This is a genomic window from Trinickia mobilis (genome assembly GCF_017315705.1).
In the GTDB taxonomy this organism is placed as follows: domain Bacteria; phylum Pseudomonadota; class Gammaproteobacteria; order Burkholderiales; family Burkholderiaceae; genus Trinickia_A; species Trinickia_A mobilis.
Genome location: NZ_JAFLRF010000001.1, coordinates 154479 through 269821 on the forward strand (window position 1 = coordinate 154479; position 115343 = coordinate 269821).

Consider the following 115343-nt stretch of genomic DNA (forward strand, 5'->3'; position numbering starts at 1 on the left):
CGAAGATAGGGCGCCGACGCTGTCGAGCACAGCGTTAAGGGTATCGATCATTTTGTTGGCCCCGCCGGCGGCGGTCAGTTCTGTACCCGCTTTTGTCGGGTCCTTATACGCCGCGCTGGCGCCCTCGAAAGCTTTAGCAACATCCTTAAGCACTTTCGAGAAATCGACCGTCATCGTTTCGCTCGAGCTTGCGCCGACCTGGAACGTCAATGCCGTCGAAAGCTTGCCGGCCGTGCCGTCCTTGCTGAACAGCTTTTCGCCGCCGTACGACGTGTTGGACATCACGTTGTTCAGTTGCTGGCCAAGCGCGTCGTATTCCGACTGCATGGCCGCCTTGTCGGCGTCCGAAGACGAATCGTCGGCCGCTTGCGTGGCCAGATCCTTCATGCGCATCAGAACGTTCTTGACTTCGTCGAACGCGCCGTTGGCCGTTTGCAGCAGCGAAGTCGCATTCTGCGTGTTGCTCGCCGCGACGGTCATGCCGCTCGTTTGCGCGCGCAGGCGGGTTGCGATTTGCAGGCCGGCAGCATCGTCAGCGGCGGAATTGATCCGGAAGCCGGTGCCGAGGCGGATCATCGACTTGGTAACGTCGGATTGGGTTCGCGACACGGCGTTCTGAACCATCAGCGAAGCCATGTTGGTGTGAAGACTAAGCACGATTTTTTCTCCAGGAATTAAGACTCAAGAAACGTCACATGACGTCCTCACCCACCCAAAGGCGGCGCCTGGCTTCGAAACCTTAAGACCTTTTCGACAAACTTTCGGCTCTATAATCCGAGCACTCCTCACTCGCACCGTCGGCACGATGCCCATCAGACCCATCACAATTCGGTTTACGTTTTTGCCGCTGATCTTCATCGCAGGTGTGGCATCCGCCCGGGCGGATGCGCCGGTCGTTGCACAAGTTCGAGAGGCGGCACAGGCCTGGCTGGACAATTATGTGAAGCAGCACCAGTTGCAGGACGCGCGCGTCGAGGCCGCCGTCTTGCCGAGCCGCCGCCCGGCTCCGCCGTGCGGCAAACCTTATGAGATCGCGCCGTCCGGCAACGGCCAGCTGGGCCATCTGAAGTTCGCCGTGCGCTGCCCGAACGATGCGCGCACAACGTTCTATCAGGTGCGCACGAGCGTATTGGCGAAGGTCGTGGTGGCGGCGGCCGCGATTCCCGCGGGCCAGCCGATCGACGTCAACGACGTCACGCTTGAAGAAGAAAACCTTGCCGCGGTGCCCGATGCGCTGACCGATCCCGCAGCGATCGCGGGCCGCGTCAGCCGCCGCGCGCTCAAGGCCGGCAGCGTCGTGCAAGCGCGTTTTCTACAGGGGGAAACCGCGGTGAAGCGCGGCCAGATGGTGCGGATCGTCGCGCGCAATCAGCAAATCGAAATCACGGCGGCGGGCACCGCGCTGCAAAACGGCGCGAAGGACGAAGTGATCCGCGTGCGCAACACGAGCACGGGCAAGATCATCGCCGCACGCGTCACCGGGCCCGGCATCGTCGAGCCGCTTACGGACCGGTGACGCACATGCCGGCGTGGTTGTCGTTGGTCTCGACGATCCACGCATTCCGCGTGAGCTTCCTGAAGCGAAAATCGATTTCCTCGCCGGCCGCGACGAGCGGGCCCGGCACCGGCTGGGATGCCGCGTTGTCGAGCTTCGAATACGCGAGCTTGCGCACTTTGCTCAGGACGGTCCCGTCTCGCGCGAACAACATGTCGATCGTGCCGCTGCGATCGATCGATACGCACTCCTCCTCGTTCCGGTAACAGCCGCTCAAATGGATGCGTCCGGCGTCGAGCCAGAATGAGGTCGACAGCATCGCGGTGCGCTTCGATCCGCCATCGGAGTCAAGCAAATAACGCGGCTGGTGCACCACGCATTGGCCGTGCGGCAGATCGTGATAGGCGCCGCGCGTCGTGTACCACGCTGTCCAGGCGGAGAGCGACGCAACGGCGAGAATTATTGATAGGCCGTTTCGACGAAATAGGTTTCGCACTGCTCGGGTGCCTCGTAAATGGATTTCGGACAAACAGCCAGCCAATCTTCGTTGCCCAACCCGATCTGATAGACGTAGCTGCCTTTCGCAGGCGTCACCTGGATCGATTGCAAGAGCGCCTTTTGCTTCATCTTGCCGTTCGAGAAGTAATGCACGCCGCCGACGGTCTGCGCAAACGGAAACTCGAACTTCCGGTTGCCGTCGAAGAACGTCTTCCACGCGAGCACGCCGGCCCACGCCAGCAGCACGCCGTACACCGCGTACGTCAACGGCCGGCGCCGCTTCTTCGGTGGCGCAACACGCACCGGCGCCGCGCCATCCGGGGCGGCGTCATCCGGCGCGGCGACAGCGGCTGCGGCATCGGCAAGCGCGGCAGCAGGCTCCGCTGCGGGAACCCGCGCGGGCGCTTCGGCGCTGCCCTCGGATAGCGGCGGCTCGACTTCGCCCATGCTCGCCTCGCCGGCAGCGACAGGTTCGGCTGCCGCGACTTCGGACGCGCCGGCATGAACTGCCACCTCGCCTGAACGCGCCGATACGGGCGTGTCGACAATCGGCTCGACCGTGCCGATGAACTTCAGGCCGAGGCGCGGCAGCGTCTTGATTAGACTTCCCGGCACGCCCTGCTCTTCGAGCTTCACGCGCAGCGACCGCACGAGCTGGTGATAGCTGCCTTCGGTCACCACCATGCCCTTGCTTTCCCACACCTGCTCGATCACAGCTTGCTTGGTGGCGTTACCCTGCATGAGCAGCGTCAGCAGTTCCGTTTCATTGGCGGCCAGCGCGGTGACGACATCATCGTGCGACAGCGTCATCAAATGGCTGTCGAACACGAGCTGATGTTCGATCAGATATTTTTCCAAAACGGCGGCCATCTAACTGTTCGCGAAGAGGTATTCATCAAAATGGGCTCGTTTCGCCCAGGGCCTATGCGAGCGCAAACGGTGTCGCGGGCGAATGATTGACGCCGCACCACAGCTTTCACCTCGCTATCTCAAAACGGTGCCCAAACGTCGGAAGCGCTTAATGACGGCTCCAGTCCTTAGATCAATATAGCGCGGGTTTGGACTGTTTCCAGACTGTCCCGAATTCTAAAGGCTGCGGGGAGCGATCAGCGAATATTTTGCGCTAGCCGATATTGCACGGCACATGACGCATAGACAAACGAATCTCAAACGAATCTAAATAAATGAACAGAATTCGCCAGACATGTCATTTTTACCGCTAGACGCCATGCTCTTTAAAAATCGCTTGCCAATCGCCCTCATTGCACGTGGCAAAGAAAATACTGGGTATCCGTATCCCGCGGTTGATTTGTCATTGTGCAGCGCAGTGAAAGCAGCGGGATGCAAGTGACTACCGAGGTGTCGCAGAACGGCCATGGAACGGCCTATCCTTGCTCGTCGGTTGATGTCCGCTTACGGGAGGCAGCGACCATTTGGTGTTAAGAGGACGCACGGGCGCTGTAACAGGTGGCGGCGTGTGCGAGGGACCATTTCCTAGTTCAATTGCAATGTTCGACTCGTTTACCTCCTCAGAAAACGGACGCAGGATACGCTTCGAAGCAGGAGGGCTCGCGCACGTGTTCCAATTGACTTTCGGCGGCTTTACCGGCCAACTGCTTAGCGCGGTTGAGAACCTAGCAGGTGTCCGAAATGAGGCAAATGACGGGCAGTTCCTGGGGATTTTGTCCAACTCACCAAGCGGCCCCGCCAATCGTTCAGCTCGGTTGGCTCTTCTTCAACCACTCGTGTCAGATGCTTCGTCCGTATCGTCGAAGTCCACATCCACATCGTCGACGTTTGCCTCGGTTACGTCAGAGTCCTCTTCCTCGACATCGTCCTCATCATCTGCGAGGCCAGGAAGGGTAATTTCGCGGGGAACCATCGTCTTGTCGCTCAGGATGTTTGCACCCAAGATATACGCATAGAGGCTACTCGGCTGAAGTCTAAAGTTTAGGCCCTTGTATTCGAACTCTGCAGTGATGGTCTTCGTTGTTACCAGAGTGTGATCATGGGCCAGCGTCGGATGCAACTGCGAAAATTCTACGCAATGGCGGACTAGCGAGCGGTCCTTATATGGTCTATCGCTCCATTTGACCTCGACCACCCATTGCGGTTTTTGGCTGCTAGGGGCCAAGGAAACGATATCGATTTCGCCATTGTTCCATCGCGCATAATAAAGTTCGGCTTTTTCACTGTGCTGCCATTGACTGAAAATTGCCGTTTCAGTGAGATTCCCCATCGTTTCAGCGTCATGCCTGACTTGCCCAAACAGTGCCGCTCGCATAGAGGGGTTCGTCAAGTAAATTTTAAAACGCATCGCACGCTTAAATCGCTTCGCGTTTTGGTCAATTCGCTCAATGCGACGAATTAAAAAGGCAGCATCCAAATATTCCAAATACCGCTTGATGGTGTTTTTTGCGACGCCAGAGCTCTTCGAAAGCTCTTCGAGGGATACCTCGTTCCCGGTATTGTAAGCCAATACGGTGAAGAGGCGATTTAGCTCTTGAATATCAGATATCCCATACAGGCTCGGAAGGTCGCGGAGCAAGACCTTGTCGATGATATCGCTCTTAATGTATTGGCCGGGATCAGATTTAACCGTGTCTGAAAAGACCGCCTCCGGATAGCCACCATAATTAAGATAGCAAATGAACTCCTTATTGAGTTCTTCGATGTTGGTGCATGTGTAGTGATACCTCCCCTTTGGCGTCTCTATCTTGTTGATTAAAACGTCCTCCTTATTGACAAATTGCAGGTACTCCGCAAAAGTCAATGGCGGTAAAACAAATTCGCTGAATCGGCCTGCTCCTGATTCATTGCTTTTCATACGCAACGCGGCCGCTGCAGATCCCGTGGCAATGAATTTATAGGAAAAGTAGGAATCAACCAGTGATTTTAGATGTACTTCCCATCCTTTAAGATATTGAATCTCATCGAAGAAAATATAAAGCTCACTGTTTTTGGTTAGAGTCAACAAATCCGCGTACATTTGCACGATTTTGTCTAGCCGTAGGCCTGTGTAGAGCGGTGTTTCGAGCGAGAGATAAAGGATGTTCTTGCCATCGACTCCGCTACGGAGAAGCGCTTCGATCGCATGGTAGACCATGACTGTCTTTCCGACGCGCCGCGGACCCATAAGGACAACTGCACGTTGAATAGACCTATCGGTCACAGCGCGCAGAAAGGGCGCAAAGTACTTGCGCCGTGGCATCTTCGCATATGTGACACGGTCAGGTGCTTGGTCATCCCACCACGGGTTATCAAATTTCAGACGCCCAAGGATCTCTTCCCCAGATATTTCGAACATTGTTGCTCCTAAGATCAGCATGCTGACGTTGATTGTCAGTCAGTTTTCAATCAAGGTCAATGCTCTGATCTTATTTTTCGTTGCCGAGGGCGCCAAGCGCTAGCTAGGGTGCGCGGTCCCAGACTTCGAGATCAATCCGGCGGACCCGTGACGAAGCAAGCGGCGCCTGCGATGGCGCCGCTAATTCGTTGCGACCAAGACCGAGGCCGATGCCCTCCGCCCGCCGCGTCAGGACCTGTCGCGGCGCGCTATTGCGGCAGCACTTCTCCGCGCGTTTCAGGCGCAAACGGAATGATCAGCAGCCCGATCACGAATGCCACGGCGGTCAGCGCGACCGGTACGCCCAGCGTATGCGTATGCAGCACCGCCGCGCCGAGCAGGAAGTTCACACCTGCGCCGATGAACCGGCCGAACGACGTGCAGAATGCAAATGCCGTCGCACGCACGCGCGTTTCGAACTGCTCGGGCAGCCACAGGCTGAAAAGCGCGAAGTTGCCGCCGAAGAAACCGAGCACGAACAGCCAGGCGATGAACGGCGCGAGACCATTGGGCAGATAGAACGCCCAGCCGAAACTCCCCGCAATCGATACCGCCATTCCGGTGAAATAGATCGCAAGCGTCTTTCTGCGCCCGACTTGCTCGGCAAGCCAAGGCAATACCAGACAGCCCAGTATCGTGCCGATCGAGAGCAAGCCGGTTGCCAGCGACGCCGTCTTGATCGCGCCGCTCTTGTCCATCCCCGACTTCGTCGCGAGCTGAATCACGGCCGACGGCTCATAGACCGCGCCCGCCCACAAGCCCACGATCGCGATCGTCAAAAGCGCGCAAGCCACCCAGGTGCGACGCCGATAGCGCGGACCGAAAATCTCGCGCAACGGCTTGACGTGGACCGTGGTGCGCGCCTCGGCCTTCTGCCACTTTTCCGTTTCCTTCACGCGCGTCAACACGAGAATCGCGACGAAGACCGGCACCGCGCCCGTCAGAAACATCGCGCGCCAGCCGAAATGCACGCCGACCGTATAGTTGAGCGCCGCCGCCAAGAAAAAGCCGGCGTAGTAGCCGGTTTGCAGATAGCCTGCGCCCATCTTGCGCCGGTCCTCGGGCCACGACTCCGCAACGTAGGTGCCCGCGAGCGCCCATTCGCCGCCGATCCCGACACCCGCGATAAAGCGGAAGATCGCAAGCTCCCACACGTTCTGCGAGAGTGCCGAAAGACCCGTGAAGATCGCGAACGTAAAGATCGTGCCGGCCAGCACCTTCGTGCGTCCGAAGCGGTCGGCGATCGGCCCCCAGATGAACGACAAGCCCCAGCCGACCAGAAACAGCGCAAACAGCATCGAGCCGGCGAGCCCGACATTGGCCGGCGTGGCGGCGTAGCCCGAACGCGGCAGCAACTCGGTCAGCGCGGGCGTGAGCACGAGCGCGTAGATGAACGAATCCATCCCATCGAGCGTCCAGCCGGTCCACGCTCCCCAAAATCCCGCAATCTGCGAACGATTGAGCGGCGTGCGATGTCGCGCGAGCCTCGCGCGGTCCGTCATTGAACTCATCTTGCTCCTCCGGTGATACGGTTGAACATCTAGCCTCAAATGAACTCGCGAGCGTGCGGCACAGGCCGCACGCTCGCGTCGGATACGCGCCAGGCCTCGGTCTTTTTATGGGGTTTGCCCGATTGGCGAGTTCGTATTTTATATATAATATTTGACATCATGAACGACGCAACGACTCGTTTTCCCCTAGACGACCCGTCCGGCACGAGCGTGCTGCCGGGCACGATTACTGTCGCGGAACGCGCGAGCACGTCGCGGATGATCGCGAACGCGCTGCGCACGGCGATCGTCGACGGTACCCTCGCGCCTGGCGCACCGCTGCGCCAGGACGCCATCGCGCGGCACTTTTCCGTCAGCGCGATTCCGGTGCGCGAAGCGTTGCGCCAGCTCGAAAGCGAAGGCTGGGCGAAGGTCGAGATGCACAAGGGCGCGACCGTCGCGCCCTTGTCGGCCGATGAAGCGCGGGAGATCTACGAAATTCGCGCCGCGCTCGAAAGCCTCGCGATCGGCCTCGCGATTCCCGCCCATACGCAAGCTTCGCTACGGCATTCGGAAGCGCTGTGCAAGGCGGCGTCTGCCGAAGCGGACCCGTCGCTTTACGTCGCGCGCAACGAAGCGTTTCATATGAGCCTCTACGAGCCCGCCGCGCGGCCGCAGCTCTTTGAAATGATCGGCGTGCTGCACCGGCGCGGCGAACGCTATCTGCGGCTCAAGTTCGGCTTGCCGGCGTACAAGGGCGAGTCCGATCGCGAACATGCGGCGCTGCTCAAGGCCGTGCGCCGGCACGATGTCGCTGCCGCGCAAGCGCTCGTCACCGGACATCTGCTCGGCACCGGCGAGCTGCTGTATCGTTTCCTCTGCGAAAACGCGGAGGCCATCTGTGCCGGTACCCCGTCAACCACTCGCAAGCCGCGCGCGAAACGCGAGCGCGCCCCCACCGGGAGCTGATCCGCCGATGAATCACCCAGCCTTCACTCCAGCCCGCACCGCGTCCGTCACGCCCGCGGCCCGCTCATGGACCACGCTGCGCGATGAAAAGGCGCGGCGCCTGGAAGCGGTCACACCCTGGCTCGAAGATCGCGTGCTGCCGCGCGAGCGTATCGTCGCCGCGCTCGAAGCGCTGATCCGTCCAGGCGATCGCGTGGCCCTCGAAGGCGACAATCAAAAGCAGGCCGACTTTCTGTCGCGTTCGCTCGCGAAGGTCGATCCGCAAAAAGTCCATGACGTTCATTTGCTGATTTCCAGCATCAGCCGCCCCGAGCACCTGACCCTGTTCGAGCAAGGCATCGCACACAAGGTCGATTTTTCGTTTGCGGGTCCGCAGAGTCTGCGCGTTGCGCAATTGCTCGAAGACGGGCAATTGGAAATCGGCGCGATCTATACCTACGTCGAGCTCTACGCGCGGATGTTCGTCGACCTGACGCCGCACGTCGCGCTGCTCTGCGCCGAGAAGGCGGATCGTCACGGCAATCTATATACGGGGCCGAACACCGAAGACACGCCGACCATTGCCGAAGCCGCTGCCTTTCGTCATGGCATCGTGATCGTGCAGGTCAACGAAGTCGTCGATGAGCTGCCGCGCGTCGATATCCCCGGCTCGTGGGTCGACATCGTCGTCGAGGCCGACCGCCCGTTCGCGGTCGAGCCGCTTTTCACGCGCGATCCGCGTCATATCGGCGACTTGCAAGTGCTGACCGCGATGATGGTGATTCGCGGCATCTACGAAGCGTATGGGATCACGTCGCTCAATCACGGCATCGGCTTCGATACCGCCGCGATCGAACTGCTGCTGCCGACGTATGGCGAAACGCTCGGCTTGAAGGGCAAGATCTGCCGCAACTGGACGCTCAATCCGCACCCCACGCTGATTCCCGCGATCGAGTCGGGCTGGGTCGACAGCGTGCATTGCTTCGGCAGCGAAGTCGGGATGGAGGCGTATATCGAGGCGCGCCCCGACATCTTCTTCACGGGCCGCGACGGCAGCCTGCGCTCGAACCGCGTGTTGTGCCAACTGGCCGGGCAATACGGCGTCGATCTGTTCATCGGCTCGACGCTGCAGATCGACGCCGATGCGAATTCGTCGACCGTCACGCGCGGCCGCCTGGCGGGCTTCGGCGGCGCGCCCAACATGGGCCACGATCCGCGCGGACGGCGCCATTCGAGCGAAGCGTGGCTGAAGCTCCTGAAGGCGAACGGGCCCATCGCGCGCGGCCACAAGCTCGTCGTGCAGCTCGCGGAAACGTACAAGAAAGGCGGCGAGCCGACCTTTGTCGACGAACTCGATGCGATCGCCGTCGGCGCAAAAAGCGCGATGCCGATCGCACCGGTGATGATCTACGGCGACGATGTGAGCCACGTCGTCACCGAGGAAGGTATCGCGCATTTGCACAAGGCGGAAGGCGTCGACGAACGGCGCGCCGCGCTCGCGGCCGTCGCCGGGGTCACGCCGATCGGCTTGCGCGCGAAGCCTGAGCAGACGGCCGCGCTGCGGCGGCGCGGCATCGTCGCCTATCCGGAGGACCTCGGCATTCGGCGTGGCGACGCGAAACGGTCGTTGCTTGCAGCGCGCAGCATCGACGATCTGGTCGCCTGGTCGGGCGGTCTCTATGCGCCGCCTGCGCGTTTTCGAAGCTGGTGATCTGATGAGCACCACTTCAGCCTGCTCGAATTGCGACAACAGCGGCTCGGCATTGCGGGCGATCCGGGGCGCGCCTTCGAGCGCCGCTACGCTTCACACGCCCTCCGACGCTCAGCTCGCGCGCTTGGCCGTCGATGCGCTGCTCGAAGAAGCGCGCCTCACGCCGAAGCCCGCGCTCGTCGATCAGCGCGGCAGCGGCGCGCATCGCGATCTCGATCTTGCGACGATGACGCGCTCCGCGCACGCGCTCGAACCCACCTTCGAAGCACTCGCGCGCGCGTCCCGTCACCGCGAGCCGTCGGCGACGCTGCGCGCCGAGCTCGCGCAAATCGGCCGCGCCGGCGAAGCGGCGATGATGGGCGCGACGGGCGGCAGCAACACGCATCGCGGCGCGATCTGGATCGTCGGCCTGTTGGTTGCGGGCGCAACGATTTGCGGCAACGTTCATTCGGCTGGCGCAGCGCGCATTTGCGACCTCGGCGCGCAAATCGCGTGCTTCTCCGATCGCTTCGCCCCTGCCGCCGACAGCAACGGCACGCGCGTGCGCGAGCGTTACGGCGTCGGCGGCGCGCGGGGTGAAGCGCAAGAAGGCTTTCCGCACGTGATCGGCGTCGGCTTGCCCGCGCTCGCCGCGGCGCGCCGGCGCGGCGTGGACGAAAACGCAGCACGTGTCGATACGCTGCTGGCCATCATGACGACGCTCGACGACACCTGTCTGCTGCACCGCGCCGGCTGGCCCGCGCTCACCGCCGCCAAACGCGGCGCGCGCCGCGTGCTCGACACGGGCGGCAGCTCGACCCCGAGCGGACGCGCCGCGCTCGACGCACTCGATAGCACGCTGCTCGCGCTGAACGCATCCCCGGGCGGCGCGGCGGACCTGCTCGCCGCAACCCTTTTCATCGACAAGCTGGTCCGCCGCCGGACCAGCGGGAGCCCCACGACATGGAACATCTGACGTTCGACTACCCGGCACAACGTCCCGTGACCGCCCGCGCCCATGTAGGCGTGGTCGGCTCGGGCGACCTCGAGGTGCTGCTGTCGCCGAGCGAGGCGATGACGGCGCACGTCGTCGTGCGCACGAGCGTCGACGGCTACGGGCATATCTGGAAGCACGTGCTCGATCGTTTTTTCACGCGCTATGACGGCGCGGCCTCGATCGAGATCAACGACTTCGGCGCAACGCCCGGCGTCGTCGCGCTGAGGCTTGCCGAAGCGGCCGAAGCATCCGATCAAGGAGCCGTGTGATGAACAGCCCCCACGCTCACTTACGTTCGCTGCCCCCCGAGGGGGCTGACGCCTCCCTTGGGGACGGCCCGGCGGGAGGCGTCATGAACAGCCCCCACGCTCACTTACGTTCGCTGCCCCCCGAGGGGGCTGACGCCTCCCTTGGGGACGGCCCGGCGGGAGGCGTCATGAACAGCCCCCACGCTCACTTATGTTCGCTGCCCCCCGAGGGGGCTGACGCCTCCCTTGGGGACGGCCCGGCGGGAGGCGTCATGAACAGCCCCCACGCTCACTTATGTTCGGCGGGAGGCGTCATAGGCGAGAGCGACGCGATCGATACGAATCACGACGTGGCACGTCCCGCGCCTTTGCTGCGCGACAGCTTCATTGAATTGCCCGCACGTGAACGCGCGCGCGCCCTGCTCGACGCCGGCACGTTTCGCGAGCTGCTCGGGCCGTTCGACAAGCTCGAATCGCCATGGCTGCCGCTGCAAGGCATCGTGTGCCAGGCCGACGATGGCGCGGTCATCGCGCGCGGCACGATCGACGGCGAACCCGCCGTCGTCGCCGCGATCGAATCGGCGTTCCAGGGCGGCAGCATCGGTGAAGTGTCGGGCAGCAAGATCGCCGCGGCACTGGAACTGGCGTTGCGCGATTGCGAGCGCGGCAAGCTCGTGCGTCCGGTCATCGTGTTCGAGACCGGCGGCGTGCGTTTGCAGGAAGCGAATCTCGGCCTCGCGGTCATCGCCGAAATCCAGGCGGCGATCGTCGCGTTGCGCCGCTACGTGCCGGTCGTCGGCGTGATTGCGGGGATGGTCGGCTGCTTTGGCGGGATGTCGCTCGCGGCGGCGCTGTGCTCCTATCTCGTCGCGACCCGGCAAGGCCGGCTCGGCATGAACGGCCCCGAAGTGATCGAACAGGAAGCGGGCATCGACGAACTCGATGCGAGCGACCGGCGCTACGTCTGGCGCTTGATCGGCGGCGAGCAGCGCGCAGCGACGGGTCTCGTCGACACGCTCGCGGACGACGACACGAACACCCTGCGCGCCGCCGTGCGCGCGGCGTTTGCGCGCGGCGTGCCGGCGCAGCATCGAAGCGAAGCGGTCGATGCGTATCTGGCGAAGCTCGCGCAAATCGATCCCGCCGACGTCTCGCCGGAAACGATGCGCGCCGTGTTTCAGGCGGACGCCTTGCACGCCGGCACCGCATCGGCCGGCGCACACCAGAAGCAGGAGCAAGGATGAGCGACAACACCATGACTCGCGGACAACGCTGGTTCCGCGCGCTCGCAGGCGAGCCGCGCTCGGCCGCGCCGGTATGGTCCGGCGATGCCGCGCTTGGCGCCGGCACCGCACGCTTCATCGCGGTCGTGCCCGATCCCGACCATCGCTTCCCGCGCGCGGTCGACAACGTCGTCGGTCTCGAACAAGGCTGGCGGCTGGCGCGCATCGTGCGCGACACGATCGAAGAAGACGCCCGCACAGGCACGCGCCGTCCGATCGTCGCAATCGTCGACGTGAAAAGCCAGGCGTACGGGTATCGCGAGGAGATGCTCGGCATTCATCTCGCCTGCGCGGCGGCCGTCGACGCCTACGCGGCCGCGCGTGCCGCCGGGCACCCAGTGGTGGCGCTGATCGTAGGGCCGGCGATGTCGGGCGCCTTCCTCGCGCACGGCTATCAGGCGAACCGGATCGTGGCGCTCGACGCGCCGGGCATTGCCGTGCACGCGATGGGCAAGGATTCGGCGGCGCGCGTGACGCGCCGCTCGGTCGAAGCGCTCGACGAGCTCGGCGAAACCATCACCCCGATGTCGTACGCCCTTTCGGCATTTGCCAAGCTCGGTTTGCTCGACAGGCTAATCGGCGGCGTGGACGCCGATGCGCCAACCGATGAACAGATCGAGCGCGTCCGCACTGTCCTGAACGAAGCGGTGCAAAGCGCGCGCAGCAGTGCGCGAGACTTGTCGCATCGGCTCCAATCCGCCGCCGCGAAAACGGCACGCGCCGCGTCGATCGAAGTGCGGCGGCGTCTTGCCGAGCAATGGGATGCGTAATGGAAACGGGGGAACCAGGGGAACCGGGCGCAACGCGCACATGCGCACTGCCGCCCTGGACGGCCGATGCGCCGGTCGCGGCCGACGCACGCTGGCGCGCGCACGATTTGCTCAAACTGCGGCGCTTGCCTGAATTGCCCGAAGCACCGGCGTGGGTGCAAAGGGCGTTTGCGCGCGCGCCGTTCGCCGTCGTGCGGCGTGCCGAATCGGCAGCGGGTTTTGTCGCGGTCGGCTTGCGCGGGACCGGACGTCACGAGCGTTACGGCACCTGGGCAGAAACCGGCGACATCGAAGCGCTCATCGCACCGGAGGACTTGGCCGGCGCGCGGCCTTCGGCCGATCGCGCGCAGTATCCCGCATTCGTCATGTTGAACACCGTACGCAAGGCACCCTGTCTGTCGGCATTCACCTGGGGACCCACGGGAAGCGCCGGATTCGAACTCGCAACCGGGCTGCCGACGGTCATCTCATCCAGCGATCTCGACCTGCTGATCCGAACCCCTGCACCGCTGTCGATGGACGCGGCACGCGCCCTGCTCGACGCATTGAACGCCGAGGCCGCACGCGCCGGCACGCGGATCGACGTGCAGCTCGAAACGCCGGCCGGCGGCGTCGCGCTCGCCGAATTCGCCGCTAACAAGGCGCGCGTGCTGGTGCGTCGCGCGCAGGGCCCGCAGCGCGTCGCCGATCCATGGCTCGCAGCCGGACCCCAAACGCAGGAATCGACGTAATGCTCGCTTATCTCTTCCCGGGTCAAGGCGCGCAAAGCGCCGGCTTCCTGCACCGGCTGCCCGCCCACGCCGCCGTCCGCGACACCCTCGCGGAAGCCTCGCAGGTGCTCGGCACCGACGTGCTGACGCTCGATACGGCCGACGCGCTGCGCTCGACCGTTGCCGTGCAGCTGACGCTCGTGATCGCGGGCGTCGCGACGACGCGCCAGCTCGCAGCCGAAGGACTGGCCGGGGAAATGAGCGCGGGCTTGTCGATCGGCGCCTATGCAGCGGCAGTGAGCTGCGAAGCCTTGGAATTCGCCGACGCGCTGCAGATGGCAAAAAAACGCGCCGAGCTGATGGAGCGCGCCTATCCCGGCGGCTATGGCTTGTCGGCGATTTCCGGTTTGACCGAACACGAGATCGAAACCTTGACGCACGAGACTGCGAGCGACGCCGCGGCACGCGTCTATATCGGCAACGTGAATGCCCCTCGGCAGATCGTCGTTGCCGGTTCGGACAGCGCGCTCGACGCGTTCAACGCGCGCGCGCTCGCAGCGGGCGCGCGCAAGGCGGCGCGGCTCGACGTCAGCGTGCCGTCGCATTGCGAACTGCTCGCCCAGGCATCGGACGAACTGCTCGCGTACAGCACCGGCGTGCCGTTTCGCGCGCCGCGCAGCACCTACATCGGCAATCGCGGCGCGCGCCCATTGCATACGGCGGACGCGATCCGAGACGACCTCGTCACCAACATGCGGCACACGGTGCGCTGGTTCGATGCACTCTCGGTGATGATCGAGATGGGGGCGACGGTGCTCGTCGAAGCGCCGCCCGGACAAGTGCTGACCGACATCGCTGCCGACGCGTACCCCGAGGTCCACGCGCTCTCGGCAAGTACGATCGCTCCGGACAAGCTCGCCGAAACGGTACGCAGGCGGCTCGCGTGAGCGCACCCTGCGTCAGGCAAACGCAACCCGCAGCGAGCCCCTGAAAGCGCACGACGCGCGGCCCCCGCGCGCAACGCCTCTGCTCAGCCAAGCGCGCCGGCCACGATGCGCGCAGCCGACGCCAGCACGTCGTCGCGCGGCGACGCATCCTGACGCTTCTGAGTGAAATAGATCGCGACAACGAGCGGCGCGCCGGATGGCCGCCAGATCACGCCGATGTCGTTCGACGTGCCGTAGTCGCCCGTTCCCGTCTTGTCGCCCACTTGCCAATCGGCCGGAACACCGGCACGGATGCGCTTGCCTCCCGTGGTATTCGCCCGCATCCATGCCTGCAGTTGCTCGCGCTGGCGTGGCGCCAGCGCATCGCCGAGCACAAGCCGCTGCAAGCTGCGCGCCATCGACGCCGGCGTCGACGTATCGCGCAAATCGCCTGGAATCGCCGTGTTCAACTCGGTCTCCCAGCGGTCGAGCCGGAACGTGTCGTTGCCGATCGAGCGGGCGAACGCCGTCACGGCCTGGGGCCCGCCAAGGATCTTGATCAACAGGTTGACCGCCGTGTTGTCGCTGTAGTCGAGCGCCGCCGCGCAGAGTTCGGCGACCGTCATGCCGGTCGCCACATGCGGCTTCGTGATCGGCGAATAGTTGACGAGATCCTGCTCGGTATACGTCACCCGGCGTTCGAGCAACCCAGGCTCGTTCTCGCTGCCTTTTAGAATCGCGGAGGCCGCGATCACCTTGAACGTGCTGCAGAACGCAAACCGCTCATCGGCGCGATGCAGCAGACGTGAGCCGCTGCCGGTGTCGACAGCAGCGAGCCCGAGCCGCCCGCCCGAAGCCGCTTCGAGCTTGGCCAATTCGGCCTGCGCCGGAGCATTGCGCTGCAGGCCGGCAGCCAGCGAGGCACAAGCGTCGACAAACGGCGAGGACATGGCAGCCAGCAATAGCGAACGGCGCAGCGCTGAAGGCTTCATAGGCATGGGATGTCGAGCGAGGGTCGAGAAGGTGCGATTTGACCTCGCCCCTTTCTCGATAGTTCACTCGCTCCTTGCATTGCGGCACGGCCTCGCGGCCGCCTGCACTCGCGGCTCCCGAAAACGCTCACCTATTCGATCGTTGCATGCAGATACATGTAACGCGCGATTTGGCCCGCTATCGATCGGGATTAGGAGGCACTTCTGCAACGAATCGCGACGAGCAGCCGTAGAAGTGCTAACGACTACGCAGGCTCGCCGTGATTCGAGCGCCATCAAAGGTGAGATTTTGCGGGACCTTGCGAACCGGCGGGCGTTGACCCGGCACGCCGATGCCCCGCGTCTCTCACTCGCGCTCAGCCGTGCCCGCTCGGCAGATACGGCATCGGATCGACCGGCTTGCCGTCGAGGCGCAGTTCGAACAGCAGCGCGACACGCGGGCTGTCGACGTCGCCCATCTCAGCGATCTCCTCGCCTTGCTTCACGACGTCGCCCGTCTTCACGAGCAGCTTGCTGCTGTGAGAATAGGCCGTCAGAAAATCGGCGTTGTGCTGCACGATGATCAGGCTGCCGTAGCCGTTCAGGCCGGTGCCGGCGTACATCACGCGTCCGTCGGCAGCGGCGCGAACCGGATCGCCTTCGTTGCCGCCGATTTCGATGCCGCGGTTGTGCCCCGGCTCGAACGGCTCGATGACCGAACCGTCGGCCGGCCAGGCAAGCGCGACGCGCTGCGAATGGCGATCGGGCGTCGTCGCGGCGACCGTGCTTCCTTGCCCGGCGCCGCGCATCGCAATCTGCAGCGATTCGCCTTTCGCCAGCCGCGGCTTGCGCGCCAAATGATTCCAAGCGATCAGGTTGTCGACCGTGCAGCCGTGGCTCTTCGCGATGCTGCCGAGCGTATCGCCGCGCTTCACGACATAGCTGAGCCACTGCACCTGGGCCGCCTGATCGCTGGCCGAATCGGCGCTGTTGCCGGTAGCGGCGGAAGCGCTCTGGGCCGCATGTGCCGCCGATGCTGCGGCGGCAGGCGTCGCGCCGGCCGCCACCGTGTCGCTCGACGCCGGCGGCGCGACGGTCGCGCACCCGGCCATGATGGCTGCCATAGCGGCGCCGGCAATGAGCGCCATGCTTCTGTCGAAATGACCTCGTCTCATCTTCGACTCGAACTCCATTTTTTCAAGGGCATCGCTTGAACCATACCCGTGTGGCGCCGCTTTAAGCTGCATACGCACAGCGCTACCGCAACGACGCCGCCATTACTCGCTATACAGGATGACGTATTCGAAATACGGCGTACGTCACCCCTCAAAATCCGATGCTGCATTGTAAAGGCAACATCTCAAAACCAAGGCAGGCGACATGTAACCGACTGCAATCGATCATTACAAATGCAACAGGCTTCCCCGGCACGCCTCGCGCCGCTCACGCCGGTTCAAACGAGGCGTCGGTCAAGCTGGGCGCAGCGCGTCCGCCTTCGACGCGATTCGCAGCTGTACGCACCGGTGCTGCGCCCCCCGCAACACGGAACACTGCGACGGCCGCAGTGAGCCTGCGCGCCTGCTCTTCGAGCGAGCTGGCCGCCGCTGCCGCCTGTTCGACGAGCGCCGCGTTTTGCTGCGTGACTTCGTCCATCTGAGCCACGGCGATATTGACTTGATCGATGCCGGTGCTCTGCTCGTGCGAGGCCGCCGCGATCTCGTTCATGATCGTGCTCACGCGCGCGATTGCCGCGACGATTTCATTCATCGTCGAGCCCGAGCGCTCCACGAGCTCGGCGCCTGTTTCGACGCGCGCCGACGATTCGCCGATCACCGTCTTGATTTCCTTAGCGGCGGCGGCACTGCGCTGCGCGAGCGAGCGGACCTCGCTCGCCACCACGGCGAAGCCGCGTCCTTGTTCGCCCGCCCGCGCCGCTTCAACCGCGGCGTTGAGCGCAAGAATATTGGTCTGGAAAGCGATGCCTTCGATCAGGCCGACGATATCGTTGATCTTGCGCGAATTGCCGACGATCTCGTGCATCGTGCCGACGACTTCCTGCGTCAGCTCGCCGCCTTGGGCCGCGAGGCCGGACGCGCCCTGCGCGAGCGAACTCGCCTGCTGGGCATTTTGCGCCGTCTGCTTGACGGTCGACGTGAGCTCTTCGATGCTCGCCGCCGTTTCCTCGAGCGACGCTGCCTGCTCTTCGGTGCGTTGCGACAGGTCCGCGTTGCCGGACGCGATTTCGCTCACGCCCGTATCGATCGACTCGGTGCTGCTGCGCACGGTGCTGACCGTTGCCACGAGCGATGCCTGCATCTTCTGCAGCGCCGCGGCGAGGCGCCCCATTTCGTTGTCGCTCACGACCTCGACACGCCCCGTCAGGTCGCCGTGCGCGATGCGCTGGAACTGCGCGATCGCCGCATCGACCGGATGCACGATGGCGCGCACGAGCGTCGCGCGTCCGAGCCACGCGCACACCAGCGACAGCAGCATGCCGGCCGCAACCACGATGCTCACGATCTGAAAGCGATCCTGCGCGGCCTGGTAACGTTGCGCGCCGCGCTCGAGCTGCACCTTCTCGAGCGCAGCCGTTGCCTTGTCGTAAGCGTTATAGAGAGCGGGCAGCTTTTTGCCTTGAAATTGCAGGAAGGCCGGCTTGTCGCCCGATTTCAGCGCAGCAAGCGCGGGATCGATGCCGTCATGCAGGAACGCGTCGCGCGTGCCCTGCAAGTCCTTGATGAGCGGCTGCACGCCGGGATCGCCGCCTGCCCGGCTCAGGTAGTGCGCGAGGCGCTCATCCGACACGCGACGGTAATCGTCGGCACGCTTGAGCACCGCAGCCGCCCCATCCTGGTCGTCGAGATCGGTGAGCGATGCGTAAGTCGCGAGCGCCAGGCGCAAGCGCAGCAATTGCCCCGCGCTGCCGTCGAGGTCCGCGACAGCGGGCGTATCGACCGTGTACATCTGCTGCAGCGATGCGTTGCCGGCGCGCATCGACAGCAGCCCAAGCGCAGCGCCTGCAACGAGCACGACCGCGAAGCACGCGACCATGAGGGTCAGCCACGCGCGAATGGAAAAGTTCTTCAGCATCCAATGGTCTCCGCTGTACGGTAGGAATGGCGGGGCCGCCAACCCTCTCCCCGTGCGCGCGCTGCACATGGCACACGCGTGCTCAACGTCCGAATTAAATGGACGCCACATGGAATGGTCTACGGCTGTTGCCAGGAAAACTTTACGGACGACCAGCGTGGCGTTCTGCCACAGCGTCGCGCGTGCCCGGCGCGTGACGCCATGCGCCGGGCACGGCGACGAGAATCGGCATGACAGGCCGCCCAGCGGGTCAAGCGATTTCGAACTCGATGCCGCCGATGCCCTCGATCGTCCCCCGCACGATGTCCGGCCCTTCGGCCAAATAAAGGCCGGTGTACGAGCCGGTGGTGAGCAGCGTGCGGGCAGGGATGGTCTGCACGTTCTGCAATGCGCGCGTGACGAGCCAGACGATGAGCCGCCGCGGATCACCCGCGGGATTGCTCGCGTGGCCGCTGAAGATTTCCTGGTCGCCGCAATGAAAGCTGACCTTCGGCGCGACGAAATCGAAGCGCCGGTCGTAACGCTTCGTCTCGCCGATCACGAGCGCTCCGTTGTTCTGCAGATCGGCCAGCTGCGCGAGCTTGTCGACCTGCGGCCAGGCCTTGAAGCGGCTGTCGACCACCTCCACCACGACCGACATCGAATCGATCGCGTCGAGGACATCGTCGGTTCGTTCGGCGAAGGTGTTGTCGATATCGGTCGCGAAGCTGAACGCGATCTCCAGCTCGAGGCCGATGCGCGCGTAGTCGGCGCGGCGCACGCCGGCCTTTGCGCCGAACACCTTCGCGGCCGGCAGCGGCGCGCATTGCGGTTCGTCGGTGGGGGTCTTCGCGCCGATCTTGTAGCCGGCGCTGCCGCCGAGTTCGGCGATCGTCAGTTGCTGGGCGAGATAGGCGTCGGCGGCGCTGGCGGGAAGCAGGTCGTCCGCAAGTGTGTCGATCAGGGTGTGCGTGCGGCGCGCCTCGACGAGTCGCGCGGCGAGAGCTTGCATAGAGGCCATGGTGTGAGGTGTCTCCTTGCCTGCGTAGGTTTTGCCGACCGGTCGATGCGGCATGCGGTTACGAAATGATAGACATTGGATGCAAGTTCGGCTCCGCTGGTTCTCGGTTTTTCTCATGGAATTTTGCATTTGGCATACCATAAGCGCGCCATTTCCCGGACGCAAACACTTTCTCCACAGTCATTCGAAATAGACGTTCCGCCTTGACAGGCTTATCATGCTTGAGACTCCTGTTCTTGACGCGTGTATTCACAATATGGCAGCGAGTATATTGCATACCAACTCCCGCGATAAACAAACCGATTCGGCTACATCGGGCTTCGGCGAATTCGCAGTCACCCGCCCGGTTCTGCACGAATCGGTCACCAACGCGCTGCGCAAGATGATCGTGGAGGGCGCGCTCGCGCCGGGCGCGCGGCTCAACGAGCGGGATTTGTGCGCGGTGCTCGGGGTGTCGCGCACGCCGTTGCGCGAGGCGCTGAAGGTGCTCGCGGCGGAAGGCCTGATCGACCATCAGCCGAATCGCGGCGCCGTGGTCGCGGTCATGACCGAGGAAGACATCGGCAATACGTTCGACCTGCTGGGCTGCCTCGAGAGTTTCGCCGGAGAGCTGGCGTGCGCGAAGATCGCCGACGCCGATTTGAACGAACTCAAGGCGTTGCATTTTTCGATGCTGGCCTGCCACTCGCGCGGCGACCTGTCCGGCTATTACGACTACAACCGGACAATCCACGACAGGATCAATCTGCTCGCGGGCAACGAAGTTCTGCGGCAAACCTATCTTGCGCTGAACCGCCGCGTAGAGGGACTGCGCTTCCGCTCGAACCACGACGCGCAGAAATGGGCGCGCGCCGTGGCCGAACACGGGCAGATGATCGAAGCGCTGGAAGCGCGCGACAGCGCGCGGATGGCCAGGCTGATGCGCCAGCACCTCGACGAGAAGAAGCAGGCGGTGCTCGGCGCGATGCGCGACGCCGCCAAACCCGCTGCGTAGCGGGCGCGGCGCCCTCGCCTCGCCCATTGACGCTCAGCGGATGCCCTCATTACCGCAGGACGGTGTGACGCACGTCACATGGCGCCTCCCCCTGCTTCAGCAATGTCCCGCGCGAAGGCCGTGACGGACGCGCAAAAGTAAAAAGGCCCATCCGAGCAACGCTGGGATGAGCCGAATCGCCGGCTAGCGGCGCAGATCGAAGGCTTGCAGCAGCGTGAACGCCACTGCCCGCACATCGACTTATTAAAAACTCGCGCGGCGCGCCAGGCGCCGCGCGTTGTCGCGTCAGATTAGAACTTGTGACGGATCGCGACGCGGAACGCAACTTGGTTGCTCGTCGTCGACGAGTTGTCCGTGCCCGGAATGAACGCGTTGTCCAGTTGCGTACCCGTACCACCGCTCGAAACGTGCTGATACGCCGTCTGGAAGTAGAAGTCCGTACGCTTCGAGATGTTGTAGTCAGCCATCAGACCAAACGTCTGGTACTTCGGATGCGCGGTACCCAACGTCGAGTTGTAGTTCGTGTAGGTATAGATGTATTGAGCACCCACGAAGAACGCCGGCGTGAGCTGATACTTGCCGTTGATTTCGAAGTTCTGGAAGCGCAGCGAGTTCAACGTGTTGCCAGGAATCGCCAGCGGAGCCGGATTGACGCCCGTCGCCGGGTTGGTCAGGTAGGTCGTCCCAGTCGGGTGCTGGTTGTACGAATTCGTGTACACAAAGCCGCCCGTCACCGGACCGTACGTGTAGTTGACACCACCGCCGAAGACCTGCAGCTTCTGGGCAATGAAGTTTGCGTCCGTCGTCGTAACCGTGCCGCTGCTGTTCGTGCCCGGGTTGTCGATCGCCATATAGGCACCGGCAACCTGCAGGCCGCCGAGCGCGTACGTGGCGCCGAGGCTATAGGCACGGTTGTTCGCGAAGCCGGTGTTGTTGCTGAAGCTGTAGGTGCCACCGATCTGGAAGCCAGCGAAGACCGGGCTCGCATACTTGACGGTGTTGTTCAGACGGAACGAGTTATCCGTGTTGTCGTTGTCGTACGGGTGCGACAGCAGGTAGCCGCCCCAGTTGCCGTTCGCGGTCAGCGGCGCGAGGTAGTCGACAACGGAGTCGTATTGACGACCAAGGGTAACCGTACCGTATTGGTCTTGCGTCAGGCCGACATAGGCTTGACGACCGAACTCGAGGCCGCCCTGGCCGAGCTTGCCGGTGTTCACGTCAAAGCCGTTTTCCAATTGGAAAATCGCCTTCAGACCGCCACCCAGATCTTCGGTGCCCTTCAGGCCCCAGCGGCTGCCTTGCGCATAGCCGCTTTGCATCTCCCAAACAGAGTGGCCACCGGTGGCCGTTGCCACTTTGTTCGTGTAGTTCAGGCCTTCATCGATCACGCCATACAGCGTGACGCTGCTTTGTGCGAAAACCGGAACGGCAAACGCGGACAACACTGCGAGCGAAATGACGTGCTTTTTCATCAAAATCTCCAAACCTTTTGATTGTTGACAATTCTTTCAATCTGCTTATTTTTCTGGCAGAGTTTTTAATGTCAGGTTGCGGTAATTTCATGCAACACCGATCGAATGGTTGCACGACGAAAGGTGGGCGTCCATTCAGGTGCGTGTTTTTGCGCCGGACCGTTGCGAATTGCCAACTAAAGCCACATCAATCAGATGGATTGACGTCCCAATGGTCAGTCAAAACGCCCAATCAATACGTGATAACCCCTAGAAAGCGAGTTGCCGGGGATAACGGAAGAAAATCGAGGAAAACCCAAAGGGCATTACAGCCGTTTGCCGATTAAAACCGCTGCATTAAGAACAATGACCGAGTTAACCGGCCCGCCATTAACGCAGCCTATTTAATCCGGATTGCAGAATATCGCGGTTATATGCGGCGCGACTTTATGGACGACCGCGGGGCTATGTGCCTCCGTCACGGCCTTCTGCACGCTGCCCATCCAGCCAAACACGACGGCGCCGTACGCCGAGTCGCCGATCGGCTTGCCGTCGCCGGTGCGGAACATCGGGTCGTCCTTCTGAAATCCGACCACCGCAAACACGTGGAATCCATATGCGGTAAGGTCCGCGCCGCTCGTGGGCCGGAACGCGTTGATCGAATTCGGCTCGACGCGGGTCGGCGTCGAGTCGATCAGGTACTGCTGCTCCAGCGAGCCGATGAACTCGTGTGCCGAGACACCGCATTTCAACGGTTCATCGAGCTCGGCGGCTGCGCAGATAGCAGGCAATAGCGCGATAAAGAGAGCAAATAGCGTGCGTTTCATTGTGTGATCGCTGCAGTGCGCGGGCACCCCAAAGCCGCTTGCCACGTCGCACGTCAACATTTTGAGATAAAGACCGGCCAGGGCCCGCACTTTACCGATGATTATCGCTCCTTGCATTGGCGGAATGCAGGCGCTCGATCGCCACGCGCTTGATCGGCGTGGCCCCGAGCGCGTGTCAGCTCACGTTGAAATGCACGCGCACGTCCCGCTGGCTGTCAACCGGGCGGCCGTTCTCCAGTGCCGGAAAGAAGCGCCATTTGCGCAGCGCTTCGAGCAGGATCTGATTGAGCCGCGGATTCGGCGTCGGCCTCACCAGTTCGAACTCCGTGCTGCCGTCCGCATGAATCTCGAAGCGCGCGACGGCTTCCGCCCGGTAGGCGTCCTCGCGCAAATCGTCGGGCAGCACGGGCAGCGGCTGGGAAAGCAGCCGCGCCTGCACGGTGCCGGCGGATGACGACGCCGGCGAAGTGTCCGAAGCGCTGCGGCCCGCCGTTTTGCCGCCGGCTGCGGGCGCCTCGGCGGTTGGCTCCTCGCGTGCCGGCGCGGCGGGCGATTCGCCCCGTGGCGGCAGCGCGTTTGTTTGCGGTGCGTTCGCGCTATTCGCCCTATTCGCGGTGTCGATCGCTTCGGTGCGGGCCGCTGGCGGCGTCACCCGGACCTGCTGCGGCTTCGGTATGCGACGCTGCAGCAGGTCCCTGGCCGGGGCGGACGCTTGCGGCTGTGCGGAAACCGTCCGCGCTGGCTCAGGCGGCGCAATTTCGACCAGCTTCATGTCGATCGTCTCAGGCACGGGCAGCGGCCGATCGGCCGGCACGAAAAGCGGCGTGAAGTGCGCGAGAAACAGCGCCCAACCCGCCACCGCGATAACGCACGCGAAAGCGAGCCGAACCCTCGGCGCGTCCGCCGCGGTCAGCAGACGCTGCCAGCCGCTATTCACGATGCACGGCCATCAGGAAGTGCGTGGCGCCCGCCCGACGCGCGGCGAGCATCGCCTCTACGACGACGCCGTGCGACGCGCCGTCGTCGGCGGCAATGACGATAGTGCCGTCACGCTGCAACCGATGCGCCACGGCCTGTGTCACCTGATCGAGCCGCACCGCCTGCCGATTGACGAACACCTGGTTCGTGCGGGTGACGCTGAGCGTCAGCGGCTTGTCCTGCGACATTCGCTCGGCCTGACCTTGCGGCAGATTCACGCGGACCGCGTCAAGCCGCTGCATCGCAAGCGACGTCAGCATGAACGTCGCCAGCAGGAAGAACATCACATCGATCATCGGAATGATCTCGATGCGTCCGCGCCGGGTGGCGCGAGCACGCCGCAGCTTCATGAGGCGGCGCTCCCGCGTTCCTGCTCGACGCGCACGTCGGCCAAAAGCGCATTCGCGAACGATTCGAGCTCGTCCGTCAACGCATCGATGCGGCGCGAGAAGAAGTTGAACGCGAACAGTGCGACGACGGCGATCACGATCCCGATCGCGGTCGCGACGAGCGCCTGCGCGACGCCCCCGGTGACGCCGGTCGGATTCACCAACCCGTCGCCGCCGATCAGCTTGAACGACTGCATCATGCCGACGATCGTGCCGAGCAGCCCGACGAGCGGCGCCGCCGTCACGATGGTCTCGAGCAGCCACAAGCCGCGGCCCATGTCGCGCCGGATCTGCGCGGCAGCAGACTCGATCCTCGTTTCGAGCCGCCACAGCGGCGCGCCGCGGCCGTCGAACAGACGGCCGACGCGGCGCAACGCGTGTTGCGCCGGCAAGCGCCCGAGCGCGCTCGCGAAGCCGTTCGCGGCGGCATCCTGTGCGCCGCCGCTGGCCGCTTCGATCGCTTCGGCAAGACCGGCGGGCACGCGAGCGAAGCGCCAGAACGCATACGCGCGGTCAAGCGTGATCGCAAGCGCGGCGACCGAGAGCAGCGTCAGCGGATACACCGCCCAGCCGCCGAGCCGGACGGCTTCGGCGAGGTTGGACCAATCGTTCAAGCGTGTTCTCCTCTGGGTTGATGTGCGCCGCGCATCAGAAGGTCTTGGTGATGCCCGCATAGATCGCGCGCTCCGGGCCGTATTGCGGCGCCTGGACCCCGATGCCGGAGCCGTTGCGCAATTCGTAGACGCGGTCGAACGCATTGACGAGCACGAGACGCGCCGAGAATTTGCCGATCATCGGCTCGTCGAAACGCTCGATGACTGCGAGGTTCATCTGCGCGTACCACGGCAGCTTGTCCGTATTCGCAAAGCCGCTGCGCAGGCCGCTGCCCACGGTTCCGTCGGCCGTCAGCGTGGTCCTGCCGAACGTATACGAGCCGCCGAACGATGCCGTCACGCGCTGATCGTGATCGAGGTACACCCAGTTGCTTGCGATGTAGCTCAACTCTTGCGGCGTGAAATTGTATTGCGCCGATTCGACGTTCTTGCCCTGCGCATTGCTGTACGCGATGTTCAGGTAGGCGGAGACGTTGTCCTTCTTGTAGCTCGTCGTGAATTCGACGCCATACACGCGGCCGTACTGATAGTTGAACGGCGCGAAGATCAGTGCGGTGCCGAACTGGCCGAGGTCGAGCAGGTCGCTCGCCTGCTTGTAGTACGCGTCGAGGCCGACCGTGAGGTTCGGCGTCAGCCGCTGCTCGACCCCGACATCGAAATAATGGTCGCGCTCGGGCTTCACCGGATCGTTTTGCGTCGTCGCACTTTGATTGGTCGTGCCGTTGAAGAGGTTGATCTGCGAATTGGATACCAGTTCGAAAGCGGGCGGCGTGAAATAGCGCGCGTAGCCCGCGTGCAGCGTCGTCGCGTTGGTCGGCTGATAGACGAGGCCGATGCGCGGGCTCAGCTGGCTCGCGTCGACATACTCGTTCATCTTGTCGTAGCGCACGCCGTAGTTCAGCGTCAGCTTGTCGGCGAGCTTCCATTCGTCCTGCACATAGACGCTGTACAGGTAGCCGGTCTTGTTGCTCGAATCGGCGATCGTGGTCGGCTGATCGGAAGTCTGGTTGCCGCCGGCGTCCACGGGAAAGACCGCGACGCTGTCGTTGAACACCGCGTCTTCCCGCTCGACCATCACGCCCGCGCGCAACGTGTGCTTGTCGTTGAGGCGGTAGACGGTGTCCGCCTGCACGCCGTTCGCCCAGTCGCTGTGAAAATCCGTCGACGCGACGCCGTTGAAAATCAAGTCCCCGATCGGATCGGGGTTGAACTGCGTGCGCGAATAGCGCGTGAAGAGCGCCACCTGATAGTCGAGCGCGCCGCCGTTCGTGCCCTGCAACGCGAGCACCGCGAACTGGTTCAGTTCCGACTGCGTTTCGTTGAGGTCGGCGGAATCGAATGCCGGGGTGCCGGCCAGCGTGAATTGGGGCGGCAGGCCCGGCGTATTCGGCAACTGGAACTGGTTGCTCGACGTGCCGAACATCAGGCTCACGCGCGTGAGCGGATCGATCAGGTACGACATGTAGCCGAAGCCGTTGCCCTGCCGCGTGTGGTCGTGCAGCGGGCTGCCGTCGGAAGTCGGCGCCTCGATGCCGAGGTTGTTCTCACCGAGCGTACCGGAGAAGTAGTAGCTCAACGGTCCTTGCGAACCGAACACGTCGGCGCTCGTCTGCAGCGTTTGATGACTGCCGCCATAGACGTCGATCGACCCGCCATTGCCGAGGTCGCCCGTTTTCGTGCGGATGTCGACGATGCCCGCCGTCCGGTCGCCGTACTGCGCGGGCAGCGCGCCGGTCACGAGGTTCACCTGGTCGATGATCCGCGTATCGAACGATTGGCCGAAGCCGCTGATCGGCTCGGGAATGATGATGCCGTTGATCCGGTACTGCAGGTCGGCGTGGTCGCCGCGCACGTGAAGCTGCCCGTATGAATCGTCCGCGACGCCCGGCGCTTGCAGCAGCACTTGATTCAGCGCGGTGTTCCCGCCCTGCGGCATCGCGTCGATATCGGCCTGCGTGATGCGATACACGCTCGCCCCGATCTCGGGCTGGAAACCGTTGCGTGCACGGTCGAGGCGCTGCGCGTCGACGTTCACGTCAAGCGCGTTTCCCTTCTCGAGCGCGACGTCATGATCGGTGACGATGCCGGTGAGCGGCACGCCATCCGCTGCGGCCGACGCCTGGAACGAGGCCGTCTGGGCAAACAGCAGCCATGCCGCGCGCGCTATGAATTTGCGGTGGTTCATCTTTCTTGTTCTGCGTAGTGGGAAATTCTCTTGCCGCTTGGCGTTCGGGACGCCCGCGAGGAGACGGCCGCGAAGCAGTTGCTTTCACGTTCGGCCGCACCGCGATGCCCCACCCCGAGAGACGATATAACGTATCCGATCGGAGATGATATAACGTATCAAATTCGACCTGCAACAAAGTTCTTAAGCACGTTGAGCCGCGCCAGGCCGAACCGAATCCAGCACCCCGTCAATTTTGGTAATAATTTCGAAAGATTTTCGCAAGCCGGGACGGAACCCTGACTCGACGGGCAGGTCCCTCAGACTTGTCTCGCAGTCGATCCCCTCGTCTGCCCCGCCGGCTTGGCGCCAACCGTTTCGATCCGGCGCCGCCCCGCAACGCCAATTCCCAGCCAGGCGCCAAGTCCCGCTCATCGAGCGGGACTTGGCGCCTGGCCGTTTCAGACACTATGCAAAGATCACAACGCTTCGTCGAACTGGACTTCCTGCGCGGACTCGTGCTCCTCGTCATCGTCGTCGATCACATCGGCGGCAGCATCCTGTCGCGCTTCACGCTGCACACCTACGCGTTCTGCGACGCCGCCGAAGTCTTCGTCTTCCTCGGCGGCTATGCGACCGCCACCGCGTATCTGTCGCTAGCCGAAAAGCACGACGAAACCGCCGCCCGCCAGCGCTTCCTGCGCCGCGCGCTCGAAATCTACCGCGCGTTTCTCGTGACCGCCGGCCTCATGCTCGTGATCAGCGCGGCGCTGGTCGCGCTGGGCATGGACGAAGCGCCCAATCTCGCGTACGCCGATCTCGACAGCCTCACGAGCGCCCCGTTCCAGACGCTCTTCGACATCCTGCTGCTGCGGCGCCAGCCCTATCTGGCGTCGGTGCTGCCGATGTACGCGTGCTTCGCGCTGGCCGTGCCGCTCGCGTTGCCCCTCGCGCGCAAAGAGCCGTGGCGGCTCGCCGCCGCCAGCGTCGTGCTGTGGGCGGCAGCGAGCCGCATCCTCCCCTACCTGCCCGCCGCCGGCGACATGCATTGGGACTTCAACCCGTTCGCGTGGCAGCTCGTGTTCGTGCTGGGCGTGCTCGCGCGCTGCCAGCCGGTCTACCAGCGCGTGAGCGCGTCGCACTACGGGCCGCTCGTCAGCGCGGCTGCGCTCTCGCTGATCGCGGTGCTGTGCGTCGCCAAGCTGTCCGGCATCCCCGCAGCGCTGCGTCCCGAATTCAAGCCGAACCTCGCGTGGCTGCGCGTCGTGAATTTCCTCGCGATCGCCTGGCTCGCGGCGGACCTGATCCGCGCCGGCTGGACCAGGAAGGCCGCGCTTTGGCTGCCGTGGATCGGCACGGTCGGCCGCAAGGGGCTGCTCTGCTTTATCGCCGGCACGGCGATTTCGCTGATCGTCGATTCCATCCTGTACACGGTGACCGACGGCCTGCTCGACGTGCCGCTCGGCCTCGCCGCCGACGCCGTCGCGATCGCCGCGCTCTTGGCCGTGGCGAAGGTCTACGGGCCGCTCGCGCGCGTGCTGGCGTTCAAGACCAGTTGAAACCCGAAACGCGCGCGCCGCCGCCAGCGCCTGTGCATGCGAAAAACAATCCCTGGCCACTGGTAGCATTGGGCCCCCGAGCGCTTTTGCCGCGGCCCGCTCCACTCTCGACGCTCATGCGCACCCTCCTCTATTTCCTTGCCGTGCTCGTCTGCGTGACTGCGCAAGCGCCTTCGTTCGCGAGCACCGTTGCGGCGCGCTCGTTCCGCTCGGAAGCACTCGGCCGGGAATGGTCGTACACGATCTACCTGCCGACGGGCTATCGCATCGATGGCCCGCGCTACCCGGTGCTCTATCTGCTGCACGGCAATCACGGGGACGCCAACGACTGGATCACGCAGGGCCAGTTGCAGGCGACGGTCGATCAGCTCATCGAGCGCAAGGAGATTCCGCCCGTCGTGATCGTGATGCCGCAGGCCGGCACCGATTGGTATGTGGATCGCAAGGAAAAGATGCAAACGGCGTTTTTCAACGACCTGCTGCCCGAGATCGAAACGCACTACGCCGTCTCGAACCAGCGCAGCGGACGCGCGATCGGCGGGGTCTCGATGGGCGGCTTCGGCGCGTTGCGCTATGCGCTGCTCGCGCCGGACCAGTTCTGCGCGGCGCTGCTGCTGAGCCCGGCGATCTATGCGGACGTGCCGCCGCTCAGCTCGGCTGCGCGCTACGTCGGCGTATTCGGCGACCGGCAATTCGATCCGCACATCTGGCACGAGCTCAACTATCCGGCGCTATGGAGCGCCTATTTGAGCCGGCCGTGGCGGCTGCCGTTCTTCATCGCCGCTGGAGACGACGACCTCGTGATCCAGGCCGAAGCCGGCGCGCTGTATACGCACCTGCGGCAGGCGAACAATCCGGCGGCGTTGCGGATCGTCGGCGGCGGGCACACTTGGGATGTCTGGCGCGGACTGATCGGTGCCGGGCTCAAGTACACGCTCGATTGCGTGAAGGGGAGCGGCAAGTAAGCGTCGGCGGCGCGCGGCTGGCGGCGCGCGCCTATCGCACCCACTCGCTCCACAACACGGTCAGCACGGTCATCAGCGCGGGGCCGATGAAAAGCCCGATGAAGCCGAAGGTCTGCGCGCCCCCGAGGATGCCGAACAGCACCAGGAGAAACGGCAGGCGCGTCGATCCGCCGATCAACAGCGGCCGCACCAAATGCTCGGCGGCGAAGACCACGACGACACCGAACACCACCACGCCGATCGCCGCGACGGTCGCGCCTTGCGTGAAGAGCCACAAAGCGGCGCCGCAAAAAACCAGCGGCGCGCAGAACGGCAGCATCGCCGCAATCGCGGTCAAGAGGCCGAGCACCGCGGCGTGCGGCACGCCGCTCGCGAGGTAGGCGATGCCCAAGAGCGCACCCTCCCCCAATCCGACCACCACGAGACCGCTGACCGTGCCGCGCACGGCCGCCGCCATGCGCACCGCAAGGAGTGCGCCGTGGGGGCCGAAGGCACGGCGCGCGCCCTTGAGCAGATTGCTGCTCAACTGCGGCCCGGCCTGGAAAATCACGAACAGCGTGACGAGCGTGAACACGAACACGACGAGCCCGTGCGCCGCCACCGTGCCGAAGTGCCGGCCGAGCGTGACGACCGTGCCGCCGTGCAGCGCCTTCATCGCGGGCGAGCCCTGCAACGGCAGCGCGAGGTTGTCCTGCCACCACGACGCGACCTGCGCCGAGCCGAGCGGCAAGTGCGCGACGAAGTCCGGCACCGGAATGCCGCTGGCCTCGATCACTCTGAGCCACGCGACGAACTCGCGCACTTCGCTCACGGCCTGCGCGAACACGAGCACGAACGGCAGCACGACGAGCAGCCCGACCGCGGCGGTCACCGTCACCGCGACGAGCGTGGTGCGGGTGTGCGAACCGCAAAGCGCTTCGAAGCGCGCCAAGAGCGGCCAAAGCGTGATCGCGATCACGACGGCCCACGCCACGGCCGGAATGAAGTCGCGCATCACCCAGAGGGCGAGCAAGACGAGCGCCGCGTAGAGGACCGTCGACGCGACGCGCTGGATCTTTCGATGGTTCGGTTCGATGTCGGCGGGATTTTCTTCAGCCATGGCAATTCTTCAAGCGAGTTCGTTGCAATCACAACCGTTCGGCGAACGCCCGCGAAAAACGCGCGGACGCAGCACGAACGGTCCATCCGCGACATCTTAAAGGATTGCTTCAAATCATTGACTTGACACGCGACTTTGCGAAGAATCGGAGCCACTCCCGGCGGCGCCGCACCTCAATCGGACCGACTATGCGCTATCGCTTCGCAATCTCGCTGCACGGTTTCATTGCAGCGTCGGCAGCCACGATCGCCGTCGCACTGGCTTCATCCCCGAGCTTGGCCGCGCATGCGGATGCGTCCGCGACGGCAGCCGTGCCCGCACATGCAGATTCGTCCGCGACGGCAGCCGTGCCCGCACATGCGGATTCATCCGCGACGGCAGCCGTGCCCGTTCCACCCGAAACGTCGAGCGTCACGCGCCATTCGATCCGGATCGACGGCCATAAGCTCGACTACACCGCGACTGCGGGCAACCTGCTGTTGCGCGACAACGCGGGCGAGCCTGAAGCCAGCGTCTTCTACGTCGCCTACACCGTCAGCGCCCCGAAGGAAGTCCCCCGCCCCGAAGGAAGTCCCCTTGGGGGACTGCGGGACACGAAAACGCCCGCGCAGCGCCCCGTCACGTTTCTGTTCAACGGCGGGCCGGGCTCCGGCAGCGTCTTTCTCTTGATCGGCTCGGTAGGACCGAAACGCGTGCGCACCACGAGCCCCGCCGTGACCCCGCCCGCGCCCTACGTCCTCGCCGACAACCCCGACAGCCTGCTCGACAAAAGCGATCTCGTGTTCGTCGATGCAGTCGGCACCGGCTTTTCGAGGACCGTCGGCCACGCGACCGGCAAGCAGTTCTGGGGCGTCGACGAAGATCTCAACGCGTTCGCGCATTTCATCGAGCGCTATTTGACGGTCAACCAGCGCTGGAACTCGCCGAAGTTCCTGATCGGCGAATCGTACGGCACGGCACGCGCCGCGATGCTCGCCTACAAGCTGGATCAAGAGAACATGACGCTTAACGGCGTCGTGCTGTTGTCGTCGGTGCTCAACTCGGGCCTGCATACGCCCGGCTACGACCTCGTCGACCCGCGCTATCTGCCCACCTACGCCGCAATCGCGTGGTATCACGGCAAGCTCGACCCGAAGCCCGCCGATTTGCCGAGCTTTCTCGATGAAGTCCGCGCCTTCGCAACCGGCCCCTACGCGCAGGCGCTCGCGAAAGGCGACGCGCTCAGCGACCCGGAACGCGACGCGGTCGCCGAGCAAGTGGCGCGCTACACGGGCCTCGATGTCCGATTCGTAAAGGCATCGCGCCTGCGCATCTGGCCGTCGCGCTTTCGCAAGGAGTTGCTGCGCGGCGAGTCGCGCACGGTGGGCCGCTACGACGGCCGCTTCGAAGGCATCGATATCGACGACGCGTCCGACAGCCCCGACGACGACGCGTCGGTGAGCGGCATCTCGAGCGCATTCGACGCCGCGCTCCATCAGCACCTCGCGCACGACCTGCACTACGTCGCGCAGGATCGCTACCGCGTCTCCAACGAAGCGGCGCTCAAGCAATGGAACTGGAAGCACCGCGAATGGTGGGGCGAAGAACTGACCGAACCCTATGCGGCCGGCGATCTCGCGCAAGCGATGCGGCAGAATCCGCGCTTGCAGGTGCTCGCGGCGAACGGCTATTTCGATCTCGCGACGCCGTTCTTCGCAACCGAGTACGACTTGTCGCACATGGAGCTCGACCCGTTGCTGCGCGCGAACATCCGCATCACGTACTACCCCACCGGCCACATGATCTATCTCGACGACGTGGCGCTGCACGCATTGAAGCGCGACTTGGCGCGCTTCTACGACGCCTCCCTTGCGGCGTCGCCGTAGCTGTCGTGGCGCTTCACCCAGTCCATCAGGTTATGGCCCGGACCGTTTTCCTCGCGTCCCTTCGGCACGAGATCGAGGAAGCTGTACGTGCCGATGAATGCCTCCGTCCCGCGGGCGAAAGTCGAGTACGTATGGAACACCTCGCCGGCTTCGTTCTTGTAGAAGACGCTGATGCCGGGATATTCGTCGCCGTCGAAGTCGCAGGCTTCGTAGTTGTAGACGACGTGGCCGTTCTCGATTGTCTCCGGCGTGAACGACACGTGGAAGTCCTGGTTGAAGTCGGTCGCGAGCGACGACACCCATTTGAAGTGCCAGTTCATGCGCTTCTTGTACGCGTCGAGCTTCGCAAGCGGGGCGCGCGAAATCGCCACGAACGACACGTCGCGATGATTCAGATGCATGAGCACGCCTTCGAGGTGGTCCGCCATGAACGAGCACCCCGTGCACCCTTCTTGCCAATCGGGACCGAACATGAAGTGCTGAACGATCAGCTGGCTGCGCTGCCCGAATAGATCCGCGAGCGTTTCCTTGCCGTTCGGGCCGTCGAACACGTACGTCTTGTCGAGCTTGACCCACGGCAATTCGCGCCGCTGCTGAGCGAGCGCATCGCGCGCCCTCGTCAGTTCCTTTTCGCGCTTGAGCAGCGCCTTGCGCGCCGCGATCCATGCTTCGCTTGAGACCACTTCGTGGGTTTCCATCGATGCCTCCCGCCGGGCCGCCCCAAGGGAGGCATCGGCCCCCTCGGGGGGCAGCGAACGATAGTGAGCTTGGGGGTCGTTCATGATTTCTCCTTCAGGGTAAGGCCAGAAACTGCGGCAGCTTGTCGAGCAGGTTCATCCACCCCGCAAGGTGATGATCGCGCGCCGCTTCGTCGAAGAACTGTTCGTGCGTGAGGCTGAGCAGCGTGCCGCTGCCTTCGCGCCGGAACACGATCGTCACGAGCGATTGGCGCTCGGGCGTGCTGCGCCAGGCCCAGGTGAACACGAGCTTTTGGTCCGGCACCACTTCGCGGTATTCGCCGCTCACGTCGTAATCCTCGCCGTCGGGCGAGCGCATGAGGATCCGAAAGCGCCCGCCGACGCGCAGATCCACTTCGGCGAGCGACGCCTCGATCTCGCCCGGCCCCCACCACCGCACTAGCTTCTGCGGGTCCGTCCACGCGCTGAAGACGGTTTGCGGGGCGGCGTCGAGCCTGCGCTGGAGGGTGAGGCTGGGTTTGGCGGACATGAATCCTCCTCGATGAATGCGCTCAGGCGATCGAGTTGTTCAGACCAGAACCGTTCGTAGCGTGCAAGCCAGTCGAGCGCTTCCTGCATCGGGCCGGCGGTCAGCGCGCACGCGACCGTGCGGCCGGTTTTCGTGCGGGCGATGAGCCCGGCGTCGGACAGCACGTCGAGATGCTTCATGACCGCCGGCAGCGACATCGCGAACGGCTGCGCCAGTTCGCTGACCGACATGCTGCGCCGGCCGACGAGCTGTGCGAGCAGCGCCCTGCGCGTCGGGTCGGCCAGCGCGGCGAAGGTGCGGTCCAGAGCGGAGTCTTGATACTTAACCATTGGGTTAAGTGTAGACGCGGATTCGACGGTGTCAAGGGCGTTTTTTTAAGCGCGCCGAGCGTCGAAGATCAGAAGAAGTGGTGGAGGCCCGCGAGTATCGCCGTTTGACGATTCGTCGACGAAGCGCCGATGCCGAGCGTGTCCGCCACCGCGTTCGATGAAGCACGCTCGACCATCACGTCGACGTAGAGCTGAGTCGCCTTGGACAAGGAGTAGACGTTGGCCACCGTGAGTTGCGTCCAGCGTTGTCCATTGAGCGTCGCGGTCCATCCTCCGAGAGCGATCTGTTCCGCCGGCGTGATCTGCACATTCGCCCCTGCGTCGACAGCTCGAAAATGCTCCACATCGCCCGGGCGCTCGATCCGCACCTGCGTCGCGACGGCATGCAGCAGCACCCGGCCGAGCTGGTAGCTGCCGCCGAGGCCCAGGTTCGTCACGCTGTCCGCGACGAAGGGTGCGCCGCCCGCGAGGTTCACGCCTTCGAAGCGGGTGAGCCCGAAACCGGAGCCGAGATTGAGCGTTCGATCGTGGTACTGCGAGTACGCCGCGGCGAGCGTCAAAGGGCCGTTCGCGTAGTTCGCGCCGAAACTGAAGCTGCGTCCCGCGGTGCTGCTGGCCGTGCTGCCCGGAAAGCCGTACATCGCGCCGATGCTCAGGCCTCCGAACCACACTGGGCTGCGATACTTGAGCGCACTCGACCATTCGACCGGCACCGTATTGCCGAGGCCGTCAACATTGCCGGGATGGAACGCGGAGAAATCGCCGAGTGCCTGTCCGGTCGACAGCGGCCCCAGCATTTCGAAGTGCCAGTCGGTCATGCGCCCCAGCGTGACGGTGCCGAGCTCGTTATCCGACAGCCCCACGAACGCCTGCCGATTGAAGAGGACGCCCGCACTCGACATCGAACCGTTGATGGTCGAGAAGCCGCTTTCGAGCTTGAAAATCGTCTTCCGGCCGCCGCCCAGGTCTTCGCTGCCGGTCAGCCCCCATCGGTCTGCCTGAAACGTCCCCTGCTCCGCAATGAACGTCGAGCTGCCGTGCAGATTGCTCACGTACCCGACGCCCGCGTCCGTGCTGCCGTACAAGGTCACATTGCTTTGCGCGTATGCCGCGTTCGCGGCGGCGCTCATCATCAGCGGCATCAGCCAAATTCTACTTTTCACTTTGTCATCCTAACGATATTGACGAATGGAATTTCGGGTATCGCCAACGCGGGTTATCGGAGCGTCTGGTAGAGAATCAGTGCGCCGGAAAGGATCGCGAACGCCATCACGGCGACGCGCAGCGCCGGTCCTTCGAAACGGTGATGCGCGATGCGGCTCGCCAGCGCGCCAGCGGCGACACCGGGTATCAGCGCGAGCGCGGGCAGAATCGTCTCGGCGCGCACGTGGCCGGAGACGCACAGCAGCACGAGCGACACGATCTCGCCGATGGCGAAACACAGCGCGATCGTCGCGCGCAACACGGGCGCGCGCTGATGCTGGAACACCATGGCGAGCGCCGGGCCGCCGATGCCCGTCGCGGTCTCGGTGACGCCGGTCACCGCCCCCGCGACGACGAACGCGTTGCGCCCGGGCGCGAACGACGGCGCGCACAGCGTCACCACGGCGGCGGCGATCGTCGAGACCCCGATCAACAGGTTCAAGTCATGCGCGGAAATCCGGCTCACGATCCAGACGCCGGCGAGCGCACCGACGATGCGGCCGAGCGAGATCCAAAGCGTGCCGTGCGAATCGACCGACGGCCGTTCGCGCCACGACACGTACACGTTGAGCGGCACCATCAGGATCAAGAGCGCGGCCGGCAGCAATGCGGGCTCGACGAGGCCGATCACCGGAGCGGCGATCAGCGCGAAACCGACGCCCACCGCACCCTGCACGAACGCAGCAACGACGACGACGAAGAACAGCAGCAGGAACGTGGCGAGCGTCACGGCGACACCTCCTTTGCGACGCCGCCGGCGGCGGCCCATGCGTCTTCGCCAGCCCGGCCCGCCGCCGGACGCGCAAGCGGAAGATCGCGCATGCGCTCGGCCTCCCCCTGATGCACGCGCGTAATCGATGCACGCGCAACCACTTCGGCGGCCGCCGCATCGATGTCGCGCAACCAGCCGCGGGCATCCCAATCGAGCGGCCAGCCGCGCCAGAGCCGCAAGCGCCCGGCGACGAACACGCCGACGATTTGCTCGCGGTTCGCGAGCCGCACGAGTTCCCATTCGAGGTCCCACGACGGCTTCATTTCCGGCACGTCGATATCGACAAGCAGAAAATCCGCGGCATGCTGCGGCGCAATCGAGCCGATCGTCGCGCCAAGGCGCAGCGCGTCGGCCGATCCGCCGAGCGCATGCCGCAGCCAGAGCTGTCCGCCGCCGCATGATGCGTCGCCCGTCGCGAGACCGAACGCGAGACGTTGCGACGCTTCGGCGGCATCGACGAGACGAAACGCGTCGCTGCGGGTGCCGTCGGTGCCGAGCCCGACGCGGATCCCAAGCGCGCTCATCTGCATCGCGGGCGCCACGGCGTTGCCCTTCCACTGGCTCGCGACCGGGTTGTACGCGACGGCGGCGCCTGTGTCGCGCAGCAGGCACAGCTCGTGAGGCGTGACGAGCGTCGCGTGCGCGATCAGCGTCTGGGCGCCAAGGGCCCCGGCGTGATGGAGATGCTCGATCGGCCGCAGCTTGCGATTGACGAGCGAGCGCTCGACCGACGCCAGGTGCTCGTTCGCATGCGTCTGAAACACGCTGCCGCTTTCCCCGCAGAGGTTCGCGACGGCGCGCAGCACGTCGTCGGTCGCCGCCTCGGGAATCGACACCGCGAGCGATGGACGCACCAGCGGATCGCTCTCCCAACGAGACAGGTGCTGGCTCGCCTGCCGCACGATCTGCGCGCGCTCGATCTGGACCGCGCCGTCGCTCACGTTGTTGCAGACGAGCCCGAGCACGCAGCGCACGCCCGCGTCGCGCGTCGCCGCGGCAATCGGCGCGCCGTCGCCCGCCGCGCGCGTGCCCGCATCGCAAACGGTCGTGAAACCGCCGCGCAACGCTTCGAGCGCGGCGAGCTTCGCGCTCATGTAGAGCAGCCGCTCGTCGAGGCAACGTTCGAGCGGCACCCAGATGCGCCGATAGATTTCCGACGGCTCGCCGAACGCCAGCGCCTTGCCGAACGATTGCGTCAAGTGGTGATGCGTATCGACGAAGCCCGGCATCAACAGCTTGCCGGGCAGAGGCTTGGCGCTCAGATGCGGATACCTTGAGACGACGGCCTCGAGCCGGTCGACGCATGCGAACCGGCCGCGCTCGATCACGACGCCATAGCCCTGCGCCGGACCGTCGTCCAGCAGGACGTACTCGGGCGCAAGCAGCATCGGTGCGGCGCTGAAATCGTCGGGCGCGGGCTCGTACGGTTCGCGCGATGCGAAAGTCGTTAGGGACATGGATTCCTCCGTGACAGGTTTCTTGAACGAAATAGGGGTGTCGATCGCCCTAGCGTGCGGCAGGCGCCGCTTCCTCATCGCACGCGGCGGCGGCCGCCGCTGCGCTTTCGCCGGCAGGCGCTGCCGCGGGCCGGCGCATGCTCAGCTTCAAGTGATGAAAGACGATGTTGACGAGCACGGCCGTCAGCGCGCCCATGGCAAGGCCGTTGTTCAGCACGATCTGCAAATTGGCGGGAAAACGGGCGTAGATGCCGGGCACGACGATCGGCAGGAAGCCCATCGTCATCGCCGAGGCGAGCGTGTACATGTTGGCGCGCGAGCGCAGGTCGATGTCCCGCAGCAGGCTGATGCCCATCACGCCGATGATCGAAAACACGATCAGCGCCGTGCCGCCGACCACCGCGGACGGAATCGCATTCGCGAGCCGCCCGAGCGGCGCGCACACGGCAATCGCGACGAGCAGCACGCCGGCCGTCGCGGTGACGAAGCGCGAGCGCACGCCGGTCGCTTCGACGATGCCGATGTTCTCGCTGCTCGTGATGATCAGCGACGTGCCCAGCAAGCCGCCGATCAGCGACATCAGCGCGTCGCCGCGAATCGTGCGCGGCACTGCATCGCTCGCGTCGATCTTGCGGCCGACGACTTCGGCAATCGCGATGGTCTGCCCGGTCGCCTCGGCCATCGAGATGATGCTGAAGATCAAAAGCGGCAGCGCAGCCACGAGATTGAAGTGCGGCATGCCGAACGGCAGGAGCTCGGGCGCGGTCAGGACGGCGCCGCTGAACACCTCGCCGCAGTGCATGGCCCCGAGCGCGGCGCCGAGCGCCGAGCCGGCAAGGAGACCCAGCAGCACGGCGAGCTGTCCGGCCGCGCCCTTGAACAGCTTGGCGAAGGCGACCGTAAACGCAATCGTCGCGAGCGCGAGGCCGATGTTCAACGGGCTGCCGAACTCGGCGCTGCCGGGCCGCCCGACGATCACCACGCCGTAGATCTTGATCAGGTTCGCCGCAACCAGGATCAGCATCGTGCCGATCACGATGCGCGGGAAAAAGCGCAGGCACCGCGTGAAGACCGGAAGCAGCAGCACATAGCAGAGTGCGGTCAGCACGACGGCGCCGGCGGCGGTCTGCAGGTCGGTCTGCTGCGCGATCATCACGAACAGCACGACCGGCGCGCCGCCGGGCACCATCACGAACGGCAGCCGCGCACCGAACCGCCACGGGCCGAACGACTGCAGCAGCGTGCCGAGGCCGCAGACAAGGAACGTCGCGCTGATCAGGTCGATCGTGAGCGGCCCGGCCAGGCCGAGCGCCTTGGCGACCAGGAACACGGCTGTAATCGGCGACGCGGCGACCACCAGCACATGCTGCATGCCGAACAGGATCAGCTTGGCGAGCGGCAGGCGCTCGTCGACGGGATGCGGCGGGGTACGGCTACGGCTCGACATGGCGGCTACCTCCTCTGTTGCGCGGCAGGCGATGACTGTCGCGCGGATCGAAACGGCAAACGGTAGGGGGTCGGCTCGACCCCAAATCGATTTGGGATCGTGGCAAAAAAAATTGGGCTCCCCAAATCGATTTCGGAAACAGATTCGTGCATTCAAATTGTTGCGTCAAGTGGAATAACCGCGTGCCGCGAATCAGGTTTACCCGCATTTTTGTGAAGATTGCGCGGAACGGCCCGTTGCCTCAGCCGCCGTGTCCGCCGCTTGCGCGGCCGCGGCGCTGCCACTACGCTGACGCTCTTGCCGGCCCGGCGAGCCGCCTCGCATGCGAGACGCGCCAACGGGCTTCATCGAACGCCTTTGGGATTTCGCCATCGATACGCCGCCCTCCCTTCCCCGCCGCCCGACCATCGCCGACGTAGCGCGCGAAGCGGGCGTGTCGCGGACCACCGTCTCCCACGCGCTGAACGACAAAGGCTATGTCGACCCGCACACGCGCGAACGCGTGAAACAGGTCGCACGACAGCTCGGCTACCGCCCCAACGTGCGCGCGCAGCGGTTGCGCACCGGAGAAGCACGGACGATCGCGCTGGTCTCGTCGATGCCGTTCGAGATCGCAGGCGGCGCATCGCGGCTCGGCTTCCTGATGGAAGTTGCCGCCGTGGCCGCCGCCGCCGCACTGACACGCGGGCTCGCGCTCGTGCTCGTTCCGCCGCTCACGACCGGGCGCCTGCCGCTCGAGCAGCTCGACATCGACGGCGCAATCGTCATCGAACCGACCCGCGACGATCCCAACCTCGCGCACCTGCAAAGCCGCGGGTTGCCGGTCGTCTGCGTCGGCCGCTTTCCCGGCGACGACACCGTGCCCTATGTCGACCTGCACTCGGAGACCACCACGACGCTGCTGCTGAATCACTTGCGCGATGAAGGCGCCGAGCACATCGCACTGGTAGTCGGGGTCCAGCAGCGCAATTCATACCTCGACGCGCTCGGCAGCTACCGCGCGTTTTGCGCACGGCACGGCATCGAGCCGATCGTCGCGCAAGCGGATGAGGCCGGCGGCGAAGACGCCGGCCACGATGCCTGTGCGCGTCTGCTGCAACAGCACCCGCGGCTCGACGCGCTCTGCGTGCCGGTCGACGCGTTCGCTGTCGGCGCCGTGCGGGCGGTCGGCGAGCGCGGATTGCGCATTCCCGATGACATCAAGATCGTCACGCGTTACGACGGCGTGCGTGCGCGCAGCTGCAAACCGCCGCTCACCGCGGTCGATCTGCATCTGGACGACATATCCTCGCTGGCGGTCGATCTGCTCTTCTCGCATCTCGGCGGCAAACTGGAGCCTTTCGCGCACGAGCCGCCCGCGCCGAGGCTCGTGATTCGCGAGTCTTCGGTGAAGGGGGCGTCGTGAACGGCCCCCAATGTGATTGAAGTAGGCGCATAATCTGCGCTTTGCCGCCGCCATCGCTCGCGCTGTCTTCCATGCCGCTTGCCATCAAAGCTTTCATCGTCCCCCTGATCGTCGCCTGCGCGATGTTCATGGAAAGCAGCGATGCCAACATCATCGTCACGGCACTCCCCTCGATGGCGCGCGATTTCGGCAGCGATCCGGTCGCGCTCAAGATCGCGGTCATCAGTTACGTGATGGGGCTCGGCGTTTTCATCCCGGTGTGCGGATGGTTCGCCGACCGCTTCGGCGCCCGCACCATCTTCCGCACGGCAATCGGCATCTTCGTGGCCGGCTCGCTGCTGTGCGCCGCTGCGAATTCCTTGGGCACTTTCACGATCGCGCGCTTCGTCCAAGGCGTGGGCGGCGCGATGATGGTGCCGGTGGGACGCATCATCATTTTCCGTGTCGTGCCGAAGGCCGAGTTCGTGCGCGCGATGAACTACCTGAGCCTGCCGGCACTTCTGGCGCCCGCGGTCGCGCCGCTGCTCGGCGGGTTCATCACCACCTATCTGCACTGGCGCCTGATCTTCTTCATCAACGTGCCGATCGGCGTGCTCGGCATCTACCTGACCAACAAGTACATCGTCAATTCGCACGAGCCTCATCCGGGTCCGCTCGACTGGATCGGCTTCTTGCTGTCCGCGTTCGGCGCGTCGGCGTTGCTGCTGGGGTTGTCGCTGATCGACGGCGAGCTCGTCCCGGCGCGCACCGCGTTCGAATTGTGCGTGGTCGGCGCGCTGTTGCTCGTGCTCTACGTGCTGTATGCGCAGCGCGCGGCACGTCCGCTCCTCGACCTCGCGTTCCTGCGCATTCCCACCTATCGGGCCAGCGTGCTCGGCGGCTCGATGTTCCGCATCGGGCTCGGCGCCGTGCCGTTCCTGTTGCCGCTCACGCTGCAGGAAGGGCTTGGCATGTCGGCGTTCCAGTCGGGCGCGATCACGTGTGCGTCGGCGTTCGGCGGCATGTTCATGCGCTCGCTCACGTCGACCGTGCTGCGCCGCTTCGGCTTTCGCACCGTGCTGCTCTACAACGCGGTCTTTTCCGGCATCGCGATTGCCGCCTGCGGCATGTTCATTCCGGGCATGCCGGTCTGGGCGATCTGGGTGATCGTGCTGTTCGGCGGCTTTTTCCCCGCGCTGCAATTCACGAGCCTCAATTCGATGATCTACGCCGATATCGACAGCCGCGACGCCGGCCGCGCGACGAGCCTCGGCAGCGTCGTGCAGCAGATGTCGCTCGGGCTCGGCGTGACGGTCGCGGGGATCGTGCTGCAAATCTCGCGCGCGGCGCATGGGCACGCGCACATCATGTGGTCGGATTTCTGGCCGGCGTTCGTCGTGGTCGGGTTGTTTCCGTTCGGTTCGATTCCGATCACGCGGCGGTTGTCGGCTGATGCCGGGGATGAGATTGCGCGGGGGACGCGGGGGTGAGCGGGGGTGAGCGGATTTGCCCGATCACACATGTCCCGCTAATACCGATCACCGCAGATTCACCCGCAGCTTCCCGCGCAGACGGCGGGCCTGCCGCTCGCGGCCGCCTCGGAGAGCGGGACGCCGAGCGGGACGAAAAACGCGCCGATGGCGGCGCGTTTCTTCAGGAGTGAGCGGCGGGTTGCAGGTACGGATCTTGGCGAAACCGAAGTGCGGCTCAGTTCACCGCGTCGGGTTGCATGCCGCGCAGCAGTTGACGCACGCGCGACATGTCCTTGCCGACCAGCTCGGCCTGCTCGAACAGCTCGGCGAGCCAATCGACGAACGCGCGCACGCGCGGCGAGACGCGGCGGTTCTTCAGATAGGCGACCGACACCGGCACGGGCACCGGCGTGTAGCGCGGCAGCACTTCCTTGAGCAGCCCCGAATTCAGATACGGCTGTGCGGCAATCCGCGACGGCTGGATCAAGCCGAGCCCTTCGAGCCCGCATGCGAGATACGCATGCTCGTCGGCGACTTGCACGAAGCCTTCGACCTTGACGGTCGTCACGCGGCCCGCGTCTTCGAAATCGAATTCGGCGCCGCGCCCGACGGTGGTGCCCGCGGCGGCCATGCAGTTGACGGCCACGTGCCCGTCCAGATCGTCGAGCGTCTCGGGCGTGCCGTGCCGGGCGAGGTAGTCGGGGCTCGCGCAGGTGACTTGCTCGAGCACGCCGAGCCGCCGCGCGACCAGGCCCGAGTCGGGCAGCTCGCCGAGCTGGATGCTGCAATCCACCGCCTCGCCCACCAGATCGACCGCCCGATTGCTCAAGCCGATCGCGAGGTCGACATTCGGAAAGCGCGCATGAAAATCGTCGAGCGCGGGAAACACGAGCGCCGTGGCCACCGCGCCCGGCATTTCGACGCGCAGACGCCCGCGCAGGTTGTCGGTCGCATCGCGCAGGCCCGCTTCCATTTCGTCGATGTCGGCGAGGATCTGCACGCAGCGCTCGTAGTACGCGGCGCCTTCGGCGGTGAGGTTCAAACGGCGCGTCGTGCGCTGGAGCAACTGCACGCCGAGCATGGCTTCGAGATTCTGGACGATGGTTGTGGCGGTCGCGCGCGGAATGTCGAGCGAAAGGGCGGCGCGCGTGAAGCTTTGAGTATCGACGATACGAACGAAAGTACGCATCGCCTGGACGCGGTCGATCACGGGCTTTTCTCCTGGCAAGCGAAGATGCGGCACGGACATTCGCGGCAGCAAAAGGCGGAGTCCGTCAGGGCTCCCATCGTAAGGATCGGACACCAGCCGGTGAATACCTGAATATCTCGAAGGCTTGCCTATTTCTCTTGCCGTGCACTCAATGGCAGCGTTAGATGCTAGATTTCAAGCCAGATTCTCTTATATACCGATAGTCTAGGGACTGCTCTCATCATGGATACGACTACCCCGGCGACTTCCTTCGTGAGCCCCGCGCAGCAGCGGATGGTCGAATTGCTCGCCAAGCTGGCGCCCGCCGAGGGCTATACGCCTTCGCGTCTCGACGGCGTCAAGTTCATACGCTCGAGCCGTGCTCATCCGCGCCAGGCGGCGATGTACGAGCCGAGCATCGTGATTCTGTGCCAGGGCCGCAAGCGCGGCTTTCTCGGCGACAAGGTGTTCGTCTACGACGCGCAGCAATATCTCGTGTTCTCGGTGCCGCTGCCGTTCGAAGTCGAGACCGAGGCGAGCGAGGCAGAGCCGCTGCTCGGCATCAAGATCCGCGTCGACCTGACGATGGCGGCGGAATTGCTGCTGCAGATCGACGACGGGCACACCACGGCCATCAGCGAGCCGCAAGGCATCTACTCGACGCCGCTCGATAAGCCGTTCAGCGATGCGGTGCTGCGTCTTTTGGAGGCGCTCCGGTCGCCATTGGACGCGCGCGTCCTCGGGCCGTCGATCCTGCGCGAGATCTGCTTTCGCGTGCTGACCGGCGTGCAAGGCAATGCGATTCGCGCGGCGCTCACGTATCAGCACCACTTCGGCCGCATCGCCAAAGCCTTGCGCCGCATTCACTCCGACTATCGCAGCGATCTCGACGTCGACACGCTCGCGAGCGAAGCGGGCATGAGCCTTGCGGTGTTTCACGCGCAATTCAAGGCAGTGACGTCGACCTCGCCCATGCAGTACGTGAAGACCACGCGCTTGCATCAGGCGCGTTTGCTGATGCTGCAGGACGGGATGAACGCGAGCACGGCGGCGGCGCGGGTCGGCTATGAGAGCGCTTCGCAGTTCAGCCGCGAGTTCAAGCGGCTGTTCGGAATCAGTCCCGTCGACGAGATGCGGCGCCTGCGCACGGGAAGCGGCGATGCGTCCCCACAACAACCGGAGCCGCCTGCGCCCCCGCGCTATGTGACGACGACCTGAACGCTGGGTTTCGCGCCGGACGCCAGCCCGGCGCGCGCTTCGAAAGCGTTCCCGGCCGCTTGCGCAACGCAAGCCGGACGCCGCTCGCCGACGTCGGTCAGTACGTTTCAAAAAATGCGCCAATGAAGTCCAACTACAATAACGCCCAAGCCGGCGCCCGGCGCGAGCTTCCGCTTGCCGCCCGACCAGCGCGCCACAGGGTGCAATCGCACTCGCGCCTTTCAATCCGATTTCATTTCTCGCCGCCACGGGCCACGTGCCGCGCGCCGAATACCAGGAGCCGCTTATGACCGACTCGAACGGGTCTTTTTTCGGGAGATTGTCTCTCGCAGCCGGAACGTTCTTCCGCATCCTCGGCGACCGCGAACTCGCCGCCCGCGTGCGCAGCGTGCGCGAGGCGCAGGGCATCGCGCCGGCGCCTGCCGTGCCGCAACCGAAACCGCAACCGCAGCCTCAGCCCGTCGTTCGCACCCTGAAGGAGGCCACGCCCGATGCGGCGCTCCAGCTTCTCGGGCTCATGCAGCGTGAGGCGCGCTTCATCGACTTCATCGAGGAAGACGTGGTCGGCTACTCCGACACCGATATCGGCGCCGCGGCGCGTCTCGTGCATGACGGCTGCCGCCGCGTGCTGCGCGAGCACTTCACCATCCGCCCGGTGCGCGACGAAGCTGAAGGCAGCCGCGTGACGGTGCCCGACGGCTTCGACGCCGCCTCGATCCGCCTGACGGGCAACGTCGTCGGCAAGCCGCCGTTTCAAGGCAGCATCAGCCACCGCGGCTGGCGTGTCGCCGAAGTCCGCCTGCCGAAGCTGGCCGAGAGCCATGACGCTTCCGTGATCGCCCCCGCAGAGGTGGAACTATGAACGGCCCGCGCTACGCCATAGGCATCGACCTGGGCACGACCCACTGCGCGCTGTCGTACGTCGACCTCACCGCCAGCGACGGCGACAAGACCGCTCAGCAAGTCCTGCCGGTCGCCCAGCTCACCGCGCCGGGCGCCGTCGGCGAACTCGACCTGCTGCCCTCCTTTCTCTATCTGCCGCATCCGAACGAACTCGCCGCGGGCGATCTGAGCCTGCCGTGGACCGCCGAGCGCGACTTCGCGATCGGCGAACTCGCGCGCAGCCGCGGCGCGGGCACGCCGATCCGCTTGGTGTCGAGCGCGAAAAGCTGGCTCTGCCACCCGGGCGTCGATCGCCGCGCGGCGATCCTGCCCAACGATGCGCCCGAGGAAGTCGTCCGCGTGTCGCCGCTCGAAGCGTCGGTGCGCTACCTGACGCACCTGCGCGAAGCGTGGAATCACGCCCATCCCGATGCGCCGTTCGCCGAACAGGACGTCACCGTCACCATTCCGGCGTCGTTCGACCCCGCCGCCCGCGAGCTGACCGCCGAAGCCGCGCAAGCCGCCGGCTATACGCGCATGACGCTCCTCGAAGAACCGCAGGCCGCGCTCTACAGCTGGATTCAGAAAAGCGGCGGACAGTGGCGCAAGCAAGTGAAAGTCGGCGACATCATCCTCGTCGTCGATGTCGGCGGCGGCACGACCGACTTGTCGCTGATCGCCGTGGTCGAGCGCGAAGGCAATCTCGAACTGCATCGTGTCGCGGTGGGCGAGCACATCCTGCTCGGCGGCGACAACATGGATCTCGCGCTCGCGCACGTCGTCGCCCGCAAGCTCGCAGCGCTCGGCACGCAGGCGGACCCGTGGCAGTTGCGCGCGCTCACCTACGCGTGCCGCACCGCGAAGGAGACGCTGCTCACGCGCGACGGCCTCGATGCGGCGCCGCTCGTCGTGCCAAGCCGCGGCTCCAAGCTGATCGGCGGCTCGATCCGCACGGAACTGACGCGCGCCGAACTCACGCAGACGATCCTCGAAGGCTTCTTCCCGCAAGTCGAAAGCGCGGCGCGCCCGATGAGCCGCGCCCGTGCGGGCCTCACGCAGCTGGGCCTGCCGTATGCGCAGGATGCCGCCGTGACGCGGCATCTCGCGGCGTTCCTGTCGCGGCAGGCGGGCGCGCTGGCCGATCTCGACGGGGTGCAGGTTCAGGCCAAGGAAGGCGCGACGTTCCTGCATCCCACCGCCGTGCTCTTCAACGGCGGCGTGTTCAAGTCGGCGCTGCTGGTCGAGCGCATTCTTCAAACGCTCAACGGCTGGCTTGCCGCGGAAGGCGCGCCCGCCGCGCGGCTCCTCGAAGGCGCGGACCTCGATCTCGCCGTGGCGCGCGGCGCCGCGTACTACGGCCACGTGCGGCGCGGCAACGGCGTACGCATCCGCGGCGGCACCGCGCGTTCGTACTACGTCGCCGTCGAATCGGCGATGCCCGCCGTGCCGGGGCTCGAGCCGCCGATTCAGGCGCTCTGCGTCGCGCCGTTCGGCATGGAAGAAGGCACCGATGCCGAGCTGCCCGCGCAGGAATTCGGCCTCGTCGTCGGCGAGCCCGTGCACTTCCGCTTCTTCGGCTCGTCCGTGCGCCGCCAGGATCAGGTCGGCACGCTGCTCGACTTCTGGCAGCCCGACGAATTGCAGGAACTGGAAGAGATCGAGGCCACGCTGCCGCCCGAAGGCCGCACGCCCGGCGAGATCGTGCCGGTGAAGCTGCATGCGCGCGTGACCGAAGCCGGGACGCTCGAACTCGAAGCCGTGCCGCGCGGCAGCAGCGAGCGCTGGAAAGTCGAGTTCGACGTGCGCGGCGGCATCGGCGGTTGAATCGGCGATTGAGCGCGATGAAGCCGTACATCGTCGGGATCGATCTCGGCACGAGCAATACCGTCGTCGCGTATGCCGAAGCGGGCGGCAAGGACATCCGCGTCTTCGACATCGAGCAGCTGGTGAGCGTGGGCGAAGTGGCGGCGCGTCCGATGCTGCCGTCGGTCCGCTATCACGCCGCGGCCGGGGAGCTGAACGAGGACGCGCTGGCACTGCCGTGGCAAGACGCGGATGCGCAGCTTGGAGCGCCGCAGCCCGCCGTCGTCGGCCGCCTCGCGCGTGCGCTCGGCGCGCAGGTGCCGGGGCGGCTCGTCGCGAGCGCCAAGAGCTGGCTGTCGCATGCTTCGGTCGATCGTCTCGCGCCGATCCTGCCGTGGGGTGCCGGCGACGAAGTCGGCAAGGTGTCGCCGGTCACCGCCAGCGCGAGCTATCTCGCACACGTGCGCGCGGCGTGGAACCACCGATTCCCGCATGCGCGGCTCGAAGATCAGGAAGTGGTGCTGACCGTGCCCGCCTCGTTCGACGAGGGCGCGCGTGCCTTGACGCTCGAAGCGGCGCGCATCGCGAAGCTGCCCGCGTTGCGCTTGCTCGAAGAACCCCAGGCAGCGTTCTACGACTGGCTGTTCCATCATCGCGACACGCTTCGCGACGCGCTCGCGCAAACGCGCCTCGTGCTGATCTGCGACGTGGGCGGCGGCACGACCGACCTCACGCTCGTCAAAGTGCAGATCGAGGACGGCGAGCCGCGGCTCACCCGGATCGGCGTCGGCAACCATCTGATGCTCGGCGGCGACAACATGGATCTCGCGCTCGCGCATCTTGTCGAAGCGCGCATCGCGGCGGGCGAACAGCGGCTGTCGGCGGCGCACCTGTCGCAACTCGTCGAGCGCTGCCGCGCCGCGAAAGAGCAACTGCTGGACGCGCGCGCGCCCGATTCGACGCCGATCACGCTGCTCGGCTCGGGCTCGAAGCTGATCGGCGGCGCGCGCTCGGTCGACGTGACGCGGCAGGAAGCCGAGCGCGTGATCGTCGACGGCTTCCTTCCGCAAGTGGCGTCGAGCGAGCGCCCGCGGCGAGCGCGCGGCGCCATCGTCGAATTCGGCCTGCCTTATGCGAGCGACCCGGCCATTACGCGCCACGTCGCCGCGTTTCTGAGCCAGCACGCCGCGCAATCGCGCAACGCGCTGGGCTTGCCGGAAACGAGCGGCGAGACAGGCAACCCCGGTGCGCTGCCGATGCCCGACACGCTGCTGCTCAACGGCGGCGTGTTCCGCGCGAAGGCACTGGAACAGCGTCTCGCCGATACGCTCGGCGCCTGGCGCGGCGCGCCGCTCAACGTGCTGCAGAACGCCAACCCCGACGTGGCCGTCGCACGCGGCGCGGTCGCCTATGCGCTCGCGCGCGCCGGCAGCGCGCCGCGCATCGGCGGAGGCTCCGCGCGCAGCTACTTCCTCGTGCTCGACGGCGGCCAGGACACGCCGCGCGGCGTCTGCCTGCTGCCGCGCGGCACCGAAGAAGGTCAGGAGATCCCGCTCGCGGATCGCACGTTCGCGCTGCGGCTCGGCTCGCCGGTACGTTTCCACCTGGCGTCGTCCGTCGCCGACGCCGCGTATCGGCCGGGCGAACTGGCCGATCTCGCGTCGAGCGATTTCGTGCGCCTGCCGCCGATCGCGACCGTCGTGGCCCCGCGCGGCGCGAGCGGCCCCGGCGAGACGCCGGTTCAGCTTGCCACCGCGCTGACCGAGGTCGGCACGCTGCAGGTGCACTGCATCGAGACGGCCGACGTGTCCCAACGCTGGCTGCTCGAATTCCAATTGCGGCGTGACGACGCAACAGTCGAGCTATCCGGCGCCCCCGCCCATCCCGCGCTCGGCGACGCGATCGACCAGATCGACCGCATCTTCGGCTCGCGTTCGCACGATGTCGGCGCGAAAGACGTCAAGCGGCTGCGCGCGCAACTCGAACACACCCTCGGACCGCGCGACACATGGGACAGCGCCCTGCTCCGCGAACTCTTCGGCGCGCTATGGGAGCGCGTGCGCAGACGGCGCCGATCCGCCGATCACGAACGCCTCTGGCTGAACCTCGCCGGCTTCTGCGTGCGGCCGGGGTTCGGCTACCCGCTCGACGAATGGCGCGTCGAACAGCTTTGGTCGCTGTTCGACGACGGCATCCAGTACATCAACGAGAGCCAGGTGTGGTCGGAATGGTGGACGCTGTGGCGCCGCGCAGCCGGCGGACTCGGCGAAGAGGCGCAACTGCGTGTGCTCGACGCGATGGACTATCTGCGCAAGACCGCCAGCTCCAAACGGCAGAAGTCGCCGTTCGATCCGGCCAAGGTGGGCTTTGCCGATATGGTCCGCCTTTGCGCGTCGCTCGAGCGCATTCCGGTCGAACGCAAGATCGAAATCGCAGAGCGGCAGCTCACGCAACTGCGCAAGTCTTCCGAGAATCAGCAGAACTGGTGGGCGATCGGCCGCATCGGCGCGCGGCGGCCGTTCTACGGCAGCGCCCATACGGTCGTGCCGCCCGAGGTCGCCGGCCCCTGGCTCGACGCGATCCTCGCGCTCGATTGGAAGAAAGTCGACCCGGCCGCGTTTGCCGCCGTCCAGATCGCGCGCATGACGGGCGACCGGTCCCGGGACTTGCCGCCTGAAATGCGCGAGACGGTCGTGCGGCGGCTCGAAGCCCTCGACGCGTCGCAGGCATGGGTCACGATGGTTCGCGAAACCGTCGCGCTCGACGATGCCGACACCGGCCGCGTGTTCGGTGAATCGCTGCCTGCGGGGTTGAAGCTGATCGGCGCCTGACGGCGCCTGAATGCCTCCGGCCTTGTTGTCTGCGCTATTTCAACGGGCCGTTTATTTGGCGGCGCCGCGTCCCATATTCGACGCGGACGAAATGGCGGCAAGGTTCGATTCGGTCGCATGCACCGCTTGCTCGCAGGTCTTGCGGATGGTCTCGATCAGCGTGCTGGAGGTCGTGATCGCCGATTTCCAGGCGGCAATCGCCGCTTCGGAACCGGAAGGGGCGTTCTTGGCGAGGTCGTCGACGAGGGTCTGCACGCGGCGGTTGTAGGCATCGGCCTGCCCCTCGCCGGCCCGTACGAACTCCGCGACCGTGGCCGACGCAATGCCGGCCAATTGGCGGCTGTAGGACTGCGCCTGCTCCGGAATCGATGCCGCCAACTCGGCTTGCTTCGCGCTCGTTTCAGGTGTCTGCGGCGCGGTGAGCCCTTGCAGCAGGGACGCCTGCGAACTGGCCAGCACCGACTTGGTCAACTGCAAGTTCAGGGCGGCCAGCTTTTCGAAGCCATCGGCGACCGATCTGGCCAGGCCGAACGCCGTATCGAGGTTGGCCTTCTGCATCGCGACAAATTGCTCGGGGGTGAACAAGGTCATCATCCAGCTCCTAAAGAAGAGTGTCGCCACCGGCCGTGCCGCCGGAAGCCGGCGTGCGCGGAACGATCGAAAGACACGGTCAAGGAAACGGCAGACAAGTTCCGAAGCAGCCGGAACGCCGCATCCGGCAGGTACCGAGTTGAAGAAAGGTGGAGCGACTGCGCGCGCGGCTTGTCCCGGGGGACGGATTGCGATTGCAGCGACGGGCGATGGCGTCGATTCGCCGACTGCGAATCGCGCGTGCTGCGTTTGAGACTAGCGCATCTTAGAACCAGATCAAGCGAATAACAATATGTGGGACTTCTTACCCGTTCGCATCGCTTGAGGCGGCAATCCTGACACGGCGCGCTCGGCGCTCGCCAACAGCGGATAGCCGACGCGACAAGCGCGAGGCGCGAGGCGCCGGGCGCTTGGCGACGTGGCCGGCGCAACGTCTTACTCGACCACGACGCGCGGCGCGCCGTCCGCCATCGAGCCGACCACCGCCGCCTGGTCGAAGCCGCCCGAGCGCAGGCAATCGAGCACGGCCGGCACGCTGCCGGCGCCGCACGACACGAGCAGGCCGCCGGAGGTCTGCGGGTCGGTCAACAACGCTTGGGCGATGGCAGGCAAGCCGGGCGAGAGTTCGACCTGCGCGCCGTAGGCCGCCCAATTGCGCGCCGACGCGCCCGTCACCAGACCGGCGCGCGCCAGTTCCGGCGCCGGCTCGAGCCATGGCAGCGCCGCGTAGTCCACGCGCGCCGCGAGCCCGGCGCCCCGGCACAATTCGAGCAAATGACCGAGCAGGCCGAAGCCGGTGACGTCGGTCAGCGCGTGCACGCCGTCGAGCGCGGCGAGCGCGGTGCCCGGACGGTTCAAACGCGTCGTGGCCGAAATCATCGCCGCATAGCCTGCGTCGTCGAGCTTCCCGTTCTTCAAGGCGGCCGACAGAATCCCGACGCCGAGCGGCTTGCCGAGCACCAGCACGTCCCCGGCACGCGCGCCGGCATTGCGCGCAACGCGCTTGGGATGCACGACGCCGATCGCCGCAAGCCCGTAGATCGGCTCGACCGAATCGATCGAATGGCCGCCCGCCACCGGAATACCCGCCTCCGCGCAGACAGCCTCGCCGCCCTGGAGCACGCGCGCGATCGTCTCGTGCGGCAGCACGTTGATCGGCATGCCGACCAGCGCCAGCGCAAAGAGCGGCGTGCCGCCCATCGCATAGATGTCCGATAGCGCGTTGGTCGCGGCGATGCGGCCGAAGTCGTAGGGGTCGTCGACGATCGGCATGAAGAAGTCGGTGGTGGCGACGATCGCCTGCTCGTCGTTGAGGCGATAGACGGCGGCATCGTCGGCGGTCTCCGAGCCGACGAGCAGATTCGGAAAGGCCGCCATCGGCGCTGCGCGCTTGAGCAGTTCAGCGAGCACGCCGGGCGCGATCTTGCAGCCGCAGCCGCCGCCGTGAGACAGCGCCGTCAAGCGCGGCACCGTGCCGGTTTGCGGGGCCGAGTTCATGATGCCTCCCGCAGGTGAGCGTGGGGGTGGTTCATAGCAAGTCCTTGTCGATTCAAAAATGGAGCGCCGCGTGCCACGACGCCTGCGGCGGCACGGGATCCATGCCGGTCGGGATCGAGTGTCCGATCGAATGCGTGCCGGCGGCGACGAACGCGCGGTGATAGTACGGCGAGCACTTGACGTAGTAGAGGCCGACGATCGCGATCAGCGCAAACAACGTAATGGCGAACGCCGAAGCGGGGCGGCGCGGCGTTTGGATGAGAGATTCCATGGTCTCCGATGAGTCGGTTCGAATGTGCCAGGTCAGCGCATCCGGCGTTCGGCGGCGCCCGCTTGGGAAGCGGCCCGCGCCAAGGGTTCTGCGAGAGCGTGCCCGCCGCAGACCGGTGCGTCTTTGGCGACGGCCGTCGCGCTCGCTTTCGCACCGGCCCGCTCCATCAATTCGCGCGCCTGCGCGAGGGGGTCGGCCGCGCAAGGGTCGAAGTCGAACTGCAGCGCGCCGCCGGCCCCGCGGAACGAACGCTGGCTGCTGCGCGCATACGCCGGATCGTAGTGCTGCTCGATCAATTCGGTGCAAAGCTGCGCGAGCTGCCCGTTGTCGATGAGCTCATGCCAGCGCGCGACGGTTTGCCGGCTGTGAAGCCCGATCAAGCGCGTCAGTTGATCCTTGAAGAATTGCGGCGTGTCGAACAAATGCCGATAGTCGCTCAACAGAAACCGTACCCGCGCCTCGAGCGGCGCCACGACCCGCACGCAGCGCCCCGCGTGAAACGCATCGAGCAGCGACAGCGGCAGCATGACGTTGCCGATACGACGGCTTTCCGCCTCGACGAACACCGGGCGGTCCGCGTCCAGTTTCGACAATGCGACGGCCAGTGCCGTATCGAAGGCTTTCTGAGTCGGCTGGCCGGCATCGGGCAGCGCGCCGAGGAGCGATCCGCGGTGCCGGGCCAGCCCTTCGAGATCCAGCGCCTGCGCGCCCGCATCCGACAGTGCGTGCAGCAGGCGCGTCTTGCCTGTCCCCGTATGCCCGGTCAGCGCGATGTAGTTGAGCCGCGACGGCAAGCACTGCAGTTGCTCGAGCACTTGGTGCCGGTACGACTTGTAGCCGCCGTCCAGTTGACGCGCCTGCCAGCCGATCATGTTGAACCAGGTGGTCATCGCGCCGGAGCGCTTGCCGCCTCGCCAGCAATAGATCAGCGGCCGCCAATTGCGCGGGCGGTCGGCAAAGACCGTATCGAGGTGGTGCGCAATGTTGCGCCCCACCATCGCAGAACCGACGCGGCTCGCTTCGAACGGCGAGTTCTTGTACAGCGTGCCGACGATCACGCGCTCTTCGTTGCTGAGCACCGGCGCGTTGATCGCGCCGGGGATATGGTCTTCGGCATATTCGAGCGGCGTGCGCACGTCGACGATTTCGTCGAACGACGCAAGTTGACCGATGGAAACTACGAGGTTTTTCACGATGGCTGGCCGGACGCCGGCGGGACCCGCGCGTTGCCGGCTGTGTTCGAATAATTGCCTATTATTCCATGCGGCGGTGTTGTCCGATCATCCGCTCATGCCGGGGGCCGGCGTCGGGCCGCTAGCCGCTTACGCCAGCCATTGTGATCGTCAGCCGGGACGCCGGCTTGCCGATCGAGGCCCAATGCCATGCATAGCCAAGAAACCGTGTTCTCGACGAGCGGCGATCGATGCGCCTTCGGCAATGCCGCAATCGCGTTGACTTGGACCGTCGCACATTCGCAATTGGCCGGCTTTGCCATCGTCGACCATGCCCATGCGCGCACGCTGCCGGTGATCGCGCCATTCGCGTTCACGCTCGCCGACGGACGCACAGTCGGCATCGCCGATCTGAAGCTGCTTGCGCCGTTGCGCGACGGCGCGCTGACGGCGGACGCGCACGCGGCCAGGCTTGCCGAACGGCTCGCGGGCCGGCGCGTGAGCGCCATCCTTCACGACCGGCATGATCGCCTGCGCGTGGAGTGGAGCGTCGAGCAGCGTGACGGCTCGCGGTATCTGCGCGAGCGGCTGGCCATCACGGCGCTCGCGCAGGACGAGCACATCACCGCTGTTTCGATGCTGCAGACGCAGGCAGCAGACGCGCAGGCAAGCAGCAAGTTGAACGGGACGCCCGTGGTTGCGGGCAACGTCTACCTGGGCTTCGAGCTTCCGATGTCGGAAAGCGAAGTTCGCGACGGCATGGTCCGCTTTACGGTGGCGCGCGCGCTGCCGCTCGAAAAAGGAAAGGCCCTCGCTTGCTCTGCGGTGGCGGGCGTGGTCCGCGAGGGCCAATTGCGCCGCGATTTTGCGGCCTATCTCGAACGCGAACGCGCGCATCCGTGCCGGCCGTTCCTCCACTACAACTCGTGGTACGACATCGGCTACCTCACGCGCTATACGGAGGCGCAAGCGCTCGAACGCATCGGCGCGCTAGGCCGCGAATTGCACGACAAGCGAGGCGTGCAACTCGACTCCTTCCTCTTCGACGACGGCTGGGACGACTACAGCGGCAGTTGGAATTTCAGCGGCGATTTTCCGCGCGGTTTCGCGCCGTTGCGCGACGCCGCCGCGCGCTATGGCGCGGCGCCCGGGGTCTGGCTGTCGCCGTGGGGCGGCTATTGCGGGCCTCGGCAGGAACGCGTGACGCGCGGGCGTGCTGCGGGATATGAAGTCGCCGACGACGGGCTGGCGCTGTCCGGGCCGAAGTACTATCGCCGTTTCCGTGAAGCGGCGATGTCGCTGCTTCGCTCGCACGGCGTCAATCACTTCAAATTCGACGGCACGGGCAACGCCGACAAGGTGTTCCCCGGCAGCCGCTTCAACAGCGACTGGGACGCGGCGGTCGAACTGATCGGCGAGATCCGCCGCGTCCGGCCCGACACCTTCATCAACCTCTCCACGGGCACCCGTCCGTCGCCGTTCTGGCTGCGCTACGCCGACTCGATCTGGCGCGGCGGCGCCGATGACGGCCTCGCCGGCGCCGGCGGCAACCGCGAGCGCTGGATCACCTATCGCGACGCTCAGACGTACCGCAATGTCGTGCTCGAAAGCCCGCTGTTCCCGCTCAACTCGCTGATGCTTCACGGGATCATTTACGCGCAGGAAAATCCGCGGCTCAACAGCGGCGCCGGTCAGGCTTTCGTCAACGAAGTGCGTTCGTACTTTGGGAGCGGAACGCAATTGCAGGAGCTGTACGTCACGCCGTCGCTCTTGAGCGAGCCCGATTGGGACGTGCTCGCGGCGTCCGCGAAATGGGCGCGCGCAAACGCCGACGTTCTGCGCGACAGTCATTGGATCGGCGGTGCGCCGGATGCACTCGACGTGTATGGATGGGCGGCCTGGTCGCCGTCGAAGTCGATTGTCACGCTGCGCAATCCGGCCGATCGCGCGCAGTCGTTCGATCTGGACTTGCGCAGGCAGCTTGAGTTGCCGGTTGGCGTTGACGGTCGATTCGAAGCGCGCTGCCCTTGGCGCGGGCAAAACGCCCCCGCTCCCGCGGCGTTGAATGCTGACCGGCCGCAGCCGATCCGGCTCGAGCCGTTCGAAGTGCTCACGCTGGAGCTGCTGCCGGCAGACGCCGGCGGTCAGGCTTTGCGGTGCCCGAGTTAAGACAGCGTGCGCGCAAGTTCGACGGGTTTCGCTTCGATCTGATGCAGGTCGAAGATCGTGACCACGTTCTCCCCCTGTTGAAGCCACGGAGCCGGACAATACAAGCGCAATTGCGGGCCGATATTCCAGTAGCGGCCAAGATTGTGTCCGTTGACCCAGACCATGCCCTTGGTCCAGTTGCTCATGTCGAGATAGGTATCGCCTGCGGTATCCAGCGATACGGTTGCCCTGAAAAACAACCCGGCCTTGCGCGGATTCGAGCACACGGCCCGCAGATCGGCGATGTAGCCGGAGCTCATCGGCAACAGGAACACTTCCCACGCTGCGAGGCGCTCGCTCGCGCCCGCCGCATCGAGCAGCGCGACGGGACCGAGAATGCCTTTGCGGTCGATCATCGCGTGACCATAGTTCACGCGCCCCATCCCTTCGACGAAGACGTCCAGATTGACGGCGCCATCTCGTGACGGCGGCGTGAAGGGAAGGACGAGACGCGCATCGTGCATGACGTTAAGAGGCTGCGCGCAGCCGGCCGGCATGAGCGCCCTCGATACGCCGCCCACGTATTGTTCGCCGACAAAAACGGTCGCGTAGTCGTGGACATCGTTGAGATCCAGAACACCGCCGCGGCAGTCATGCAGCTTCTTGCGATATAGAACGAAACCGAACGCTTGCCCGTACGTCTCGAAGGGCTGCGCGTCGACGGTTTGCGCAGCGGGGAGCGCGGCGGGCAAGTTGTCCCAAACGGACGCGTAGCGTTCGGGCATCAAGGCTTCCTTTCCGGAGCGCGCAATCGTTGCGATCGGTTCGGGCACATCGGGCAAGGGCGCCGGCAGATATCGGGCGACGATCTCGCGGTACTGCATGTATTTCGACGTCGCGACGCCTTGCTCGCTGATGGGTGCGGCGTAGTCGTAGCTGGTGATGTCGGGCTGGTACTCGCCGGAATCCGGATCGACGTTTGCTCCCGCATGGAAGCCGAAGCTGGTGCCGCCATGAACGACGTAAAGGTTGAACGACAGGTTTTGCTGCATCAGCGCGTCGAGCGTGCCGGAGATATCGACGCCCGTGCCCTGCAGCGCCGCATCGCCCCAATGCGTAAGCCATCCGGGGTACACCTCGCCGGCCATCGCCGGGACACCGGGAAACGCCTGCCGCACCGCCGCGATTTGGGCCGCGTTGCCGTTGCTCAACGCGATCGCACCGCCCGTGACGGTCGAGCGATTCTGCTCGAGCTGCACGATGCCGTCCTCGGTATAGAACGGCCCATCGATTCCGCCTTGCAGCCAGAGCTGCCGGATTTCCTCGAGGTAGGCCGGATTGCAGCCGTACGAGCCGAATTCGTTCTCGATCTGAATCATCAGGATCGGTCCGCCGTTGCACGCCATCAGCGGCTTGACGCGCGGAATCAGTTCGTCGACGTAGCGCGAGACGGCGGACATATAGTTTGGATCACTGATTGAATCTGTCCTGAGCCGGATGGCCGGGTCTCTGAGCAGATAGGACGGAATGCCCCCGAGATCCCATTCGGCGCAGACGTAGGGGCCGGGCCGCAGCAGGGCCCACATCCCTTCCGACTGGCATAAGCGGAGGAATGCCTCGACGTCGCGGTTCTCGCTTTGGAAGTCGAAAACGCCAGGGCTCGTCTCGTGATAGTTCCACATGACGTAGAGCGCGATGGTGTTCATGCCCATCGCTTTCGCCATTTGGATGCGGTGCCGCCAGTATTCGGCAGGAATGCGAGCGGGGTGGAGTTCGCCGCTGCGGATTTGGAACGGCTTGCCGTCGAGGAGGAAGTGGTTCTCGTGCTGGGCGAATGAAAAGATGCGCGGGCCGCTTGGGGTTGCCTTACTGGTCATTTAGTCGATATCCGCAAACGTGACCCGGCTTGAAAACAAAATCGGCGCGTCCAACAGACCGCGCCTCAGATGTCGATGATGGCATGACGAAATGGCTGCCTGGTTCCTGTGCGGATTTCACTATAGGCGAACGGCAGCGGCGGCGAGTGATTGGGTCGAATGCGTCATGCTCCTGTTCGAGTCGCGTGAACTCGACACACTAAAAATCTGACAGGCTCGCTCAGTGAGAACCGTTGCCTCCGCCATGGCCGCCGTTCCCGCCATTGCCCTGTCCGCCGTTGCCCTGTCCGCCGTTGCCCTTGCCACCATTGCCCTTGCCACCGGCACCCTGGCCGCCAGAGCCCTGGCCCCCGGCACCCTTTCCACCAGCGCCCTTTCCACCAGCGCCCTGGCCACCAGCGCCCTGGCCACCGGAGCCCTGGCCACCAGCGCCCTTTCCACCAGCGCCCTGTCCGCCAGCACCCTGGCCGCCGGCGCCCTGACCTCCGGCACCCTTTCCACCAGCGCCCTGACCGCCAGCGCCCTGACCGCCAGCGCCCTGACCACCAGCGCCCTGACCACCAGCGCCCTGACCTCCGGCACCCTGTCCGCCAGCACCCTGTCCGCCAGCACCCTTTCCACCAGCGCCCTGGCCACCAGCACCCTGACCGCCAGCACCCTGACCGCCGGCGCCCTGACCGCCGGCGCCCTGACCGCCGGCGCCCTGACCACCATCGCCCTGTCCGCCGGCGCCCTGACCGCCAGCGCCCTGGCCACCAGCACCCTGACCGCCAGCACCCTGACCGCCAGCGCCCTGACCGCCAGCGCCCTGACCGCCAGCGCCCTGACCACCATCGCCCTGTCCGCCAGCACCCTGGCCACCGGCGCCCTGTCCGCCAGCACCCTGTCCGCCAGCACCCTGACCACCGGCGCCCTGACCACCATCGCCCTGGCCGCCATCGCCCTGGCCGCCATCGCCCTGACCACCAGCGCCCTGACCGCCAGCGCCCTGACCACCAGCGCCCTGACCACCATCGCCCTGTCCGCCGGCGCCCTGACCACCAGCGCCCTGTCCGCCGGCGCCCTGACCGCCAGCACCCTGGCCACCGGCGCCCTGACCACCAGTGCCGCCCTGGCCACCAGCACCCTGGCCACCAGCGCCCTGACCACCAGCGCCCTGACCACCAGCGCCCTGACCACCTGCACCCTGACCACCTGCACCCTGACCACCTGCACCCTGGCCACCAGCACCCTGTCCGCCAGCGCCGCCCTGGCCACCAGCGCCCTGTCCGCCGCTACCCTGGCCGGCCGCAACCGTTCCGCCATTACCCGGGCCTCCGGTTCCAGTGCTTCCAGCGCTTTCCGTGCCGGTGCCCGCGCCCCCGGCTGGGTTGCCTGCCGCTCCCAGGCCAGCGGTTCCCACTCCTGGAGCACCATTGCCGCCGTGCCCCGGGCTACCGCCGGAAGTCGCGGGTGTACCTGGAGTTCCCGCGCCCGTGCCACGGCCGCCTTCACCGCCGGCGGCGATTCCAACGGCTCCGGAGCCGCCGGCATCGCCGCCGGTCATAGCGTCGTCTCCGTATCCGCTTGCGGGAGCGTCACTCATCAACAAGTCGGCAACCCTGGGCGGGCAGTCTGCTGCCCCGGGTATCGGACAATCCGTCGCCGAACCCTGCGCGACTTCGAGCTGACCTGGCTGCCTTGCCTGGCTTGTCACCACGATGGCGCGATCCGGCGCCACGTAGGCTGACGCATCGCCGCTTTGCTGCGCATAGGCCGCTGCCACATGCATGCTGACTGTCAGCATCGCCAGCATTTTCAACGGCACACGTTCCCCGCGTCCCCGGTTATTGCTATTCATTTTGCCATCCTAAATATTATATCTGGGCCTTGGTCGACCCATATCCGTCTTGACTGGCGGCGCTCGTGTTCCTCACGACTTGCCGCCCCATTGCGTGAAGTTACGTTAGGCGGATCCCGATACGTAAACCGTTCGCTGTCCAACGTATTGGTTTAAATCGAGTCGAGAGCGGGGAAATAAACGCGAGAGATGATCGCTAGCGAACATTCGCTACAGAAAGCGCCGGCGCGCACACTGCCGCCCGTCCAGAGGCGGCCAGTCACGGATAATTGCCGCGGACCGGGTTAACGCTGACGAACCAGCCGATGAGGGTGCCGTGACCTGCGTCGATGAAGCGGTCGCGCACGAAATCTTTCCATCGAGAATAGAATTGGATCACTTATCCGAATTTTCAGCGGAGCGACGGAGCACTTGAATTCGTCGTTCGAATAAACGGCGCGTGAGACTACCCATTACTTCGACATGCAAATTGAATCCGAGAGCCGCTGCTTCATCTGCAACACTCCTTCTGCTTACGCAGTCTTCAGTGTGTTGCATCCACCGGTTGAATCCGCAGTCCTACAGTGGATATTCACGCTCGCCGCCATCATTGACGACGTGCGGCACCGCCTTGATCGCTTGGGGAGCGGCCGTCTACCTGATCGATCCGGATAAAATGCCGTCTCGAAATCGGAGACGGCATTGGGGCTATCTGCAAACCGTACACGCTCAATCGAAAAGGGGAAGCGATGTCCAGTCATACCGCGAAGATCGAATGGGACCGCTCGGGCGCGGTGTTCACCGACAACCAATACCGCCGCACGCATCGATGGTCGTTCGACGGCGGCACCGTCGTGCCCGCGTCGAGTTCGCCCGACGTGGTCAAGGTGCCGTTTTCGAATCCCGCCAATGTCGATCCGGAAGAGGCTTATGTCGCGTCGCTGTCGAGCTGTCACATGCTGTGGTTTCTCGACATCGCGCGAACGGCGGGCTATGTGGTCGACCGGTATGTCGACGAGGCCGTCGGGCACATGGTGCGCGGCGCCGAAGGCAAGCCCTGGATCGCGACCGTCGAGCTGCGGCCGGTGGTGGACTTTTCCGGTGCGAAGCGGCCCGACGATGCGGCCGTACAGCACCTGCATCATCGCGCGCACGAGGAATGCTTTCTGGCGAAGTCGGTGAAGAGCGATATCGGCGTCGCCGGGACGTGGACTTATCGCGAGGGTTGACGGCCATCGAACGCCGTCGCGAAGGCCGATGCAGCGACACCGTCACGGTCCCGGCTGAACCTTCGGCGCTTCCTCTGCCGCCATGAGTTCGCTCGGAAACAACTGCAGGAACGAGCGCGCCTCGTCGGGGCTTCGGCATGCGAGCCAGTCTTCGTAGTCTTCCGGCCGCACGATCACGACCGAACGCTTTTCTTCGCCGAGCTTGTGAAAACGCCGCATGAGCGAATGCTCGCCGGCGTTGATCGTCAGCATGGTGAACGAGACATCCTCCCCGTCCGCCCTCGGCCACGCGCGCCATAGGCCGGCAATCGCGAACGGCTCGCCCGACGCCAGCCGGATACGAAAGCGCACATGCTTGCCGCTTTCGTAGTTCGGCTCGTAAAACGCTTCGCAAGGAATCAGACAGAGCCGTTGTTTCGTCCAGGCCGAGCGATAGGTCGGGCGCTCGCCGAGCGTTTCGACGCGTGCATTCATCGTCGTATAGCGCTTCGCGTCGGGCGGCGCTTTGGCCTTCGGCACCATGCCGAAGGTCGCGAGCAGCGCCTCGCGGCCTCCGTCGTTCGCGCGGCGTAGCAGCGGCGCCGGATAGTCCTGGTAAATTTCGTCGCGCCAATCGTCCGCGGGCGGCAACGCACCGTAGTACTTCTCGAAGATGCGCCGGCGCGCGGCGGCGTAGTTCGTGCACATGCCGATACCCTCGCCTTTCGTTGATGGGCCTTCGATGACGATGGACGACCGATGAAACCAAGGAAGCGTGAAGCGAAGCCGCCGGCGCTTTGCGCGCGGCATTCTTCTTCGGAATTGCGTTGCGGATCTCTGTTCAAAATACATCGGTGCGCTAAGGCAAGCAAACCGAGTATGTGCTGAATCCGGCGGACTTTGCCTCACGAATGCCGGTCTTCGAATGCTTGTTTTCATATGACCGGAGCCCGGACGAGCGCGTCCCGCCGACGAAGTCCGTCGAGCGCTCAACGAAGCGAAGCGTTGCGCCGCCATCGCTTTCGCGAACGAAGCGGATTACTCCGCCTTCAACCGCTTGAAACGCGGCGTGCCGTCAGCCAGCATGCCGTTGAACATCTCGGCAGGACGCACCCACAGCCCGCGCTCATGCGGCCACACATGTTCATAGACGACGAGCCACTCCTCCGTCTCCGAATGTCTTGCGACGCCGATCTCGCGATAGAGCCCGCCCTTGTAGTGGCGATGAGTCGCCAATTGCAGCGCTTCGTTTTCGGTCATGCCTCAATCCAAAAAGCCCCTATTTTAACGGGCCGATTCCAGCATCGCGGCTTCACGCAGCCGAATACATCTCCGGCCGGTGCAGCGCCATATACCGGTCGGAATGCGCCACCTCCGCAAATCCGACAGGCCTGTACAGCTCGTCTTCCTCTAGCGCCCAATAAAAGAGCGCCAGTATCGCTCAAGGCGTCCATCGATACATCAGGATCTTCGCTCGCGCGTCGTCTTCGACGAGCACGACGTATTCGCCGTTGCTGCGCTCGACCGCGCTGACGCCGAGATAAACGTCGACCCAGCCCGACATGCCGCCCACCCGCGCGCCCGGCGTCATGTCCCCCACCTGCTGCCCGTTGCGCGCGTCGTAGACATCGACGCGATCGGTATATAGCTCGGCCACGAAAATGTAGTTCCCCGCCACGGCGACGCCGACCGGCGTCTGTTGCGGATCGGCTGTGACGTTCCACGGCAGCATGATCGTGTAGCGCGCCTGCGGCGTACCCGAACTCCAGTTGTCGTAGCGCACGAGCATGCGCCCCGCCTCCTTCCAATGCGACGCTTCGTACGGATCCGCGCTCGAATAGCCGGACACGTACATCGCGTCGCTCGACGTGTCGTAGACGATGCGCGCCACGCGTGAGAACGGCTGCGGCATCGCGTACGTCTTCGCGCTCGCATACGTGTAGATCGGGTTGCCGAACGAATCGAAGCCTTGCAGCGGCAACTCGCGGATGCCGGCCCCGAGCATGCCGATCCAGATGTTGCCGAGGCTGTCGACCCACCAGAAGCCGTCTTCCACCGTGTTGCCCGAGGACGGATTCGCCGCGATCTCGCCGGCGTCGACATGGCCGTCGCCATTGGCATCGCGCCACATCCATTCGCCATACGCGGGCTGCCCGGCGGGCCAATTGCCCGGAATCGGGTTCTGAGCAAAGAGGCCCGACGGAATCGCGACTTGGCCGTCATTCGCCGGATCGAAGCGATAGACGCTCAGGTAGTGCGAGTACATATCGACCGTATAGAGCAGCAGTTGTCCGTTCACGCGCCGCACCATCGGCTCGCCGCGCACGCCCTTTGGCAGGTGGAACGCGGGGTCGCCGGGATATTGGAAGCGATCGAGCGTGAAGCCCGCGTAGCTCCATTCCGAGCCCGGCGTCTGCTGCCGGTAATCGAGCGAGAAGTGCTTCGAGCCGCTGAACACGCTCGCGGGCTGGAGCGGATCGAACGATCCGCCGTCGACGAACGTCAGCCCGTAAAGCCGCCAATTCAAATCGTGCGACGGCCACCCATAGCTTTCGAGCACCGTGCCCTCGCCGTCGAACGCCGAGCCGAACGCGCGCGGGCCGAAGCCGTTTTGCGCGACATAGAAATTGCCGGCGGCGTCGAAGCCGATGCCGGTGATGCCGTTGAAACGCCATGTGCCGGGCACGCCTTCGGGCGGGTGAAAGATGCCGCCGCGTGCGCCGAGCTGGCCCGCAAGCGAGGTCTGTCCGGATGCCGTCTTGTTGTAGACGAGGATTTGCTGCGACGGCCCGCCGTCCGCGACGAGCAACTGGCCCGACGGCGCGATCGTCAGGTCGACGGGCAGGGTTCCCGCGGGCAGCGATACTGAACTGCCGATCAGCGCGCCCGCCGCCGAATAATGGACGACGCTGCGGCCCGCCGGGTCCCGCAGCCCTTGAATGACCCACAGCGTGCCGTCGGTATCGATCGCGATGCGTCCCGGCGACGGCACCGTCCACGAGGTCAGGCGGCGCATCGCGTTCGCGTCGTCGACTTCGATCCGGTTCGCGTAGGTGTTCGCGACGTACAGCGCCGCGGCGGTGGCTGCGAGCCCGCGAATGCTCGCATCGATGCCCGTGGGCACCGCGTTCACGCGCAGGAAGCTGTTTTTCGTGGCGTTGGCGCTGTTGCCGCTGCCGCTCGCGAACGGCGCGCCGGTGGCGATGTTGCTGGTCAAGCGGCGCGTGATGCCGTACCACGTCGTGCCCGCGGGCGGATAGTCGCTGCCGGCAAGCGCGCCGTTTTCGTTGCCGATCGAGATGCCGGCGTACAGATACGTCCCGTTCACCGCAACCGCATCGCCGCCGGTGTTGCCCCAGCCGTGCGTGTTGCCCGCCGCCGCGGCCTTCTCGCCGCCCTTGTACGCGCCGACCTCGCTGCCGCTTTCGTCCCACGGCGCGTTGGTATAGACGGTGCCGTCGGCGCCCACGCCGATCGCCTCGACATCGAGCTGCACCCACTTGCCGTCGCCGAAGCCGAAGCTATTGCCGATCCACGACGTCTCGTACGTCAGTTGAGTTCGCGCCGAAGCGTGGAACGGATGGGCGACGGACAACACTGCCGCAGACAAACAGACTCGATGCAGCCAATTCATAAGCGCGATCCTCACGAAGCCGGTCAAGGGGGCCATTGGTTTTTATCAGACAAATAAGACATGAGTCTGACGATAAACAATTCGGCCGCCATCGACGATTCGCAAATCAGATCGGCTTTTCGCATGCCTCCAACATTCGCGCCCTTTCAGCCCATCGGATTCACGCCGATCAGCCAGCCGTGCAGGAACCCGCCGAACACGCCCCACACGACGAGTCCGACGACGACGGTCACGACGTCGCGCCCGACGGTCCCCGCAGGGTATGTCGTGCCGGCAACCTGGTCGCGATGACGCGCCGCAAGGAAGCTCGCGACCGCCCACACCAGGAATGCCGCGAACAGCACGATCGCATTTGCCGTGCCGTTCGCTATCAAATGCCCGAACGCCCAGATCGCCGTGCCGGCCGCCATCGGATGCCCGATCACGCGCTTGATGCGGTTGCCGGGCACATAGGCGGCGGTGATCAACACGAAGGCGATCGCGACGAGCAGGATCGTCAAATGCCGGATGCCCACAGGCGGCGTCCAAACCACGACCGGTTCGCGCCGCGCGATGACGTAGCCCCAGACGATCAGCACGAAGCCGACGATCGACGCCAAGGTATAGAGGCCCTTCCACGTCATTTCCCCGAGGCGCGCGCGCTGCGCGGTGCGCCAGGGGTCGGCGACGATTCGAATCGAATGCACGCCGAGAAAAATCAACAACCCGATCACCAGAATCCCCATCTCGAACTCCTTTTGTGGTCATTGTGCTTCGCGATTGTACGCAAGACTCGAGAATGTCTTGTGCGATTTAAACGTTATTGAGGATTGTTGAAGCAGCCCTGGCCTAAAGGAGACCTAATTGGAAAAAACTGCGGCGCTTGAACGGAAATGCACGTGCATCAAGCGGACTGGCGCGCGGCGCTCAAGCCGAACTCACGGTGCGGCGGCGATCACTTGGGCGACGGCGGCCGTCAGCTTTTTTGCATACGGCACGTGCAGGAATTCGTTCGGCCCGTGTGCGTTCGACTTCGGCCCGAGCACCCCGCACACCATGAATTGCGACGTCGGGAAGCCGGCTTGCAGCACGTTCATCAGCGGAATCGTGCCGCCCTGGCCGATGTACGCGCAATTCGCGCCATAGTGCGCTTGCGACGCCGCGTCGAGCGCCGATTGGAGCCACGGCGCCAGGTCCGGCGCGCTCCAGCCGCTAGCCGCGCCCGGGTCCGCCTTGAAGGTCACCTTCGCGTTGTACGGCGGATCGAGTTCCAGGAGCGCCTTCAAGTCGGCAACGGCCTTGACGGCGTCGACGAGCGGCGGCACGCGCAGCGACAGCTTGAAGGACGTACGCGGACGCAGCACGTTGCCCGCGCTCGAGAGCGGCGGCAGGCCTTGCGCGCCGGTCACGGACAGCGACGGCCGCCACGTCGAGTTCAAGAGCGCCTCGCACGCGTCGGTCGTGGTCGGCAGCACCGGCTTGCCGTCCTGGCCGCAGGCGAACGGCACGGTCTTCCAGACGCTGTCGCCGAGGATGCCTGCCGTCACCTCGGCTTCGCGCAGCCGGTTCGCGGGAACGGCGCAGTGAAAGGCGGTCGGCAGCAGATTGCCGGTCCCGGCATCCTCGAGGCGCGCGAACAGTTGCCGCATGATTCGGAAGCTCGACGGCGCAATGCCGCCGTAACCGCCCGAGTGAATCCCTTCGTCGAGCACTTCGACTTCAAGGTCGCCGGAGACGAGTCCGCGCAGCGACGTGGTCAACCACAGTTGATCGTAGTTGCCGGCGCCCGAGTCGAGACAGACGACGAGGCCGACCATGCCGAGCTTCTCACGCAGCGCGTCGACATAAGGCAGCAGATCGTAACTGCCCGACTCCTCGCACGTTTCGATCAGCCCGACGCAGCGCGGCCGCTCGACGCCCTGCGCGTCGAGCGCGGCCAGCGCGCTGATGCTCGCGTAGATCGCGTAGCCGTCGTCGGCGCCGCCGCGGCCGTACAGCTTGCCGTCTTCGAACTTCGGCTGCCATGGGCCGAGGTCGTTGCGCCAGCCGTCGAACTCCGGCTGCTTGTCGAGGTGGCCGTACAGCACGATCGTCTCGGTGCTGCCCGAGCGCGTGGCGGGGGACTCGAAGAAGATCACCGGCGTGCGGCCCGGCAGCCTCACGATTTCGAGCTTCAGGCCGCGCACGGATTGCGTTTCTGCCCATTGCGCCGCGTCCGTCACGACGCGCTCGATGAAGCCGTTGCGCGACCAGTCCGCATCGAACGCGGGACTCTTGGCGGGGACGGCGATGTAGCCGGTCAGCGCGGGAACGATGTCGTCGTTCCATTTGCGATCGACGAACGCGACGAGCGCGTCGTGATCGAGTTGGACGGATTGCTGAGTCGTGTCGGCGGAGGTCATGTTCGATTATCCGGGCGGCCGGTCAAAACGCTCATGATAGACCCGAACCGGTCCGCACTTGCCGCCCGTCGTTGCATGGCCGATCGAGCCGTGCAGCAAGCCGTCCATCTTTTCGGTTTTGATGCAGGAAACTATCAATCGCGCGACAATCGGACTACAGCCACCTTTGGGGAACCGGTCATGCCAGGTGGAATCGTCGCTCAAATCGCCGAGTTGGTGATTGCGCTTGCCGTCTATTTCCTGCCGGCGATCATCGCCGACCGGCGCAAACGCCACGATGTCCTGATCGTCGCGCTCTTCAACGCCTGCCTCGGGTGGACCGTCATCGGCTGGATCATCGCGCTCTACTGGGCATTCCAGCCGAATCCTCCGGCCGATGTCGCCGACGACGTGAACAAGAAGCGCCGCCTGCTCAGCCTCGGCAGGTTTTCCAAGGGGCTCGCCGAACGCGTGCAGGCACGCGCGGCGAGGCGCGACCGCGCGCGCAATTGAGCGCTTCAATCAATGCTTGAATACCGGACGCTCCGGCGGCGCTGGGACCGCCGAAGCTCGAGCTTTAGAAGCAACTGCGGATAGGACTCGCGTAGCTGCGCAGGTGTACGGAGCCCGGAGAAATGGAACGCGGCTCGCGCTTGACATCGTCCTGGGAGAACAGATCCTGGCGCAGCTCGCCATGGTCGTCGAACCACTGGCAGCGCAACCAATCACCGTCGGCGAATTTCACCGGCCCGATATCAGTAATGGTCATTCGCGGCCCGCCCGACTTGAGCGTCACCACGTCGCCTACGAAAAAATGTGCCATCTGTGTGCAGGTAGCTGTAAGCATATGCGCCCCGATATCAATCTGAGTTAGTGCATTGAGGTTTGTGCGCCGGCGAACACAAGAATCAAATATGAACCTCACTTCCGGCTGCTAAAGAGAAAGGCCCTCAACGAAGAAGCAGGCTAACAATAGAATATTTGTTCTACAAGCGATTTTACCAAAAAAAACCGCCCCGCTCGGGTTTATCCTGAGTGTTCTCCCAAGAGTAGCAGAAGATTTCCTCAGACATACTGTGATCTCATATGTAAGAGCACAATAAATATTTTCCGAACGAGAAACACCTGAGCCACTATTACCGCCCGGCCGCCGCTGCTGCCCGGCTGGCAGGCTGCCCGGCTGGATGCGGAACCCTGCCCATGCATTGCGCCTCACCTCGGCGACCGCCCATTCGTCGCCTGCCGCGAGACATTTATACCGATCGCGTAAAGTCAAACTATTCCGCATGGAAATTTTGACCGACCCACACCCACCATTTAATCTTTATGAAAATCGCATTAAATTTTTTATGCGATTTCTCTGGAAACGTTTTCCGTTTTAACGATTTGCTTTGAAACTCCCGAGAATCTGGGCGAGTTGCTGGACGAGTCCGTCGATTTTCTCCGCAGCCACTCCAGCATAACCAAGTGCTAAACCGTTGTAGCGCGCTATATCGACGCACGGCAGACAATAGGCGCTGAGCGGCGGCACGATCAGGCCCGCGCCGCGCGCGGCCGTGCAAACGTCGACATCGGCAAGCGGCGCCGTCAGTTGCGCGCTCAGATGCATGCCGCCCGCGCCGGCCGATACCGTGAGCATCCCGCCCAACTGCGTGCGCAGCGCGTCGGCAAGCGCGTTGCGGCGCTCGGCGTAAAGGCGCCGCATGCGCCGCAGATGCCGCGTGTAAAGCCCGCTGTCGATGAAATCGGCGAGCGCGATCTGATCGGCGGGGCGCCCGCGCCGCGCGAGCGCCCCGAGCGGCCCGCGCACCGCGGCGCTCAGCGAGGCCGGCACGATCATGAAACCGAGCCGCAGCGCGGGGAACATCGTCTTGCTGAACGTCCCGAGATAAATCACCGGCGCGTCGGCGGCCAGCCCCTGCACGGCGGGCAACGGCGGGCCGTCGTGGCGGAATTCGCTGTCGTAGTCGTCTTCGATGATCCACGTGCCGGCCTTGCGCGCCTCTTCGATCAGCCACAGGCGGCGCTCCAGGCTCAGCACGCTGCCGAGCGGATACTGGTGCGACGGCGTCACGTAGATCAGCTTCGGCGGCACGCGCCGCCAATCGTCGGCGCGCGGCGCGATGCCGTCCGCATCGACGGGCATCGGCACGATCGTCAAGCCGGCCGACCTGAATGCGGCGCGCGCGCCGTTATAGCCCGGGTTCTCGAGCCACACGGTCGCGCCCGCGTCCGCGAAGAGACGCGCACACAGGTCGAGGCTGCTTTGCGTGCCGTCGGTGATGAAGACCTGGTCGATCTCGCAGCGCACGCCGCGCGACACCCTCAGATGCTCGGCAATCGCATGCCTGAGCGCCGGATGGCCTTCGACGTTGCCATAGCCGAGATGCTGCGGGCCGACCGTGCGCCACGCGCGATCGAGCGATGCGCGCCACTGGGCGAGCGGAAACTCGTCGAGCGCCGGAATGCCGAGGCGAAACGGCTTTTGCTCGTCGTGCGCGACGCGCTCGCGGTCGAGCCCGTCGACGCGCCGCGCGAGCACCACGTCCGGGCCCCTGGCGACGGGTGCGGGATCGCGCCGCGGCAGCCCGACGCGCGCCACTTCCGAACCCTGCCGCGTGGCGACGACGAAGCCCTCTTCGGCGAGCCGCTCGTAGGCGTAGAGCACCGAATTGCGGGCCATGCGCAGCTCTTCGGCGAGCGCGCGCGTGGCCGCGAGCCGGCTGCCCTGCGCGAGCCGGCCGTCGAGGATGGCGCGGCGCAGGCACTCGTAGAGCAGCCGCTGCTGCGTGAGCCCGCGCTCTTTGTTCTCGCGTGCATAGGTCGAAACGAGCAGGGCGTAGTCCATTCTTGTGGCTCCAAAATCTGCGCTATCGATGCGTCTTATCATGGTGCCACGAGATCGCTATTCCTGAGGCCCAATCCCCTCCTGGAGACCCTGCTTCGATGACCCTGACCGCCGTCTGACCGGCCTGGGCCCTGTTCACGCCAATCACACGCCCTGGCCCAACCCCTCGCCCGGTGAGGGCAAACGCGCTGCCGGCGCAGTCGAGATGCATAATGTTGCCCTTCTTCATCGCGGCAACCCTCTCACACCGGCAGCATCGCCATGCCCAGACCGATCCTCCCCCTCACGTACGAACACCTCGACCACTGGATCGAATCGCTGCAACCGGCGTTGCTTGCCGAAGGTTTCGCGATGGCCGCCGGAATCCTGCGCGGCGGCGCGCCGCTCGCGCTGATGGTGTCGCACGCCGTGGGCACGCCGGTCGCGTTCCTGCGCTATGACCGCGCAACCCGTACGGTCGCGTGGGATTGCTCGCTGCCGATTCCGCCGCGCGGCGCCAAGGTGCTGCTGTGCGAGGACATCTCGGGCCGCGGCTTCACGATGGCAGACTGCGTCGCGTTTCTGGAGCAGCACGGCCTCGTCGTGAAAACGCTGACCGCCGCGTTCGACGAGCTGAGCCGCGTGCGTCCCGACTATGGAAACGATGCGGCCGGCTATTTCGCGCTCTTTCCTTGGGAGCGCCAGGCTCACACCGAGCGCTATCGGTCGGACTGGGATCGCGCCGTCGTCGCGGGACAAGGGCAGATGGCGGAGGACCACGCATACGCCGCCTATGCGATCGATCTCGACGGCATCTTGCTGCCCGACGTGCCGCTCGCGCGCTATGACGAAGACCTCGCCGCCGCGCTGAACGAGCGCGACGCGCTGTTGCCCTTCGAGACGCTGCCCGGCATCGAGATTCGCGCCGTGCGCGCAATCGTCACCGGCCGCCCCGAAACGGACCGAGAGCGCACGCAGGCGTGGCTCGACCGGCACGGCTTTAGCGGCCTCGAACTCATCATGCGCGCCCCCGCGCGTCACAACGAAGGCCCGGACGGCGCCGCCGCGCACAAGGCCGACGCGGTGCGCGCGCTCGGCGTTACGCACTTCATCGAAAGCGACCCTGCGCAGGCGATTCTGATTTCCCGGCTCGCGCCGCTTTTGCGCGTGATCTGGTGGGACGCGCACGCGCGCCGGGGCACGCTCGTCAACGCCGCGGACTGGCGCTGAACGCCACGGCGCGTAAGGCAAGGTAAGCGCGCTCGAAGCGCAGGCCGACGGCTTGCGCCGCGCAGTCTCGACGTTGCAAGGCGTGCAGTAGCGAAGCGCCGCGCGCTTAGTCGCCGCTGCCGCCATGCTCGCCGCGCAGGTGGCGCGCGGCGCGCTGCGACGCGACGACGATCAGCTTCATCGTTGCCCGCGTCGCGCCGACGAAGAGCTTGCGCGCGCCGCGTTCGTCGAATGTCTCGAAGTCGACCTCGGTCAGAATCACGCACGGCGCCGATTGCCCCTTGAAGCGATAGATCGATTCGAGCAGCACGTCGCCTTCGCGGTACTCGGGATTGCCGAACAGATCGTATTTGCCGGTGAAGCAGCGCAGCCGGTGCGGGCCGAGATGATCGAGCGCGGTCAGCGCGGAGCCTTCGCGTCCGCGAAACGAGAGCACCGCGATGTCCTGTTTTCTGAAGCCGAGCGACAGCGCCTGCGTGATCGCGCGCTTGGTCGCTTCGATGCTGCCGTCGGCGCTCGCGGCGTCGTAGGTCGAAACGGCGATGTCGGAACCGTCGAACGGGCTGCCCGATACCAGGCTCGCCGCGAGCGGCACCGGCGCGCCGACGATGTCGCGCACGTAGTCGAGGATGTCGCGCGGGCTGCGGTAGTTCGTCGTTTCCTTGAGCACCGTCCAGCCCGGCAATGCAACCGGCTCGCGCATATAGAGGTTCTGCAGCGGGTCTTCGAGCCACCACCATGCGCCCTCGGGCGCGACGAGCCGCGCAAGCGCAGCAACCCACGGCTGCTGGAAATCCTGCCCCTCGTCGACGATCAGGACGTCGAATTGCCAGCGCGAATCGATCGGCGCGCCGGCGAAGCTCGACTCCAGCCGGCCGAAGATATCGGGCGCCTGGAAGTCAGGCACCCTGCCCGCGTCGCGCGCGATCCAATCGCAGAGTTGGTGGTAGTTCGCGACTTTCGCCTCGGGCGGCGCCACGCGCGCGATGTGATCGGCGAGCGGCCGGTTGAAGCACACGTAAAGCGGCCGCTTGCCGTTCGCGACCGCATCCTTCATGACCTGCACCGCGAGCTGTGTCTTGCCGGAGCCTGCCGTGCCGATCACGCGCAATCGGAACGGCGCGAACTCGAGCCGGCGCGCCCAAGCGGCAAGGCCGCCCGCGAGACGCGTGACGAGCGTGCCCGCTTGGCCGACGAGCGCGCTCGCGTCGGGGGTGAGCGCCAGTTCATCGGCGAGAAAGTGGTGGATCTTCGGCGCGCACGCAAGGCGCGGCTCGTCTGCGGGAAGCGCTTTGAGGATGATCGAAGCCAGCCGGTCCTTGCGCGTCGCATCGACGATACGATCCGGGTTCACGCCCGCAATCGCCGCGTTCTTCACGACGTAATCAGGGCAATACAGCAGCTCTTCGATGCAGTAAGTGCCCGCGCCGAACGCCGCGGTGAAGCGTCGATGCATCCCTTCGATCGTGCGCGCCAACTGAATCGACACGTTGCGCTCGGTCTGCAGATAGACCTTGACGAGGCCCTTGGGCGTTTCGCGCAGAAATCCGGCCTTTTGCTCGACGATCATCACGCGGCCCGCCGGACTCACGATCGCGAAGTCCGCTTCGCCGAACACCGAGAAGCTCTGGTTCAAGCGCGTCCAGTGCACGCCGTGATAGACGGTGTAACCGTCGGGCAGCGCGCCTTCCAGAAGCGCAAGCATCTCGCGTTCGCGCTCGGCGGCGCCGACGGCGGCTAAATGCTTCCAGTCGTCAGGGACGGTGCGGGCCATTGAGGTGCCTCCTGGCAGGGCCTTCGAAGATCGCCGTATTGTACAAATTCGCCGAGTCGAGCCGCCCGCTGCCGCCCCGATCGCCCGCCCCGCGCGGTAGGCGAGCCGTCAGGCTGATCGTGTATCGTAGCGGCATCGCTTATTGGAGGAATGACTCAATGATGAAAATCTGGGGACGCGCCAACTCGGCCAACGTGCAAAAGGTGCTCTGGTGCTGCGACGAACTGAGCCTGCCTTACGAGCGCATCGATGCCGGGCTGCAGTTCGGCCGCGTTCGCGATCCCGACTATCTCGATCTCAATCCGAACGGCGAGGTCCCGACGCTCGTAGACGGCACCTTCGTGCTGTGGGAGTCGAACTCGATTCTGCGCTATCTCGTCATGCAGTACGGGCCGGCGAGCCAGCTCTATCCGAGCGATCCGAAGCTGCGCGCGGGCATCGACCGCTGGCTCGACTGGTCGATCTCCACGCTGCAGCCAGCGGAGCGCCCGGTGTTCATCAGCGCCGTGCGCACGCCCGCCGCCGAGCGCAACCTGGTGCAGTTCGAAGCCGACGTGAAGACCGTCGCCGCGCGCTGGAAGCTCCTGGACGATCATTTGAGCGGCCGCTTCTTTCTGGAAAGCGACAAGTTCACGATCGCCGATATCGGGCTCGGCGCTTATGCGAAACGCTGGTTTGGACTCGCGGGAGTGGAAAGGCCGCCGATGCCGAATCTCGAGCGCTGGTATTCGCGGGTTGAACAACGCGCGCCGTTCAAGAAGCACGTCGATCTGCCGCTGACCTGAGACGGCTTTGGCTTTGGACCGCAGCGGCGCGTCAGCGGTCGTCCGAGCGCGTCTCCGGCCCGCTGCGCCGCTCGAGCGCGCGCTGCAAGAGCGCATCGATCAGCGCGAGCGGCACGGGCTTCGTCAGATGCGCGTCGAACCCGCCTTGCAGCGAGCGCTCCATGTCGCTTGCCTGGCCAAAGCCCGTCATCGCCGCGTAAAGCGCCTCGTTCGTGGACGGAATCGACTTCAACTGGCGCAAAACGGTAAAGCCGTCCGCGCCCGGCATGGCGATGTCGATCAGTGCGACATCGACGCGCTCGGTGCTTGCGATCGCCAGCGCCTGCAAGCCGTTGTAGGCGACCCGCACGCGATGTCCCTTGAGGCTCATCAGCATCGCCATGCTGTCGGCCGAGTCGCGGTTGTCGTCGACGATCAGCACGTGCAGGGTGTCGTCGTCGTGCCCGGCCGTGTTGGGGTGCAGCGTCGCGGCGCCGCCGGCTTCCGATTCCACCGGCGACGAATCGAGCCGCGGCAGGTGCAACGTAAACGTGGCGCCGTGCCCGCGTCCGGCGCTCGCTACCGTCACCGCGCCGCCGTGCATTTCGGCGAGCCACCGGCACAGCGTCAAGCCCACGCCTAGGCCGCCCTCATTTCTTTCGAGGCGGCTGTCGGCCTGCACGAACAAGTCGAAGATCGATTCGAGCGCGTCGGGCTCGACGCCGCACCCGCGATCGGACACGCGCAGCGCCGCCATCGTCCCTTCGGCCTGCACCGACACGCCGATCCGCGAACTGGGCTCCGAGAATTTCGACGCGTTGCTCAGCAGGTTCTGCGTGATCTGGACGAGGCGCGCCAAGTCGCCGTTCACCATGATGCGCGTCTTCGGATACGCGACGTCGATCGCCTGCTGCCGCATGTCGAGGTGCGGGCGCATCATTTCGATGCTGCGCGCCACGACGTCCTTGAGGTCGACCGGTTCGAGGCGCAGCACGATCTTGCCGGTGGTCACGCGACCGACATCGAGCAAGTCGTCGACAAGACGCGTGAGGTGGGTCACCTGCCGATCGATCATGTCGCGGCATTGTTTGACCGTCGGGCTGACGAACGGCTCGAGCATCATCACGCTCAACGCGTTGCGCACGGGCGCCAGCGGGTTGCGCAATTCGTGCGCCAGCGTGGAGAGAAACTCGTTCATGTGCTGGCTCGCCACCTCGAGCTCGCGCAGGCGCTTCCTTTCCGTCATATCGCGCGTCACCTTTGCAAAGCCGGACAGCTCGCGCTTGCCGCCGCGCGTTTCGTACACGGCGGTAATGATCACGTTGGCCCAGAACATCGAGCCGTCCCTGCGCACGCGCCAGCCTTCGTCCTCGACGCGCCCGTCCCGGGCCGCCACGACGAGCTCCATCTCCGGCTTGCCCGCCGCGATGTCTTCGGGCGGATAGAACACCGAAAAATGCTGGCCGATGATTTGCCGCGCCGAATAGCCCTTGATCTTCTGCGCCCCGGTATTCCAGCTCGTCACGCGGCCATCGCGATCGAGCATGAAGATCGCGTAGTCCTCGACCGCTTCGACAAGAATTCGGAAGCGCTCCTCGGGCAGTGAGACGAGCGGGCGCAACTCGCGCGCGGGGGCGGCGGGCGATGGCTCTGGGGCGGGAAGGTCCGATTGCATGGGCGTGGCGGGTTCGCTAAGGAATGCGGCCCAACCAGCCGCTCAACAAGGCCACAAGCAAGGCTTGTGCCGAAGTTCGTTATCTGGGACTGCCGAATGTCGGCGGTAGTGAACTCGTTGCCCGCAAACCAGCCGGTCGCGCGCAGTCGATCGGCGATATCGCCGAAGCGCAGATTCAATTGCAGATCGATGAAAGCGGCTTGCAACCGTTCCGCGATCCTGCGCGCGACCGGCTCGGCGAAGAACGGCACCTTCGACGCCGCAATGCACGGCAAGCATCGGTTGGCCTTTTTCTTGGGCGGGTTAGCGGTCCGCCGGCCTGCCGGCGCGCGAAAGAAATGTTGCAAACATGCAAAATTGACAACGAAATTGCAAAAAATCGTATTCACCAGACAAATTGGATCGTGCGGCGCAAAAGCTGCGCCGCACGTGCACGTGTGTCCGGAATGGTCGGATCGAGCGATTCGCCGCAATGCGTCACGGCGGGGCGTCCGCGGCAGGCACGCCCGGCGCCGGTCGCCGGGAGACTTACGCCGCAGCGCGCTTCGCGCGGCTTGCCGTTTTCGCGGCTTTTGCCGACTTGATTGCTTTGCCCGCCTTCGCCGCGGTCTTCTTGGCAGCGACGGCTTTCTTCGCGGCGGCCTTGCGCGCCACCGTCCGCTTAGCGCCACCGGCCTTTTTAGCGGCAGCCGTCTTTTTAGCGGCAGCCGGCTTCACGGCCGCAGCGCCCGCCGCCGGCTTGCCGATCAGGAAGACCGAGCGGTCTTTCGCGTCCTTGATCCATGCCGGCGGGCGCGCATGGCCGCTCCACGTCGCGCCGGTTTCGGGGTGCATGTACTTCGGCGGCAGCTTGCCTGTTGCCTTGAGGCCTTTGGTCTTGGCCGTCGCGCCCGCGTAGCCGGCCGCGCCCTTAGGCTTGGGACCACGCTTCTTCGGCATATGAGCGTCGAGGTCGGCGGTCGTCAAGCCGTGCTGTTCCAGCATTGCGCGGATTTCCCCGATCACGACCGTCGACCGTTTGGCGATCAAGTTTTCCGCTTGCGCCTGCAATTTCTCGATACGGCTTTGGATTTGCTTGAGCGTAGCCATCTTTTCTCCTTAAGAATGAATTGCGTGACTATGCCATGGGTCGCTTGGGTTGACTAACGCTATCTGGCCTTCCTTAGCAAAGAATAATAAAAAAGCGCCCTTAGGGGCGCTAAAAAACAACACATTTTGTTTAGAAGTGTTTGCTGCGGCACAGCCGGAACGCGTGTTAGCGCGTGTTAGAAATTGAAATTATCGATGTTGCTCGCGTCGAAGGTGGTCGGCGGCCCGAGAATGATTTCGCCGTCCTTGCCGACAGTCCGCTTGCCGAGCTTGCCGGCGTCGAACGATTCGCCTTCCTTGCCGGTGATCGTGCCCGACGCCAGGCTAGCCGCGGCATAAGCGGCCAGATAGCCCAATTGACCCGGGTCCCACAATTGAAACGCTTTGACGATGCCGTTTTTGATGAAGGCGCGCATCTGGTTCGGTGTGCCAAGACCCGTCAGCATGACCTGACCTTTCTTAGGCGAGGTCGACAAATAGCGCGCCGCCGCGGCAATGCCCACTGAAGTCGGCGCCACGATGCGCTTCAAATTCGGATACTCCTGATGCAGGCCTTGCGTTTCGACGAATGACTTCTGGTCGTCATCGTTGCCGTAAGCGATCTTAATGAGCTTCATCTTCGCGTATTCGGGTTTTTTCAATTCCTCCTGCATCCACTTGAAATAGGCGCCCGGAACCCGCCATTCGGAGCCGCAAGCGGTTGTTGGTGTTGTGCGGTTTATCGCGAAGCCGCCGCGCGCATGAGCGAACGGCGTTCGCGCATGCTGCGCCAGCGCGCAATCAGATACGGAACCAGCATTGAGGACAGCAACAGCGCGCCAGTGACGATCGTCAACGTTTCGCTCGATACGTCGTTGAGCGTCGGCGCATTGCGCAGCACGCCGATGACGACGGGCGAGAGCAGCACGCCGACCATCGACCCGCGCCCGCCGAAAATGCTCACGCCGCCGAACAGCACGGCCGCGATCACCGACAGTTCGAAGCCCTCACCGTTGTCGCCGCGCGCACTCGTAAAACGCAGCGTATAGACGATGCCCGCTAGCGCGTCTCGCCGACCGGGTTCGCCGGATCGTAGTTCGCTTCGACGTGGACCACCTTCAGCAATTCGATGCCGGCGGCATCGTCGATCAGGTCGGCCGGCAGATAGTGGTGTTTCAAATCGCGCGCATCGCCGACAAACGATCTGCCCGGATTCGCGAGCCACGGATAGTGCCTATCGAGATCGGCGAAAGTCTTGAAGGGTTCGGGCTGCTGGTGCGCAAGGAAGAGCCGCTGTCGGAGCCGGCGCTTAGGTTCGTGGAATTGCTAAGGATGTATTCGGGGGGCGGCGTTCCGGGACTTCATCACACTAAGCGCCTGATTGGAATACGTCGGTACCCAAATAATGAAACGCTTATCCTTGATTGTTTTCCTTATTGCTATTGGTGGCTGCTCAAAATACAACAACGAGAAATGGGTCGCTCTACAGGATATGCAGGCATTTGCCGAGCCGAATGACGATCGCGCAAAGCCGATTTTTCTGGTCAAGCAAGGGGAAACATGCGCGCCCTTAGAGGATAGCGTGGCAAGAATTTACGCCTACACTAAGATGCGATGCGCCTCCGGCACTGGTTGGGTGCTGGATGATTTCTTTCAGAAATCGTCCAAATAGTGCGAATGCCATGCCCGCGTTGCTCGCGAGCACGTCGAGGCGCCCGAACGTGTCGACGGCTGCTTTCACCAGCGCCGGTCCGGTCTCCCGCTCGGCGACGTTGCCCTCGACCGCAATCGCGCGCCGCCCCAGCGACGCAATATTGTCGAGCGCCTCGCGAGTGGTCGTCGATCCGTTGCCGCGGGAATATTGGCAACTTGTCCACAGATTGTGTTGGCAAACTTGTGGACAACCTGCGGGCATGACGCATAAGCGCCTGACGCTAAAGGGAAAACGTCGACGCTCGCCGAAGACGGCAGCCGTGCTTTGGAAAAAGCGTGTACGCCGCGTCTTGTTCGACAAGACGCGCCTTGCGGCGGCGGTCGGAGAAAACCGCGTCGCCGCGTACTGCAAGCGGCGTCAACTCGCCGCGCGAGCCCCAATCGCGTCGTGCAGCAGCGAAACCAGCACTTCCGGCTGCGCGGGTTTCGTCATGAAGTGCTGAAACCCTTCGCCGATGCTGCGAAGCCAGTAGGCCTCGTCAGTGTGACCGGTGATCGCCACCGCCACGCACGGGCTGCGATTGGTGCAAATCTCGTAGTCGCGTAACCGCTGAATCAAGTAGAAACCGTCCATCGCCGGCAGATCGAGATCGCAGACGACGGCATCGGGCAGCACTCGCATCGCCGCTTCCACGCCTTCCTCCGCATCCGCCACTGCCACGACTTGCGCTCCTTCCGACTCCAGCAACATCACGAGCGAATCCCGGTTCTGCGGATCGTCTTCTACGAGGACGATCGTCGCCCGGTCAAGTCTCAATGCTCCGTTCATACGTTTTTTTCGCTACCAGTACGGTGCGAAACGCCGCGAAAAAACGCTGCGCTTCGCCAATCAAACTGCCCTTGGCACGCCGCCGCTTGCAACCGCCAGCGGCTTGGCGGCCGCGTGCTGAAGACTCCGACCCGAACCCGTGCCGCGAGTTGCAACGCGATTGGCAGGACAGACAGCGCGTCTCATTCGGCGCAATGTCCGTCCGCGCGACGCTGCTTTGCAATGCAATCTGCAGCATGTGTTTACATGTCGAGCAGTACGCTAGCACGCGACGAAGAAACGCCCATGAAAGACGGCCCGTATATGGTGGTTTCCAAGCCGTTTTCAAGCCGTCCAGCAAGCGGGAGGCGCGGCGTCCGTCACTCCCCGACGCAAAACTTGCGCCTGGTCGTGCCCGTGCGTAGCGTCAGCGTTTGTTCCGGCGCGGAGCGATGCCGTTCGTGAGCAGCGCGATCGCATGACGCGCGATTTCGTCCGTGCCGATCTGCCGCCGTTGCGGATCGGAACGCCAGAAGGTCGACGCCGCCAACGGCAGCAGCGTGAGGCCGAGCAGCGTGGGAAAGACGAGTGCCGGTTCGAGGTCCGGATTCAGGCGCCCTTCCTTTTGCCAGCGGACGATCCACTGAATCTCGTCCTTGCGATGCGTGTCCTTGAAGCGGTCGCGCATGCGCTGCCTCAGCAAGCCCGCGTCGCTGATGACCTCGCGGATCCATAGCGACGGAAACCACGGACGCTCAGCGGCGAGATCGACGAAACGCTGCGCGAGCGCCGCGAGCGCCGCGACCGGGTCGCCCGCGTTGTCCTCGAACGCGCCGCTGATTGCCGCTCGCACCGGGACGAAACGCTCGTCGATCAGCACGTCGAGCAGTTGTTCGCGAGTCTTGAAGTAATAGTGCACCATCGCCGGCGTGACGCCCGCTTCGCGCGCGATCGCGGCAAGCGTCGTATCGACGATGCCCTGCCGCGCAAACAGCGCGAGCGCCGTGTCGAGGAGTTTCTCGCGCTGCTCCGGGCCGCTGGAGCCGCCTGCCGGCCGGCCGGGCCGGCGCGGCGCCGCTGCAGGCTTCGGCGCAGCCTTCGCTGTTCGCGTGCTGTTTTTGGCGTTCTCTGCGCGCTTTCTGGTAGCCATCGTCGAATTGAGTCGTTTGACTGCGAAAGGAATGTCGCCTATATTAATCGCCGCATTAATTAATTTCAACGCCGTGTGTCCTCATGAATATCGATACCCCCGCCGCCGCAGTTGAAGGCGTTCGCACCGAAGCCGGCGAACACCCGCCAATCCGGCTGATCTTTTCGGCGCTGCTGCTCGTCATGCTGCTGGCCGCGCTCGACCAGACGATCGTCTCGACCGCGCTGCCCACCATCGTCGGCGATCTCGGCGGACTGGAAAACCTGTCGTGGGTCGTCACCGCTTACCTGCTCACCTCGACCATCGTCGTGCCGCTCTACGGCAAATTCGGCGACCTGTTCGGCCGCAAGATCGTGCTGCAGGCGTCGATTGCGATATTCCTGCTCGGCTCCGTGCTGTGCGGGCTTGCGCAAAACATGACGCAGCTCATCCTGCTGCGCGCGCTGCAGGGACTCGGCGGCGGCGGTCTTCTCGTCATCACGATGGCGGCAATCGGCGACATCATTCCGCCTGCAGAACGCGGCCGCTATCAGGGGCTATTCGGCGGCGTCTATGGTCTCGCCACGGTCATCGGACCGCTCGCGGGCGGCTTCATCGTCGAGCATCTGTCGTGGCGCTGGATCTTCTACATCAATTTGCCGCTCGGCATCGTCGCGCTCGCGGTGATCGGGGCCGCATTCAGGCCGCACGTCGCGCATGTGAAGCACAAGATCGACTACATGGGAGCGGGTTATCTCGCCGCCGCACTCACCTGCATCATCCTGTTCACGAGCCAGGGCGGCACGGTCCTGCCGTGGTCGTCGCCGGATTTGTGGTTCACGCTTGCGCTCGGCTGCATCGCGATCGCGGGCTTCGTCTACGAAGAGCGTCTTGCCGCCGAGCCCATCATGCCGCTCGAACTCTTCAAGGAGCGCACGTTTCTGCTTGCCAGCCTGATCGGTTTCATCGTCGGCGTGTCGCTGTTCGGAGCGGTCACGTTTCTGCCGCTGTATCTGCAGGTCGTCAAGAATTCGACGCCGTCGCAGGCCGGCATGCAATTGCTGCCGCTAATGGGCGGCGTGCTGGTCACGTCGATTGCGAGCGGGCGGATCATCAGCCGGATCGGCAAGTATCGCGCGTTTCCGATTGCCGGCACGCTGCTCGTCTGCGCCGGGATGCTGCTGCTCGCCACGCTCACTGTTTCGACGCCGATCGAGCGCATGTATCTGTATATGGGCCTCGTCGGCTGCGGGCTCGGCATGGTCATGCAAGTGCTGATCCTCGCGGTGCAGAACACGGTGGCGTTCAAGCACATGGGCGTCGCGACGTCGGGCGCGACGCTGTTCCGCTCGATCGGCGGCTCGGTCGGCGTGGCGGCGTTCGGCGCGGTCTTCACGAACGTGCTGCATGCGCGGCTCGCCGCGCTGCTGCCCGCCGGCGCCGAGTTGCCCCAGGCGCTGCGGCCGTCCGCCGTGCAAGCGCTGCCGGCGGCGATACGCGACGATTACCTGCATGCGTTCAGCGGCGCCATGCATACGGTGTTTGTCGCCGCCGCGTGCATCGTCGTGCTCGCGTTTGCACTTGCATGGCTTATCGAGGATGTGCCGCTCAGGAGAGCCTGAGCAGCGCCCGTCGAGCCGCGAAATGACGGGCGGAAAAAGCATGCCGCCATGAAGGAGCGATGCTCGCCTGGCTCAGGCGCCTGCCGTTGATGTCACACCATCGCCGTCGCTTCGATTTCGATCTTGAAGCCGAAATGCAGCGGACCTGTCGGCACGACGGCGCGCGCCGGCCGTGCATCGCCCGCCCAGCGTGCGTAGATCTGATTGAAACTCGCCCAGTGCTCGACATCGGCGATATAGACGCGGACCTGCACCAGTTGCCCAATGCTGCTGCCCGCGCCTTCGAGCGCCGCCTCGATGTTCGCAAGCACCTGCTCGGCCTGGGTTTCGAAGGACGCGTCGGTCAGCTTCCGGCCATTCGCGTCGATCGGCAATTGCCCCGATACGAACACGAGCCCGTTCGCGATAGCGACGTGGCTATAGTGGCCGCCCGGCGTCGCGAGTCCCGCGGGGTTTTCGGTGCGCGCCCGCCGCGCGCTCTGTTCATTACCAGCCATGAAAGCGACTCCATACGGTAGTTTCGCCATCGTCCGATAGCGCGTGATATTCCGGAAACTGCGCGCCCGTTGCGCAAGCGTGATTGGGCAGGATGCGCAGCTTGGTTCCAATCGGGAAACGCGTCGTCACGTTGATGTCTTGCGGTCCGTTTGCGGATTGCGGCTTCGCGGGCGAGAGAATGCCGTGCTCCTGGTTCGCGCCGCTCAATACCCAATCGTTCAACGGTGCGCCGTCGAGCGCACACGGCAAACCATAGCCGAAATCATGCCTCTGCCTCGACGTGCCGCGGTCGCGGCTCATCGCCATCCAGCCTGCGTCCAGAATGACCCAGCCTTTTTCCGGCTGATGACCGATGACCGTCGCAAGCACGCTCATCGCGATGTCGTCGATCGAGCATACGCCCACGTTGTGCATCACGAGATCGAAAAAGACATAGACGCCCGCCCGCACCTCGGTCACGCCATCGAGCGTCCCGGCGGACAACGCCGTCGGCGTCGAACCGACGCTTACCGCTTCGCAAGGCATCCCCGCGTCGCGCAGCCGCTGCGCCGCGCGAACGCAGCCCGCTCGTTCCTGCTCGGCAAGCGCAGACAGGGCCTCCGGCGTGTGAAGCTCATAGCTGGACCCCGCGTGCGTCATCACGCCTCCCACCTTGGCGCCGCCCTCGTGCAAAATGCGCCCGACTTCGAGCAACGCGTCCTGCTCCGGCGTCATGCCCGAACGATGGCCATCCGTGTCGACCTCGATCCAGACTTCGAGCGACGCTCGCTGCTCGCGCCCGAACTTCGCCACTTCCCATGCCGCGGGCACGTTGTCGACCACCAGCTTCAAATCGCAGCCCTTGCGTCTTAGCGCCATCGCTCGGGCCAGCTTCGACGGCGCGATACTGACTGCGTAAAGAATATCCGTCACGCCCGCCGAAAAAAACGCTTCGGCTTCTTTCAGCGTCGAAACGGTGATGCCTTTCGCTCCCGCCGCCAGTTGCGCGCGGACCACCTCCAGGCATTTGGTGGTTTTCACATGCGGGCGGAATTTCACGCCGAGCGCGTCCATGCGCGCTTGCATGCGCGTGATGTTCCGCTCCATCCGCGAGATGTCGATCAATGCAGCCGGCGTATCGAGTGCGTCGAGTTTCATGCTTTCCTTCGCCCTGGATAAGCGGACGTTGAAGAGGGATCGCTCATGAGCCGGAACACTCCTAGGGTTGCCGTTCGTCCATGCCCCCAAGTATAGATTTCGATCCGGCGTTATCGATTCAGTCCAATTCACTCAATCATTCAAAGAATCTGAATGTTCGCCGATCAGCCGCTCAGGTTCGCCACGGCGGCTGGGGCTTGAAACGGTCCTGCAAATAGCGCATGAAATGCTTGGTGCGGGCGGGCAAACCCGCGCGATTGTGCGTGAGCGCGATCACATCGGCATCCCGCGCCTTCCACGCGGGCAACAGCCGCACGAGATTTCCCTGCGCGATATCGTCGGCGACGTCCCATTCGGACCGGAGGATGACGCCGCGGCCTTCACAGGCCCAGCGGCGAATCACTTCGCCATCGTTGCAGATCAGCTTCGAGGAGACCCTGACACTGCGCGTCATGCGGCCCTTGCGAAACTGCCAGAGCGACACGTCTTCATTGTTCTCGCGCAGCACGATGCAGGGGAGCTTCGCCAGATCGTCCGGGTTCTCCAGGTTTGGGAAACGCTTCATCAGCGACGGCGACGCGCAAACGAAGCGCGAATTCGGTGCGATCGCGTAACCGACAAGATTCGACGCAGGCAGCTCGCCGATGTGAACGACGAGGTCGTAGCGATCGGCCGTTTCAGTCAGCGGCTGATCGGACAGCGTCAGCACGATGTCGACGTCTGGATTGTCCTGTTGGAAATCGGCAATGACGGGAGCCAGATAGCGCCGCCCGAATCCGAGCGGCGCGTTGACCTTCAAGGTGCCGACGAGCCCCGAGCGGCGCGCCAGCAGGTCCTCGAACAGCGTGTCGAGCTGCTGCACGAGTTCCGCGCCGCGCCGGCACAGCAATGCCCCTTCCTCCGTGAACCGCAGCCTGCGCGCGGTGCGGTCGACCAGCCGCGTATCGAGCTTCTTCTCGATCTGTTGGAGACGCTGCGTGACCGCGGACGGCGAAAGCTCGAGTTTTCTCGCCGCCGCGACAAGGCTGCCGGAATCCCGTATCGCCAGCAGGAAACGGATGTCGGAGGAGTCGTTCATGTCGGTGCCGTGGGTTCGTCGATTTGTCGAGCACGCGTCGTCAGCGCGCACCCACCTTCTTCTGACGCCACAGGCACAGCAAATCGCAGGCGATATGCGCGGCGGCAAGCGCCGTGACTTCGCTCTGGTCATACGCAGGCGCCACCTCCACCACGTCGGCGCCGATCAGGTTCACCGCCCCCAATCCGCGCACGATCGCGAGCGCCTGCGCCGACGTCAGTCCGCCGGGCACCGGCGTGCCCGTGCCCGGCGCAAAGGCGGGGTCCAGGCAGTCGATGTCGAACGTCAGATACGCCGGACGGCTGCCGACGATCGACGCAATCCGCTCGAGCGCGGCGCGCGTGCCATGCTCATGCACCCACGCGGCGTCGAGGATAGGGATGCCGAGAAAGTCTTCGTTCCAAGTGCGAATGCCCACCTGCACCGAAGTCTTCGGATCGATCAGCCCTTCCTTCACGGCCTTGTAGAACATCGTGCCGTGATTGAGCGAATCGGGGCTGTCGTCGGCCCACGTGTCGCAGTGCGCGTCGAAGTGAATCAGCGACAGCGGCTTGCCGTACTTCTGCGCATGCGCGACGAGCAGCGGATACGTGATGTAGTGATCGCCGCCGAAGGTCAGCATCTTCGCGTTCGAGCGCAGGATCGTGCGCGCGTGCTCGATGATCGCGGGCTTGATCGACAGCGGATTGTGCGCGTCGAACCAGCAATCGCCGTAGTCGGTCACGGCGAGATCGTCGAACGGGTTGAAGCCCCAAGGGTACGGATGCAGCTCGGCAAGCTGCACGCTCGCCGCGCGCACGGCAGACGGACCAAGCCGTGCGCCCGGGCGGAACGTCGTGGCGAGGTCGAGCGGCACGCCGGACACGACGACATCCACGCCGTCGAGTTCGCGCGTGTATTTGCGCCGCATGAACGACAGCACGCCCGCGTAAGTGTTTTCGATGGAAGAGCCGTAGAGGGACGGACGGCGAATGGCGCCGTCGCCGTAGAGGAGTTCAGTCATGAGACGACCTGATGGAACGTGCCGAATCAAACGCGCGAGGGTTCCTGGTGAAGCGCGTCGAATCAGCGTCGGATTCATTGGGAACGCGACGGCGCGCGCGATGGCGCCGCCGCGCTGGCTTGCGAATCCTTTAGCGCAGCCGCACGAGCGTGGACTTCAGCTCGGTGTACTTCTCCAGTGCGTGCAACGACTTGTCGCGGCCGTTGCCCGATTGTTTATAGCCGCCGAACGGGAAGTTCATGTCTCCCCCTTCGTCGTAGCAGTTGACCCATACCGTGCCCGCCCGCAAGCTGCGCGCGATTTCGTGCGCGTGGGTCAGGTTCGCGGTCCAAACCGCGGCGCCAAGCCCGTACTCGCTGTCGTTCGCGATCTTCACCGCTTCCTCGATGCTGTCGAACGTGATGACCGAGAGCACAGGCCCGAAGATTTCTTCGCGGGCGATCTTTGCGTCCGGCTTCGCGACATCGAAAATCGTCGGTTCGATATAGAAGCCGCCGCTTTCCGGCCTGGCGCGCGAACCGCCGAGCAACAGCTTCGCTTCGGCACGTCCCGCTTCGATATAGCCGAGCACGCGCTCGAGCTGGGTCTTGTCGACGATCGCGCCCATCGACGTCCGCGGATCGAGCGGATTGCCGGGAGTATAGCCGCGTGCGGCCGCAATGACCTTATCGAGGAACGCATCCTTGATATCACGATGCACGAGCAGACGCGAACCGGCGGTGCACATCTCGCCCATGTTGTAGAAGATGGCACCGGCAGCGGCGTTGGCCGCGCGGTCGAGATCGGGGCAATCGGGCAGCACGATGTTCGGCGACTTGCCGCCGAGTTCGAGCCACACGCGCTTCAGGTTCGACTGCCCGGCGTATTGCATGATCAGCTTGCCGACGTTGGTCGAGCCCGTGAACGCCAGACAATCGACGTCCTGATGCAATGCAAGCAGCTTGCCCGGTTCGCCGCCGCCCGGCAGCACGTTGAAAACGCCGGCGGGAATGCCGGCTTCGTGCGCGAGTTGCGCGACGCGGATCGCGGTCAACGGCGACTTCTCCGACGGCTTCAACACGACGCTGTTGCCCGCCGCGAGCGCCGGGCCGAATTTCCACGACGCCATCAGAAGCGGGAAATTCCACGGCACGACAGCCGCCACGACACCCACCGGCTCGCGCGTGACGAGCCCCACCAGATGATGATCGCTGGGCACCACTTCGCCGCCCACTTTGTCGATCGCCTCGGCGAACCATTCGACGCAATACGCGGCGCCGGGCACGTCCACAGTCGTCGTGTCGCCGATCGGCTTGCCCGCGTCGAGCGTTTCGAGCAGCGAGAGTTCGTCGAGATGCTCGCGCATCAGCGCCGCCCAGCGCAGCAGGATTTTTTTACGCGCGCGCGGATTGAGCCCGGCCCATACGCGTGCTTCGAAAGCACGCCGCGCCGCGGCGACTGCGCGATCCACCTCCTGCGCGCCGCTATCGGCGATTTTCGCAAGCACCTTGCCGTCGATCGGACTCACGCAATCGAACGTGCGGCCCGATGCGGCCGCGCAGTATTCGCCGTCGATAAACGCCCGCCCTTCGATCAAGAGCTTGGCGGCCAGGTCGTTCCAATCACTCAGGTTCTTCTTTTCCATCAGGATGCCTCACTGTTATGCGCTCGATGCGCGGCGCGCCGTGAATCGTGACGGCCGCACCGGCTCGAGCGCGTCGCGCGTCGTGCGCCGGTACTGTTTCGAGATGCCGGTTGTTCGAGCGCGAACCTCAGAACGTAGCCGGCGAATTCGCCGACACGATCTCGCAGACTTGCTCCGCGCTCGGATTGCGAAAGCGATGCGGAAAGCGGCTTTCGAAGAAATAGCTGTCACCGGGGTCGAGCAGCCACGTCGTGCCGTCGACAGTCAATTCGATCTGACCGCTGACGACGACGCCGCCCTCGTGTCCTTCATGCTGCAGCATCTCGGGGCCCGTATCCGAGAGCGGCTGATAGACCTCGCGCAAGATGCACATGTTGCGGTCTTTCACGCCGGCCCCGGCCAAGTAGAACTCGATCGATTCGTTGCCGAGATTCGGCATGTCCGCGCGGCGCGAGATGACCGCGCGGTTCTCCTCGATATCGAACGTGAAGAACTCCGCAAGACTCATCGGTATGCATTCGAGCAGTTTCTTGAGCGACCCCACCGACGGGCTCACGCGGTTTTGCTCGATGAGCGAGATCGTGCCATTCGTCACACCAGCGCGCTTGGCCAATTCGCGCTGCGACAAGCCATGCTTCTTACGGATGTACTGAAGACGGGTAGCCACTTCAATGGACACGATGCGCTCTCGAATCGGGGTTGAATCGGGATTGATAAGGCTCACGGGTGTTGAATATTCTAATCACTTTCATGCCCGCGCCGCTCGGGGAAACCCTGAAAAATTTTCGAAATCGCGGCTACGTCACCGCGCATTCTGCTTGACTCTGCGTTGCGCACGTCCTCCGGGAAACCCCCGAGACAAAATTGTATAAAAGGAATTGACGCCGTTTTTGGCTCGTATATCCTGATTCCCAGGTCGTCGTCACACCTTTGTCACGCAACGCAGCATAAATGATTCATAAAGGTGCAAGCGATAGACCCATGCCCCGTTTCGTTAAACGCACACACGTTTTCTCGAACGAGGCGTTCAATACTTTCAACGCAGCCAGTCGAGTGTAATCGTGAGAGTCCGAGGCCCTTTGGTTAGGTGGGATCGAAGTCAGTTGCGGGGTTGCCCCCGTGCTGACGGCGCCATCGCCGACGGCAGCAGCGGCAGCCTTGCGTTTCGCCGTTTCCTGTCCGTCTTCACGATCCTCTCCCGTCGCTCCGTCCGACGCCATAACGCAGTCGCAGCACGCGCCTTCATTGCGGTGCACTGCGACGAGGTCGCTTCCCTGCTCCCGTAGGGCCTCTTTCCTTCTTCGCGGTTCGATTTGTCGGATTGCGTGAACGTGTGTTGATTCGCACGTATTGCGCTAGCTTGCGCTCGTCCGTCGTGAGCCTGTGGCATCGCGACGATAGCGCGACGGGGCGGACTGCGCCCTGCAACCGGGAAATCGAACCGCACCATCCATTTCGCTTGGGTCCGGCGTGCGCTTTCGCGCAACGTCAGGCGGCTTTCGTGCATCCGCAGAAAGCCGCGGCACGCTGCCGCCCAATGCGGAGTTTATCGATGCCGCATGCCGCGGCCACTGAAACACACTGTTAGTCATGCGAAAGAAACCGCTGGTAGGCGTTACCGCCGACAGAACGATGATGGGAGCGCATCCGTCCCATGTGACCGGCGAGAAGTACATCGCCGCGATCGTCGACGGCTCGGAAGCGCTGGCGATGCTGCTGCCCGCTCTCGGTGCGAAGCAGGCAACCGAAGACGTGCTGGCTGCGCTCGACGGCCTGCTTTTCACGGGCGCCTATTCGAATGTCGAGCCGCATCACTACGGCGGCGAGGCAAGCGCACCGGGCACGCTGCACGACCCGGCGCGCGACGCGACGGCGCTGCCGCTGATGCGCGCAGCAATCGATGCGGGCGTCCCCGTCCTCGCGATCTGCCGTGGCTTTCAGGAGATGAACGTGGTCTTCGGCGGGACGCTGCATCAAAGCGTTCACGCGGTGGAAGGCTTCAACGACCACCGCGAGAACAAAGACGACGCCCTTGACGTGCAATACGGGCCCTCGCATTCGGTCCGCCTGAGCCAAGGCGGATTGCTCAGCCGCCTCGCGGGCGGCGCGCTCGAGGCGCGCGTGAATTCGCTGCACGGCCAGGGCGTCGAGCGGCTTGGAGACGGCTTGCTGGTTGAAGCCGTCGCGCCGGACGGACTGATCGAGGCGATCAGCGTGAAGGACGCACCGGCTTTCGCACTGGGTCTGCAATGGCACCCGGAGTGGAAGCAGGCGGACGACCCGCTCTCGAACGCGATCTTCCGTGCGTTCGGCGCCGCCTGCCGCGATCGAATGCGCACCAGGGCCGGCTTGGACGTAGCACCGGCGGCTGCTGCACGCCGCTAGGCACGCCCCGCTGATCGGCCGGTCCGCGCACAACTCTGCTAAGAGAACAATCATGCAAGACATCGATGAATTTCTGAAGAAACACCGCATCACCGAGATCGAAGCGATCATCCCCGACATGGCCGGCATCGCGCGCGGCAAGATCATTCCGCGCAATAAGTTCGAATCCGGCGAATCGATGCGGCTGCCTCAGGCCGTCATGATCCAGACCGTCACCGGCGAGTACCCGGAAGACGGCAGCTTCACCGGCGTCACCGATCCCGACATGGTCTGCGTTCCCGATGCGTCGACGATTCGCCTCATCCCGTGGGCCGTCGATCCGACCGCGCAGGTGATCCACGACTGCGTGCACTTCGACGGCTCGCCCGTCGCGATCTCGCCGCGCCGCGTGCTGCGCCGCGTGCTCGAGCTGTACAAGGCCAAGGGCTGGAAGCCCGTCGTCGCTCCCGAGCTCGAGTTCTATCTGGTCGACATGAACAAGGACCCCGACCTGCCGCTGCAGCCGCCGGTCGGCCGTACAGGCCGCGCGGAAACCGGCCGGCAAGCGTATTCCATCGAAGCGGTCAACGAATTCGACCCATTGTTCGAGGACATCTACGAATACTGCGAGGTGCAGGAGCTCGAAGTCGACACGCTGATTCACGAAGTCGGCGCGGCGCAAATGGAGATCAACTTCCTGCACGGCGATCCGCTCAATCTCGCGGACCGCGTGTTCCTCTTCAAACGCACGGTGCGCGAGGCCGCGCTGCGCCACCACATGTACGCGACGTTCATGGCAAAGCCGATGGAGAACGAACCCGGCTCGGCGATGCACGTTCATCAGAGCCTCATCGACGAGGAAACCGGCCGCAATCTGTTCACCGGCGCGGACGGCGCGCCGACCGAAATGTTCTATGCGTACATCGCCGGATTGCAGAAATACACGCCCGCGCTGATGCCGATCTTCGCGCCCTACATCAACTCATACCGGCGTCTGTCGCGCTTCATGGCCGCGCCGATCAACGTGCAGTGGGGCTACGACAACCGCACGGTCGGTTTCCGCGTGCCGCACTCGTCGCCTGTTGCGCGGCGCGTCGAGAACCGCATCCCGGGCGTGGACTGCAACCCGTACCTCGCGATTGCCGCCACGCTCGCGGCCGGCTATCTCGGCATGACGCAAAAGCTCTCGCCGACCGAGCCGCTCACGAGCGATGGCTACGAGCTGCCCTATCAGCTCCCGCGCAATCTCGAAGAAGGCCTGACGTTGATGGGCGCATGCGAACCGCTCTCCGACATCCTCGGCGAGCGCTTCGTGAAAGCCTATCTCGCGCTGAAGGAAACTGAATACCAAGCGTTCTTCCGCGTCATCAGCTCGTGGGAACGCAGACATTTGCTGCTGCACGTTTGATAACTGGAGGCAATATGAACCACCCCCACGCTCACTATCGTTCGCTGCCCCCCGAGGGGGCCATTGCCTCCCTTGGGGCGGCCCGGCGGGAGGCAATATGAACCACCCCCACGCTCACTATCGTTCGCTGCCCCCCGAGGGGGCCATTGCCTCCCTTGGGGCGGCCCGGCGGGAGGCAATATGAGCTACAGAACCGGCGAAATCGCTTACGTGCAGCCGGCCGCGGCCGCCAGCGGCGAGACGAGCCAAGCGCGCAGCACCGCGCAATACCGCGCGCTCGACGCCGCGCACCACATCCACCCGTTTTCGGACATGGGCACGCTCAACCGCGCGGGCAGCCGCGTGATCACGAAGGCGAAAGGCGTCTATCTGTGGGATTCGGACGGCAACAAGATCATCGACGGGATGGCCGGCCTCTGGTGCGTGAACGTCGGCTATGCCCGCAAGGAACTCGCCGACGCCGCTTACCGGCAGCTTCAGGAACTGCCCTTCTACAACACGTTCTTCAAGACGACGCATCCGCCCGTCATCGAACTGTCCGCCTTGCTCGCGGAAATCGCGCCCGCGCCGTTCAATCACTTCTTCTACTGCAACAGCGGCTCGGAAGGCAACGACACCGTGCTGCGCATCGCCCATCGATTCTGGGGCGCGCAAGGCAAGTCCTCGAAGAAGTATGTGATTTCGCGCAAGAACGGCTACCACGGCTCGACGATCGCGGGCGGCACGCTGGGCGGCATGGGCTACATGCACGAACAGATGCCGTCGAAGGTCGAGCACATCGTCCACATCGATCAGCCGTATTTCTTCGGCGAAGCCGAAGGCAATCTGACGCCCGAGGAATTCGCGCTGGCTCGCGCACGGCAGCTCGAAGCCAAGATTCTCGAACTCGGCGCCGAGAATGTGGCGGCCTTCATCGGCGAGCCGTTCCAAGGCGCAGGCGGCGTAATCTTCCCCGCTTCGACCTACTGGCCGGAAATCCAGCGCATCTGCCGCAAGTACGACATCCTGCTCGCCGCCGACGAAGTGATCGGCGGTTTCGGCCGCACCGGCGAATGGTTCGCTCATCAGCACTTCGGTTTCGAGCCGGACCTGATGACGCTGGCCAAGGGCCTGACGAGCGGCTACGTGCCGATGGGCGCGGTCGCGCTGCACGACCGCGTCGCGAAAGTCATCATCGAAAACGGCGAATTCAATCACGGCCTCACGTATTCGGGCCACCCGGTCGCGGCAGCCGTCGCCGTGGCAAACCTCAAGCTGTTGCGCGACGAGAAGATCGTCGAGCGCGTGAAGTCCGATACCGGCCCGTACTTCCAGAAGCTGTTGCGCGACACCTTCGCCAACCATCCGATCATCGGCGAGATCGCCGGTGCGGGGCTCGTCGCAGGCTTGCAGCTCGCCGAAGATCCGAAGGCGCGCAAGCGCTTCGCGAACGGCGGCGATGCCGGCACGATCTGCCGCGACTATTGCTTTAGCGGCAACCTGATCATGCGCGCCACCGGCGACCGGATGCTGCTGTCGCCGCCGCTCGTGATCACGCGCAGCGAGATCGACGAACTCGTGTCGAAGGCGAAAAAAGCCATCGACGCCACCGCTCAAGCTCTGCATGGGACCTGAGCAAGTGCTCTGCATGGGGCCGAAGTAAGTGCTGAAGCACTAACTCCGGCCGACAGCTGAAGCGCTAACTCAGGATCGACAGAGTTGGGCCTTTCGTAACGGCAGTACCCATCGGCACGGGTGCGGCGACCGCACACAACAGGGGGCACCCGAGCCGGGTTTTCATTTCCAAGGGAAATCTCATCATGAGCGTTATTTGTTCTGGACGTCATCTTCGTCATGCCATCGCGGGGGCCGCTCTTCTAGCCGTCACGGGCTTGTCCGCGTCGCTCGCCACGCCGGCGCTCGCGGCCGACACCGAACTGAACGTGTACAACTGGTCGGACTACATCGCGAAGGACACGATTCCGAACTTCGAAAAGGAAACGTCGATCCACGTGAAGTACGACAACTACGACAGCGACGACACGCTGCAGGCCAAGCTGCTCGCAGGCAGCTCCGGCTATGACGTCGTCGTGCCGACCTCGAACTACATGGCGAAGCAGATCCAGGCGGGCGTCTATCAGAAGCTCGACAAATCGAAGCTGCCGAATCTGGCGAACCTCGACCCGGCGCTCATGAAGAAGATTGCCGACGCGGACCCGGGCAATCAGTACGGCGTGCCCTGGGCCTACGGCACCGACGGCATCGGCTACAACGTCGAGGCCGTGAAGAAGGCGCTTGGCGATAACGCGCCCGTGGACAGCTGGGCGCTCGTGTTCGATCCGGCCAATCTCTCGAAGCTGAAGGGCTGCGGCGTCTCGTTCCTCGACCAGCCCGTCGACGTGTTCGCGGCCGTGCTGCAGTACATGCACAAGGACCCGAACAGCACGAACCCGGCTGACTACCATGACGCGTTCGAGCAGCTCAAGAAAGTGCGCCCGTACATCACGCAGTTCAACTCGTCGGGCTACATCAACGATCTCGCGAACAACGACATCTGCGTCGCGCTCGCGTGGTCGGGCGACGTCGGCATCGCGCGCCGCCGCACGATGGAAGCGAAGCGCTCGTATGAAGTGAAGTTCTCGAACGTGAAAGAAGGCGGCCTCCTGTGGTTCGACGTGATGGTCGTTCCGAAGGACGCCCCGCACCCGGAAGCCGCGATGAAGTGGATCAACTACATCGAAGATCCGAAGGTCAATGCGGCGATTACCAATGAGGTGTTCTACCCGACCGCCAACCATGCCGCACGCCAATTCGTGACACCCGCGGTGGCGAGCGACCAGACCGTCTACCCCTCGGACGACGTGCTGAACAAAATGACGCTGATGAAGCCGATTCCCACGGACATCCTGCGCCTCGAAAACCGCCTCTGGGCCCAACTGAAGACCGGCCACTGATTTCTTCATGACCGCGGGCGAGGGGTCGCTCGACCCCTCGCCCGCACGAAGCCGCATCACGGCAGTCAGTCTGCGCTGACGGGATTCTCCCCGCGCAGTCCCCAAGTTTCTCTCGATCGCTGCAAGCCCTGTGAGCCGCACTCGCGCCTCGCACGGAACCGCTCATGCCCGCGATTCGCAAGGAATGGTCAGATCATGAATACGACAGCTTCAATCAAGGCGCCCGCAGCGCCGCAATCGAACCGCGATACGCCCATCGCTTTCACGAAGCACGCGAAATCGGACGAATTCGTTCGCATCGAAAACGTCGTCAAGAAATTCGGCGACAGCACCGCCGTCGACAACGTCAATTTGTCGATCGCCAAGAACGAACTGTTCGCGCTGCTCGGCAGCTCCGGCTGCGGCAAGTCGACGTTGCTCCGAATGCTCGCCGGCCTGGAAACCGCCACGTCGGGAAAGATCTATGTCGACGGCGAAGATCTCGCGACGCTGCCGCCGTACAAGCGTCCGGTCAACATGATGTTCCAGTCGTATGCGCTCTTTCCGCACATGACGGTCGAGGCCAACGTTGCCTTCGGCCTGAAGCAGGAAGGCACGCCGAAGAACGAGATCAAGGAGCGCGTCGCCGATGCGCTCGCGCTCGTGCAGATGAGCAAGTACACGGGCCGCAAGCCGCATCAATTGTCCGGCGGGCAGCAGCAGCGCGTTGCGCTCGCGCGCTCGCTCGTCAAGCGCCCGAAGCTCCTGCTGCTCGACGAGCCGATGTCCGCGCTCGACAAGAAGATCCGCCAGAAGACCCAGCTCGAACTCGTCGACATCATCGAGAAGGTCGACGTGACCTGCGTGATGGTCACGCACGACCAGGAAGAAGCGATGACGATGGCAAGCCGCCTCGCCGTCATGAGCGAAGGCAAGATCGTGCAGATCGGCTCGCCCTCGCAAGTCTACGAATTCCCGAACACCCGCTTCTCCGCCGAGTTCATCGGCTCGACCAACCTCTTTGAAGGCGTGGTCGTCGAAGACGAGCCCGACCACATCTTCGTCGAGAGCGAAGACCTCGAAGCGCGCATGTATGTGAGCCACGGCGTCACCGGGCCGCTCGGCATGCCGGTCGGCATCTCGGTGCGCCCGGAGCGCGTGCGCGTGTCGCGCGAGCGTCCGGCGACGCCGCATAACTGGGCGCGCGGCGTCGTCACGGATATCGCCTACATGGGCAGCTATTCGCTGTACCACGTGCGCCTGCCGAGCGGCAAAGTCGTCGTGTCGAATCTCTCGAGCTCGCACCTCTTGCAAGACGGTGCGCCCGCCTACAACGACGACGTGTTCGTCTACTGGTCGCCCGCTAGCGGCGTGGTGCTGACGCAATGAGAAATCCCGCCACCTCCTCCCTGCCCGCCGCGAACGCGAACGCCAACGCCGGTTCCTGGTTCGCGCCGCTGCGCGCCTTTGCCGCTCGCTTCCTGCCTTCGGGCCGCACGACCGTCATCGGCATACCGTTCATCTGGCTCACGGTGTTTTTCGCCGTGCCGTTCGTGCTCGTCCTGAAGATCAGCTTCGCCGATCAGCAGCTCGGCATCCCGCCGTACAACGATCTCGTCAGCCTCAAGGACGGCGTCGTGCACTTCGCGCTGCAACTGGGGCACTACGTGTTCCTGATGCAAGACGATCTGTACGTCGCCACCTACATCAGCTCGCTCAAGATGGCCGCGGTTTCGACCTTCTTCTGCCTGCTGATCGGCTATCCGATGGCGTACTACATCGCGCGCTCGAATCCGGCGACGCGCAATGTCCTGATGATGGCTGTGATGCTGCCCTTCTGGACGTCGTTCCTGATTCGCGTCTATGCGTGGATCGGCATCCTGAAGAACAACGGCTTGCTGAACAACTTCCTGATGTGGACGGGGATCATCCATCAGCCAATCGAGCTTTATCACACGAACACGGCGGTCTATATCGGCATGGTCTATTCCTACCTGCCGTTCATGGTGATGCCGCTCTACGCGCACCTCGTGAAGATGGACCTCACGCTGCTCGAAGCCGCCTACGACCTCGGCGCCAAGCCGTGGACCGCGTTCACGCGCATCACGCTGCCGCTCTCGAAGAACGGGATCATCGCGGGAAGTCTCCTCGTGTTCATCCCGGCGGTGGGCGAGTACGTGATCCCCGAACTGCTCGGCGGCGCGGACACGCTCATGATCGGCCGCGTGATGTGGGACGAGTTCTTCAACAACATGGACTGGCCGATGGCGTCCGCCGTGACGGTCGCAATGGTGCTGCTGCTGCTCGTGCCGATGGCCGTGTTTCAGTACTACCAGGTCAAGGAATTGGAGAGCGCGAAATGATCAAGCCCAGCAAACCCCTTTCGGCGTCGGTGCTCACGGTCGGCTTCCTGTTCCTGTACATCCCGATCGTCAGCCTCGTCGTCTTCTCGTTCAACGAGTCGAAGCTCGTCACGGTCTGGTCCGGCTTCTCGCTCAAGTGGTACGGCGCGCTGCTGAAGGACGACGAGCTGCTGACCGCGGCGTGGCTGTCGCTCAAGATCGCGTTGATGACGGCGTGCGCGTCGGTCGTGATCGGCACCTGGGCCGGCTTCGTGCTGGCCCGCTTCGGACGCTTTCGCGGCTTCATGCTGTTCGCCGGGATGATCAACGCGCCGCTCGTGATTCCCGAGGTGATTCAGGGCATCTCGCTCCTGCTGCTCTTCGTCGCGCTCCAGCAGATGATCGGCTGGCCGAACGGGCGCGGCGTCGTCACGATGTGGATCGGTCACGTGATGCTGTGCGTGTCGTACGTCGCGATCATCGTGCAGTCGCGCGTGAAGGAGCTGAACAAGTCGCTCGAAGAGGCCGCGCTCGATCTCGGCGCCACCCCGCTCAAGGTGTTCTTCGTGATCACGCTGCCGCTGATCTCGCAGGCGATCCTGTCGGGCTGGCTCCTGTCGTTCACGCTGTCGGTCGACGACCTCGTGTTGTCGGCGTTCCTGTCCGGCCCCGGCTCGACCACCCTGCCCCTCGTCGTGTTCTCGCGCGTGCGCCTCGGCCTGAACCCCGAAATGAATGCGCTCGCAACCCTGTTCATCACGCTCGTGACGATCGGCGTCGTCATCGTGAACCAGATGATGCTGGCGAAGGAACGCAAGCGGATGCGCGACATGCAAATGGCCTTCGCGGCGATAGAGCCCGGCCACACGAAAACACCGCGCATTCCGCAAACGGCGAGCGCCCGCAAGGCACCCGAGCCGCTCGGGACGGCTTGACCCGATCGAACAAGAAATCTCACTGCAAAACGACCTAGAACGGAGAATTGGGATGCAAAAGAAACTGATATGCATGCTGGTGGCGGCCAGCATGCCGGGGCTCGCATTAGCCGACTCGACCAGCGCCGAAATCAAGGCGCTTCAGGCCGAGCTGAAGGCGCTGCAAAAAGAAGTCAAAGCACTCAAAGCCGAAGTGGCGGCCAAGCCGGCCGGCGCGGCTAGCGTGGGCGCCGGCGGGACGGCCACCGCTGCGGCCGCGCCTGCCGCGCCGGTCGACATCTCGTCGCCGGACTACGGCAAGGCGCAGGCGACGCTGACCAACGATCAGGTCGACACGATGAAGCAGCAGATCGCCAATCAGCAGTTGAAGGTGGATTCGCTGGTCGATGCGGCCAACACCGGGCCGATCGCGGGCCTCTCGGTCACGGGCTATATCGACCCGACCTACCTCTACAACCGTGCGCAAAGCAGCTCGTCGTTCCTGTTCGCGAACCACGAAAGCAACTACAACTACTTCAACAGCACCTTCGGCGACTTGTACCTCGACATCAAGAAGACGTTCGGCGTCGGCCCGACGGCGCCGTCCGCCGAAATCACGCTGATGCCGAACCGCGGCAACGGCATCACGCTGCTGCAGAACGAACATGGCAGCACGGGCCTCAACATCCTGAACACGGCTGTGGTCAACGTGCCGCTGTCGGGCACGACCACCTTCGTGGCCGGCTTGATTCCGAGCTTCGGCGGCTACGAAGTGCAGCAATCGAATCAGATGCAGACGCTCACGCACAACCTGCTCTACGACTTCTCCGATCCGGGCAGCTACGTCGGTATCGGCTTGAACTACACGGGCGACGGCAGCAACTGGGCGTGGAAGTTCTTCCTCGGCAACGAGCAGTACCGCACTTACGGCTCGGTGACGCAGACGGGCACGAACGCTTTCGGCGACCCGATCACATCGAGCAACAAGATCCCGTCGTTTACCGCGCGGACCGACTACACCTGGTCGAGCGCGCTCGATATCGGCGGCTCGTTCAACATTGGACGCCAGACGCTCGCCACCGCGACCGATTCGAGCGGCAATACGGTCGGTTTCGGTCCTGCCGGCTTGTCGAGCACTGCATACGGCACGTTCTTCTTCGGCGAAGCGGACTTGACCTATACGCTGGCCGATGTGATCTACAACGCCGAAGTGGACTACGGCCAGCAGCAGCACGCGGCGTACAACGGCGGCGAAGCGCAGTGGTACGGCTTGTCGCTGCTCGCGCACCGCAAGTTCAACGTGCCGATGCTCGGACGGATGGGTGCGACGCTGCGCTACGACTACCTCGTCGACAGCAAGAACGGCGGCGGCGGCGGCGGCATTGCGCTGAACAGCCAAGGCCGCGATCCGTACAACGGCTTCGGCATCAGCACCGAGTGCTTCCAGAACTCGACCGACAACGGCATCGAATGCAAGGGCGCAAACCGCCAGGACGTCGCGCTCGACCTGCTGTTCTATCCGACTCAGCAGATCACCGTGAAGGTCGAATACCGGCACGATTGGGCGAACAACGCGGTGTTCCTGCGCAACGACGGTTCGTACGCGAAGTCGAACGACCTGTTGGCCACGCAGTTCATCTACTCGTTCTAAACTGTTGCACCCGTGCGGCGCGAGGCGCCGCGCACGTCGATCGACGCGCCGCCTCGCGCCCTCCTCCGCCTATGCTCAAGTTCTCGAATCAACCCCACGTCGCGTCTTACTACGCGGCCACCGCCAACGATACGACACGCCACGCGCCGCTTGCCGATGCGCTCACGGTCGATGTCTGCGTGATCGGCGCCGGGCTTACCGGCATCAGCACCGCACTCAATCTGGCCGAACGCGGTTACTCGGTCGCGGTGCTGGAGGCGTCGAAAGTCGGATGGGCCGCGAGCGGTCGCAACGGCGGCCAGTTGATCGCGGGCTTCGCCTGCGGCATCGATGCGTTCGCAAACTACATGAATGCGGCCGACGTGAAGCGCATCTGGGACATGGGTCTCGAAACGCTCGATATCGTCAAGGACCGCGTCGCGAAGCACCACATCGATTGCGACCTGACGCTCGGCTACCTGAGCGCGGCGAACAAGCCGCGCCATACCGGCGAGCTGCGCGCCGCGCGCGACGATGCCGCCAAGCGCTTCGGCTACGACCGTTTGCGTTATGTCGAGCGCAATGCGATGCCGGAATACGTGCAGTCGTCGCGCTACCTGGGCGGGCTGTTCGACCCCGACAGCGGCCATCTGCATCCGCTCAACTACACGCTGGGGCTCGCGCGCGCCGCGAAAGACGCGGGCGCACAAATCTTCGAAGACAGCTGCGTGACGGCGATCGGCAACGAAGACGGCAAGCATGTCGTCGAAACGTCGCAGGGCCGCGTGCGCGCGCAATACGTCGTGCTCGCGTGCAATACCTACCTCGGCGCGCTCGCGCCGCAGCTTACGCGCAAGATCATGCCGGTCGGGACCTATGTGATCGCCACGGAACCGCTCGGCTACGCGCGCGCGCAGGCACTGATGCCCGCAGGCGCCGCGCTGTGCGACAGCCGCTTCGTGCTCGATTACTTCCGTCCGTCGCCTGATGGGCGCATCCTGTGGGGCGGCAAGGTCAGCTACTCGACCTTCGCGCCGCCCAATCTCGCGCAAGCGATGCGCCGCGACATGCTGAAGACGTTCCCGCAGCTCGCCAACGCAAAAATCGACTACGCGTGGGGCGGCCATGTCGACATCACGATGAATCGCGCACCGCATTTCGGGCGGCTGGCGCCAACCGTCTATTTCGCGCAAGGCTTTTCCGGGCACGGCGTGAACACGACGGGCCTCGCCGGGAAGCTCATCGCCGAAGCCATCGACGGGCAAGCAGCGCGCTTCGATTTGTTCGGCAAGATTCGGCACCGCGAATTTCCGGGCGGCACGCTGCTGCGCACGCCGGCGCTCGTGCTCGCGATGGCGTGGTATCGAATGAAGGATTGGCTCTGATGACTGCAACCCTCGACAAGCGCGCAGACGATCTCGCGCGCCGCTCCTATTACGAAGCCAGCGTGCGGCGACCCGCCGTGGACGACCCCAGGCTCGAAGGCACGCTCGACGTCGACGTCTGCGTGATCGGCGCGGGCTTTGCCGGCCTCTCCGTCGCGCTCGAATGCCGCGCGCGCGGCCTCTCCGTTGCCGTGCTCGATGCGCATCGTCCCGGTTGGGGCGCATCGGGCCGCAACGGCGGGCAAGCGCTCGTCGGCTTTGCGAAGGACGAAATCATCGAAACGCAGCTAGGCCTCGAAGGCGCGCGGGCGCTGTGGGCGATGTCCGTCGACGGACTCGCACTGATTCGCGAGCGCATCGCGCGGTACGGCATCGATTGCGATTTCACCGCGGGCTATTTGACCGTGGCGGCCAAGTCCAAACGCGTGCCGGATTTGCGCGCGTGGATGGACGCGGCCTCATCGCGCTGGGGCTATCCGCATCTGTCCTGGCTCGAGCACGACGCGGTGCGTTCACGTATCGCATCCGAGCGCTATCTGGCCGGTGTCTACGATCCGAATTCCGGCCACCTCCATCCGCTCAAGTATTGCCTTGGACTCGCCGATGCCGCGCGCCGCGAAGGCGCTCAACTGTACGCCCATTCGCCGGTGCTCCAAGTCGAGCGCGGCGCGCGCCCGGTCGTGCGCACGGCGACCGGCGAAGTGCGTTGCCGCTTCGTCGTCGCGGCCGGGAACGCGACGCTCAAGGGCGTATTGCCGCCCCGGATCGCCGCGCGCATCGCGCCGATCGCTTCTTATATCGTCGCGACCGAACCGCTCGGGCAAGCCCGTGCCGATGCGCTGATCGCCGGTCGCGCAGCGATTTGCGACAACAATTTCTTCCTCGACTATTTCCGCCTCTCCGCCGATCACCGCGTGCTATTCGGCGGACGGGCCAGTTCGACAGGAGCATCGCCAGCGAAGCTCGCCGACCATATCCGTAAGCGCATGGCCGGCGTGTTTCCGCAGCTATCCGATGTGAACGTCGAATACGCATGGGGCGGCTTTGTCGACGTGACGCGCAATCGCGCGCCCGATTTCGGCGCGATCGATCCGAACTACTTCTACGTGCAAGGGTTTTCGGGGCATGGCGTCGCGCTGACGGGCATCGCCGGGCGCGTCGTCGCGAAAGCGATCAGCGGAAACGCCGCCGCTTTCGATCTCTTCGCGAAGCTGCGGCATGCGCGCTTCCCGGGCGGATCGGCATTGCGCGGCCCCGCGCTCGAACTCGGAATGCTCTATCACCGCATGCGCGAGTTGTTCTGAAGCGCGGCACGGAACGCGAATGGTTCAGCTCAACTCTGCCTGGTCGGCAGCCAGCGCCTGGGGCACCACTTCCCGCAAGAACTCGACGAATGTCACGATCTTGGCATCGAGGTATTGCCGCGAGGGATACAGTGCATAGGCCGTCAGTCTTTGCAGTTGATGGTCCGGTAATACACGTACCAACTCGCCGCTCTTCAGGGCGGGTACGGCTGATGGCATGGGCAGGGCGCCGATCCCTTTGCCCTCCCGCAGCGCCCCGCTGAGTGCGTCCGGAAGATTCACCCGAAAGGCCGTCGGCGGAAGGTCGAATGTTTCCCGTCCGTTGGGTCCGTCCAAATGCCAGCGATCGCGCGGAAAAAGAGGGGTGACGTACTGTAGGCACGAGTGACAGGCAAGTCCGGCGACGCCGTCTGGCGTTCCGCGTTCGTGCAGATAGGCTGGCGACGCGCACAGCACGCTGTGCACCGTCCCAAGCTGTTGCGATACGAGTCCCGAGTCCGGTAACCGGGTAGTGCTCATATGGATGGCGACGTCATAACCCTCGTCGATGAGATCGGGCACGTGCTGAGACAATGTCAGATCGACCGACACAGCGGGATAACGTTGCTGATAACGCATGATGGCCGGCACCAGGTACGTCTGGCCAAAGTCCGGCATCGCATGCACTCGCAAACGACCGGACGGGCGAGCCAGTGCGTCTGCTGCTTCGGCCTCCGCCTGATCGATATAGGCGAGAATTTGTTGGCAACGCTGCAAATAGCGTCGCCCTGCCTCTGTCAGGGCGATGCTTCGGGTGCTACGGTTGAGCAGTCGGGTACGTAGATGCGTTTCCAAGTAGGATACCGCGCGCGATGCCTGGGGAAGCGTGACTGCCATGCGTTGCGCTGCACCGGTAAAGCTGCCCTCTTCGGCAACGCGGACGAATATCCGCATCGTGTGCAGCGTGTCCAACGTCAAATCCTCCAATTCAAATTCCAAGCGATCCGCAGTAACGCCGGTTGTCAGCGTGTCATCAGGCTTGCCGGTTCTGACTTCGACACGCTGCACCTGCGTCGCCCGTCAGGCGCCGCTCGATGGCCTCCCGATCATCCGGCGTCAACGCATCAGGATGGAACTTCCGAAGGTCCTTCGACATGCTTAGCAAACGATTCCTCGTAAATGTGTCTCTTATATTTATCGGCTTCGTATGCAGAAGACAGGCAAGCGGAATGACGCTCCTCTGTTTGGCAGCGGCTATGTCTCACGCCAAGATGGATGTTACGGAATTCCTCGGTACTGAGCGCGAGTCGCGTACATCAAAGCCAAGTCGACAAAAGCACGAGCCCGTCCAGTCAGAAAGTCGCGGTTCGGATACACAAGCGATATGGTCATGTCATCGTCAAGCAGGGGATACGCATCGAGGAGGTGCACCAATGTACCTTGCCGCAATTCGTTTTCGATCAGACATTCGGGGAGCAGAGCAATGCCCGCTCCGACCAGCGCCAACTGCTTTTGCATCATCCGACTATCTGCGACAAACGATTCGTTGACCCGGACGCGATGCTCCCTCTCACCTTTGAAACACCACCGTTTTCCCCTTCCTCGGGTTGCAAATCCAATCATTCGATGCGAACCCAGATCATCGGGCCGGAGCGGCGCATGCGAGCGGACAAGATATGAGGGCGCCGCAACGGGCACCAAACGCGAGCGAATCAACGCACGTGAAACGTGTGTGGCCGATGTAACCAGTTCGTCGATCAGTATTCCCACATCGAACCTGCCTTCAAGCAGATTTACCTCACTCTCTGTCGACGTCACACACAGCGACACGTCAGGATAGCGGGCCCGATATTCGGCGAATAGCGCCGCAAATCCTTGCTGGGCGAGGCCACTGAGTATGACCACGCGAAGTTCGCCGGCGAATTCCGTCGAGGCGCGCGTCGCACACGCTTCAACTTCGGCCAGGTTCGAAAGCAATGTTCGACATCCGCACGCGTATTGCTCACCGACGTCGGTCACAAGCGTTCTGCGAGTCGACCTCTGAAGTAGCTTGACGCCGAGATGCGATTCAAGGTCATCGACATAACGGGTAACGCGCGCCGGCGAAAGATTGAGTTGCTTGGCGGCCGCGGAAAAGTGCTGAGTATCGACAACCCTGAGGAAGACCCGCATCGCGCTAAACAGATGATTCACAATATCGGCAAGTTGGCGTTTGAGAAGATGCGTTGCTTGCGCACTGCATTTGCATTCGATGCTGCGATAGGTCCTATCTACCCGCGTATTCCCAGGCAGGCTTGCGATGATCAAGTGCTTTCGGGGGGGCTATAGCGCGGAAACCCGTGTCGTGCGAGAAGGCGACGAAGTTTGATTGATTCACGCGCAATACGGCCCCCGGTTGCATTGACCCTGCCCGGGAATAAACTGAGCGTCAAGGGTCACGTCAGCTTCCAAAATACACTGTGCAGAAGCTTGCTGGACCGACGCAGGGCGGGGTCGTCTCACGCTGATCCGATTGCCCATTCGAACCGCGAACGACTGCGTGCGTCGAACCAGCCGTTGCGCCGCGCGCTTCGCCCAATCCTGCCTGCTGCGCGTCAGCCTCCTGCGTTGCTGCGGCGGGTTGACCTTGCGCGTGCTGAAGGTCCGTCTGCGCGCTCGTCTGCGCCGCTGCGACTGAAATCGTGCCAACAGATGCAAGAATGATTGCTGACAGGTACAACATCGATTGCTTCTTCATTTTCAATTCCTTCCACAAAGACTGAATGTTTACGCTATCGATTGATCAATTGGCAAACCTACCGAAAAGAAAGGCTCTTTGACAGTGCTACACGATTCATTCTGCGAAGAACTTTTCCTCTTGATTATCGGATGCCATTGAAAACCGACGAGGGGAAGCATGAATCAACCGGCTCACAAAGTCCAAGGCGAAATATCGATCTATACCATTAGGTAAACCGATGATCTAGCGATCAAGGCAATGATCAGGCGCCATCGGTGTGAGCTGGACGTCGCCCCTAGCAGTCCTCCGCAGAGAAGATGACCCTCAACTTCATGCCCTCTCATCACTTGCATGACGGCTGCCATAAGCTAAACCGATCGTCGTATTCGGAAATCCGCCTTGGACGTTCTTGAGGGCATCAGGCACAATTCCCAGCGTCGCAATCACGTGGGACTCGAATCATCTATCCGGGTCCGTTATAGACCCCTTTTTGTTCGAATTCGAGTCGCTAGGCTCAATAAAGCGAGCGGCGCGGATGTGTTGGAAATGCCTGCAACTATCGCACTTTTCGTGTGGAGTTTTTCTCACCACACCGACCGTTCCTCCGCGTATCTCAGCGCCCGCGTACGTCACGCGAAACCGCAAATGCGCCTCCTTCGAGCGGATGCCCCGCGTCGGTCACCGTCAATCGCTCGACACCATCGCTAGTCGTTTCCCCAAAGGATTCCTCGTGCCTCACGCCTCTGCCGCCCCGCTCCGCTCGCGGGATTCGTTAGCCATCGATTCTGAAAAGTTGTTTTTCTCACTTGGCTCTTTTTTTGCGGCAGCGCTTGTGCTAATCATCGCATTCACTGCGAGCTTGCCTCGACCATGGTGGGCACTTCTGACCGTCTATGTCACGGCACAGCCGATGGCGGGCGCGTTTCGCCCCCGAATGCTTTATCGTCTTGCCGGTATTGCTACGGGCGCCATCGTCACCATCCTGATCGCGCCCAACCTGCAGAACTCCCCTGTCCTCTTGGTGTTTTGCCTCGCAATCTGGATCGGTCTTTGCATCTATCTCGCAGTACTCGATCGCACACCGCGTGCGTTCCTCTTCCAGATGGCAGCATTCAGTTCGGCGGTCATCTCCTTTCCCTATCTGGACGACCCTTCGAATATTTTCACGACGACAATTTCTCGCGTCGAGGAAATGACCGTCGCCATTCTTTGCGTGACCATCGTGCACCGGATCCTTCGACCTGTCGACATCCGCGCGGTGATTCACAAGCGCGCACTCTCCTTTTTGACCGACGCCTGCCGCTGGACGGCAGAATCCTTCGGCGTCCATCATACGCGGCTCGAGTATGAGCACCGCCGCAAACTGGCGGCCGACGTGACAGAGCTCGGCATGATGGCTGTCAATCTAAGCTTCGACCAGCGATTTGCCCATGCGACGCGCGCCACAGTGACGGATTTGCAGCACCGTCTCGCGGTCCTGCTTTCGATCGCGTCCGCGGCCGCCAATCGGCTCGATCAGTTGCGCTCGCTGAACGCGGTCGACGAGGAGACCGAGGAACTAGTCGGCGCCGTGATCGACAGCCTCAATGCGTCGCAGGAAGTCGGCGAGACACTGGACGACGACCTGGTGTCCCGTTGCCGGGCACTGGCCGCGAAGCACCTGCGCAGCCGCCAGTGGACTTCGCTGCTCGCGGCGAACCTGTTCGAGCGTACCGCCGAATTCATCGAGACGCTGCACGTGGCGCGCAGCCTCGTGCGGGCCTTCACGGAAGGCGAGCTCGACCATCGACTCCGGATTCAGCTCGCCAACGGCGCCGACGACTTTCCGCTCGCGCGCGATCATGGTGTCGCGCTGCTTGCCGGCGCTGCGATGACGACAGCCATCATGATCTATTGCGCTGTGTGGATCCTGCTTGCGTGGCCCAACGGTGCAGCAACGGCGGCTTTCGCGGCGCTGGTCACCTGCTCGTTCGCCGCGCAGGACGATCCCGCGCCGGCGATAGGACGGTATCTGTTTGCAACGCTGACGACATTTCCACTGGCCGCCCTGTATCTGTTCGTGATCCTGCCGCGTGTCGATGGGGCGTTCATGCTCATCCTGACGCTCGCGCCTGCACTTGTGTGGATGGGCTATATCCAGGCCGACCCGGCGCGCGGGGCGCGTGCATTGCCCATGCTCTCGTGCTTCATCGTCGCAATGGGTTTTCTCGACCGGTTTCAGGCGGACTTTGCGGTGTTCGTCAATACCGGGCTCGCGCAGGTCGGAGGGATCGTGACCACGCTCGTCGTCACCAGACTGTTTCGATCCGCGAATTCGCGCTGGACGGCATATCGGATCGTGCGCCGGAACTGGGCGGACCTCGCGCAGCTGGCGGACCCGCAGCAGCCTCTTGCCGCACGGGCGTGGACGGCGCAGGCGGTCGACCGGCTCGGCCAGGTGGCCGCACGCATGGCGCTGGCGAGCGCCGACGACGCACTGCACGCAGCCGATGGTCTGAGCGATCTACGCGTGGGCCGCAATATCATCCGGGCGCGACAAGATCTGGAGAATCGCGACGCAGCTACACGCGCCGCAATCGAAGCTGCACTCGGCGAAGTGTCGAAGCTCTTTCGCGCAAGGCTGGCTGCTCATCATCCGCTGCCCGGCACGAACGTATTGCTCGACACGCTCGACCATGCCATCGAGGTGATCGCCGGCCAGCCGGCACGGCACGAAGACCCCGCCCTGATGGCACTCGTCGGCATGCGCTGCAATCTCTTCCCTCATACGTATTCGACTGGAGGCACCGCTCGATGATCGAGGAGATCCGCCTTTTCGGAGTCTATATGCCGTCGGCGTTGTTCTGGGCTGCAATCGCGCTGGCCGTTACGTTTCTGTTGCGCGGAGTTTTGCTGCGCTTTCCCTTGCGCCAGTTGCTCTGGCATCCCGCATTGATCGACCTGGCGGCATTCTTCCTGCTTTGGTGGGGAATCACACGCTTCGCCGACGCCTTCTTTCCCCACGGTTTCATCTCCTGACATGCAGCCATTTTCCAGTCTCACCCGCACCGGCCTGACCGTGACGATCATCCTGGGCATCCTGGCCGCAATCTATGGACTGTGGATACGCTATCAAATCGAACCGCTCACGCGCGACGGCAAGGTACGGGCGGACATCGTTCCAATCGCCCCCGACATCAGCGGGCTCGTCACGGAAGTGCGCGTGCGCGACAACGAAACGGTCAGGAAGGGGCAAGTTCTGCTGGTGATCGACCCGTCACGCTACACGATCTCGCTGGACCAGGCCAAAGCGAATCTTCAGAGCCAGCAGGCCGACCTGGCCGAGGCAATACGGGAAGACCAGCGTAACCGCTCGTTGCCCGACGTCGTTGCGACGGAATCGACGCAGCAAGGCACGGCGCGGGTCGAGAAGCTGCGCGCCGCAGTCGCCCAGGCTCGGGCGGCGCGCGATCTGGCTGCACTGAATCTCGAGCGCACGCTCGTGCGCGCGCCGGTCGACGGCACGGTGACCAACGTGGGACTGTTGCCGGGCACCTATCTCACTGCGGGCAAGGGCGCAATGGCGCTCGTCGATGACGAGTCGTTGAGAGTGGAAGGCTATTTCGAGGAAACCAAGCTGCCGGCCATTCACGTCGGCGACCCCGCGAGCGTCTATCTGATGGGCGTGGCGAACGAGATTCGCGGCCATGTGCAAAGCATTGCCGGCGGCGTGCAGGATCGCGAACGCGAAGGCGGCGACGCACAGCTCGCCAACGTGAATCCGTCGTTCACCTGGGTGCGTCTCGCCCAGCGCATTCCGGTGCGCATCGCCGTCGATTCGATACCTCCCGGCATGCGCCTCGTGCCAGGCCAGACCGCATCTGTGGAGATTCACTCCCGTGCGGGCGATGTCGTGGTGCGCAGGAGCCTGCCATGGTAAGCGCGCGCGTGATGATTACAGCAGCGATCTGTGCTGCGTGCGCAGCATGTGCAGAGGTCGGTCCGGACTACAAAATCCCGCCGCAGGCACTGGTCGACGCACCAGCTGCGAACGACGCGTTCGTTTCCGGCGCATCGGTCGCGACGGACGCTCCTGTGCCTGACCAATGGTGGCGTCTCTTCGACGATCCGGTTCTCGACCGCCTCATTGAAAACGCGCTCGCCAGCAACGTCGATCTCAAGGCTGCAGAGGCCAACCTCGAGCGCAGCGACGCGCTGCTCGCGGCAGCCCGTACGAGCCGCGAACCGGACATAATGGCGGACGCCTCCACCAATTACACGCAGCAGTCCGCAGCAGCCGTGCTCTCGCATGTCGAGCCGCCCAGGCACGAGATCTACAACATGGGCATCACGATCAGCTACGACCTCGATCTTTTTGGGGGAATCCGCCGGGGTATCGAAGCGGCTAGCGCCGATCAAGAGGCCGTCGTCGCAGCGCGGGACCTCGTACGCATCAACGTTGCCGCAGAAACGGCTCGCGCGTACTCGGATCTATGCAACGCCGGCAATCAGATCGACATCCTGCAGCAGCAGATAGCGGTTCAACAACGGCGCCTCGCGCTCACCCGCGAATTGATTGCACACGGCCGCACGCCCGCTTTCGCTCAGGACCGCGAGCAAGGCGCGTTAGAGGATAGTCGCGCGCAGCTCGCCCCGCTCCAGGCGCGCAGGCTCAACGCCGCATTTCGCCTTGCCACGTTGATGGGCCAGCCGCCCTCACAGTACGACAAGAGCCTGCTCGCCTGCCACACGCCGCTTCAGTTGAAGACCTTGCTTCCGACCGGCGACGGACGCGCTTTGCTCAGCCGGCGTCCCGATGTTCGCGCTGCGGAGCGGCACCTCGCCGCTGCGACGGCGGAGATCGGCGTGCAAACAGCGGCGCTCTATCCCGACATCAAACTGGGCGCGTCGATTGGATCGACCGGCGGTGCCGCCAGCTTCGCCACACCGCTCACAAACCGCTTCGCCGTTGGTCCCATGGTGAGCTGGGACTTGCATCGTAGCGCGATCCGCGACCGTATCGCGGCCGCTCGCGCACAAAGCCGTGTGAGCCTCGCGCAATTTGACAGCACAGTGCTCGGCGCACTGCGCGAGACGGAAACGTCGCTCGATAATTACGCCGCCGCGCTGGAACGGCTGCAGCGGCTCGATTCAGCTCGTGACGCTGCGCGCGCGGTCGACGAGCGCACCGAACAATTATGGCTCGGCGGGAAAGTCGGCGGCCTGGAAGCGCTGGACGCGCAGCGCACCCGGCTTTCCGCCGAAAGCGCAGATGCGATCGCGCAAATGGACGTCAATAATGACCAGATTGCAACGTTTCTGGCACTCGGGGGTGGGTGGCAATGAATCCGTCAGCGAACCCGCCGAGATTGCTTTGCATGCCTGCAATTGATCTTACTTTTACCCGATGTTCGAAAATTGCCCTCTCGCGCTGTACCGAATCGACCCGCCATCGGCCCCGAAATCGGGTCTGCCCCCTCCAGCCCCGGGTTCAAAGGGAGTCCACCGGCGATGGCGAGGCAGCTATAGTAAAGAATCAACCCATTTCCCCACGGAACAGGCAGTCCATGCAGCGCAATCCTCTCCTTCGTAACATCAGTTATCTGCTCGCAGTCGACCAGCATCGCAACTTTACGCGCGCAGCAGATGCACTCTGCGTTTCCCAGTCGGCCCTTTCGCAAAAGGTTCGGCAATTGGAGGAAGAGCTTGGGGTGCAATTGTTTGACCGTAGCGGGAGAGTCGTGCGACCGACCGATTTCGGCACTGTTTATCTCGAGTACGCGCGCCGTGCTTACAACGACCTGCTTACTGCCCAGCGCGCCATGCAGGATGTTCACGATCTGTCGCGTGGACAGTTGCGTCTCGCCTTTACCCCAACCTTTACCGAGTATCTCGTCGCCCCGGTGATCGAGCATTTCCACGAGAAGTACCCCGGCATCGTCATCGAAATGACCGAAATGTCGCTGGATGCAGTGGAAGGCGCACTGGTCGACGACCGGGTCGATCTAGCATTCGGTTTCACCGACGTGCGCTCCGACGAGATCGACGCCGAGCCGCTTTTTTCCGAACAATTGATGCTCGTAGTCGCAAAGAGTCATCCTCTAGCGAAGCAACCAATGTCAATCTCGCCATCACAGTTATCGAAGATTCCACTAGCACTCCTGACCATGGGCTTCGTATCGCGTTTCTATGTCGACAGCTATTTTCAGTCCCGCAACATACAACCCACTGTCGCATTGCAGGCGAATTCAATCAGCGCGGTCCTAAAGATCGTCAGTTGCGGAAAGATAGCGACAATATTGCCGAGCACCATCGAGTTCGAGCATCGCAATCTTCAGAACGTTTCACTGGATCCACCGTTTCCGGTTCGTACTGCCGCTCTTCTCAGATCACGGCGGGCGTACCGGTCCGCAGCAGCAACCGCCTTCGCTGCGGTGGTTCTCGGTCTGCTCAGCAACAACGGATGCCTGGCGTCGCTGCGCACGTTCACGAAGCGTATCGGTAATCCAACTATCTCTACCGCTTGTTGACCTCCCTCATGCCAGTCAGAAAATATCCTAAGCCCGTCTCCGGCGAACAGACCGCCTCGAGCGCTACGTGCGACACTTCGATCGCCCACGCGTCGTCCCCTAAACAGACGGTAGCCTCTGCTCGAAAAAACAAGGTGCGAATAATCATCTCTATTGACCCTGATCTTCTTGCCACGCTCGACAGTGTGGCCAGGCGAAAGGGACTCAGCCGGTCGGGATCCATATCACTCGCATGCTCCGATCTGATCGATCGGGAGCAGTAACGTATCCGCCGTTAGAATCCGAGGTTAAAAACCGCTGCGCTTCTTGTGCCTGGGCGAACTGCTCGGCCGTCAGATATCCTCGCGGGCTGCAAGACCGATCGGTGTTGTACTCGCGGATGCCAGGCGGGCGCGAGCCGTTAGTCTCTCAATGTGAAAACATTCGTACCGATACCGCTGAGAAATCCGTAAGCTATTCGGCGCCGCCCGTTCCTTTTATCCTAGAACGTGTGCCTTATCCCAAGATTTCCCCCGACCGTGGTTCCCGGTACTCCGGTCAAAAAGCCAAGGTCGGATACAGCAAGCCCAGTCTTCATGTCACCATGGTTGGAGACCGTTCCAATTTGCCCATACAGCACGGTTCGCTTGGACAGGGAGTATTCCACCCCCGCCGCCGCCATCAGAGAGTGGTTGGCGGTGTCGTCGCGGTCGCTGGTGTACCACACACCCGAGTTCACGTTGACGGAAGGCGTCACCTGATATTTGATACCTCCGCCGTAGATATTGTCGTTATGCGATCCTGCGACCCTGTAGTTCACAAACGAACCCTTAATGGTCAATGATTCGAATGTATAGGATGCTCCCACCGTTCGCCCCTCGAATTGGCGAGTACTTGGAAACAGAGTCTGTACCGTTCCGCCGCTGTTGCCGTCATAGATCGCTGCGTTGAGCAGGACGGCGCCGTTCTGGTATTTGAGGCTGGCAGACCATTGGCGTCCCGCAGAAAAGCTGCCTGCCTGGCCCCCCAGGGCAAGCATCACGCTACCTTGAAAGCCCGCCAACTCGGGGCTCGTATAGGACACCGCATTGGAATTGAAGGCACCTGTAACATTTACGTTGCTGATGTACAACTCGAGGGCACTGCCGAACTCCGAATACTGACGCGGATCCGATTCGGCCAACGTGACGAAGAACGGCGAATACTGCACACCCCCCTTTATCTCGCCATAGGGACCGCTCAGCCCTACCCAGGCTTGCCGCCCGAAAAAATTGCCGTTTGAACTCTTGAAGCTGCCGTCGGCGACGCTGATCCCACTTACGAGCATAAACTCCGCCCGCGACCCCGAACCCAGGTCCTCCTTTCCTGCCATGCCAAAAGACGAGGGACCCACACCGCTATCGACCAACGCGAACGTCTTCCCTGCGTTGCCCCCCTTTGAGCTTGCTGTCTTGCTCGAATACTCGAATGCTGCGTCCGTCACTCCAAATAACGTGACACTCGACTGTGCGCACGCAGTGGCAGTGTTGAACATGAGGATGACGGGCGCTACAAGCTTCAACCTGTTAACCTCCATCTGTCTTGTCTCCTTGTATTATTTGTCGTATAACTAATTAATTTGTACGGCATACCGAGAAATCCTGGTGGACCTGCGCTCGCCGCAGGCGTGGACTTTCATCCGCTTGGTCCCGATGATCGGTACGTGCCGGTCAGTTGTGTTTTTCGGTCAGCGCGTCGAGTACCTATCGTCGACTCCGCGCTCCATATCCTCTCGACTATGGAAACAGCAAAATCGTAACGTGCCTCGATTGGGCGGCGTCAAACACCTGCACCCGCCCATGCGTGCTCAAGCAGTTCGCCCAGCGCCACGGATTCGACCGGACGTGGATTGCCATAGGGATTCGAAAGTGCTTGCTTGACCGCGTGCGTTATGCCTTCGTGCGGCATACCGATATCACGCAGAGCGAGCGGAACGCGGCAGTCGCGTTCGTGCCATGACCGAATACGACCCGCGCCGGCAGCGTCTGATAGACAAAAGAATCCGGCATGATCTGGTTGCGTCGACGAATGAGACAAACGCGTGGTTACAGAAGAGTACAGGCCTCGTCGAACGCAAGACGCGGCAAACGCGCTAGCACCTTGCCCGGATCTCCATAGCCAAGGTTGCAAAGGAAATTGACTCTGACGTTCCCCTCCGGGAAGAATTCGTCGTTGATTTTTTGGGCGTCGAAACCCGACATCGGTCCACAGTCCAACCCGAGTGCGCGCGCAGCGAGAATCAGGTAGGCACCCTGCAACGTACCGTTGCGAAATGCCGTGCTTTCAATGAGCGCTTCGTTGTCTGCGAAAATCGTGCGGGCATCAGCACGATGCGGAAACAACTCGCGCAGGTGGTCATAAAAGCGACGATCGTAGGCCACGATCACACACACCGGGGCGCTGCGCATCTTGTCCATATTCCCCGGTGCCAACGCCGGCAGCAGGCGCGCCTTGGCTTCCGGCGTACGCAGGAACACGAAACGCGCTGGAGAGGTGTTCATGCTCGTCGGTCCGAATTTGGCCAGATCGTAAAGTGCTTGCAACTGCGCATCTGTAACCGCCTTGCCGCGCCAGCCGTTTTGCGTGCGGGCACTGCGGAACAGGGTATCGAGTGCGTCTGAGGACAGTGTATTCAACATGTTGATCATCCAGGGTAAGCGCAGGTCTTCCCGTACAGGTTAGGGGCGGTAATTCCACATCACGATGTGCTTGATCATTGGACTATCTGCTTTAGTCGATGCGCCAATTGCCGGCAACGGAGCGGCGTTCCGACGATCTATGCGGCGCACCTTGACGCGCGTCCCCAGTCTTCGCGCGATTGAGAACGAAAGTAAAGTCGAGTGTGCTAAACGGCGTGTCGATGCTTGTGCCATCAGGCGCCTTGCCCGGTTCGTGGCGTTTCCAATCGGTAATCAGCGACGAACGCACGCCGAAGACGGCGTCCGAGTCGAGGTATTGATCGCCGGCGCGGAAAACGTGTGTGATGAGACGTTCGTAGCCGGGCGCTTCAATCATGAAGTGCAGGTGAGCGGGTCGCCACGGATGCCGGCCAAGCGCCTCAAGCATCCGGCCCACAGGCCCGTCGTAGGGAATCGGGTAGGATTCCGCCGTGATCGAGCGAAAGCGGAATGACCCATCCTCGAGACTGCGCAGTGTGCCGCGGCCCTGATTAGTCGCCCCCCCGGTGTATTGCACATCGTAGAAGCCATCCGAATCGGCCTGCCAAACCTCGATGCGCGCATGGGGCACGGGTTCGCCAGCAAGCCCGGTCACCCGTCCGGTCACGAAACACGGCTCTCCCTTTGCACCGTTCGCGACGTCGTCACCGTTTTCGTACTCGGGTGAATTTGCGACGAAGAACGGTCCAAATACGGTCGACTCCGTGCAACCGGCCGGCTTGCGGTTGTTAAGCGCCGTCACCAACATCGAAAGACCCAGCGTATCCGATAGCAGAATAAACTCCTGCCGCTTGTCATCCGTGATATGGCCGACGTCCGTGAGAAACTGGATGCCCTGATACAACTCATCCTCAGTCAGCTCAACGTCACGCGCAAACGCGTGCAAATGCTGAATGACGCTCGTCATGATCCGCTTGAGCCGAGGATTATTCGCCCCTTCGTGATACGCGAGGGCGATTTGCGTAATGGTGTCTTCGTCGACGTTTCGCATGCTGCCTCCTGGTAATCTGGACATTCGGTTAAAAATAGTAGCCGACAGCCAGGAGCCGCTCCATTCCGTTTCGGCATAGTCTCCATGACGCTCAATACATAGAGCAAGAACGGTGATGAGAGTAATGTGGCTCAAGCCAAACGCGCAGGGTTCCGCGCGATACCTCGGGTAGCAAGCGCGAGACGGGGCGATCCGATCCGTTTCGCGCGCATCTCCAGCCTATTCGAGGCCGGAACCAACCAGGAGACGTGTGATGACTCAAGTGAACCTTGATCGGTCAGGCACAAGCACGCCTAAACGAACACGCGCATCGTCCGAGATTGGGAGAGAAGTTATTTTTTCCAATGCATCCGATTGATCTGAAAAGGAGCCATTTTTCAATGCACATGATTGACCAGACTTATGTGAGTCGTAGTATCCGGGAAGAAATAATCGCGGATGTTACTGATCGGGAAGGATTTTCCCAAAAGCACGAATATCAGATCAGCCCTGAAGTGGAGGTGACATCATGCCCGTCGCGCTAATCACTGGAGCCAGCCGGGGCATCGGTGCGGTTACTGCGTCGACTCTGGCCCAACACGGATACCGAGTGGTCGTCAACCACCGCGACAGCGCCCCCCAGGCCGAAGAGGTGGTCGCGACTATCGGCGCGGCGGGTGGCGAAGCTGTGGCGATTAAAGCCGACGTGACGGTGCCTGACGATGTCACCCGCATGGTCGATGAAATCAATAAGCGATGGGGCGGGATAGACGTTCTCGTGCACAACGCGTTGACCCCGTATGCGGTTACCTCGTTCGCCGAGTTGAGCTGGGAGCAACTCGGCGGCAAGGTGGACACCGAGCTGCGTGCCGCATTCCTGACAACGAAGGCTGTTGTACCTGGAATGATGTCTCGTCGCCACGGGCGACTGATTTATCTGACTGCGCTACTGTCCCGCCACCCGCGTAACGGGATGATCACGCTAGGCACCGCCAAGGCGGCAATGGACCAGTTCGTGCGGTATGTCGCTTTGGAACTGGCGCCGCACGGGATCACCGCGAACCTCGTCGCACCGACTACGGTCGAGGGTGCCACGTCGGCCGGCCTGATCACACCCGAGCGCTTGCGCGCGATCGCAGCGGCCATACCGATGCGACGGATCGCGCGTCCCACCGAGGTGGCCAAAACTGTGGCGTTCCTGGCAAGTGAGGATTCTGGCTTCACCACCGGCCACTACATTCCGGTCAGCGGCGGCTTCGGGATGGAGTGAACATAACAAGCAAGGGAATCGTCCGGGTGTGGAAATGACTTTTCCAAAGTACCCGATTGATCTGAAAGAGGAGATATTTGCAAATGCACTCGATTGATTTGACTTATGTGGGAAGTGGGATTCACGAAGAACTGGTCGCGCATGTGGCCGATCAAGAGGGATATTTCGAGGATGAAGGTGTCCACGTCGCCCTGCGGGACGGGGCCGTGTGGCCGACGCACCGGGTGCGCGGCGGCGCAACCATCGGCCTCGGCCGCGCTTTGTTGTCACGAATGGCCGATGGCATCGAGTGGACGGTCCTCGCCGCCAACACCCATCGTCCGCTGTTTTGGTTCCTCGGGCGTGGCGAAATCAAATCGATGGACGACCTTCGAGGGCGACGACTGGCGGTCCACGGCGCGCGCACCGCCCCCGGTTGCTTCGCGCGGATCGTGCTGCGCAAGCACGGACTGGATCCCGATCGCGACCTGCAATGCCTGGAGCGAATCCCGGGTGACTACCAGATGGACTTGCGACGCCTTCGCGACGGATCGATCGACGCGGCCTATGTGGGTAGTACGTTATCCCCCGAACAGGTCGCCAACGAGGAAGGACTTACGGTGCTGTGCTGGGTAGGCGACCACCTCCAGATCCCCACAGTGGGAATCGCCGTGGATCCTGCGCGCATCCCACTGCACGACCCGGCCCTGCAGGGTCTGGTGCGGGCCAACAAGCGAGCACTTCGAACGATCGCCGAACAGCCTGAACTGGCAGTCGAACACATCGCCTCGTTCCATAATCGACTGACCATCGAGGAAGCACAGCAACATTACGAGCGCTATATCCACCCGTATTTCACAACCGACGGCCGGGTGAATCTCGCTGTTGCCCAGCAGGGGGTTACCGAAGTTGCC

Annotated in this window: 98 protein-coding genes and 4 pseudogenes (1 of these 102 only partly in view); 46 read left to right on the top strand and 56 right to left on the bottom strand. The window is 63.8% G+C overall.

All coding sequences use genetic code 11. From position 1 onward, the window contains the following. The coding region (locus J3489_RS00765; protein ID WP_206995214.1) for a flagellin N-terminal helical domain-containing protein at window positions 1-657 on the bottom strand (657 nt) is incomplete at its 3' end. A 283-nt stretch (window positions 658-940) separates the two neighbouring features. Between J3489_RS00765 and flgA the strand changes: the two genes are divergently transcribed. After that, a complete protein-coding gene (flgA, locus tag J3489_RS00770) occupies window positions 941-1516 on the top strand; it encodes a flagellar basal body P-ring formation chaperone FlgA (RefSeq protein ID WP_206995215.1) in 576 nt (191 codons plus the stop codon). On the opposite strand, the gene J3489_RS00775 is transcribed toward flgA, so the two are convergent. The 4 genes from J3489_RS00775 to J3489_RS00790 form a co-directional block, all read right to left on the bottom strand. Further along, complete coding sequence (locus J3489_RS00775; protein ID WP_309491304.1) at window positions 1503-1991, bottom strand: hypothetical protein; 489 nt, start codon at window positions 1989-1991, stop codon at window positions 1503-1505. The genes flgA and J3489_RS00775 overlap by 14 nt on opposite strands. After that, window positions 1955-2863: a winged helix-turn-helix domain-containing protein gene (locus J3489_RS00780; RefSeq protein ID WP_374193413.1), complete on the bottom strand. Its 909-nt coding sequence runs from the start codon at window positions 2861-2863 to the stop codon at window positions 1955-1957. The genes J3489_RS00775 and J3489_RS00780 overlap by 37 nt, the downstream gene beginning before the upstream one ends. 865 nt (window positions 2864-3728) lie before the next feature. Beyond that, the gene (locus J3489_RS00785) at window positions 3729-5300 is read right to left on the bottom strand and encodes an ATP-binding protein (RefSeq protein ID WP_206995216.1); all 1572 of its coding nucleotides are present in this window, start codon (window positions 5298-5300) and stop codon (window positions 3729-3731) included. A gap of 248 nt (window positions 5301-5548) precedes the next feature. Then, entirely contained in the window at window positions 5549-6850 is a 1302-nt protein-coding gene (locus J3489_RS00790) for an MFS transporter (protein ID WP_206995217.1), read from the bottom strand. 159 nt (window positions 6851-7009) lie between these two features. On the opposite strand from J3489_RS00790, the gene J3489_RS00795 reads away from it, so the two are divergent. From J3489_RS00795 to mdcH, 8 genes are all read left to right on the top strand, one after another. Continuing rightward, window positions 7010-7798 carry a GntR family transcriptional regulator gene (locus J3489_RS00795; protein ID WP_206995990.1) on the top strand — a complete coding sequence of 263 codons (789 nt, stop codon included), beginning with the start codon at window positions 7010-7012 and terminating at the stop codon, window positions 7796-7798. A 7-nt stretch (window positions 7799-7805) separates the two neighbouring features. Then, window positions 7806-9488: a malonate decarboxylase subunit alpha gene (gene mdcA / locus J3489_RS00800; protein ID WP_206995218.1), complete on the top strand. Its 1683-nt coding sequence runs from the start codon at window positions 7806-7808 to the stop codon at window positions 9486-9488. A 4-nt stretch (window positions 9489-9492) separates the two neighbouring features. Continuing rightward, complete coding sequence (locus tag J3489_RS00805) at window positions 9493-10443, top strand: triphosphoribosyl-dephospho-CoA synthase (RefSeq protein ID WP_206995219.1); 951 nt, start codon at window positions 9493-9495, stop codon at window positions 10441-10443. Further along, complete coding sequence (locus J3489_RS00810) at window positions 10431-10733, top strand: malonate decarboxylase subunit delta (RefSeq protein ID WP_206995220.1); 303 nt, start codon at window positions 10431-10433, stop codon at window positions 10731-10733. The genes J3489_RS00805 and J3489_RS00810 overlap by 13 nt, the downstream gene beginning before the upstream one ends. 251 nt (window positions 10734-10984) lie before the next feature. Further along, complete coding sequence (locus J3489_RS00815; protein WP_206995221.1) at window positions 10985-11956, top strand: biotin-independent malonate decarboxylase subunit beta; 972 nt, start codon at window positions 10985-10987, stop codon at window positions 11954-11956. Continuing rightward, window positions 11953-12765, top strand: a complete 813-nt coding sequence (gene mdcE, locus J3489_RS00820; RefSeq protein ID WP_206995223.1) for a biotin-independent malonate decarboxylase subunit gamma — start codon at window positions 11953-11955, stop codon at window positions 12763-12765. Before J3489_RS00815 ends, mdcE begins: the two co-directional genes overlap by 4 nt. Further along, entirely contained in the window at window positions 12765-13496 is a 732-nt protein-coding gene (locus J3489_RS00825; RefSeq protein WP_206995225.1) for a malonate decarboxylase holo-ACP synthase, read from the top strand. The genes mdcE and J3489_RS00825 overlap by 1 nt, the downstream gene beginning before the upstream one ends. After that, window positions 13496-14422, top strand: coding sequence for a malonate decarboxylase subunit epsilon (gene mdcH / locus J3489_RS00830; protein WP_206995227.1), 927 nt, complete (start codon window positions 13496-13498; stop codon window positions 14420-14422). Before J3489_RS00825 ends, mdcH begins: the two co-directional genes overlap by 1 nt. Window positions 14423-14505: 83 nt before the next feature. Here the strand turns inward: mdcH and bla are convergent, their stop codons facing one another. The 4 genes from bla to J3489_RS00850 form a co-directional block, all read right to left on the bottom strand. Then, window positions 14506-15393, bottom strand: a complete 888-nt coding sequence (bla, locus tag J3489_RS00835) for a class A beta-lactamase (RefSeq protein ID WP_206995992.1) — start codon at window positions 15391-15393, stop codon at window positions 14506-14508. A gap of 356 nt (window positions 15394-15749) precedes the next feature. Beyond that, window positions 15750-16547: a peptidoglycan DD-metalloendopeptidase family protein gene (locus J3489_RS00840; protein WP_206995229.1), complete on the bottom strand. Its 798-nt coding sequence runs from the start codon at window positions 16545-16547 to the stop codon at window positions 15750-15752. A 268-nt stretch (window positions 16548-16815) separates the two neighbouring features. Further along, a complete protein-coding gene (locus J3489_RS00845) occupies window positions 16816-18462 on the bottom strand; it encodes a methyl-accepting chemotaxis protein (protein WP_206995231.1) in 1647 nt (548 codons plus the stop codon). A 250-nt stretch (window positions 18463-18712) separates the two neighbouring features. Beyond that, window positions 18713-19462: a 2-keto-4-pentenoate hydratase gene (locus tag J3489_RS00850; RefSeq protein ID WP_206995233.1), complete on the bottom strand. Its 750-nt coding sequence runs from the start codon at window positions 19460-19462 to the stop codon at window positions 18713-18715. Window positions 19463-19733: 271 nt separating this feature from the next. Between J3489_RS00850 and J3489_RS00855 the strand changes: the two genes are divergently transcribed. Next, the gene (locus tag J3489_RS00855) at window positions 19734-20456 is read left to right on the top strand and encodes a GntR family transcriptional regulator (RefSeq protein ID WP_242539678.1); all 723 of its coding nucleotides are present in this window, start codon (window positions 19734-19736) and stop codon (window positions 20454-20456) included. 290 nt (window positions 20457-20746) lie between these two features. On the opposite strand, the gene J3489_RS00860 is transcribed toward J3489_RS00855, so the two are convergent. From J3489_RS00860 to J3489_RS00885, 6 genes are all read right to left on the bottom strand, one after another. Then, complete coding sequence (locus J3489_RS00860; protein ID WP_206995237.1) at window positions 20747-21928, bottom strand: porin; 1182 nt, start codon at window positions 21926-21928, stop codon at window positions 20747-20749. A 383-nt stretch (window positions 21929-22311) separates the two neighbouring features. After that, window positions 22312-22734 (bottom strand): hypothetical protein, encoded by a 423-nt coding sequence (locus J3489_RS00865; RefSeq protein ID WP_206995240.1) that lies wholly within the window; start codon window positions 22732-22734, stop codon window positions 22312-22314. A 175-nt stretch (window positions 22735-22909) separates the two neighbouring features. Then, the gene (locus J3489_RS00870) at window positions 22910-23671 is read right to left on the bottom strand and encodes a TonB family protein (protein WP_206995242.1); all 762 of its coding nucleotides are present in this window, start codon (window positions 23669-23671) and stop codon (window positions 22910-22912) included. Further along, window positions 23664-24062, bottom strand: coding sequence for an ExbD/TolR family protein (locus tag J3489_RS00875; protein WP_206995244.1), 399 nt, complete (start codon window positions 24060-24062; stop codon window positions 23664-23666). Before J3489_RS00875 ends, J3489_RS00870 begins: the two co-directional genes overlap by 8 nt. After that, window positions 24059-24715, bottom strand: coding sequence for a MotA/TolQ/ExbB proton channel family protein (locus tag J3489_RS00880; RefSeq protein ID WP_242539679.1), 657 nt, complete (start codon window positions 24713-24715; stop codon window positions 24059-24061). Before J3489_RS00880 ends, J3489_RS00875 begins: the two co-directional genes overlap by 4 nt. A 34-nt stretch (window positions 24716-24749) precedes the next feature. Beyond that, window positions 24750-26900, bottom strand: coding sequence for a TonB-dependent receptor (locus J3489_RS00885; RefSeq protein WP_206995248.1), 2151 nt, complete (start codon window positions 26898-26900; stop codon window positions 24750-24752). A gap of 449 nt (window positions 26901-27349) precedes the next feature. On the opposite strand from J3489_RS00885, the gene J3489_RS00890 reads away from it, so the two are divergent. Continuing rightward, the gene (locus J3489_RS00890) at window positions 27350-28438 is read left to right on the top strand and encodes an OpgC domain-containing protein (protein ID WP_206995251.1); all 1089 of its coding nucleotides are present in this window, start codon (window positions 27350-27352) and stop codon (window positions 28436-28438) included. A gap of 116 nt (window positions 28439-28554) precedes the next feature. After that, window positions 28555-29403: an alpha/beta hydrolase gene (locus J3489_RS00895; protein ID WP_206995253.1), complete on the top strand. Its 849-nt coding sequence runs from the start codon at window positions 28555-28557 to the stop codon at window positions 29401-29403. A gap of 31 nt (window positions 29404-29434) precedes the next feature. Here the strand turns inward: J3489_RS00895 and J3489_RS00900 are convergent, their stop codons facing one another. Next, the gene (locus J3489_RS00900; protein WP_206995255.1) at window positions 29435-30502 is read right to left on the bottom strand and encodes an AI-2E family transporter; all 1068 of its coding nucleotides are present in this window, start codon (window positions 30500-30502) and stop codon (window positions 29435-29437) included. Between the two features lie 188 nt (window positions 30503-30690). On the opposite strand from J3489_RS00900, the gene J3489_RS00905 reads away from it, so the two are divergent. After that, window positions 30691-32367 carry a S10 family peptidase gene (locus tag J3489_RS00905; protein WP_206995257.1) on the top strand — a complete coding sequence of 559 codons (1677 nt, stop codon included), beginning with the start codon at window positions 30691-30693 and terminating at the stop codon, window positions 32365-32367. Here the strand turns inward: J3489_RS00905 and J3489_RS00910 are convergent. The 7 genes from J3489_RS00910 to J3489_RS00940 all read right to left on the bottom strand — a co-directional run bounded on the left by J3489_RS00910 (window position 32337) and on the right by J3489_RS00940 (window position 38802). Then, window positions 32337-33149, bottom strand: coding sequence for a DUF899 domain-containing protein (locus J3489_RS00910; RefSeq protein WP_309491305.1), 813 nt, complete (start codon window positions 33147-33149; stop codon window positions 32337-32339). The genes J3489_RS00905 and J3489_RS00910 overlap by 31 nt on opposite strands. A 10-nt stretch (window positions 33150-33159) precedes the next feature. Further along, window positions 33160-33594 carry an SRPBCC family protein gene (locus J3489_RS00915; RefSeq protein WP_206995259.1) on the bottom strand — a complete coding sequence of 145 codons (435 nt, stop codon included), beginning with the start codon at window positions 33592-33594 and terminating at the stop codon, window positions 33160-33162. Further along, on the bottom strand, window positions 33504-33923 hold the full coding sequence (locus J3489_RS00920; protein WP_206995261.1) for an ArsR/SmtB family transcription factor: 420 nt from the start codon (window positions 33921-33923) through the stop codon (window positions 33504-33506). The genes J3489_RS00915 and J3489_RS00920 overlap by 91 nt, the downstream gene beginning before the upstream one ends. A 68-nt stretch (window positions 33924-33991) precedes the next feature. Further along, window positions 33992-35086, bottom strand: a complete 1095-nt coding sequence (locus tag J3489_RS00925) for a porin (protein WP_309491306.1) — start codon at window positions 35084-35086, stop codon at window positions 33992-33994. A 53-nt stretch (window positions 35087-35139) separates the two neighbouring features. After that, window positions 35140-35856, bottom strand: coding sequence for a TSUP family transporter (locus J3489_RS00930; protein WP_309491307.1), 717 nt, complete (start codon window positions 35854-35856; stop codon window positions 35140-35142). Continuing rightward, window positions 35853-37355, bottom strand: a complete 1503-nt coding sequence (locus tag J3489_RS00935) for an amidohydrolase family protein (RefSeq protein ID WP_206995272.1) — start codon at window positions 37353-37355, stop codon at window positions 35853-35855. Before J3489_RS00935 ends, J3489_RS00930 begins: the two co-directional genes overlap by 4 nt. Window positions 37356-37404: 49 nt before the next feature. Then, a complete protein-coding gene (locus tag J3489_RS00940; RefSeq protein ID WP_206995275.1) occupies window positions 37405-38802 on the bottom strand; it encodes a uracil-xanthine permease family protein in 1398 nt (465 codons plus the stop codon). 322 nt (window positions 38803-39124) lie between these two features. Here J3489_RS00940 and J3489_RS00945 point away from each other — a divergent pair, with 322 nt between their 5' ends. Both J3489_RS00945 and J3489_RS00950 read left to right on the top strand, forming a co-directional pair. Continuing rightward, complete coding sequence (locus J3489_RS00945) at window positions 39125-40207, top strand: LacI family DNA-binding transcriptional regulator (RefSeq protein WP_206995277.1); 1083 nt, start codon at window positions 39125-39127, stop codon at window positions 40205-40207. A gap of 71 nt (window positions 40208-40278) precedes the next feature. Further along, the gene (locus tag J3489_RS00950; RefSeq protein ID WP_206995278.1) at window positions 40279-41676 is read left to right on the top strand and encodes an MFS transporter; all 1398 of its coding nucleotides are present in this window, start codon (window positions 40279-40281) and stop codon (window positions 41674-41676) included. Window positions 41677-41893: 217 nt separating this feature from the next. Here J3489_RS00950 and J3489_RS00955 read toward each other — a convergent pair whose 3' ends face one another. Then, the gene (locus J3489_RS00955) at window positions 41894-42868 is read right to left on the bottom strand and encodes a LysR family transcriptional regulator (protein ID WP_206995280.1); all 975 of its coding nucleotides are present in this window, start codon (window positions 42866-42868) and stop codon (window positions 41894-41896) included. 222 nt (window positions 42869-43090) lie between these two features. Here J3489_RS00955 and J3489_RS00960 point away from each other — a divergent pair, with 222 nt between their 5' ends. The 4 genes from J3489_RS00960 to J3489_RS00975 all read left to right on the top strand — a co-directional run bounded on the left by J3489_RS00960 (window position 43091) and on the right by J3489_RS00975 (window position 49581). After that, window positions 43091-44065, top strand: a complete 975-nt coding sequence (locus tag J3489_RS00960; RefSeq protein ID WP_242539680.1) for an AraC family transcriptional regulator — start codon at window positions 43091-43093, stop codon at window positions 44063-44065. 286 nt (window positions 44066-44351) lie between these two features. Further along, window positions 44352-44927 (top strand): DUF2760 domain-containing protein, encoded by a 576-nt coding sequence (locus tag J3489_RS00965; protein ID WP_206995283.1) that lies wholly within the window; start codon window positions 44352-44354, stop codon window positions 44925-44927. Beyond that, window positions 44924-46771, top strand: coding sequence for an Hsp70 family protein (locus J3489_RS00970; RefSeq protein ID WP_206995285.1), 1848 nt, complete (start codon window positions 44924-44926; stop codon window positions 46769-46771). The genes J3489_RS00965 and J3489_RS00970 overlap by 4 nt, the downstream gene beginning before the upstream one ends. A 17-nt stretch (window positions 46772-46788) precedes the next feature. Continuing rightward, window positions 46789-49581 carry an Hsp70 family protein gene (locus tag J3489_RS00975; protein WP_206995287.1) on the top strand — a complete coding sequence of 931 codons (2793 nt, stop codon included), beginning with the start codon at window positions 46789-46791 and terminating at the stop codon, window positions 49579-49581. 51 nt (window positions 49582-49632) lie between these two features. Here the strand turns inward: J3489_RS00975 and phaP are convergent, their stop codons facing one another. From phaP to mnmH, 4 genes are all read right to left on the bottom strand, one after another. Next, a complete protein-coding gene (gene phaP / locus J3489_RS00980) occupies window positions 49633-50175 on the bottom strand; it encodes a TIGR01841 family phasin (protein ID WP_242539681.1) in 543 nt (180 codons plus the stop codon). A 432-nt stretch (window positions 50176-50607) separates the two neighbouring features. After that, window positions 50608-51669, bottom strand: coding sequence for a selenide, water dikinase SelD (selD, locus tag J3489_RS00985; RefSeq protein ID WP_206995288.1), 1062 nt, complete (start codon window positions 51667-51669; stop codon window positions 50608-50610). A 52-nt stretch (window positions 51670-51721) separates the two neighbouring features. Continuing rightward, window positions 51722-51940 carry a hypothetical protein gene (locus tag J3489_RS00990; RefSeq protein WP_374193414.1) on the bottom strand — a complete coding sequence of 73 codons (219 nt, stop codon included), beginning with the start codon at window positions 51938-51940 and terminating at the stop codon, window positions 51722-51724. Between the two features lie 32 nt (window positions 51941-51972). Beyond that, window positions 51973-53133 (bottom strand): tRNA 2-selenouridine(34) synthase MnmH, encoded by a 1161-nt coding sequence (mnmH, locus tag J3489_RS00995; protein ID WP_206995290.1) that lies wholly within the window; start codon window positions 53131-53133, stop codon window positions 51973-51975. 189 nt (window positions 53134-53322) lie between these two features. Here mnmH and J3489_RS01000 point away from each other — a divergent pair, with 189 nt between their 5' ends. Further along, window positions 53323-55281: an alpha-galactosidase gene (locus J3489_RS01000; protein WP_206995292.1), complete on the top strand. Its 1959-nt coding sequence runs from the start codon at window positions 53323-53325 to the stop codon at window positions 55279-55281. On the opposite strand, the gene J3489_RS01005 is transcribed toward J3489_RS01000, so the two are convergent. Further along, a complete protein-coding gene (locus J3489_RS01005; protein ID WP_206995293.1) occupies window positions 55278-57137 on the bottom strand; it encodes a glycoside hydrolase family 35 protein in 1860 nt (619 codons plus the stop codon). The two genes, J3489_RS01000 and J3489_RS01005, sit on opposite strands and share 4 nt — an antisense overlap. A gap of 244 nt (window positions 57138-57381) precedes the next feature. Between J3489_RS01005 and J3489_RS38450 the strand changes: the two genes are divergently transcribed. Continuing rightward, complete coding sequence (locus J3489_RS38450; RefSeq protein ID WP_206995296.1) at window positions 57382-58866, top strand: hypothetical protein; 1485 nt, start codon at window positions 57382-57384, stop codon at window positions 58864-58866. Window positions 58867-59705: 839 nt separating this feature from the next. After that, window positions 59706-60185 (top strand): OsmC family protein, encoded by a 480-nt coding sequence (locus tag J3489_RS01015; protein WP_206995298.1) that lies wholly within the window; start codon window positions 59706-59708, stop codon window positions 60183-60185. 42 nt (window positions 60186-60227) lie between these two features. Here J3489_RS01015 and J3489_RS01020 read toward each other — a convergent pair whose 3' ends face one another. The 5 genes from J3489_RS01020 to J3489_RS01040 form a co-directional block, all read right to left on the bottom strand. Further along, entirely contained in the window at window positions 60228-60872 is a 645-nt protein-coding gene (locus J3489_RS01020; protein ID WP_206995300.1) for an SOS response-associated peptidase, read from the bottom strand. Between the two features lie 330 nt (window positions 60873-61202). Further along, window positions 61203-61424, bottom strand: coding sequence for a DUF1653 domain-containing protein (locus J3489_RS01025; protein WP_206995302.1), 222 nt, complete (start codon window positions 61422-61424; stop codon window positions 61203-61205). A 181-nt stretch (window positions 61425-61605) separates the two neighbouring features. Further along, window positions 61606-63798, bottom strand: coding sequence for an NHL repeat-containing protein (locus J3489_RS01030; RefSeq protein ID WP_206995304.1), 2193 nt, complete (start codon window positions 63796-63798; stop codon window positions 61606-61608). A gap of 146 nt (window positions 63799-63944) precedes the next feature. Then, the gene (locus tag J3489_RS01035) at window positions 63945-64523 is read right to left on the bottom strand and encodes an NnrU family protein (protein ID WP_206995306.1); all 579 of its coding nucleotides are present in this window, start codon (window positions 64521-64523) and stop codon (window positions 63945-63947) included. A gap of 192 nt (window positions 64524-64715) precedes the next feature. Next, the gene (locus tag J3489_RS01040) at window positions 64716-66179 is read right to left on the bottom strand and encodes a M20/M25/M40 family metallo-hydrolase (protein WP_206995307.1); all 1464 of its coding nucleotides are present in this window, start codon (window positions 66177-66179) and stop codon (window positions 64716-64718) included. Window positions 66180-66359: 180 nt separating this feature from the next. Between J3489_RS01040 and J3489_RS01045 the strand changes: the two genes are divergently transcribed. Beyond that, complete coding sequence (locus J3489_RS01045) at window positions 66360-66671, top strand: superinfection immunity protein (protein ID WP_206995309.1); 312 nt, start codon at window positions 66360-66362, stop codon at window positions 66669-66671. Between the two features lie 64 nt (window positions 66672-66735). Here J3489_RS01045 and J3489_RS01050 read toward each other — a convergent pair whose 3' ends face one another. Beyond that, a complete protein-coding gene (locus J3489_RS01050) occupies window positions 66736-67005 on the bottom strand; it encodes a YodC family protein (protein WP_206995311.1) in 270 nt (89 codons plus the stop codon). 531 nt (window positions 67006-67536) lie between these two features. Continuing rightward, window positions 67537-69006, bottom strand: a complete 1470-nt coding sequence (gene pdxR / locus J3489_RS01055) for a MocR-like pyridoxine biosynthesis transcription factor PdxR (protein ID WP_206995313.1) — start codon at window positions 69004-69006, stop codon at window positions 67537-67539. A 261-nt stretch (window positions 69007-69267) separates the two neighbouring features. Between pdxR and J3489_RS01060 the strand changes: the two genes are divergently transcribed. Further along, entirely contained in the window at window positions 69268-70215 is a 948-nt protein-coding gene (locus tag J3489_RS01060) for a phosphoribosyltransferase family protein (RefSeq protein ID WP_206995316.1), read from the top strand. 106 nt (window positions 70216-70321) lie between these two features. Here the strand turns inward: J3489_RS01060 and J3489_RS01065 are convergent, their stop codons facing one another. Beyond that, on the bottom strand, window positions 70322-71989 hold the full coding sequence (locus tag J3489_RS01065) for an ATP-binding domain-containing protein (RefSeq protein WP_206995318.1): 1668 nt from the start codon (window positions 71987-71989) through the stop codon (window positions 70322-70324). A 158-nt stretch (window positions 71990-72147) separates the two neighbouring features. Between J3489_RS01065 and J3489_RS01070 the strand changes: the two genes are divergently transcribed. Further along, on the top strand, window positions 72148-72774 hold the full coding sequence (locus J3489_RS01070) for a glutathione S-transferase family protein (RefSeq protein ID WP_206995320.1): 627 nt from the start codon (window positions 72148-72150) through the stop codon (window positions 72772-72774). Window positions 72775-72805: 31 nt separating this feature from the next. Here the strand turns inward: J3489_RS01070 and J3489_RS01075 are convergent, their stop codons facing one another. The 5 genes and pseudogenes from J3489_RS01075 to J3489_RS01095 form a co-directional block, all read right to left on the bottom strand. Continuing rightward, entirely contained in the window at window positions 72806-74428 is a 1623-nt protein-coding gene (locus J3489_RS01075; RefSeq protein WP_206995322.1) for a hybrid sensor histidine kinase/response regulator, read from the bottom strand. 528 nt (window positions 74429-74956) lie between these two features. Beyond that, a complete protein-coding gene (locus tag J3489_RS01080; protein WP_206995325.1) occupies window positions 74957-75517 on the bottom strand; it encodes an H-NS histone family protein in 561 nt (186 codons plus the stop codon). A 176-nt stretch (window positions 75518-75693) separates the two neighbouring features. After that, window positions 75694-76251: pseudogene (locus J3489_RS01085) on the bottom strand (substrate-binding domain-containing protein); the annotation flags it as partial. Beyond that, window positions 76236-76574 (bottom strand): annotated as a pseudogene (locus J3489_RS01090) (ABC transporter permease); the annotation flags it as partial. The pseudogenes J3489_RS01085 and J3489_RS01090, both read right to left, overlap by 16 nt. Continuing rightward, window positions 76559-76741: pseudogene (locus J3489_RS01095) on the bottom strand (amidohydrolase family protein); the annotation flags it as partial. The pseudogenes J3489_RS01095 and J3489_RS01090, both read right to left, overlap by 16 nt. On the opposite strand from J3489_RS01095, the pseudogene J3489_RS37285 reads away from it, so the two are divergent. Beyond that, window positions 76727-76837 (top strand): annotated as a pseudogene (locus J3489_RS37285) (LysR family transcriptional regulator); the annotation flags it as partial. The pseudogenes J3489_RS01095 and J3489_RS37285 overlap by 15 nt on opposite strands. A 64-nt stretch (window positions 76838-76901) precedes the next feature. After that, window positions 76902-77168 carry a hypothetical protein gene (locus J3489_RS01105; protein WP_206996092.1) on the top strand — a complete coding sequence of 89 codons (267 nt, stop codon included), beginning with the start codon at window positions 76902-76904 and terminating at the stop codon, window positions 77166-77168. Here J3489_RS01105 and J3489_RS38695 read toward each other — a convergent pair. The 3 genes from J3489_RS38695 to J3489_RS01120 all read right to left on the bottom strand — a co-directional run bounded on the left by J3489_RS38695 (window position 77067) and on the right by J3489_RS01120 (window position 79107). Beyond that, the gene (locus J3489_RS38695; RefSeq protein WP_206996002.1) at window positions 77067-77411 is read right to left on the bottom strand and encodes an SDR family NAD(P)-dependent oxidoreductase; all 345 of its coding nucleotides are present in this window, start codon (window positions 77409-77411) and stop codon (window positions 77067-77069) included. The genes J3489_RS01105 and J3489_RS38695 overlap by 102 nt on opposite strands. A 156-nt stretch (window positions 77412-77567) precedes the next feature. Continuing rightward, the gene (locus tag J3489_RS01115; protein WP_206995329.1) at window positions 77568-77978 is read right to left on the bottom strand and encodes a response regulator; all 411 of its coding nucleotides are present in this window, start codon (window positions 77976-77978) and stop codon (window positions 77568-77570) included. Window positions 77979-78384: 406 nt separating this feature from the next. Then, window positions 78385-79107 carry a TetR/AcrR family transcriptional regulator gene (locus J3489_RS01120; protein ID WP_206995331.1) on the bottom strand — a complete coding sequence of 241 codons (723 nt, stop codon included), beginning with the start codon at window positions 79105-79107 and terminating at the stop codon, window positions 78385-78387. Window positions 79108-79190: 83 nt separating this feature from the next. Here J3489_RS01120 and J3489_RS01125 point away from each other — a divergent pair, with 83 nt between their 5' ends. After that, a complete protein-coding gene (locus J3489_RS01125) occupies window positions 79191-80708 on the top strand; it encodes an MDR family MFS transporter (RefSeq protein ID WP_206995332.1) in 1518 nt (505 codons plus the stop codon). Between the two features lie 92 nt (window positions 80709-80800). Here the strand turns inward: J3489_RS01125 and J3489_RS01130 are convergent, their stop codons facing one another. The 6 genes from J3489_RS01130 to J3489_RS01155 form a co-directional block, all read right to left on the bottom strand. Next, a complete protein-coding gene (locus J3489_RS01130; RefSeq protein ID WP_206995334.1) occupies window positions 80801-81205 on the bottom strand; it encodes a RidA family protein in 405 nt (134 codons plus the stop codon). Beyond that, a complete protein-coding gene (locus J3489_RS01135; protein ID WP_206995336.1) occupies window positions 81195-82343 on the bottom strand; it encodes a DSD1 family PLP-dependent enzyme in 1149 nt (382 codons plus the stop codon). The genes J3489_RS01130 and J3489_RS01135 overlap by 11 nt, the downstream gene beginning before the upstream one ends. Window positions 82344-82515: 172 nt before the next feature. Next, window positions 82516-83421, bottom strand: a complete 906-nt coding sequence (locus tag J3489_RS01140; RefSeq protein WP_206995338.1) for a LysR family transcriptional regulator — start codon at window positions 83419-83421, stop codon at window positions 82516-82518. A gap of 40 nt (window positions 83422-83461) precedes the next feature. Then, on the bottom strand, window positions 83462-84424 hold the full coding sequence (gene speB / locus J3489_RS01145) for an agmatinase (RefSeq protein WP_206995340.1): 963 nt from the start codon (window positions 84422-84424) through the stop codon (window positions 83462-83464). Window positions 84425-84554: 130 nt separating this feature from the next. Next, window positions 84555-86048 (bottom strand): aldehyde dehydrogenase, encoded by a 1494-nt coding sequence (locus tag J3489_RS01150; RefSeq protein WP_206995342.1) that lies wholly within the window; start codon window positions 86046-86048, stop codon window positions 84555-84557. Between the two features lie 127 nt (window positions 86049-86175). Then, entirely contained in the window at window positions 86176-86727 is a 552-nt protein-coding gene (locus J3489_RS01155) for a cupin domain-containing protein (RefSeq protein WP_206995344.1), read from the bottom strand. A 400-nt stretch (window positions 86728-87127) separates the two neighbouring features. Between J3489_RS01155 and J3489_RS38700 the strand changes: the two genes are divergently transcribed. The 11 genes from J3489_RS38700 (at window position 87128) to J3489_RS01205 (ending at window position 100307) form a co-directional block, all read left to right on the top strand. Beyond that, complete coding sequence (locus tag J3489_RS38700) at window positions 87128-87334, top strand: hypothetical protein (protein WP_136892219.1); 207 nt, start codon at window positions 87128-87130, stop codon at window positions 87332-87334. A gap of 304 nt (window positions 87335-87638) precedes the next feature. Continuing rightward, window positions 87639-88433 carry a gamma-glutamyl-gamma-aminobutyrate hydrolase family protein gene (locus J3489_RS01160; RefSeq protein WP_206995347.1) on the top strand — a complete coding sequence of 265 codons (795 nt, stop codon included), beginning with the start codon at window positions 87639-87641 and terminating at the stop codon, window positions 88431-88433. Between the two features lie 52 nt (window positions 88434-88485). Beyond that, window positions 88486-89820: a glutamine synthetase family protein gene (locus tag J3489_RS01165; RefSeq protein WP_206995349.1), complete on the top strand. Its 1335-nt coding sequence runs from the start codon at window positions 88486-88488 to the stop codon at window positions 89818-89820. Between the two features lie 180 nt (window positions 89821-90000). Then, complete coding sequence (locus J3489_RS01170; protein ID WP_206995351.1) at window positions 90001-91434, top strand: aspartate aminotransferase family protein; 1434 nt, start codon at window positions 90001-90003, stop codon at window positions 91432-91434. A gap of 185 nt (window positions 91435-91619) precedes the next feature. Next, window positions 91620-92753, top strand: coding sequence for a polyamine ABC transporter substrate-binding protein (locus tag J3489_RS01175; protein WP_206995353.1), 1134 nt, complete (start codon window positions 91620-91622; stop codon window positions 92751-92753). A 195-nt stretch (window positions 92754-92948) separates the two neighbouring features. Further along, window positions 92949-94121, top strand: a complete 1173-nt coding sequence (locus J3489_RS01180) for an ABC transporter ATP-binding protein (protein ID WP_242539682.1) — start codon at window positions 92949-92951, stop codon at window positions 94119-94121. Further along, window positions 94118-95095, top strand: coding sequence for an ABC transporter permease subunit (locus J3489_RS01185; RefSeq protein WP_206995355.1), 978 nt, complete (start codon window positions 94118-94120; stop codon window positions 95093-95095). Before J3489_RS01180 ends, J3489_RS01185 begins: the two co-directional genes overlap by 4 nt. Next, a complete protein-coding gene (locus J3489_RS01190; protein WP_206995357.1) occupies window positions 95092-96009 on the top strand; it encodes an ABC transporter permease subunit in 918 nt (305 codons plus the stop codon). Before J3489_RS01185 ends, J3489_RS01190 begins: the two co-directional genes overlap by 4 nt. 52 nt (window positions 96010-96061) lie before the next feature. After that, entirely contained in the window at window positions 96062-97639 is a 1578-nt protein-coding gene (locus tag J3489_RS01195) for a DUF3138 family protein (RefSeq protein WP_206995359.1), read from the top strand. Window positions 97640-97710: 71 nt separating this feature from the next. Further along, window positions 97711-99003: an NAD(P)/FAD-dependent oxidoreductase gene (locus J3489_RS01200; protein WP_206995360.1), complete on the top strand. Its 1293-nt coding sequence runs from the start codon at window positions 97711-97713 to the stop codon at window positions 99001-99003. Further along, on the top strand, window positions 99003-100307 hold the full coding sequence (locus tag J3489_RS01205) for an NAD(P)/FAD-dependent oxidoreductase (RefSeq protein WP_206995362.1): 1305 nt from the start codon (window positions 99003-99005) through the stop codon (window positions 100305-100307). The genes J3489_RS01200 and J3489_RS01205 overlap by 1 nt, the downstream gene beginning before the upstream one ends. Before the next feature lie 24 nt (window positions 100308-100331). On the opposite strand, the gene J3489_RS01210 is transcribed toward J3489_RS01205, so the two are convergent. After that, window positions 100332-101258, bottom strand: a complete 927-nt coding sequence (locus J3489_RS01210; protein ID WP_206996006.1) for a LysR family transcriptional regulator — start codon at window positions 101256-101258, stop codon at window positions 100332-100334. A 306-nt stretch (window positions 101259-101564) separates the two neighbouring features. Continuing rightward, window positions 101565-102593, bottom strand: a complete 1029-nt coding sequence (locus tag J3489_RS01215) for a LysR family transcriptional regulator (protein WP_206995365.1) — start codon at window positions 102591-102593, stop codon at window positions 101565-101567. 1076 nt (window positions 102594-103669) lie between these two features. Between J3489_RS01215 and J3489_RS01220 the strand changes: the two genes are divergently transcribed. From J3489_RS01220 to cynR, 5 genes are all read left to right on the top strand, one after another. After that, a complete protein-coding gene (locus J3489_RS01220; protein WP_206995367.1) occupies window positions 103670-105802 on the top strand; it encodes an FUSC family protein in 2133 nt (710 codons plus the stop codon). After that, on the top strand, window positions 105799-106023 hold the full coding sequence (locus J3489_RS01225) for a DUF1656 domain-containing protein (RefSeq protein WP_206995369.1): 225 nt from the start codon (window positions 105799-105801) through the stop codon (window positions 106021-106023). Before J3489_RS01220 ends, J3489_RS01225 begins: the two co-directional genes overlap by 4 nt. A gap of 1 nt (window position 106024) precedes the next feature. After that, window positions 106025-106924, top strand: coding sequence for an efflux RND transporter periplasmic adaptor subunit (locus J3489_RS01230; RefSeq protein ID WP_206995371.1), 900 nt, complete (start codon window positions 106025-106027; stop codon window positions 106922-106924). Then, window positions 106918-108330, top strand: coding sequence for an efflux transporter outer membrane subunit (locus J3489_RS01235; RefSeq protein WP_206995373.1), 1413 nt, complete (start codon window positions 106918-106920; stop codon window positions 108328-108330). Before J3489_RS01230 ends, J3489_RS01235 begins: the two co-directional genes overlap by 7 nt. A 221-nt stretch (window positions 108331-108551) precedes the next feature. Continuing rightward, window positions 108552-109514, top strand: a complete 963-nt coding sequence (gene cynR, locus J3489_RS01240; protein ID WP_206995374.1) for a transcriptional regulator CynR — start codon at window positions 108552-108554, stop codon at window positions 109512-109514. 481 nt (window positions 109515-109995) lie between these two features. Here cynR and J3489_RS01245 read toward each other — a convergent pair whose 3' ends face one another. From J3489_RS01245 to J3489_RS01255, 3 genes are all read right to left on the bottom strand, one after another. Further along, window positions 109996-111069, bottom strand: coding sequence for a porin (locus tag J3489_RS01245; RefSeq protein ID WP_206995377.1), 1074 nt, complete (start codon window positions 111067-111069; stop codon window positions 109996-109998). Window positions 111070-111577: 508 nt separating this feature from the next. Further along, the gene (locus tag J3489_RS01250; protein WP_206995379.1) at window positions 111578-112171 is read right to left on the bottom strand and encodes a malonic semialdehyde reductase; all 594 of its coding nucleotides are present in this window, start codon (window positions 112169-112171) and stop codon (window positions 111578-111580) included. Between the two features lie 91 nt (window positions 112172-112262). Continuing rightward, window positions 112263-113201: an intradiol ring-cleavage dioxygenase gene (locus J3489_RS01255; protein WP_206996008.1), complete on the bottom strand. Its 939-nt coding sequence runs from the start codon at window positions 113199-113201 to the stop codon at window positions 112263-112265. A gap of 508 nt (window positions 113202-113709) precedes the next feature. On the opposite strand from J3489_RS01255, the gene J3489_RS01260 reads away from it, so the two are divergent. Continuing rightward, the gene (locus J3489_RS01260) at window positions 113710-114450 is read left to right on the top strand and encodes an SDR family NAD(P)-dependent oxidoreductase (RefSeq protein ID WP_206995381.1); all 741 of its coding nucleotides are present in this window, start codon (window positions 113710-113712) and stop codon (window positions 114448-114450) included. An 83-nt stretch (window positions 114451-114533) separates the two neighbouring features. Beyond that, on the top strand, window positions 114534-115343 hold the 5' portion of the coding sequence (locus J3489_RS01265) for an ABC transporter substrate-binding protein (RefSeq protein ID WP_206995383.1). It continues 57 nt past the right edge of the window; 810 of the gene's 867 nt are visible here — the first part of the coding sequence; it begins with the start codon at window positions 114534-114536; its stop codon lies beyond the right edge, outside the window.

Excerpts from the sequence above, each read along its gene's own strand:
- J3489_RS00780 (WP_374193413.1), bottom strand. The coding sequence starts at position 2,863 with ATGGCCGCCGTTTTGGAAAAATATCTGATCGAACATCAGCTCGTGTTC.
- J3489_RS00785 (WP_206995216.1), bottom strand. The coding sequence starts at position 5,300 with ATGTTCGAAATATCTGGGGAAGAGATCCTTGGGCGTCTGAAATTTGAT.
- J3489_RS00790 (WP_206995217.1), bottom strand. The coding sequence starts at position 6,850 with ATGAGTTCAATGACGGACCGCGCGAGGCTCGCGCGACATCGCACGCCG.
- J3489_RS00795 (WP_206995990.1), top strand. The coding sequence starts at position 7,010 with ATGAACGACGCAACGACTCGTTTTCCCCTAGACGACCCGTCCGGCACG.
- mdcA (WP_206995218.1), top strand. The coding sequence starts at position 7,806 with ATGAATCACCCAGCCTTCACTCCAGCCCGCACCGCGTCCGTCACGCCC.
- J3489_RS00805 (WP_206995219.1), top strand. The coding sequence starts at position 9,493 with ATGAGCACCACTTCAGCCTGCTCGAATTGCGACAACAGCGGCTCGGCA.
- J3489_RS00810 (WP_206995220.1), top strand. The coding sequence starts at position 10,431 with ATGGAACATCTGACGTTCGACTACCCGGCACAACGTCCCGTGACCGCC.
- J3489_RS00815 (WP_206995221.1), top strand. The coding sequence starts at position 10,985 with ATGAACAGCCCCCACGCTCACTTATGTTCGGCGGGAGGCGTCATAGGC.
- mdcE (WP_206995223.1), top strand. The coding sequence starts at position 11,953 with ATGAGCGACAACACCATGACTCGCGGACAACGCTGGTTCCGCGCGCTC.
- J3489_RS00825 (WP_206995225.1), top strand. The coding sequence starts at position 12,765 with ATGGAAACGGGGGAACCAGGGGAACCGGGCGCAACGCGCACATGCGCA.
- mdcH (WP_206995227.1), top strand. The coding sequence starts at position 13,496 with ATGCTCGCTTATCTCTTCCCGGGTCAAGGCGCGCAAAGCGCCGGCTTC.
- bla (WP_206995992.1), bottom strand. The coding sequence starts at position 15,393 with ATGAAGCCTTCAGCGCTGCGCCGTTCGCTATTGCTGGCTGCCATGTCC.
- J3489_RS00840 (WP_206995229.1), bottom strand. The coding sequence starts at position 16,547 with ATGAGACGAGGTCATTTCGACAGAAGCATGGCGCTCATTGCCGGCGCC.
- J3489_RS00845 (WP_206995231.1), bottom strand. The coding sequence starts at position 18,462 with ATGCTGAAGAACTTTTCCATTCGCGCGTGGCTGACCCTCATGGTCGCG.
- J3489_RS00850 (WP_206995233.1), bottom strand. The coding sequence starts at position 19,462 with ATGGCCTCTATGCAAGCTCTCGCCGCGCGACTCGTCGAGGCGCGCCGC.
- J3489_RS00860 (WP_206995237.1), bottom strand. The coding sequence starts at position 21,928 with ATGAAAAAGCACGTCATTTCGCTCGCAGTGTTGTCCGCGTTTGCCGTT.
- J3489_RS00865 (WP_206995240.1), bottom strand. The coding sequence starts at position 22,734 with ATGAAACGCACGCTATTTGCTCTCTTTATCGCGCTATTGCCTGCTATC.
- J3489_RS00875 (WP_206995244.1), bottom strand. The coding sequence starts at position 24,062 with ATGAAGCTGCGGCGTGCTCGCGCCACCCGGCGCGGACGCATCGAGATC.
- J3489_RS00885 (WP_206995248.1), bottom strand. The coding sequence starts at position 26,900 with ATGAACCACCGCAAATTCATAGCGCGCGCGGCATGGCTGCTGTTTGCC.
- J3489_RS00890 (WP_206995251.1), top strand. The coding sequence starts at position 27,350 with ATGCAAAGATCACAACGCTTCGTCGAACTGGACTTCCTGCGCGGACTC.
- J3489_RS00895 (WP_206995253.1), top strand. The coding sequence starts at position 28,555 with ATGCGCACCCTCCTCTATTTCCTTGCCGTGCTCGTCTGCGTGACTGCG.
- J3489_RS00900 (WP_206995255.1), bottom strand. The coding sequence starts at position 30,502 with ATGGCTGAAGAAAATCCCGCCGACATCGAACCGAACCATCGAAAGATC.
- J3489_RS00905 (WP_206995257.1), top strand. The coding sequence starts at position 30,691 with ATGCGCTATCGCTTCGCAATCTCGCTGCACGGTTTCATTGCAGCGTCG.
- J3489_RS00910 (WP_309491305.1), bottom strand. The coding sequence starts at position 33,149 with ATGAACGACCCCCAAGCTCACTATCGTTCGCTGCCCCCCGAGGGGGCC.
- J3489_RS00915 (WP_206995259.1), bottom strand. The coding sequence starts at position 33,594 with ATGTCCGCCAAACCCAGCCTCACCCTCCAGCGCAGGCTCGACGCCGCC.
- J3489_RS00920 (WP_206995261.1), bottom strand. The coding sequence starts at position 33,923 with ATGGTTAAGTATCAAGACTCCGCTCTGGACCGCACCTTCGCCGCGCTG.
- J3489_RS00935 (WP_206995272.1), bottom strand. The coding sequence starts at position 37,355 with ATGTCCCTAACGACTTTCGCATCGCGCGAACCGTACGAGCCCGCGCCC.
- J3489_RS00940 (WP_206995275.1), bottom strand. The coding sequence starts at position 38,802 with ATGTCGAGCCGTAGCCGTACCCCGCCGCATCCCGTCGACGAGCGCCTG.
- J3489_RS00945 (WP_206995277.1), top strand. The coding sequence starts at position 39,125 with ATGCGAGACGCGCCAACGGGCTTCATCGAACGCCTTTGGGATTTCGCC.
- J3489_RS00950 (WP_206995278.1), top strand. The coding sequence starts at position 40,279 with ATGCCGCTTGCCATCAAAGCTTTCATCGTCCCCCTGATCGTCGCCTGC.
- J3489_RS00960 (WP_242539680.1), top strand. The coding sequence starts at position 43,091 with ATGGATACGACTACCCCGGCGACTTCCTTCGTGAGCCCCGCGCAGCAG.
- J3489_RS00965 (WP_206995283.1), top strand. The coding sequence starts at position 44,352 with ATGACCGACTCGAACGGGTCTTTTTTCGGGAGATTGTCTCTCGCAGCC.
- J3489_RS00970 (WP_206995285.1), top strand. The coding sequence starts at position 44,924 with ATGAACGGCCCGCGCTACGCCATAGGCATCGACCTGGGCACGACCCAC.
- J3489_RS00975 (WP_206995287.1), top strand. The coding sequence starts at position 46,789 with ATGAAGCCGTACATCGTCGGGATCGATCTCGGCACGAGCAATACCGTC.
- phaP (WP_242539681.1), bottom strand. The coding sequence starts at position 50,175 with ATGATGACCTTGTTCACCCCCGAGCAATTTGTCGCGATGCAGAAGGCC.
- selD (WP_206995288.1), bottom strand. The coding sequence starts at position 51,669 with ATGAACTCGGCCCCGCAAACCGGCACGGTGCCGCGCTTGACGGCGCTG.
- J3489_RS00990 (WP_374193414.1), bottom strand. The coding sequence starts at position 51,940 with ATGGAATCTCTCATCCAAACGCCGCGCCGCCCCGCTTCGGCGTTCGCC.
- J3489_RS01000 (WP_206995292.1), top strand. The coding sequence starts at position 53,323 with ATGCATAGCCAAGAAACCGTGTTCTCGACGAGCGGCGATCGATGCGCC.
- J3489_RS01005 (WP_206995293.1), bottom strand. The coding sequence starts at position 57,137 with ATGACCAGTAAGGCAACCCCAAGCGGCCCGCGCATCTTTTCATTCGCC.
- J3489_RS38450 (WP_206995296.1), top strand. The coding sequence starts at position 57,382 with ATGGCCGCCGTTCCCGCCATTGCCCTGTCCGCCGTTGCCCTGTCCGCC.
- J3489_RS01015 (WP_206995298.1), top strand. The coding sequence starts at position 59,706 with ATGTCCAGTCATACCGCGAAGATCGAATGGGACCGCTCGGGCGCGGTG.
- J3489_RS01020 (WP_206995300.1), bottom strand. The coding sequence starts at position 60,872 with ATGTGCACGAACTACGCCGCCGCGCGCCGGCGCATCTTCGAGAAGTAC.
- J3489_RS01025 (WP_206995302.1), bottom strand. The coding sequence starts at position 61,424 with ATGACCGAAAACGAAGCGCTGCAATTGGCGACTCATCGCCACTACAAG.
- J3489_RS01030 (WP_206995304.1), bottom strand. The coding sequence starts at position 63,798 with ATGAATTGGCTGCATCGAGTCTGTTTGTCTGCGGCAGTGTTGTCCGTC.
- J3489_RS01035 (WP_206995306.1), bottom strand. The coding sequence starts at position 64,523 with ATGGGGATTCTGGTGATCGGGTTGTTGATTTTTCTCGGCGTGCATTCG.
- J3489_RS01040 (WP_206995307.1), bottom strand. The coding sequence starts at position 66,179 with ATGACCTCCGCCGACACGACTCAGCAATCCGTCCAACTCGATCACGAC.
- J3489_RS01045 (WP_206995309.1), top strand. The coding sequence starts at position 66,360 with ATGCCAGGTGGAATCGTCGCTCAAATCGCCGAGTTGGTGATTGCGCTT.
- J3489_RS01050 (WP_206995311.1), bottom strand. The coding sequence starts at position 67,005 with ATGCTTACAGCTACCTGCACACAGATGGCACATTTTTTCGTAGGCGAC.
- pdxR (WP_206995313.1), bottom strand. The coding sequence starts at position 69,006 with ATGGACTACGCCCTGCTCGTTTCGACCTATGCACGCGAGAACAAAGAG.
- J3489_RS01060 (WP_206995316.1), top strand. The coding sequence starts at position 69,268 with ATGCCCAGACCGATCCTCCCCCTCACGTACGAACACCTCGACCACTGG.
- J3489_RS01065 (WP_206995318.1), bottom strand. The coding sequence starts at position 71,989 with ATGGCCCGCACCGTCCCTGACGACTGGAAGCATTTAGCCGCCGTCGGC.
- J3489_RS01070 (WP_206995320.1), top strand. The coding sequence starts at position 72,148 with ATGATGAAAATCTGGGGACGCGCCAACTCGGCCAACGTGCAAAAGGTG.
- J3489_RS01075 (WP_206995322.1), bottom strand. The coding sequence starts at position 74,428 with ATGCAATCGGACCTTCCCGCCCCAGAGCCATCGCCCGCCGCCCCCGCG.
- J3489_RS01080 (WP_206995325.1), bottom strand. The coding sequence starts at position 75,517 with ATGGCTACGCTCAAGCAAATCCAAAGCCGTATCGAGAAATTGCAGGCG.
- J3489_RS01105 (WP_206996092.1), top strand. The coding sequence starts at position 76,902 with ATGAAACGCTTATCCTTGATTGTTTTCCTTATTGCTATTGGTGGCTGC.
- J3489_RS38695 (WP_206996002.1), bottom strand. The coding sequence starts at position 77,411 with ATGCCCGCAGGTTGTCCACAAGTTTGCCAACACAATCTGTGGACAAGT.
- J3489_RS01115 (WP_206995329.1), bottom strand. The coding sequence starts at position 77,978 with ATGAACGGAGCATTGAGACTTGACCGGGCGACGATCGTCCTCGTAGAA.
- J3489_RS01120 (WP_206995331.1), bottom strand. The coding sequence starts at position 79,107 with ATGGCTACCAGAAAGCGCGCAGAGAACGCCAAAAACAGCACGCGAACA.
- J3489_RS01125 (WP_206995332.1), top strand. The coding sequence starts at position 79,191 with ATGAATATCGATACCCCCGCCGCCGCAGTTGAAGGCGTTCGCACCGAA.
- J3489_RS01130 (WP_206995334.1), bottom strand. The coding sequence starts at position 81,205 with ATGGCTGGTAATGAACAGAGCGCGCGGCGGGCGCGCACCGAAAACCCC.
- J3489_RS01135 (WP_206995336.1), bottom strand. The coding sequence starts at position 82,343 with ATGAAACTCGACGCACTCGATACGCCGGCTGCATTGATCGACATCTCG.
- J3489_RS01140 (WP_206995338.1), bottom strand. The coding sequence starts at position 83,421 with ATGAACGACTCCTCCGACATCCGTTTCCTGCTGGCGATACGGGATTCC.
- speB (WP_206995340.1), bottom strand. The coding sequence starts at position 84,424 with ATGACTGAACTCCTCTACGGCGACGGCGCCATTCGCCGTCCGTCCCTC.
- J3489_RS01150 (WP_206995342.1), bottom strand. The coding sequence starts at position 86,048 with ATGGAAAAGAAGAACCTGAGTGATTGGAACGACCTGGCCGCCAAGCTC.
- J3489_RS01160 (WP_206995347.1), top strand. The coding sequence starts at position 87,639 with ATGCGAAAGAAACCGCTGGTAGGCGTTACCGCCGACAGAACGATGATG.
- J3489_RS01165 (WP_206995349.1), top strand. The coding sequence starts at position 88,486 with ATGCAAGACATCGATGAATTTCTGAAGAAACACCGCATCACCGAGATC.
- J3489_RS01170 (WP_206995351.1), top strand. The coding sequence starts at position 90,001 with ATGAGCTACAGAACCGGCGAAATCGCTTACGTGCAGCCGGCCGCGGCC.
- J3489_RS01175 (WP_206995353.1), top strand. The coding sequence starts at position 91,620 with ATGAGCGTTATTTGTTCTGGACGTCATCTTCGTCATGCCATCGCGGGG.
- J3489_RS01180 (WP_242539682.1), top strand. The coding sequence starts at position 92,949 with ATGAATACGACAGCTTCAATCAAGGCGCCCGCAGCGCCGCAATCGAAC.
- J3489_RS01185 (WP_206995355.1), top strand. The coding sequence starts at position 94,118 with ATGAGAAATCCCGCCACCTCCTCCCTGCCCGCCGCGAACGCGAACGCC.
- J3489_RS01190 (WP_206995357.1), top strand. The coding sequence starts at position 95,092 with ATGATCAAGCCCAGCAAACCCCTTTCGGCGTCGGTGCTCACGGTCGGC.
- J3489_RS01195 (WP_206995359.1), top strand. The coding sequence starts at position 96,062 with ATGCAAAAGAAACTGATATGCATGCTGGTGGCGGCCAGCATGCCGGGG.
- J3489_RS01200 (WP_206995360.1), top strand. The coding sequence starts at position 97,711 with ATGCTCAAGTTCTCGAATCAACCCCACGTCGCGTCTTACTACGCGGCC.
- J3489_RS01205 (WP_206995362.1), top strand. The coding sequence starts at position 99,003 with ATGACTGCAACCCTCGACAAGCGCGCAGACGATCTCGCGCGCCGCTCC.
- J3489_RS01220 (WP_206995367.1), top strand. The coding sequence starts at position 103,670 with ATGCCCCGCGTCGGTCACCGTCAATCGCTCGACACCATCGCTAGTCGT.
- J3489_RS01225 (WP_206995369.1), top strand. The coding sequence starts at position 105,799 with ATGATCGAGGAGATCCGCCTTTTCGGAGTCTATATGCCGTCGGCGTTG.
- J3489_RS01230 (WP_206995371.1), top strand. The coding sequence starts at position 106,025 with ATGCAGCCATTTTCCAGTCTCACCCGCACCGGCCTGACCGTGACGATC.
- J3489_RS01235 (WP_206995373.1), top strand. The coding sequence starts at position 106,918 with ATGGTAAGCGCGCGCGTGATGATTACAGCAGCGATCTGTGCTGCGTGC.
- cynR (WP_206995374.1), top strand. The coding sequence starts at position 108,552 with ATGCAGCGCAATCCTCTCCTTCGTAACATCAGTTATCTGCTCGCAGTC.
- J3489_RS01245 (WP_206995377.1), bottom strand. The coding sequence starts at position 111,069 with ATGGAGGTTAACAGGTTGAAGCTTGTAGCGCCCGTCATCCTCATGTTC.
- J3489_RS01250 (WP_206995379.1), bottom strand. The coding sequence starts at position 112,171 with ATGTTGAATACACTGTCCTCAGACGCACTCGATACCCTGTTCCGCAGT.
- J3489_RS01255 (WP_206996008.1), bottom strand. The coding sequence starts at position 113,201 with ATGCGAAACGTCGACGAAGACACCATTACGCAAATCGCCCTCGCGTAT.
- J3489_RS01260 (WP_206995381.1), top strand. The coding sequence starts at position 113,710 with ATGCCCGTCGCGCTAATCACTGGAGCCAGCCGGGGCATCGGTGCGGTT.